Raw genomic sequence first — 115,343 nt, 5'->3', positions numbered from 1 at the left:
TACGCCAACACCTTTCGGACCGTACATTTTATGTGCCGAGAAAGCCATTAAGTCAATACCGTCAGTATTTACATCAACAGGTATTTTACCAACTGCCTGCGTAGCATCAGTCATAAATAAAGCACCGTGTTTGTGTGCAATAGCTGCAATTTCTTTAACCGGTTGTATTACACCAATTTCGTTGTTGCCATACATAATCGAAACCAAAATCGTTTCAGGAGTCATGGCAGCTTCCAATTCAGCTAAATCAATTAAACCATCTTCTTTAACGCCTAGATACGTTACACGGGCACCGTTTTTTTCTAAATGTTTACAAGTATCTAAAACTGCTTTATGTTCAGTAACCGCAGTAATAATGTGGTTACCTTTTTCTTTGTACATTTCAAATACACCTTTAATCGCCAGGTTATCGGCTTCGGTAGCACCTGATGTAAAAATAATTTCTTTTTCAGTACAGCCGATTAATTTGGCTACCTGCTCACGAGCATAATCTACACCCTCTTCAGCCACCCAGCCAAACGCGTGATTACGACTTGCGGCATTTCCAAATTTCTCTGTAAAGTAAGGTAGCATTGCTTCCAACACCCTTGGATCTAGTGGGGTTGTTGCATTATTATCTAAATATATCGGCTGTTTCATCTCTATTCTGTTAATTATAACACAAAGATACGAAAAAACTTATTTAACAATTATAAATATTAGCTATGACCTTATAGAGAAAAGCCGCATTTTTACATTCACATAACCTTATAATCTATGAATAAGATAGAACACATCGGAATCGCGGTAAAAGACCTTAACAGTTCGATAGATCTTTATCAAAAACTATTAAATACCGATTGCTATAAAACAGAGCAGGTTGCATCAGAATTTGTAAATACGGCTTTCTTTAAAACAGGCGAAAATAAGGTTGAGCTCCTTCAGGCTACGGCTCCAGATAGTGCAATTGCTAAATTTATTGAGAAAAAAGGGGAGGGGATCCACCACATTGCTTTTCTGGTTGATGATATCCTGGCCGAAATGGAACGGTTACACAAAGAAGGATTTGTGCTGCTTAGCGATTCGCCAAAAAAAGGGGCGGATAATAAAATGGTGTGTTTTGTGCATCCAAAGGATACCAACGGTGTGCTGATTGAGATTTGCCAGGAAATTAAATGTATTTAACTCGGGCGTCACCCTGAATTTATTTCAGGGTCTTTTGAAAACGATTGGTTCCGTATTCCATAGCCTTTTCAGTCCTGCTGTACACTATAGTCCCTCTTTTCAATCGGGAGCTGCCGTTTCCATCAGGTTTATTTAACTTGGGGTTGTGGGTTCTTATTAAAATCGAACACTATCTTTATAAACAACACTTAACAATCCCTAAATGGAATTAACTGAACTTGTAATTAGTTTATTAAAGGCAAAATATAAAAATGTGAGTTATGATGGATTGTATATAGTGTACGATGCAGCTAATCAACGGTATAGTATTTTTATTCATGATATTGCTTATAATGGTGAGCGGTTGGCCTGGTTTCAAGTAGATGGTAGAGATCAAAAGCGCCTTGTTATCTATGGTGATAAAAATGTTTCAAGCTGGGTGCCGGTAACGAGTAAGGAAGATACCTATGAGCATTTTGATTGCCATCTGATAGAATGGGACGGGGAATATTTAACTTTCATTTATCATGAGAAGCATAAGGTTTATATCGGTAGTATATTAGGTAATCGAGGTAAGGTGTTTAATTATCATGGAGAGATGATTAAAAGGGCTGGAAACATAATCTACTGTCAAGAATACCTTCATCAAGGGATTGTTAGGAGGGTATTGATGCCCTCAGTTAAGGAATTGGCTCCGGTTGTCTTAAAGCAATGCTTAAGTGATGGTATTGTTGTTGAGGTAATAGGCTATCGAAATAATTTATATAATTTAGGAAGAAATTAAATTGAGTAATATAAAACCTTTAGTTCAGATCATCAGCAAAGATTTCGATATCCCCAATCACCTTTCCGAAAGCCAGTTACGGGATGCAATGGTTGATGCTTTTGCCTATTTAATCGATAACGATTTCCCGAAACTGATCCAGATCTTATATAAGGCAGATGTAGATCAATATAAATTAAAAGAATTGTTAGAAATCGTAAAGGGCTCAAGTTCAGCCGAAGTAATTGCCGATGCCTATATTACACGCCAAATGGCTAAAATAGAAACCTGGAAAAAATACAGTCCGAAAAAGGATTAATCGGTAGTTTCTTCCTGCGAAGGATTAAACCTGTTGTACATATCCATATCAAAAAACGAAATGGAATTGATTTTATCTGCTTTTAACACAAGGTCGGTTTTTAATTCATCTGTATTGGCAACCGAGCCATCTTCAATATAACTGGCGTAAACCGTTAAATATTGGGTGGTAAAAACCAGTTCCTTATCATCGGCCTTGCGGTAACCACTAAAAGCAGGGGTAATGCGGATATAACTTGTGGTAAAAGGTTTTGGCAGTTCTTTCACCCAGCCGATGTAAAATTTGCCGCTGTCCATGGTAAACTGTAAAAGGTGCGCATCAAAAAAAGACGAACTTAATAGCAACTCAAATTCATTTCCTGAGGTAGCAATTGCACTTTTAATGGCTTTTAAACGGTTAATAAAAAGATTGGCAATTTCTGTTGCAGCTACGGCTACAAATAACGACATGCTAGTGGTTCCGAAATAAGGGGTGTGTATTGGGAGTAATTTACTTAGCTGTTCAACTGTTTCCGGCCAAATGGCGATTAGTATTGCCCTGAAAATAAAACATGCACCAAGTAAAAGGATGCCGGCAAAAGCAGAATTTAATAATATGCGTTGACTTTCGAGCCGATATTGAACATACCTTAGGTATCTGAACCTGATTAAGATATAATAGCCACCTACAAGAGGAAAGAGCAGTAGGTTAAATGGCATTATAAACTATTTTCTTTTTTTATCTTTTTCTATTTTTTTAAAGATGCTCGATTCCATTAAGGAGCTTACCATTTGGATAACCCTTGGCTGTGCAAAGAAATCGGGACTTTTAATGTAGAGTTTTCCGCTGCTGTTGGCATGGATAATTCCATCAAATTCGCTGTCTTTTCTCATATATCAAAATTACATATATTTTTTAAATATCTGAAAAACAATATTAAATCCAAAAAAGTTTAATTTTGTTGCGGTTATGGTAAACTGCGGTATCATTTTAACTAAACATAAGCTGATCTGTTTTTCTAAATTAAGAACCGAAATGTCTTATAATTTAAAATTTTAATTTTGGCTTGTAAATCAGAAATAAAATTAAGATATTTGCATCCTCTAAAATAGAGGTAGAAAGACTAATAGGAAATGTCATAAGCGTTGTTGCCAGCAAATTGCAAAAATGTTCTTGATGCTTTCACACAAATAACTAAAAATAATATTCAAATGAAAAAAGATTTGCACCCAACAAGCTACAGACCAGTTGTTTTTAAAGATATGTCTAACGAATATGCTTTCTTAACAAAATCTTGCGTAGATACTAAAGAAACAATTAAATGGGAAGATGGTAACGAATATCCTCTTTATAAATTAGAGATTTCTCATACATCACACCCTTTTTATACTGGTAAAATGAAATTGGTTGATACAGCAGGACGTATCGATAAATTCAAAAACCGTTACGCTAAGAAATAATTTTAGCAGTAAAAAGCATTTTTTGAAGTCCCTTTGCCAAAAGCATCGGGACTTTTTTTATTTTTGTGGCTTATGACAATCAATCTATTTGATGATGCTTCCTGGATGTCGCTACGTCCGCTTACCTTTACCAGGCCGGTAGCCGATTTACGCATTGGTATTTTAACCATTGCCGAAAAATGGGCCAAATATTTAAAAGCTGATTTTGGTTTTCACACGCAAGATTACCTTTCTGTAAAATTCGCCCCGAAACCTAATGCCAATTTATGTATAAATGGTTCTATTTGTCCGGATGATGCTTTACTAAATGCTGTAAATAGTTTAAAGAATGGAGAAGTGCTCTATAAAAAAGATGTAATTATTGCTTATATCTCAGCAAATCATGATATAGAGTCCGTTAAGTCATTAAAACCAGTTGAATATGCACGTGAGTTTGTGCAAATTGTGTATCCTGAGCATATTTTTATTAATAACCCAAGCGAAATTAGGAAAGATTATAAATTATTAACTGAAGGCCGAGTTTCAGCTAAATTAAGTGGCACGAATCAATTATTGGGCGAAGATATTTTTCTTGAAGAAGGTGCCAAAGCCGAATGCAGCGTTTTTAATACCACATATGGCCCGATTTATCTGGGTAAAAATGCTGAAGTTTGGGAGGGTAGTTTAATAAGAGGATCTTTTGCGCTTTGCGAAAATTCATCAATTAAAATGGGTGCTAAAATATATTCTGGCACTACAATAGGTCCAAACAGCCGTGCCGGAGGCGAAATTAACAATTCAGTTATCTGGGGCAATTCGGCAAAAGGTCACGAGGGTTATCTTGGTAATTCAGTAATGGGCGAATGGTGCAATATTGGTGCTGATACCAATAATTCGAACCTCAAAAATAATTACGCTGAAGTAAAACTTTACGATTACGAAAGCAAAAAAATGCGCAATACCAATTTGCAATTCTGTGGTTTAATCATGGCTGATCATGCAAAGAGCGGTATTAATACCATGTTTAATACCGGAACTGTAGTTGGAGTTGGAACGAATGTTTTCGGTGCAGGTTTCCCGCCAAACCATGTACCTGATTTTAGTTGGGGAGGGGCTAGTGGTTTTGAAGAATACAGGCTGGATAAGATGTTCGGAACAACGGAAAAGGTATTCTCAAGAAAAGATTTGTTATTTGATGAAACTGAAAAAAACGTTATTGCCAAAATATTTGAATTAACTGAATCGTATAGGCGATTTTAATATAAAACCGATCTGAAAAAGATCAACCAACCATTAAATAATACAAAATGAGAAAAAAGATTGTTGCCGGTAACTGGAAAATGAACTTAGATTATAATGAAGGCGTTTCGTTATTCAGCGAAATTGTAAATATGGTTAAAGATGAGCGCAAAGGCGATCAACTGGCCATTATTTGCTCACCATTTATTCATTTAAACAGCTTGGCAAAATTGGGTGGTAACGATGTTAAAATTGGCGCTCAAAACATCAGCGATAAAGAAAGTGGTGCTTATACTGGCGAAACTTCGGCTAAAATGGTAAAATCTGTTGGTGCAGAATATGTTATTTTAGGTCACTCAGAACGCAGACAGTATTTTGCAGAAAGCGATGCTTTATTGGCTGAAAAAACAAAGGTAGCTTTATCGAACGGTTTAATTCCTATTTTTTGTATTGGCGAAACTTTAGATGAAAGAAACAACGGCAGCTACTACGAAGTATTAAAAAAACAATTGGTAGAAGGTATTTTCAGCTTAACTGAAGAAGATTTTAAAAAGATCGTTATTGCTTATGAGCCGGTTTGGGCTATTGGCACAGGTTTAACCGCTTCGCCAGAGCAGGCACAAGATATACATGCTTTTATCCGCAGTGAAATTGAAGCCAATTATGGTTTTAATGTTGCTGATGATACAACCATTTTGTATGGTGGTAGCTGTAACCCTGGTAATGCAGCAAGCTTATTCTCTCAAAAAGATATTGATGGTGGCTTAATTGGTGGTGCATCATTGAAATCTCGTGATTTTACAGATATTATCAAAGCATTAAACAGCTAAATGCAATACATAAAAGCAATATTTACATTCAAAGGTATCGAAGATTATCAACAGGATTTGCTGATCAGCGATCTTGCCGATTTAGGCTTCGATACCTTCGAAGATAGTGAAAGTGGATTTACAGCCTTCATTATCAAGGATAATTTTAACGAAAAAGAGTTAAAAGAACTTTTAGCAAATTATAGTGAGGAGTTTGCAACAGATTATGTTTTAGAAGATGTTGCCGACGAAAACTGGAATGCTGAATGGGAAAAAAACTTCAGTCCGCTGATTATTGATGACGTTTGTTACGTAAGGGCAACCTTTCATGAGCCTCAACCTTCCTATCCATACGAGATTGTAATAGATCCTAAAATGGCTTTTGGCACCGGTCATCATCAAACCACAACTATGGTGATGCAATATATTTTAGCAGCCGATTTAAAAGATAAAGATATTTTGGATATGGGTTGCGGTACTGGTATTTTAGCGATTTTGGCCTCAAAATTAGGTGCTAAAAGCTTAATGGCAATTGATTATGATGATATTTGCTACGAAAGTACCATAGAAAATGCTGCGCTTAATGATGTAAATAATTTAAAGGCATTATGTGGCAGTAAAGAAGTAATCCCCGACGAAGAATATGATGTTATTTTTGCCAATATCAATAGAAATATTCTTTTAGATCAGATCCACCGTTATGCCGGGGTATTAAAAACTGAAGGTAAAATCTTCTTCAGTGGCTTTTATTTAGATCCTGATTTGGGTATGATTACTGCAGAATGTGCTAAATACGGCATTAAATACGTCGATCATAAACAAAATGGCGACTGGGTTGCGGCTCAGTTTGAGAAAAAGGTAAAAGGGTAGAAGGTGGAAGGTTTAGGGTGATGGGATTAAGGTCTACAACGCAAAACTTGTTTTCACATCTCCAGTCTCCAATCTTGTGTCTTATATCTCAAATCTAGCTTCCCAAATCTAAAACAGAAAAAATATGCGCATACATTTTATAGCAATTGGTGGCAGTGCAATGCACAATCTGGCTATTGCTTTACATAAAAAGGGTTATCAGATTACAGGTTCTGATGATGTTATTTTCGAACCTGCCAAATCCCGTTTGGATAAATATGATTTATTGCCTGCCGAAATGGGCTGGGATGAAAATCGCATTGCGAAAGATCTTGATGCTGTAATTTTGGGTATGCACGCGCGGATCGATAATCCTGAATTACTGAAAGCACAGGAGCTTGGTGTTAAAATATATTCCTATCCGGAATATATTTACGAGCAAAGCAAAAATAAATTACGTGTAGTGATTGGTGGCAGTCATGGTAAAACAACCATTACCAGTATGATTTTGCATGTGCTTAATTACTATAAACATGATTTCGATTATTTAGTTGGCGCACAGCTGGCTGGTTTTGAAACCATGGTTAAGGTTACCGAAGAAGCGCCGGTAATGATTATTGAGGGAGATGAATATTTATCCTCTCCAATTGACAGAAGACCTAAATTTCATCTGTACAAAGCAAATGTTGCTGTAATTAGCGGCATTGCCTGGGATCACATTAATGTTTTTCCTACGTATGCAGATTATACCTTGCAATTTGATAAATTTATTGATACGATTGAGGAAAACGGAACCTTAATTTATTGTAAGGCTGATCATGATTTAAATGAAATAGTAGAACATTCAAAAGCAAATGTTACCAAAATTGGATACGCTATCCCTGAGCATGAAATTAGAAACGGAATAACTTATTTGCTGCCTGAAAAAACAGCATTAAAGGTTTTTGGTGATCATAACCTGATGAACCTAAATGCAGCCAAACTGGTGTGTAAGCAGTTAAATATTAACGAAGATGAGTTTGATGCTGCCATTGCCTCATTTACGGGTGCCGCCAAGCGGTTAGAGGTTATTTCTGCCGATGATTCAACAAATGTTTATAAAGACTTTGCGCATTCTCCATCAAAATTAAAAGCCACAATTGATGCCGTTAAAGCGCAGTTTGCTAACCGCAAATTGGTAGCTTGTATTGAGCTGCATACTTTTAGTAGTTTGAATAAAGATTTTTTAAAAGAATATTCCGGAGCAATGAATAAAGCCGATGAGGCAATTGTATTTATCGATATAAAATCTTTTGAACAAAAACGGATGGAACCATTTTCTGAGGATGATGTTCAACAGGCATTCGCCAATCCAAAACTAAAATTTTTTAATAATGCGGCAAAATTAAAAGCTTATCTGTTAAGTCTCCATTATGAAAACACCAATCTGCTAATGATGAGTTCTGGTAATTATGCAGGTTTCGATCTGCCTGAATTGGCGGCTGCTTTGGAGAAGTGAGATTTGAGAAATGAGATTTGAGAGGTAAGATTTTAAAGATCAAACCCCTCTCAAATTTAATATCAAGTATCTCAAATCCCTTTTTTGTCTCATATCTGGTATCTCAAATCTCATATCTAATTAATGAAAAGCATCGGAGAACATATCAAACAAAGCAGATTGGCCTTAGGTTTAAGTCAGGCTGATGCTGCTAAAAAATTAAATATCTCTACCCCGGCTTTTTGTAAAATAGAAACGGGTCAAACCGATCTCAATATTTCCCGTTTAATCCAGATTTCCAAAACCTTTAAAGTTCCTGTTGTACAATTGATTGATGGTAAAACAGCAGGATCAGAACCATCCGCTGAATTGACTTTGCTAAAGAAAGAACTGCTAGAAAAGGAAGATGAAATCAATAAACTGCGTAAAAAAGTAATCGACCTATACGATAAACTTGGGATATAAAAATTCGGTTTATTTTGTATTTTTCAGATTAATTATCCTAATATCATTTTATAATAGAATAATATTCATTTTTATTATAATTATTATGAATTTTATTCAAATTAATTATAATTTTATAGAATGGTAATCGATAACAATTTTAGTTTAGATCATATCGATCTGGCTATCCTCAGACTGATGCAAGATAATGCGCGCATTTCAAATGTAGATTTAGCTAGGGCTTTAGATTTAGTTCCTTCAGCTGTACTGGAAAGGGTTAAAAAGCTTGAAAAGAAAAATGTAATTACCGGGTACAATGCAAAGGTAAATCCCATTGCTGTAGATTTGAGATTGCTTGCTTTTATTTCCATGAAATCATCGCAGAGTTTTAGTTGTAATGATACCGCTATCGAGCTGGCAAAAATTCCTGATGTGCAGGAAGTGCACGTAATTGCGGGAGATGACTGTTTTCTTGTTAAAGTAAGAACCGCAGATTCAGCTTCGTTAATGGCCTTGCTCCGTGATGAATTTAGTAAGGTTCCAAATATTTTATCTGTAAAAACTACAATCGTGTTAGAAACGGTAAAAGAGCAGCAACAATTGGTTATCCCACAAAAATAATTTATGGCAAATTTAAACAAAACAGCATCTCCGGTAATGGTTTACATTGCTTTTGCTATCGTATACATCGTTTGGGGCTCAACATATTTTTTCATCCAAAAGGCATTGGTCGGTTTTCCTCCGTTCATTTTAGGAGCTTTCCGGTTTTCTGTTGCCGGAATTTTAATGTTGACCTGGTGCAAGATTAAAGGGGAGGAGATCTTTAACCTTAAAGCGATAAAAATTGCTGCTGTCAGCGGAATTTTAATGCTGGGTTTGGGAAATGGCATCGTAATTTGGGTAGAACAGTATATACCTAGTGGCCTTGTGGCCATAATGGTAGCCTCTGCTGCAATCTGGTTTGTGATATTGGATAAATCGCACTGGAAAGAAAACCTGAGCAATAAATTTATTGTGTCCGGATTGGTTATTGGCTTTTTAGGTGTTGTGCTCTTATTTGGCAATCAAATCGTGCAGGCATTGGATAAACAACAAAGTAATTTGCAGATTATAGGCATGGTATTGCTTGTTTTCGGACCAATTGCCTGGGCAGGGGGATCGCTTTATTCCAAATATCACCCCACTACAGAGAGTTCGGTATCCGCAAATACAGGCTGGCAAATGTTGATGGCTAGTTTCGCATTTTTACCAGGAGCAATGTTGAAATCAGAATTTAAATTATTGGATTGGAATCATATATCACTAGATGCATGGCTATCAATTATTTACCTGATTCTTTTTGGATCAATCGCTGCATTTAGTGCTTATGTATGGTTGCTCAAAGTACGTCCTGCAACTCAGGTAAGTACTTATGCATATGTAAATCCAGTGGTTGCAGTTTTATTGAGTTTAACCTTTACCAACGAGGTAATTGGCCTTACGCAGGTAATTGGACTGGTAATTATATTAGGTAGTGTGCTTTTGATTAATCTGCCGAAGTATAAAAGTGCATAGACTCAAACTCATGTATTCCATGGTTGGTGGCTCAACAACCACATCATTTAAAAATGGAGAAACCTATATCAGAAAATTTAAAAAGCTTGGTGAGTCACCAAGCTTGGATTAGTAATATAATCCTCATTTGCAACGTGGATTAACGAGGTCCGCATTAATAATGCGAGGTAAGAAAGTTCGATGGCGATGAAATCGCCTTTCTCCTTCATCCTCGTTACAAACGAGGACGATGAGGAGCGATGAGGACTTAAAAAGGTTGGTGAACGCATTAAGCTTTTTTGATTTATACGTGTTTTATGTGTTTCCGTTGCAAAAAAAAGGTTCGAGAAGACACGAACCTTTGCAGGTGAAGGGCCTGTTAAGTTTAAAATACTTTGCGCATCGTTAAATGCTTTTTGCCAAAAGTTGCGCCTGTAGCTTTGTGTATAGCAATCATTTGTTCATTAAAATCGCCAACCCAGCTCAATTCAAGCTCTTTATATTGATTTTTAGGCAACACATATTCACCTAAACGGATAAAAAGTACCGATTCCAAGCCATGTTTCTGAAATTTAGGTTTAGTGCCCATAACAATTGCGCGCATACGTGTAACACCAACCCAGCGGCGATAAGCAAACTTTAATTTTTCGATTAAACCTAACTTTCCGTTAAAACCCTTAATCATCTGGTTGGCATCAGGAATCAATACCACAAAAGATGCAGGTTCGCCATTAAAGTAAGCAAATTGAATCAAATGTTCATCCATAATAGGCTCCATGCTTTTGAAGCTTTCTTCGAGTGTTTCCTTCTTAATCGGAACAAAGTTTTCAAAATCCTGCCAACCATCATTGTAAATTTCCATTAAATCATTAATGTATTTAGTCGAATTTGCCTTGCTGAAATATTCGAAAGTATAACCTGGTTTATTTCTTACCCAGTTGGCAATTTTGGTAAAACGCTCTGGGAAGGGGATTGTAAGGTTTATATGATTTGTTAACTGTTCATACTGGGTAACAAAACCATATTTTTCAAAAAAAATTTGATAGTATGGGAAGTTATAATTCATTCCGAAAGAAGGAGGAGTGAAGCCCTCTACCAATAAGCCCCAAAAAGTATCGTTTTCGCCAAAATTAATTGGACCGTCCATCGCTTTCATTCCATTTTCGATTAACCAGGCTTTAGCAGTATCGAATAAAAGGAAAGCTGCTTTTTCATCATCAATACATTCAAAAAAGCCCATTCCTCCAGTTGGCTGATCGTAATGGTAAGCTTTTTTCTCATTAATAAAAGCTGCTACGCGGCCAATCAAATTTCCTGCATCATCTTTTAAAACCCAACGTGTACACTTTCCATGCGCGAAAAAAGTATTTTTTTCTGGATTAAAAACATTTTCTACTTCGCTATCTAAAGGACATATCCAGTTTTTATCATTTTTGTAGAGAATTTTTGGGGTATCTAGAAAGTCCTTTTTTAATGATGAATTGTTTACAGCTATAACTTGCATGGGCAGATTTTAAAATAAAAAGCATCCAACCAAGCGGGCGGATGCTTTTTCATATATATGTTTTTTCAAATATTAATAATCGTCGTCGTCATCATCGAAATTATCGAAGTTGTCAAGGTCATCTAATGGCAGATCAAAATCATCATCATCTTCATCATCCTGAGGCTTCTTGTTCGTTGTCTGAATATCGTCATCATCTTCAAGATCATCATATTCATCTACCTGTTTTTTGGTAGTTGGCTTAGTTGGTAGTTTCTTTGGCGCTTTCATAACACAAAAATAAAAATTGCTTTTATAGTTTAAAAATACAAAAAAACTTTTTTTAATAACAATCTGGAAGCAAAGAAATTAATTTATTTATTCAACATTTTCCCCCACCGAATTTTCCTCTTTTACGATGTCTTTTAACTGTGGAAGCTGGCTAAGGTTATTCAATCCGAAGTAATCCATAAATAGCGTACTGGTGGTGTATAGAATGGGCCTGCCAGGTGTTTCAGCCTTCCCTTCAATGCTGATAAGTTCTTTCTCCAATAACCTTTGAACAGAATAATCGGAATTAACTCCCCTGATCTGTTCAATTTCCAATTTGGTAATGGGTTGGCGGTAAGCTATTATGGCCAATGTTTCCATAGCGGCCTGACTTAATTTTTTCTTTGAGCGGTGTAATTGAAGTTGATTAACTGTATCGTGATAATCTTTTTTGGTAAGAAACTGATAACCGTTATTTAAAAATACCAGTTCGATGGCATAATCATCATGGCTATACTTTTTTTTAATGCGCTCAATACTTTGAAATACCTGTGTTTCTATAAATTCTTCCTCGAAAACGGCATTTAAGGCAAGTATAATTTCTTGTGTACCGATGCTTTGGCTGGAAGAAAATATAAGGGCTTCGATGTGCCTGGTGATGTTATGATTGGCCATATGCAAAAATAGAATTTTCGGGCATAAAAAAAGCGGTCTCGCTTTTAAAAACAAGACCGCTTTCAACACACAAATGAAACCTGAATTAAGATATAGTTTTAGGTTAGGTTATTAAATATCTATATCAATTCTATAAGAACGTCTTTGATAAACACTATCGTTTATTTCTAACACAAGTTTAAGGCTAAAGCAGGTTTGATTGTGATTCTATTTAGTGAGTGGTATTAATAATTGAGTAAACGGTAAATTTTCTATTTTAACGGTATAGAAATGGATACAGTTGTACCATTTATCGTATTTTGTGTTACGCTAAGGTGTATAGGTTTTGCTCCAATCTGCCCTAAAAGGTGTAATCTTTCTTTCGTAAGTTGCATACCCTTGCTGATGTGGGTATCCTTTTTTTCCTTTAAAGAGTTATCAATTCCAATTCCATCATCAATAATTTCAATGTTTAAATAAAATTCATCCTGCAATTTAATATTGATCTGTATCTCACCTCCGGTTTCTTTGGGCATTATACCATGCCAGATCGCGTTTTCAACATAAGGTTGCAGAAGCATAGAAGGTATGAACGTTTCCTCCTTATCAATTTCTTCGTCAATATTAAAAATGTACTCTAATTTATCACCAAAGCGGTTTTTTTCTAATTTTAGATAAAGGTTTAAATATTCCAGCTCTTCTTCTAAAGAAATATAGCTTTTTGTACAAATTTCAAGATTTTTTCTGATCAGCCTGGCAAAACCTGTTAATACTTTGTTTGCAGAGGCTGTATTTTGAGTATTGATATAATGTTGAATGGAATTCATTACATTAAATACAAAATGCGGATTCATCATGGCTTGCAGAGCTTGTTGTTCGAGCATCAAAACTTTATTTTTCAATAACAGTTGCTCTTGCTCCTTATCTTTTTGCTTACGGGTAATGTAAACAGCCACTTTGTAGAATATATATGCTACAAGGAGTATTAAAATCGATAAAAACCACAAACTTTGCCAAAAATGTTTTTTAATAGTGAAGGAGATTTTGGCAGGTTGGCCCCAATTCCCATTCTGACTTTTTGCACTAACTTCAAAAACATAATCGCCAGGTTGGAGGGAAGAAAAATCCAGTCGCCTTGTTCTGGTTTCTACCCATGCCGAATTTTCGTTTAAACGGTACCGGTAAGTAATATCACTTGTGGTAAAATCTACCGCACTAAAAGTAAATAATATGGTGTTATTTCCTGTTTCAAATGTGAAATTTCCCTGGTCCACAGGTAGCCGCTCATTGTCTTTAATGATAGAGGTAACATATACCTTCGGCAAATTTTTAATAATATTTTTGTTATTGTATTTAAATAAAATCAAGCCCTTGTTTGTGGCAAAATAGGCTGTGCTGTCATCAATAAATAAACTATTGATATCATCACTTAAAAGGTCTTTTCCATAATCGAAATTGGCCACGCTAGGTTGATTTGGATAATCTGCTATTTTATTTACGCCTTTATTGGTTAACACCCATATTTCGTTGTTTTTAACAAATATTTTGGTGCAAATATTATTGGTTAAGCCATCTTTTTGAGTTATCTGCCTGGTGATTTCATTATTTTTATAAAAGATTAAGCCATATCCATCTGTAGCTAAAATTAACGTTCCATCAGCAAGTTGTTTAATGTCGTTTATCCTTTTAGTAAGTAATGGATGATTTTCATAATGTTTAATCAGTTTTCCTTTTGAAAATTGAGATAAACCGTTAATATTGGAAAACCATAAACTGCCTTCGCGATCATAAAAAACATGATAAGACCGATCTTTAAAAAAATCTTCTTTTTCGCGGTATTTTGCAGCATTAAATTCGAATTTGTTTCTCCTGTCTGATAAGAAAACAACACCTGAAGAAAGTGCGAGCGCTAAATGATCATTATTTTCACTTACACTGAAATGTTTGATTACAAACATCGAATTATTAGATTCCTTTAAATAACTTACCTCATTATTTTTGCTGTAGATATTTTTGAAAACCCCCATTCCATAATCTGAAGCAAAATAAATGGATTGATCTTTTGGATCGAAGGTAATCTGTTTAATTGTTTTGTATTTCTTAAAATCGTCTAAACCAATTTCATCTACCTGGTAATTATTGATTGTTAAAACGTCAATCACCGCATCATCCGTTCCCAGCCAAAGTCGGTTTTTAGCATCTTTTGTGATGCTTTTAATAACGTTACTGCTCAAACCCGATTCTGCATCAATAATTGATAACCTGTTGTTCGCATTAGGAAGCATATAAATGCCCTGATTGGTAGCAAACCACATATTTTGATTACTGTCTTTAATAACTTGGTTAACCGAAATATCCTGTAAATATTGAACAGTTTTTCCACTCTTGTTTAAAGCAAAGGCACCATTTGCATTTGATAACCATACTTCTTTACTGGTGTTATCGTAATAAAAGTACCCCGACATGTTTTTGATCAGGTTCTGAGGGATAGGAATGAGGTCGTTAATGCTTCCATGCCGGTACTGTTTTAAGCCATTGGCATCTAAATAAAATAAAGATCTGTGACTGGAGTTGGCGGCCGTCATATAAGAAAGTGGCTGAACTTTCGACTTCACCATGGAAAAAGTTTTTCCATTAAATTGTTGAACGCTTAAATCGCTGTATGCAATTATATTGCCCTGTTCATCCTCATGTATAAAGGCATTTATAAACTTATCATTCGGATTAGGAGAAATGTATTTTTTGATCGTTTTACCATCCCAGCATACAATTAAATTGGCATTTGTGCCTAACCATATTTTTCCGCTCCTATCCACTAAAAATGAAACAATTACCGTATTGAAGTTTAACTTTTTTAGCAATTCGTCATTATCCTGGTTATAGAACTTGCCTTCTTTTAGGTAGCTCAGCTGGCCATTGAGTGCAAAAAACCATAAGCGTCCCTCTTTATCTTCTCTCATTTGAAGAATCTGGGTATCGGGCAAGCCATCTTCAATTGTAAAATTCTGAAAATTTGTGCCATCAAAACGGCTTAAGCCATTATCTGTAGCAATCCATATAAAACCTTTCTTATCCTGTAAAATGTAATAGCAATTATTGCTGGCTAAACCGTTTTTAGAGGTGTAATGGGGGAGATAAGTAGTTTGAGCTGCTGTGTTTTTTGAACAAAATGAAGCAAGAAGCAATAGCAAAAAAACATAAAAAGTACGTCCGATGGCTAACCCCGGTTTAACTGAAAAAACTTTTATGTGTTGATTAATGATCACTATTTGTTTTTGTAAATAATTTTATTTTCTCGAAAAAATCGCTTGCTCTTCTTCTGGAGATGTTAATGCTTTCTCCATTTTTTAAAAAAACCTGAAGTCCGTTTTTAGAATTGTATTCTTTTAAATGGTTAAGATTAATGATACTGGATTTATGAATTCTAACAAACTGATCGCTAGGTAAAAGTTCTTCAAACTCACGTAAAACTTTAGATACGGTAATTTTATCGTGGTTGTTTAAATGCACGATAGAATAATTGCTGTCAGCTTCTATGTAAATAATGTCATCAATATCAATCATTTTAAAGCCTTGACCATAGGGGAGGGTAAGCTTTTTAATTTCCGATCTCGAATTTAAACTCGATGCCAGGTTGTTAATTCTTTCGTCGTTCTCATTTTGACCTTTAAAAAGCTTTATATGTTGAGAAACCTTATCTACAGCAACTTTAAGTTCATCAATATCGATTGGTTTTAATAAATAATCAAGTGCATTTGCCTTAATGGCTTTTAGTGCATATTGATCGTAGGCAGTGGTAAATATAACAGCCGCATTATGCTTTTGTGCATCAGGTATCAGTTCAAAACCATTACCTCCTGGCATGGCAATATCCAGAAAGATTAAATCGATCCGGTGGTTTGCTAAAATATCCTTTGCCTCCGCTACAGATCTGGCTATACCGGTAATTTCTACCTGTGTACAATTCTGTTGCAGTAAAAAAAATAACGACGATCGGGCAAACTCCTCATCATCAACAATAATGGCTTTTAATGTAGTCATGGCTATAGGTTGGTGAATGTATTAAAATGCGCTTATAAAAAAAAATGCAAATCAAAAAAACCAGCGTGCAAATTGTCACGTATGTATCACCAAACGAATTCAAAACCACTAAACATAGATGACTATGAAAAACAATGAACTAGAAACAAAAAGTGAACTTCGGGAAGAAAGTTTATTTGACAAAACTGTAGGCAGAAGATCTTTTCTTCAGTATGCAGGTGCTGGTGCAGCAGGTATTGCATTAGTAGCGGCCGGTTGTAAAAAAGATCGCGGTTACGAAAACCCAACAATGAATGGCGGCGCAACATTAGATTTTAAAGATGATTTCGGTGTATTAAATTATGCTTATGCTTTAGAGCAATTAGAAGCTGCATTTTATGTTAAAGTTGCTTCAGCACCTCCGGCAAGTTTTACAGCTGCCCAAAAAGCATATTTCCAAGATATCCAGTTTCACGAGATTGCGCACAGAGAGTTTTTTAAAGCAGCTTTAAGCACTGCTGCAATTGGTAGTTTGGAAGTTGATTTTTCTTCAATTGATTTTACTAGTGCAACCAGTGTATTAGGTACTGCTATGGCTTTCGAAGATTTAGGGGTTTCAGCTTACAATGGTGCTGGTCCGAGACTTAAAAGTGCAACTTATTTATTATTAGCAGGTAAAATTGTTTCAGTAGAAGCCCGTCACGCGGCGTATGTACGTGATTTGATTTCGAATGGAACGTTTGCTGATTTAAATAGTCTTACTGCACTAGGTGCTGACAATGCCAAAGGCTTGGATGCTGCTTTAACACCAGATAAAGTGTTAGCCATTGCTGGAAAATATGTTAAAACCAAAATTAATGTAATCAATCTTTAATTTTTAAAATCAGAAAATCATGAATATCGTAAATATATTAGAAGAAATTGAAAAAGTAGATGGTGAAATCTATGAAAGGTTAAATCCTAGAAGAGCTGCAATGAAAAGCTTTTTCAACGTAGGTAAAAAAATCTCCCTGGCAGCTGTGCCACTAGCTTTAGGATCAATGTTCCAAAAAGCTTACGGACAAACAACTTTACCAGCAGCCGTTGTTGATGTATTAAACTTTGCATTATCTTTAGAGTATTTAGAATACCATTTTTATAATCACTGTATTGTAGGTAAAACTCCTGGATCTGCCGTAACAGATGTTACATTTGCTTTTCCAAATGCAGCAAGTCAGGCAGCGATTACAACTATCCGCGATCATGAGAAGGCACACGTTGATTTATTAGTAGGTGCTTTAGGAAGTTCTGCACGTGCTCCAATTGCTTATGCTGATACAGATTTTAGAGCAGGTGGAACGTTCTCAACTGTATACTCTGACTATGGTACTTTTTTAGCTGTAGCACAAGGTTTTGAAGATACTGGTGTTAGAGCATACAAAGGCCAGGCAGGTAATTTATTAGTGAGCCCAAGTGTATTACAAATTGCTTTACAAATTCACTCGTTAGAAGCTCGTCACGCTTCACACATCCGTCAAATGCGTACAGCAGCTTCAGGAGGAACTCCAGTATTTAAACCATGGGTTAGCTTAGGTGCTTCAGGTCAAGCAAATGATTCAGGTGTGCCTCAGGTTGATGCAGTATATGCTGGTGAAGATTTAACAGTTCAAGCTGGTGCAAATATTATAGGCCTTGGCGGTAATGCTGGTATAACCAAAGCAATAGCTGTAGAAAGTTTTGATGAGCCATTAGATAAGGCTAGCGTAGCTACCATTGCAAACTTATTTTTAAGAGACGGTAAGAAATTGTAATCATAACCGCAAAATATTTACATTATTAATTAGGTAATGTTTAGTTTAAGGTAGGGAGGTAGAACTTAGGTTTTACTTCCCTTTATTGTTTAAAGCAATCGTTAAAATCAAGTTGTGTTTCAAAAGCTTGTCATTTAGTTGAAAATAAATTTTGTGACAAATTTTTGTGTGACAATTTTATTTGTCACAACTAATATTGTCACATATCTCGTTGCTATAGATGGGTTATTTCTATTGACAAATTATAATTAAAATGAACGTATCGATAGAATTAAAATCATGCTAAATGAAAAGCCCCCATAAATAATATACTTATGAGGCCTTCTTAAAGATTATTATTTTTAGTAGGTAATCACCTGTTCTTCCAAATGCTCAGGTAAATCCCTATAATTATATTTCTGGCCACGCAATTGTGGTTCAAAACCTGCCGCTTTGATAGATTGTTGTATGCCATTAGCTGTAAAACGGTGTGGTGCACCTGCAGCTGATACTACATTTTCTTCTATCATAATCGATCCGAAATCATTTGCACCTGCATGTAAACATAATTGTGCAGTTGCTTTACCAACGGTTAACCAGCTGGCTTGGATATTTTTGATATTCGGTAACATAATACGGCTCAAGGCAATCATTCGGATATATTCATCAGCAGTTACATTGTTGCTTATTCCACGTAATCTTTTCAGTAAAGTACCATCATCCTGAAAAGGCCAAGGTATAAAGGCAAGAAATCCATTTGCATCAGCAGGCTTTTCGCTTTGTACCTGGCGGATCCACACCAAATGTTCAAAACGTTCTTCAATGGTTTCTACATGGCCAAACATCATGGTAGCTGAAGTCGTAATATCCAATTGGTGACAGGCACGCATTACGTCAAGCCATTCTTGCCCGCCACATTTTCCTTTTGAAATTAAACGCCTAACCCGATCGTTCAAAATTTCTGCTCCAGCTCCCGGCAAAGAATCCATTCCTGCTTCTTTTAAAGCTTTTAATACTTCAGTATGCGTCATCCCTTCCAATTTTGCAACGTGTGCAATTTCCGGTGGACCTAAGGCATGAAGTTTTAAATCAGGATATAATTCTTTGAGTTTTTTAAAAAGATCAGCATAAAAAGATAAACCCAAATCCGGATGGTGGCCGCCCTGCAACAACAATTGATCCCCACCTAAGCGAAAAGTTTCTTCAATTTTTACTTTATAGGTTTCAATATCAGTAATATAACTTTCATCATGACCTGGTCTGCGGAAGAAATTACAGAATTTACAGTTGGCAATACAAACATTTGTGGTGTTTACATTCCGGTCTATCTGCCAGGTTACTTTGCCACTTGGTACCTGGATTTTTCTTAACTCATTGGCTACAAACATCAATGATGCCGTATCGGCGTGATGATATAAATGTACACCTTCTTCGAGGCTCAAAAAATCAAAATGTAATGCCCGTTGCAGTAAATCGGCTGTATTCATAGTACAAAGATAAATAAAAGTCGTTAGTCAGAAGGTGTAAGTCGTCAGGCTTTAGTAAAAGAATTACCACTTTATAAGTAATATATTCTAATGTTTTGATTTTGTGTCCTTCCTCTTACATTTTCCATCTTCCAGTTTCCCTTAAAATAATATCTTTACGGTTCTAAAAATTGATATGGTAGATTTTAATCGTTTTACGCTGGCTAATGGCTTAAAAGTTTTGGTGCATGAAGATGCAACAACTCCAATGGCAGTTTTAAATATTTTATATGATGTGGGTGCTCGCGACGAGGATCCTGAAAAAACGGGTTTTGCACATTTATTTGAGCATTTGATGTTCGGCGGATCGGTAAACATTCCTAATTATGATGAACCGTTGCAACGTGTAGGAGGCGAAAACAATGCTTTTACCAGTAATGATATCACCAACTATTACATCACTTTGCCTGCAGAAAATATCGAAACGGCATTTTGGTTAGAGAGCGATCGTATGCTGAGCTTGGCATTTTCTGAAAAAAGTTTAGATACACAGCGGAATGTGGTAAGTGAGGAATTTAAGCAACGTTATTTAAACCAGCCTTATGGCGATGTTTGGTTAAAATTACGTCCGCTAGCTTATAAAAAGCATTCTTACCGTTGGGCAACAATCGGCAAAGAACTTTCTCACATAGAAAATGCGACGATGGATGATGTAAAATCATTTTTTAAAAAGCATTATACCCCTCAAAATGCAATTTTAGTTGTTGGTGGGAATGTGAAAACCGAGGATGTGAAAAAGCTTGCCGAAAAGTGGTTCGAACCGATTCCTGCCGGAGATAAATACAACCGTGACTTGATACAGGAAGAACCGCAAACGGAGGCCAGACATGAAACGGTAAAAGCCAACGTACCTTTAAACGCCATTTATATGGCTTTTAAAATGCCGGGAAGGTTAAACCAGGATTATTATGCTTTTGATTTATTATCTGATATTTTATCACGTGGACAATCATCACGTTTGTATAACAGTTTGTTAAAAGAACAACAGCTATTTAGTGATATAAATGCATATATATCAAGTAGTTTAGATCCAGGGTTATTCATTGTAGAAGGAAAACTTATAGAAGGCGTATCTGTTGAAACTGCCGAAAAAGCGATCTGGGCAGAGTTAAATAAGTTAAAAACAGAACTTGTAACCGATATCGAATTAACCAAAGTAAAAAATAAAGTAGAATCAGTGCTTGTATTTTCTGAAATGAGTTTGTTAGATAAAGCAATGAACCTGGCTTACTATGAGCTATTGGGCGATGCGGCTTTATTAAATAATGAAACTGCGGAATTTTTAAAAGTGAATGCAGAGGATATCAAAAGAATTTCTAACGAAACCTTCAGTCCTAATTCATCATCTACCTTATATTATTTAACCGAAGAAAATGCTTAACAGACAACAAGCGCCTGATTTTAAGCAGGTATCGACAATAAATTTTATCCAGCCATCGAAAAAGGAATTAGACAATGGTGTACCTGTTTTTACAATATATTCTGGTGAACAGGATTTGGTGCGAATCGAATTTATATTTGAAAACGTAAACTGGAAACTCGAAAAACCATTACAGGCCATTGCTGTAAGTTCGCTTATCAATAATGGAACAAATAAACTATCGGCAAAACAAATAGCCGAGCAGATTGATTTTTATGGCGCATTTTTTCAAACGGAATATGTTCAGGATCAATCTACGGTAACACTATACACCCTAAATAAACACCTCCATTCGGTGCTACCGCTTGTAAAAGATGTTCTATCAGAAAGTCAGTTTCCTCAGCAGGAACTGGATATTTATATTCAAAACCAAAAACAAAAGCTGCAGGTAAACCTGAAGAAAAATGATGTTCTTTCGAGAAAAGAATTTGCCAATGCTTTATTTGGCGATACTGCTTACGGTGTTAACATCAATGCAGACCATTACGATGCTTTAAAGCGAGATGATCTGGTTGATTATTTTAAAGCAGCATATGCGCCAAATAATTGTACCATCGTTATTTCTGGAAAGTTTGATGATGGCAGCTTCAATCTTTTAAACGATACTTTTGGAAAGGACTGGGAAAAGAGTAATGCTGTAAAAAACAGTTTTAGTTTCACTACCACAGAAAAGCAGTTTGTTTACACTGAAAAACCAGATGCCTTACAATCGGCTATCCGTATTGGGCAGTTGGCCATTAACCGTAAACATGAAGATTTTTCTGGTTTGCAAATTTTGAATACGGTTTTAGGCGGTTATTTTGGTTCACGTTTAATGAACAACATCCGTGAAGATAAAGGCTATACTTACGGTATCGGTTCTGGTATTTCTTCGTTACAACAAGCTGGTTATCTTTTTATTGCCACAGAAGTTGGGGCTGATGTTTGTTCGGCTGCGTTAACAGAGATTTATAAAGAAATTGATATTTTAAAAAATGAACCGGTAGGAGAAGAGGAGTTAAATCTTGTTCGTAATTACATGTTAGGTTCGATGTTGGGCAGTTTGGAAAACGTTTTTTCACATGCCGATAAATTTAAAAATATTTACTTCTCAGAGCTTAACTACGATTATTATACCAATTATATCGAAAAAGTAAAAACTGTAACTGCTGAAGAATTGCTTGCCCTTGCAAACAAATATCTCATTACAGATCAATTTACCGAAGTAGTAATCGGGAAGAAATAGATAAGTTACTTAATTTAAATAGTCTTAATTATTTCACTAAATATTAAAACTGAGTCTGTCGAAATGCTGAACATGTTAAGTGTGTTTTCCGACAGGCTCAGAATGATATCTTATAATAATTTACTACTTTTTACCGGTATTGGCAAAGGTATGCAGTTTGAACGCTTGCTTTAACCTTAAATGATGAATTTGCAGCTACTTCAAAGCTGCTACCCGCTTTAATACTTTTCCATTCTGTTTCACCTGGAAGCTGTGCAAATAGTTCACCTTCAATAATATGCATAATTTCTTGTTGGGCGGTGCCAAAAGTATATTCTCCAGGGTTTATAATTCCAATGGTCGATTTACCCTCTGTGGTTTCATATCCTAACGATTTTACGTTGCCGTCAAAGTATTGGTTCTCGGTTATCATATATAATTTAATGTAGTTTGGTTAAAATTGCCCCTTTTTCGTCTGCATGATCATTAATGTGCCAACTTATCAGGATTTTTTGAATAAGTGCAATTATATAAACATTCTAACTATTATCCATAAAAACTGTTGTCAGTTAAGAAACTTCCTGTCTGCGTTTTTCTAAATATTCCATTCTCACCAGTTTTGCTGTCTTATGGTCTTGGTTGTGGCTCCATCCAGGAGGCATAAAAATGTAAAGAAATTTGTTTTTCAATCCCGGAGCGTGCCATACATCCTTGGCTAAAAGAATAATTTCACCAAAATAAGCATCTAAAAAACTATTCTTTTTCATTTCACGGGTAATGCCATATTCAATTTTAATGGTTTTATCCTCTTCCTGGTAGGTTTTAAAAATTCTATCCCAAATCGGTAGCAGATTGCAGAAGTTGGTATCCATATACAAGGCATTTTTTGCATGGTGCACACGGTGGTGGGAGGGAGTGAGGATAATTTTGTTCAAAAAACCAAAACGGCCATCTTTAGAAATATTCTCGCCGATATGAATAAATGAGCCCCAGAAACCATCAATAAACATAATTAAAAAGAGCAGTGCAGGACTCACCCCTAAAAGAATGCAGGTGGTGGTACGGATGAGATCGGCATAGGGAGCTTCAAGAAAAAAGTGGGCAAAATTAACAGATAAATTCATAGTTTCGGGCGCATGATGAGTGGAATGAAGACACCAGAATAACCGCACCTTATGTGCTAAAAAATGATAAATAAAATGCCCGAATTCCCAAATTACGTAACCATAAATAAGCCAGTACCAGGTAATCTCAGTTTTAAATATGGCATATTTCCCAAAAAGCCCGATACATAGTGAAACCATACCGATGGAAATTATGCGACCAATGAAAGAATTGATTACCAGTGAAAAGAACGAAATCCGGTAATCAACCACCTTAAAACGGCGGTAAAATGTCATCCTGATAATTTCGAAAACCAACAAAAAAGGAACTAAAGGGCCAATGAGGGCACCAATTCCATTCCAGGTCATAAACTGACTGTAATCGTTTGTTTTAAGCAGGTTAAATAGGCCTGATAGACCGAAAAAACCTGTGAGCCATTCTTTTACACTTTCAAAAAAATCTAACATATCATATATTTGGTTTGATGAATTTATATAAAACTTAAACTTTAATCAAATATTTATGCTTTTTCTGATAATAATGTTGCAGTATTTTTTTTTCAACAGTAATTTTTAGCAAGCTGACATTTGTCAGCCAAGCTCAATATTTAAGCATTTTTGATTTTATAATTTTATATTCCCTCAATTTTCGTATCTTTGCCTGGCAAATAATAAATCCTAATTTATTTGCTATGCAACTCGATTCCACAAAGTTTATTGCTACAGGTTTAACGTATGACGACGTACTATTAGTACCCGCATATTCTGAAATTCTGCCCCGTGAAGTAAATACATCCACTTTTTTAACAAAAAAAATCAAACTTAATGTTCCATTGATTTCTGCCGCAATGGATACAGTAACAGAAGCCGAACTCGCCATTGCCATTGCGCAAAATGGTGGTATTGGCATGTTGCATAAAAACATGACTATCGAAAGACAAGCTGCAGAAGTTCGTAAGGTTAAACGTTCTGAAAGTGGCATGATTCAAGATCCGGTTACTTTACTCGAAACAGCAGTTGTAGCCGATGCTTTCAAAATTATGAAAGAGCATAAAATTGGTGGCATTCCGGTGGTAAGCAGCGATAATAAATTGGTTGGAATTATTACCAACAGGGATTTGCGTTTTCAAAAAGACATGAAAAGACCAATTTCTGAGGTGATGACCAAAGAAAATCTGATTATTGCACCAGAAGGTACCACTTTGGTACAGGCAGAAGAGATTCTTCAAAACCACAAAATAGAGAAACTGCCTGTAGTAAGTAAAGATGGCTACTTAAGTGGCTTAATTACTTTTAAAGACATATCAAAAGTTAAAAATTATCCGGTAGCCTGTAAAGATGAGCGTGGCCGTTTACGTGTGGGTGCTGCCGTTGGTGTTACTGCCGATACCTTACAACGTGTTGATGCTTTGGTACATGCAGGTGTTGATGTAATTACAATTGATACCGCTCATGGCCACACTAAAGGTGTTGTAGATAAATTAAAAGAGGTTAAAGCTAAATATCCTGATTTACAGGTAATTGTTGGTAATATTGCTACTGGTGCGGCAGCCAGATTTTTAGCTGATGCCGGTGCAGATGCCGTTAAAGTAGGTATTGGTCCGGGTTCTATTTGTACCACCAGAATTATTGCAGGTGTTGGTGTACCGCAATTATATGCTGTTTACGAATGCGCCAAGGCTTTAAAAGGCACAGGTGTACCCGTTATTGCCGATGGTGGTATTAAACATACAGGTGATATTGCGAAGGCAATTGCTTCTGGAGCAAGCACTGTAATGGCAGGTTCGTTATTTGCAGGAGTAGAAGAATCGCCAGGTGAAACCATTATCTATGAAGGACGTAAATTTAAATCTTACCGTGGCATGGGTTCAATTGAGGCCATGGAACAAGGTTCTAAAGATCGTTATTTCCAGGATGTGGAAGATGACATTAAAAAATTAGTGCCAGAAGGAATTGTTGGTCGAGTGCCATTTAAAGGTACATTGGCAGAAGTAATGTACCAATACATCGGTGGTTTACGTGCGAGTATGGGCTATTGCGGAGCAGCCAATATAGAAGCATTACAAGAAGCACAATTTGTACAGATTACTGCGGCAGGTATGCGCGAAAGCCATCCACACGATATCACAATTACGAAAGAAGCACCTAATTATACCAGGTAGTTAAGTTTTTTCCAATAATTAATATTACAGGAAACGAAGCAATCTCATTAGGCAGAATTTTTATAGATTAATACAGCGGGGCATCTTTTACGATTGCCCCGTTTTTTATGTATAACTATTTTATAAATTTAATTATAAAATCATTACGGGCGTTACCCAAGCTGCGCAAGGGGCGGGCTTTTACAGGGCTGCGCTTTGCTGCGGTACGGTCAAGAACCGGTACCAAACCCTTCCAATCCCTAACGCAAAAAAACAGGTCCAAAATGAAGGCCCGTAAATCTTTAAACTTTTAAGAAAACAGAAAAATAACAAGATAAAATTTGGCAGCTAGAAAATTTTAATATATTTGTCGACTAAATCTATAGGTTTTATATAATTATTATGAATATGGATCAAAAATCGCGCTCTTATTGTTGTTGTAGTCATTCACAAACATTAATCGGATATTTTCGAACGGGTCATTATTAAACAACACTTAAACAAACTATATAAACAATCATGAACAAAAGTTTATTTTTTCTCTTTTCATTTTTACTCTTGGCAAGCTTTACATTTGCCCAAAGCCCTTTAACCGGGGTAATTAAAACATCTAATGGTACTACAATTCCGCATGCAACTGTAAAAGTAAGGGGCACTAACCAGGCTGTGGTAGCCGATGATAATGGAGCTTTCAGCATTAACATAAAACAAGAAACCCCATTTTACCTGCAGGTAAGCTCAGTAGGCTTTAAACCTCAGGATTTTCAAATATTAAAACTTCAGGATACGCCGATAGAATTGGTTTTGGTAGAAAACGCACTTTTGGATGAAATCGTGGTAACTTCCAGAAGGCGTTCAGAGGTATTACAGGATGTCCCAATTCCAATTACCGTTATCGGTGGTCAGGCAGCAGAAAATGCAGGTGCATTTAATGTAAACCGATTAAAAGAATTGGTGCCATCAGTACAGTTATATGCTTCAAATGCAAGAAATACTACGTTAAATATCAGGGGATTGGGGTCAACATTTGGTTTAACCAATGATGGTATCGACCCAGGTGTAGGTTTTTATGTTGACGGCGTTTACCATGCCCGTCCGGCAGCAACCTCTACTGATTTTCTTGATATCGAACAAATTGAAGTAATCCGTGGCCCACAAGGTACATTATTCGGAAAAAATACTACGGCTGGTGCATTCAACATCACCACCACAAAACCAACTCAAACGCCTAGCGCAAAAGTAGAAATGAGTGTTGGTAATTATAACTTTTTGCAAGCTAAAACATCAGTTTCAGGCGGCGTAGCAAAAAATCTGGCTGCAAAAATTTCAATTTCCGGTACACAGCGCGATGGTACCATCTGGAACACCAGGGAAGAACGTAAATATAGCGGGCAGAACAACCTAGGCTTTAAAGGACAACTGTATTTTACACCATCAGATAAATTACAGATTTTATTGAGTGGAGATGTAAGCATTCAGCATCCGGCAGGTTATCCATTGGTTATTGCAGGTGTAACCACTACAGAGCGAAGTGCTTATCGCCAGTATGCAAAAATTGTATCCGATTTAGGTTATCAACAACCTAAAATTGATCCTTTTTCAAGAGAAATCAATACCAATACCCCTTGGAAACATAACCAATCGATTGGTGGTATCTCTTTAAACGTAGATTACAAAATAGGCGGTGGAACACTTACTTCGACAACGGCATGGCGTTTTTGGAACTGGGATCCTACAAACGACAGGGATTTCTCAGAGCTGTCGGCTTTAACAAAATCACAAGGGACTTCCCGTCATGATCAATATTCGCAGGAAATCAGGTACGCAGGAAACATTACTGATAAATTGAGTGGTGTTATTGGTGTATTTGCACTGGCACAAAACTTAAAAGGTTTATCTCAAACCGAAGAAGTTGGTAAAGACCAGTGGCGGTTTGTACAAACCAGCAACACCGGTAGTCAGGCCTTATATTCAACTCCAGGCTTATTAGATGGTTTCGGCATTAAAACAAATTCAACTATTAAATCATTAAGTGCAGCCATTTTTGCCCAGGTAGATTGGGAATTTCTTGAACATTTTCATGTTTTACCAGGATTAAGGTATACTTACGACAAAAAAGATGTTGATTATGACCGTGTAACTTACGGTGGCTTACAAACTACAGATGCTGCTTTGCTAGCTTTAAAATCGGCAGTTTATAGCAATCAGCAGTTTACAACCAAGGTAGATAACAATAATCTATCTGGTAACGTAACAGTTTCTTACCGTCCGAATACCAAATTAAACGTATATGGTACTTTTTCTACTGCATATAAACCAGTTGGTGTAAATGTTGGTGGTTTGCCAACCACCTCAACCGGACAGGCAGATTTGTCGCTAGCCGTTGTTAAACCAGAATATGTTCAACATTACGAATTGGGTTTAAAAACAAAACCTGTTAAAGGTGCTATACTAAATGTTACTGCATTTAATACAGATATTAAAGATTATCAAACCAATGTACAATCGCCACAATTAGGGGTAAACAGAGGTTATTTGGCAAATGCAGAAAAAGTTAAAGTAAAAGGTTTGGAAATTGATGGAACTTATCAATTGGAAAGATTTTTAACATTAAATGCAGCAGTAGCCTATCTAGATGGTAAATATGTAAAATTTACCAATGCTCCGCTTCCATTGGAAGAAACGGGACATACGGAACTGGTAAATGGTGTAGCAACGCAAGTGGCATTTAAAGATGCATCAGGAGGCAGGTTACCAGGTATTTCAAAATGGAATATTTCAGGTGGTTCGGAGTTTAGCACGCCTGGCAATTTAGCTACTCGAGCAGGGCGTTACTTTATCGCTGGCGATGCAAGTTACCGTTCTGAGTACTCTTCAAATCCAACACCTTCAAGCGTTTTAAATGTTAAAGGTTATGCCTTATTCAATGCGAGGTTAGGTTTTAAATCTGATAAATTTTCATTGTTTGTATGGAGCAGAAACATTGCCAATAAAAACTATTACGAACAATTACAGGCTGCAGCGGGTAACTCTGGTTTGTATGCTGGTGTACTTGGCGATCCTAGAACTTACGGTGCAACCATTCGCTATGCTTTTTAAGGTAAACTAAATTATATTTTTAAAAAGGAGTAGCCAAATGCTACTCCTTTTTTGTTTTGAGTTTATAATTTAATGATGTTAAACACACCTCTGAGTCTTTGAGTGCCATTGCACTAATGAAGTAACCGCTAATGCATTATCCAAATATCTATTTTAACCGATACCATATTATATACCTTAATAAAGGCTTAATGATACTTAATCACAATCTGTAACAGCTTTGTGCAGAATTAAAATTTACATACAAGCGATAAAGTATTAACTTCGGAAAAATTTTAATCAGATGAACAAGCTTAAATCCGTTTGTGTGTATTGTGGCTCAAACTTTAATGGCGATGTACAATTAAGGAATGCAATAAAACAATTGGCAGCAACGCTGGTAACACAACAAATCAGGCTGGTGTATGGCGGTGGTAGTGTTGGGGTTATGGGTGTTTTAGCTAATGATGTACTCGAATTAGGAGGTTTAGTAACCGGCATTATTCCTCAGTTTTTAATGGATAAAGAAGTTGGCCATAAGGGATTAACCGAAATGATCGTAACTGAAAATATGCACCAGAGAAAACAAAAAATGGCTGATTTAAGCGATGGTTTCGTGATTTTACCTGGCGGTTTTGGTACATTGGAAGAATTTTTTGAGGTATTGACATGGTTGCAGTTAGGTTTACACCATAAACCAATCGGTGTACTTAATGTAAATGGCTTTTACGATCCTCTATTTGCCCAGATGGAAATGATGGTGCAAAGTAAGTTTTTAAAACCTGCCAATCGCGACCTCGTTTTTAATGAATCCAATGCTGAAGATCTGATCAATAAGATGGACAATTTCTCTGCCGTACCCGATGAAGTTTGGTTTAGAGAAAGAAACCTGAGTTAAAAATTAATTATTTATAAGCAATTATCAATCCCCCATGCGCAAAACGCGTGGTGCTAAAATACATATCTAATGCAAATCATTATATCCCACGCAGAATTTGAACAATACCTTGGCAAGGAATTAGGCGTTTCTTCATGGCATACCATTACACAAGAACAGATTAATAAATTTGCTGATGCAACACTAGATCATCAATGGATACATGTTGATGAAGAAAGGGCACAAAATGAAGGACCTTTTAAAGCAACTATTGCGCACGGCTATTTAACATTATCATTAATTCCTTATTTATGGAAAGAGATTGTGGATATTCAAAAATTAAAAATGGAGATCAATTATGGTATCGAAAGTTTAAGGTTTGCACAAGCTGTTACCGTAAACAGCAAGGTAAGGTTAAAAGCTAAGTTGGCATCAATTATCAACTTAAGAGGTGTTACAAAAGTTAATATGGCTATTGAAATGGAAATTGAAGATCAGAAAAAACCTGCCTTTAGTGGCGAAGTGGTTTTCTTGTATCATTTTATAAATTAATTATTTACTATGTAGCGTTTTTAAAGTAATGAACGTTTTGATAAGAAAAAACGCTCATGAAAAATTTTTGCAAAAATGCCAGCTTAATTTTAATGTTATTTGTGTGCTGTGCTTTTGGCGCATGTAAAAAAGAAAAAGAACAAGCAAACAATAATTCTTTTTTGCCCATGCAAATCGGAAATCTATGGTACCACAACAATGAAAATTTTACTGAAATTACAGATACACTTCGCCTAAATAATAAACTTTTTTACAAGTTTTATTCATTGATAGGTGGCGATGCTGAAGCCATTTCCTACTTAAGAATTGATGAGCAAAACCGGTTAATAGAAAGCTATCCCAGTGCACCAGCAAAAAGTTATTTAAAAGCCGATTTTAATGCAAAGGTAGGGGATAAGTTTTTCACGACCGGTGCAAAAGATGTTAATGACAATGAAGTTACTGTTGTTCAAAAAACAGATTCAGAAATGGTTTTTTCATTCGATATCGTTTATCAGGAGAACTTAAAAGGCCATCCATATCAGGTAAAATACGTTAAAGGTGTAGGATTTTCTGGAAATTGGAAGAAACTGATTATAAACGGTGTCGTTACTCAAAAATAGGCTCATATTCGAGCATTAGTACTCACCCGTTGTACTATTCTTATCAAATTTCTTTTTTAATCTTCCTACAAGTGTTGGGTTTTCGAGTTCTTCCAAACTGCTTAGTTCGAGTTCGAGTGCTTTTGTACTGATTTGAATTTCAATGAGCGAAATGACAAGAGAAATCATAAAAAATACCAAGCTGAGGGCAAAAAGTATTTCTGCAAAGGTAGTCCACTTCAAATAAATAAAAAACATACAAAAAAGACAACATGCAAAGCTTATTACTCCAAAAGCCTGCATGTTTTTGATTAATCTTAATCTATAGCGCAGGTTTTCAATCTGCTTATGAAGCACCACATTTTTATCACCACCCTCATACTTCGATTTTAAGCTGCGAACAAGCGTGGCCAAGGCCAAAAAACGGTTGGTATAAGCCAGCATGATTAAGCTAATGGCTGGAAATAATAACGCAGGAATATTGATGGTTAGTTCCATTTTTAGGGTTTAATCAAAAATATCATTTTAAACGGATATTCAACCACAGCGGGAGCAGAGTTTTTACACAGCGTTAAACGGAGAAAATACGTTAGTTATCGCTCAAATTGTAGGTAATCCAATCTTAAATAAAGCGTTGAGATCTCTGCGCCCTCATTAATTTCTCTTGTTTTTGCTGTGGTTAAAAATTGCTTTATACCAGAAACCGTTTTGGTCAATATTGTTTTTCTAAAAATAAATTTAAATTGCCTCCATGAATATCGAATTCAATAAAAATGAGGATGTGAACAAACAGTTGGTTTACGAACTGAAAACCAAACTCAAAAAAATATACTTGGGCGGTGGTGAAAAAAATGCTGCCAAGCAAAAAGAAAAAGGTAAGCTGTTGGCCCGCGAACGTATTGCATACCTGATTGATAAAGACGCTGATTTTTTAGAAATTGGTGCATTTGCCGCTGACGGTATGTACCTGGAACAAGGGGGCTGCCCAGCTGCGGGGGTAGTTTGTGGAATTGGTTATGTAAGTGGAAGGCAATGTATGATTGTTGCCAATGATGCCACGGTAAAAGCTGGTGCATGGTTCCCGATGACGGCGAAAAAGAATCTTCGTGCACAGGAAATTGCGATGGAAAACCGTTTGCCTGTAATTTACCTGGTAGATAGTGCCGGAGTGTATTTACCCATGCAGGATGAAATTTTTCCGGATAAGGAGCATTTTGGAAGAATGTTCCGCAACAATGCCATCATGTCATCAGAAGGAATTGTTCAGATTTCGGCTATTATGGGTGCTTGTGTTGCAGGTGGGGCTTACTTACCCATTATGAGCGATGAAGCCATGATTGTTGATAAAACCGGATCGGTATTTTTAGCAGGATCGTATCTCGTAAAATCCGCTATCGGTGAGGAAGTTGATAATGAAACCTTGGGTGGAGCAACTACACATTGCGAAATTTCGGGTGTTACCGATTATAAACATCCCAATGATCAGGCTTGTTTGGATAGTATCAAAAACATCATGAGTATGTTAGGTGCACCACAAAATGCAGGATTTGATCGGATAAAGCCTGCAAAGCCAAAAGAAAATGAGGAAGAACTTTACGGTATCTTACCTGAAAACCGTGATAAACCTTATGAGATCATGGATATCATTAATCGATTGGTTGATGGATCGGAATTTGAAGAATATAAAAAAGGTTACGGACAAAGCATTGTTTGTGGTTTGGGGCGTATTGATGGTTGGGCTGTAGGTATTGTAGCAAATCAACGCAAAGTGGTAAAATCAAAAAAAGGGGAGATGCAGTTTGGTGGCGTAATTTATTCTGATAGTGCAGATAAATCCAGCCGTTTCATAATGAACTGTAATCAAAAGAAAATTCCATTGGTGTTTTTGCAGGATGTAACCGGTTTTATGGTGGGCAGCCGATCTGAGCAAGGCGGTATTATTAAAGATGGCGCTAAAATGGTTAACGCTGTAGCCAACTCTGTGGTGCCAAAATTCACAATTGTATTGGGAAATTCTTATGGTGCTGGTAATTATGCCATGTGCGGTAAAGCTTACGATCCAAGATTGATATATGCCTGGCCAACTGCAAAAATAGCCGTAATGGGTGGCGCACAGGCCGCCAAAACATTATTGCAAATTCAGGAAGCTTCCTTAAAAGCAAAAGGCGAGGTAATAACGCCAGAAAAAGAAGCAGAGTTGTTAAAAGAAATCACTGATAAGTACGATAGCCAAACCACTCCATATTATGCAGCTTCGCGCCTTTGGGTAGATGGCATTATAGATCCACTGGAAACAAGAAAAGTAATTTCAATGGGCATTGAGGCAGCCAACCAATCGCCAGTTACAAAGAAGTTTAATGTGGGTATTATACAAACTTAGGTAATGTGGGATTTTGCCAGCTATTGTTTACAATATTCCCATATTAGGTTATCAATTATAAATTTAATCTCAGCCTAATGGAAACACCTAAAACCACAAATCACACATTTTATTAGGCCTAAGGTTGCTTTATGCCCTGCCTCTTAACCTCAGCTGTTAATAAGTAAGCTATGTTGACAATGTAAGTTTGTTAACAATTAATTAAAGCATTAAATTTGCGCAACAATTAATGAATTTCAAACACACAATATAATGTCACAAGAAAACGAGCACGTTCAGTGTTTAATTATAGGCTCAGGCCCTGCAGGTTATACTGCTGCAATTTATGCTGCCAGAGCCGATTTAAAACCAATTATGTATACTGGTATGCAAGCTGGTGGACAGCTTACGCAAACTACTGATGTTGAGAATTTTCCGGGTTACCCGCAAGGAATTATGGGGCCAGAAATGATGGAAGATTTCCGTAAACAAGCAGAACGTTTTGGTACCGATATCCGTTTTGGTTATGTAAGCTCAGTTGATTTTTCTTCTACACCACATAAAGTAGTTGTAGATGAAATTAAAACCATAACCGCTGATACTGTAATTATTGCTACCGGTGCAACAGCAAAATGGTTAGGCTTACCAAGCGAGCAACAATATAATGGTTTCGGGGTTTCGGCTTGTGCTGTTTGCGACGGTTTCTTTTTTAAAGGACAGGATGTTGCTATTGTAGGTGCTGGTGATACCGCTGCTGAGGAAGCAACTTATTTAGCTAAACTATGTAAAACTGTTCATTTATTGGTTCGCAGAGACGAATTCAGGGCTTCAAAAGCAATGGTAAGTCGTGTTTTAGCAACCCCGAACATTGTAGTACATTACAATACCGAAACCCAGGAAATTTTAGGTAATGGTAAAAATGTTACTGCTGTTAAAGTTTTGAATAACAAAACAGGTGAACAATCTGATATTGAAGTAGAAGGTTTCTTTGTGGCCATCGGTCATAAACCAAATACCGATATTTTTAAAGGCCAGTTGGATATGGATGAAACCGGATACTTAGCTACTAAACCTGGTTCTACATTAACCAATATCGAAGGCGTTTTTGCCTGCGGCGATGTTCAGGATATGTATTACAGACAAGCGGTAACTGCTGCGGGTTCTGGTTGTATGGCCGCGCTTGATGCTGAAAGGTATTTGGCTGCTAAAGAACACCCTGTAGAAGCATAAACACATTTAAATATTATTTTAGAAAGAGAAATCAGTAACGGTTTCTCTTTTTTTGTGATTGATTTTTTTGGAAAGCAATTTCAGCAGCTCTTTTTATTGTTAGTCCTGCTTTCCATTACAAGTCCTCGCTGCGCTCCGGGCTTTGCATTGCAATCAGGTTTATATACGCAGGTTTTTGCTATTGAGAGTTGAATAACACCGTTCATCAATTGTCTTCTGCATTTTGCAACTCTAACGAGTACCGTTGGCGGCGCCACCTAAACCCGATTAAAGCGGGATGCAGATTTTTCAATCGGCAGAAGCGGGAGCGGGACTGTTCCAACCCAAAACGCTACTGTATCTGATTTTCTAAAAAAGGGCTTGGATTTTTATTATAAATGTATTATCAAAAGCATCAGCCTTAATGTTAAATTTATCTGCATTGGGCAGTCCAGTCAAACGGTTGATTTAAATTGTAACAAAAATGTGAGGTTCAGGATCTGCCCATAATCTCTATATTGGTTGTAATAATCAAATAAATTTAAAACCAAAAACACAACATGAACAAAGCATTATCGATTTTTATTGGAGTATTAATCAGCACAAGTGCGTTTGCGCAGAGCGATCCCAATTTGGGAATCATACCTGCACCAGTAGCCATTACAAGAGCAAATGGAAATTTTACTTTGGATAAAACCACTGTTTTGGTAAACCAGAGCATCGACGGCGCAAAGATGTCTGATTTATTAAACGCTTTTATCGTTACAAAAGCCGGTTTTGCCTTAAGAGAAAATAAAGTAACTCAACCCAATCAAAAAGCACTTATACTTACTTCTGTTGGCGCAGATAAATTGCCTGCCGAAGGTTACACCATTAAAGTTACACCCAACCAAATCGTTTTAACAGGAAAGGGTGCCGGACTTTTTTATGCCGTACAATCGCTGATGCAAATGTTGCCAGATAAAGTTGCAGATAAAATTACATTACCTGCGGTAAACATTAACGATTATCCTCGGTTTGCTTATCGTGGAACCATGTTGGATGTGTGCCGTCATTTTTTTCCAATATCTTTCATCAAAAAATATATTGATCAATTGGCTTATTATAAAATCAACACTTTTCACTGGCATTTAACAGATGATCAGGGTTGGAGGTTAGAGATTAAAAAATATCCAAAGCTAACCGAAATCGGCTCTTCACGCAATGGAAGTATTATTGGTAATTATCCAGGCAACGGCAATTACCTTACACCTGTTAAAGGTTTTTACACACAAGAAGAAGCTAAAGAAGTTGTTCGCTATGCAGCGAGCAAATACATCACCGTAATTCCGGAAATTGAGTTGCCTGGTCATGCTTCAGCTGCCATTGCTTCTTACCCTGAGTTAAGCTGTTTCCCTGAGCGTGATACTTTTATCAGTGATAAAACACCATGGGCAGGCAGTAGAAAAGGAAAGCAGGTGCAACAAACCTGGGGTGTTTTTGATGATATTTTTGTACCATCAGCCAATACCTTTACCTTTTTAGAAAATGTTTTGGATGAAGTGATTGCTATTTTTCCTTCTAAATACATTCATATTGGTGGTGATGAAGCTCCTAAAACCTATTGGAAAGAATCTACATTCTGTCAGAATTTAATGAAAGAAAAAGGTTTGAAAGATGAACATGAGTTACAGAGTTATTTTATTCAAACCATAGAGAAACATGTAAATGGAAAAGGACGCTCAATTATTGGCTGGGATGAGATTTTGGAAGGTGGTTTAGCACCAAATGCAACAGTAATGAGCTGGAGAGGTGAAGATGGTGGAATTGCTGCTGCACAACAAAAACACGACGTAATTATGACTCCAGGTTCGATGGGTTTATATATTGACCATAAACAATCCAATTCTCCTGATGAGCCGGTTACTATTGGTGGATTTGCGCCATACCAAAAGATTTATGCTTACGATCCAATTCCTAAAGTGTTAACTGCCGATGAGCGTAAATACATTAAAGGAGTGCAAGCAAATATGTGGACAGAGTACATTAAAACAACAGCGAAGGCAGAAAATCATGCTTTCCCACGTTTGTTGGCCTTGGCTGAAATTGCATGGTCTCCTGTGGAGCGGAAAGATATTAAGAATTTTTCTGAGCAACGCCTACCTGTGCATTTGGCGCGTTTAGATAAAATGAACATTAATTTTTGGGTGCCTACACCAATAGGTCAAAGTGATAAACCTTTAACCGGTGGCGATTTTACCATTGATTTGAAAGCACCTGTTACCGGTGCAAAAATTTATTATACTATCGATTTGGCGCGTCCATCCGAAAATGCATTCTTATATACTGCTCCTCTAAAAATTAATGTTCCGCAAGGAGAGAAGAGAGTTCTAAAAACCATAGTTATTGCACCAAGTGGTAGAAGAAGTGTTACTGCAGAGACTGTTTTAAATAATGGTGCGCCTGAAGTAAAGGCAGAGGCCAAGAAATAATGTTGCTTAGGTAAGCTAAAATACTTAATTTGGGGCAACCAAACGTCCCAAATAGAATGAAACTACAGAAATATACAAAACAGCATCTTTTGTTAATAGCAGGGATGCTGTTTTGTTTTGCATGCACAGAAGAAACACCAAAACCAGTTATAACCGAAGCTACTAAAATTGAAAAGAACCCTTTCCGTTTTTATAAGGATATAGAAGTAAAACCAGGTTTGAATTTCGAGATTTTAAGCTGGGGGAAAGGCGTTGATTCAATTGGCGGGTATCAAATTTTAATGTCTGATTCCGTACGTAACAATTATAAATCTGCTGCGGTAGATCGTAAAGGAATAATAACGGATGCATGGAATATGGACCTGGATAATGATGGTAACCCGGAAATCTATATCCAGTTACTAAGCAAAAAAAACGTTTCAGATCTGAATGTTTTCGAATACGCCGGTGGAGATTTTAATAAGATAGGTTTTCCTTCTTTAAGTGCTAACCAGAAAAAAGGATATACAGGAAATGATAAATTTTTTATTAGAAATGGCGATCTTTTTCGCTCTTTTCCTGTTAGAGATACTGTAGATAGCACTAAAACAATTACCAAGACTTATCAATATAAATTAAGTGGTAGCAGTTTTTCTACGAGCGAAGTGAAGCCTGAAGAAGGGAAAGGTAAAAGCTAACTTTTAAGGGTTAAAGCCACATGAGTAGCACATATAGGGCATTATCTTGTTTTAGCATCTCTATTGCCTAGGGTAAATTTAAAATAATGAGCAACCAGAAATTTTCAATTATAGAGCGGGTAAGGAGCTTTAAATATGCTTTTAATGGATTAAGGTTGTTTTTCGTTAATGAACACAATGGAAGGATTCATTTAGTTGCAGCAATTTTTGCGGTTGCTTTATCTTTTTATTTAAAAATTTCTGGCTTAGAATGGATTGCAATATTATCTGTAATTGTTGCAGTTTTTATGGCTGAAATAATAAACACAAGCATTGAAAAACTAGCAGATGTTGTTTCACCAGATTATAATCCAAAAATCAAAGTGGTAAAAGATTTGGCTGCGGCGGCTGTTTTGGTTGTAGCATTTTTGGCCGTAGCTGTAGGTTGCATCATATTTGTACCGAAGCTATTTTTGTAATTCTGCTGTTGCTGCTCTTGATTCTTCAATTTTATCCTGAATAATTTCATCCCATCTGGCCTGCATTTTATGGTTGCTGCCGTGTTCAGTTTCCTCGTCGTAATTGCGTTGCATGGTATCAAAATACTCGCTGATCTGGTTTGCCAGTTCTGAAATTTGTGCTTTGTAGTTGTTTACTGAATAGTTTCTGTTCTTTAGCACCCTTTCGGCTTCTAAAAGTAAAACATATTGAATATCAGCATGTCCTTGTTCGTGGTGCAACAAACTTGCCCTAATGTCAGGATCTTTAATCTTGTCCCATTTCACCCACGATCTTGTTTTATCAATTGTGGCTTCATTCTTTAAATTGATGGCAACCCGGTTTCGATATACAGTGCTTGAGTAGCTGTATTTCCAGGTCATTGCCGTTAAAGCAAAAAAGGGCGATTGCATATCTGGTTTACCTTTAAAATGAGTTTCCCAGTCAAGTTGTACTGGTTGGCTCAAGTCTTGTTTAAACGCAAATGTGCATGGCAGGGACAGCAAAAATAGTATGGATAAAATTTGTTTTTTCAACGGTATAATTTTAGTTTCAACTGTAGTGAAGCCATTATGATCTAACAATTTCATTATCTGGCGATAAATCATAATGTTTTCAATGTATCAGTTTTTACAATGAAAAAACCGTGCCTAAAATTATTCCGGGGTAGAAATCTGTTCGCTAATGCGTTCAAATTTTTCAATCAATAAAGCAATGCGTTCTTTTTCTCGGCTTATTACCGCTTTTCTCAGAATTGTTGAGCAAAATACCATCCAAAATGCTGTAAATCCTATTGCCAGTACCTTTTGAATGGTATTAAAACGAGAATGAATTTCTACGAAATAGAACATAATTCCTAATGAAAGGGCAATTGCATAAAACCAGTATAAAGAATTGTAAAGCTTATAGCGGTTTAACTGATAAGTTTTTAGGTTATTCAGATACTGATGGGGATGAGCTGTAAAATCAGTTTTCGAGATTAAACGGTAATCACGGTAAAGAATCAATGTATATACACCAATTGCAATAATTGTGATGCTGATGCCCACGTGGGTTGTCCACGATTCGAAATGAAAAAATATCCATAGTGCAGCAATAGCAATAAAAGATGCCAGCATCCCCAGGATGTTCAAAGCAGATTTTAGCTTTAATCCATTTACTTCTTTCTTCACTTGTTGTAGCATTTCATCTGCAGAAACCTTAACTTCTACTTTGTGATTTTGCCACAGCTCCTGTATTTGATCAAACGCTTGCATACTGACTATATAATTCTGTTAACTTTTGTTTAATTCGGTGAATTTTTACTCTTAAATTGCCTTCACTTATTCCAGAGATATCGGCAATTTCGTGATATGGTAATTCATCTAATACCATTGTTATAATCAAGCGGTCATTTTCTTCGAGTTTGGATATACATTTATAAAGAAGGGCAACCTGTTCGTTTTTCTCCGAAAACTCTTCTATTTTATTTTCAATTATGTTGTCCGTTAATTCGTCTTTTGCCTGTCGTTTTTCTGATCTTAAGTAGGTTAAACAGGTGTTTACGGCAATTCTGTAAATCCATGTAGAAATTAAAGATTTGTTCCTGAATTTATCCAGGTTTTGCCAAACCTTTAAAAAAGTTTCCTGTAAAAGATCATTTGCAGCGTCGGTATCGCCAGTATAACCATAACATAAATGGAAAATCTTTTTGGAGTTTGAATCAAAAATTTCTTTAAATAGCTTGTCTTTTTGTTCCATTTAGGGGTTGATGGTTGCGTTTTAGATGATGTTGAGCATTTTTTGTTACAACATAGGGCCAAAAATAATATATTTTTTAATTCCAGCTGTTATCAAAATTTGTTACAAGCCGTAAATATCGTAGTTTTACCAAATTAAGAGTACCACAAACTTTTTATATTCATGAAGAAAAACAAACTCACGCTTTTTATTTTCTTAGCGCTGATTGCGGGTATTGCACTGGGCTATATTTTAAATGTCAATTCAATCGATGTTTACAACCAGAATATACTTAATGCTGATGCAAAAGTTAAAAGTATAGAGGTAAGTATTGCTAAAACAACCGATACCACCAGTATTGTGTATACCCAACTTAAAGCAGAGCGTAAAGCGAACGCCAAAATCAAAAAAGAAAACGAAGATATCAGAGAGAAAAAGCTAGAATATTTCACTCTGTTAAGCGATATTTTTCTTCGCCTGATTAAAATGATTGTTGCTCCATTGGTATTTACAACCCTTGTTGTGGGTGTGGCTAAAGTTGGCGATATTAAAGCAGTTGGGAGAATAGGCGGTAAAACATTAGGTTGGTTTTTGGCCATGTCATTAATGTCGTTAGTACTGGGGATGATTCTTGTCAATTTATTCGAACCTGGAAGACATATGAAATTATCGTTGCCAGATCAATTGGTGAATACCGGAATCCAGAAAGCTGCAATGAGTGTAAAAGATTTCATTGCACACGTTTTTCCTAAGAGTATAGCCGAATCTATGTCAACCAACGAGATTTTACAGATCGTTGTTTTCTCGTTATTTTTTGGCGTAGCCACAGCTGCAATTGGTGATTTGGGGCAGATCGTAATTAAAGCTTTTGATGCCATTGCGCACGTTATTTTAAAGATGACCGGTTATGTGATGAATTTTGCACCATTAGCTGTTTTTGGAGCCATGACAGCCATTGTAGCCAAGCAAGGACTGAATGTGTTGAATACTTATGCCATTTTTATCGGTGAGTTTTATTTAGGGTTGGGCATACTGTGGATGGTATTGATTTTCTTAGGCTTTTTGGTATTAAAAAAACGCATTTTCCGTTTGGTTAACGATATGAAAGAACCTGCGCTTTTGGCCTTTAGTACTGCAAGTAGCGAGGCAGCTTATCCGAAAACGATGATGCTTTTGGAGCGGTTTGGATGTAAAGATAAAATTGTAAGTTTTGTATTGCCACTTGGATATTCTTTTAACCTCGATGGTTCGATGATGTACATGACGTTTGCTTCCTTATTTATTGCTCAAGCTTATGGAATCCATTTGGGTTTTGAGCAACAAATTTCGATGCTTTTAATTTTAATGCTTACCAGTAAAGGCATTGCAGGGGTACCACGGGCATCGCTGGTGGTAATTGCTGGTACCATTGCCAGCTTTAATATTCCTGAAGCAGGTTTGGCGTTATTAATAGGCATTGATCCATTATTGGATATGGGCCGTTCGGCAACTAATGTTGTTGGAAATAGTATTGCCACTGCAGTGGTGAGTAAATGGGAAGGGGAGTTAAAAGAATCAGCGGTTTAGCATTTTATATAAGCTCAATAAATCATTCCTTATAATAATTTAAACATTCAATCAATAATTTAATATCAAGTGTCAAGTAAAGGAAAAAAAATATTCTTAGCCCTTAGTATCATCCTTCCGATGATTATTTATTGTTATATTTATTACAAGCCAATCATTCAAAATGCACCGTTCAGGAAAAAGGATTTTGTATCGATGGACTACAAATGGGGGATAAAGGATACATTAGAAAATCATTATAATTCTGCTACTGGCGAATATCAGTATGTAAATAATGTAGATTCTGTTGTTCGGAAAAAGGTGTTTTTAAAAAGCGACGATATTTTGTTTATGCATTCAAAAGCAAATGAAATCGGCCTTTGGAATTTTCCTGATACCATTGGAAAAAAGAGTGCTAAAGCTTTGGCTGTTCCGCGCTACGAGATTCTTTTCAAGTATAAAGAAAAATCTAAACACGTTGTGATCTATGGTGATTTTGATGGTAACCCAAAATTGTTGGATGCTGCGGTACAGATGAGGAAAATTATCGAAGAAACGTTAAATCAAGCTGAAAAAAGAAGCGGCAAATAATAAGAAGAACAAAGATTTGTTAAGGTTTCATGTCATCGTTAATCTTAAAACAGACTGAAATTAAAGGTTGGCATAAAAATAAAATATATACAGAAAATATTTTCGATATGTATTTGTGTGTTAATTGAATTTGTTCTATATTTGCACCTCGTTAAATAAAAATTAAAAAACTAATATTTAAACAATGTACGCAATAGTAAATATAGCAGGGCAGCAATTTAAAGTTGCTAAAGACCAGCACCTTTTTGTACACAGATTACAAGGAGATGAAGGCGCTAGTATTGAATTTGATAATGTATTGTTGGTTGACAACGGTGGTGCAATTACTGTAGGGGCTCCTGCAGTTAAAGGTGCTAAAGTTTCAGCTAAGATCGTATCTCATTTAAAAGGTGATAAAGTGATTATTTTCCACAAAAAACGTAGAAAAGGTTACAAAAAGAAAAATGGTCACCGCCAGTTTTTCACTAAGATTCAGATTTCTGACATCACTCTATAATTAATTGTTAACCCAATAATTCGCTTTTTAGCGAGTTACAAAATATAAAATCATGGCACACAAAAAAGGAGCCGGTAGTTCGAAAAACGGACGTGAATCGCATAGTAAGCGTTTAGGTATTAAAATTTTCGGTGGGCAATTGGCTATCGCTGGAAACATTTTAGTACGTCAACGTGGAACAAAACACCACCCTGATAAAGGTGTTGGTATTGGTAGAGACCATACTTTATTCGCTTTAGTTGATGGTACTGTAATTTTCAGAAAGAAACAAGATAACAAATCTTACGTTTCAATCCTTCCAATTACAGAAGCTGAAATCGAAGCTGCTATAGCTAAAGCACCAGTTGCTAAGAAAGCAGCTGCTGAGCAAGAAGTTGTTGCTGTTGAAGCTGCTCCAGCTAAAAAAGCACCTGCTAAAAAAGCAACCAAAAAAGACGAAACTACTGAAGAAGCTGCACCTGCAGAATAATTAGTAATGAACTTATAATAAAAAGTCCTGATGCAAATCAGGACTTTTTTTGTTTCGTGCGCCGGGCATGGCAATCGACTATAGGGTTCAAGTCCCGAACACGCTTAGCAGTAGGAAGTGTTAGCTCGAGACAAGGGTGTCGTGGGTGACTGCGAATCTGAAGGAAGTCCGCGGCAAATATGGGGGCTTACGAACAGAAACTGTATACGAGGCGGATTTAGTCCGGGTGATGTTGCGAAACAAACAGAAGCCCAATACTGCACGGGGACTATTACGCAGATACAGAGGCCACATCCATAGGAAGTAGATTGTCTTACCCCGGGAGATCTGAATGAGTTCTGTCAATTGTAAGCGCGATTACAGGAGAAGAAACATTTGGCAGAGATGTTAAATGCCTCAATCAGAAGTCAGCAGCGGTCGTAGTACTGCATTTTTCGGATGCAGAAAGGACCAAATGTTAGGATGGCAAAGGAAACAGGAAGTTTATGGCAGAGCGTTTACAGCGGAACCACATTAGAGAACTGCTTATATGAGGGTAGGACGGAATCCGAGAGTAAATTATAAGAGGAGCTGAGCCGAGCCGTGCAACCAATGTACACAATGCCTGGGAAGGAGTTTTTTTTTTAGTATTATGCTTGAAGAAATATTAGACATCCGAAATGTACAAAGAGCCTTTAGGCAGGTTACTGCCAATAAGGGTGCTGGTGGTATTGATGGTATGCAGACCGATGAACTTCGCGACTACCTGAATGCTAACTGGCAGGCATTACGGAGTGATATTTTATCAGGCCATTACCGACCGAACGCTGTAAGAAAGGTAGAGATACCCAAAGGCAGTGGTGGTAAGAGGATGCTTGGCATCCCAACGGTCATTGACCGGTTGATCCAGCAGGCCATCTCTCAATGGCTGAGCCCCAAGTACGAGGGCGACTTTTCCTCTGATAGTTATGGTTTCCGGCCAGATCGCAATGCCCATCAGGCAGTGTTAAAGGCTCAGGAATATCTTAACACAGGTTACACCTGGATTGTGGAACTTGACCTGGACAAATTTTTTGACCGGGTAAACCATGATAAACTTATGCATCTGCTGTCAGTAAAGATAAAGGATAAGCGGACATTGAAGCTTATTCGTCTTTATTTGAGTGTGGGGATCATGGAGAATGGATTGGTCAGCCCAAGAAAAGAAGGAACGCCACAAGGCAGTCCATTAAGTCCGTTACTATCAAATGTTATCCTTCACGAACTCGATGTTAAGCTCGAGGAGCGTGGGCACAGGTTCGTGCGATATGCTGATGATTGCAGTATCTATCTAAGAAGCAGGAAATCAGGACACCGGGTAATGAGAAGTATTTCAGTATATCTGGAAGACTGCCTGAAACTGAAGGTTAACAGGGAGAAAAGTAAGGTTAGCAGGCCAAGCCAAAGTAGTCTGCTCGGGTTTTCATTCTATGGTAGCAAAGAGGGATGGAAGATGCGAATTTCATCCAAATCTCTAAGAGCGATCAAGGAGAAAATCCGGGAGCAAACTAAACGTAGCCAACCAGTTCCATTCCAAGAAAGAATATTAACGCTTAAGGAAATCATTCATGGTTGGGTTAATTATTTCTCTATTGCAGAAGCAAAGAGTCATATGACCAGACTGGACGAGTTGATGAGGACCAGACTGCGGATTGTTCTTTGGAAGCAATGGAAGAGTATAACGGGTAGAGCGCGGAATTTAATGAAGATGGGGTTGGTAAAACCAAGGGCCTATCAATTGGCCAATACCCGTAAGGGGTACTGTAGGACTGCAAACAGCCCGATATTACTTACAACCCTTGACAAGAAGTTCTTTTTGAGGCATGGACTTGATGGATTTACCAATTATTACTATTGGAAAACGACACACCAAACGAAGTTATTCTAACAAACCGCCGTATACCGAACGGTACGTACGGTGGTGTGAGGAGACAGCAGGGAAACTAATTCCCTGCTTCTTACTCGATTATAGTTTTTTTTTGTTTGGTCGATTTTCAAATTCTTTTCGATTAGGTTTAACGTTACGTAATTGTCTCATAACGAATTCCGTACTTAGATTGCCAGATACGCGTCATGCTGAATTTATTTCAGCAACTATTTACAAAAACTACTCAAATTAGAGATCCTGAAACAAGTTCAGGAAGATGATTGCTCATAGGATTCAGGAAGACGATTGCGCTTAGGATTCAGGAAGACAATTTTTGAATGCCAAAATCAAAACTTATTTGCAAGTGATTTCCTTGACTAATCTTCCACTCAATTTCTACATAATTGTTAAAGCCTGTTAAATAACAAATTTTAACAATTCATCGCGATACATTCGCATATAAATTAAATTACAATGAATTTTAAAATACTCTATTTAGCTGTTTTTTCTATTATACTGGGTGGTCTTTCGGTTCGAGCACAAGATGTAGAAGAAAATATCCGGATGGTTAAACTTTTCAAAGCCGATGGCGTATCAAATGAATGGAACGAGCCGCTTAATCAATACAATGATGCTACTAAACTTGCTTTTGCCCTTGCAAACGATGATAAAAATCTATACATCATTATCGAATCGCTAGACCCACAAACCACTTTTAGCATATTAAGAGGCGGAATTACGCTTAACATCAATACTGAAGGCAAGAAAAAGGATGGAATGAAGTTGACTTTTCCTTTAATGGATAGGCCTCCAATGCCAACAGAAGGAGAAGGACACCATGCGCCTCTATTGCCTGACGGAGCAACACACGATCCTGTAGCGATGAATAAAAGCATTCGAGTTTCGGGATTTAAAAATATACCCGATGGTGAGTTGCCAGCTACAAACCAAGTTGGATTAGAAACTGGAATGAGCATTCATCCCAATAGAGACCTCATTTACGAGTTGAGCATTCCATTAGCACAATTACAGGTAGGTTTAAATCTTAAAAAAGCTTTGGTTTATAATATAAAAATTAATGAACCAAATAAATCTGGCTTTAAGAGAGAAGGTAAACCTGGAGGTGATGGCAATAGCAGAGGGAGATCAGGTGGTAGAGGCGGAATGGGTAGCGGAGGTATGGGCGGTATGGGCGGCGGTGGAAGAATGGGAGGTGGAGGTCAGCGACCATCGGACGGTGGTGAATCGGCAGCAAAAACTTCTGATTTTTGGATAAAGTATAAGTTAGTAAAGGCTTAACTTACTGATTTTAAAGTTATGTGTAAATAATTCATTATGAGCTATTTGAAGCAAATATCTTTAAATTTTAACGTAAAATTAATCAACAAATTCAGGCTGAAGTGTAAAAGGAAATACAGAGTTGTCAACTTTATGGCGGTTTGGCTATAGAAGTTGACAACTCTCCTTAATTAATACTCCCTGGCCATTAATTGCTCTGTAAGCGTTAATAGATTTGATTTTTTTTCATCACTCACATTAATCTGTGCAAATACGGCCAAAGCTTTGTTAAGGTAATTGTTCATGCTTTCTTTGGCAATATCCTGAATGTCCAAAGTATCGTATACCTGGCGTACAGTATCTATTTTTTCTTGTGAGTTAAATTCTTTATATGCCGTCCAGGTATCTAATGAAGCCCTGGTTTCTCCATCGGCAAGTTCAAAGGCTTTTAATAAAAGAAATGTTTTTTTATTGGCAATAATATCGCCACCAACCTGTTTCCCGAATTTTTCAGGATCAGCGTAAACATCTAAAATATCATCCTGTAATTGAAAAGCAATACCAATATTTTCGCCAAACTGATAAATTAAATCTGCATCTTTTTCTGATGCACCAGCGATGATTGCTCCAAGCTTTAACGCGCCACCTAAGAGAACAGCCGTTTTTAACCTGATCATGTTGATGTATTCTTCAATACTTACGTCATCGCGGCCTTCAAACTCCATATCCAGTTGCTGGCCTTCGCAAACACCTTGCGCAGTTGCATTAAATGTGTTTAATACAGGACCTAAGAATGCAGAATTAACTTTTGCGAGGTTTTTGTTCGCTTCAACCATCATTACATCACCACTTAAAATGGCAATATTTGTGCTCCATTTTTCGTGTACAGTAGCTTTGCCTCTGCGCAGTGGTGCATTGTCCATAATGTCGTCGTGAACCAGTGTGAAGTTATGAAAAACCTCAATGGCCATTGCAGCGTGGATTGATTCATTTGCATCTTCTCCAAACAATTCTGTTGCCATCAAAACCAGGAGTGGCCTAACACGTTTGCCACCAAGGTTGATAATGTAAGTAATCGGATCGTAAAGCTGTTTTGGGTGATCCGGAAACTTTAAATTTTGTATTGCAGTATCTAAAATTTGTTGTAATTGCTCTGTAGTATGCATTTTTAATTATTGCGAAAACACTGTGTTTAAGACACAATTTTATATTTTTTAATCTGGAATTAAGGTGAAATCGATTTGCCGTTTAGAAAGATCTACTTTTTTCACCCTAATCATCACTTCGTCTCCCAATTGGTACTTTTTCTTTTTACGCTGACCAACAATACAGTAATTTTTCTCATCGAGTACATAAAAATCGTCAGATATATCCCTTAAACGGATCATTCCTTCGCATTTGTTCTCTTCGATTTCTACATACATGCCCCATTCAGTAACACCTGAAATAATGCCTTTATATTCGGTACCGATATTGTTTTCTAAGTATTCGGCCTGTTTGTATTTAATTGAAGCGCGTTCTGCATCTGCAGCTCTTTTTTCCATCGCTGATGAATGTACACAGGCTACTTCGTAAAATTCCATATCAGCTGATTTGCCGCCATCCAAATAAGTTTGTAAAAGCCTGTGTGCCATTACATCGGGATAACGACGGATAGGGGAAGTAAAGTGGGTATAATATTCGAATGCCAGGCCATAATGACTGGTTTTTTTAGTTGAATATATGGCTTTTGCCATTGAGCGGATCGCAAGTGATGTTAGAATATTTTGTTCTTTTTTTCCTTCAACATCAGCCATTAAATTATTTAAAGATTTGGCAATTTCTCTGTCTGATTTTGTGTTGATTTTGTAACCGAAACGGGAAGCAAAAGTTGCAAAGGTATTTAAGGTTTCCATGTTTGGCGAATCGTGTACCCGATAAACAAAAGTTAATTTATCTTTTCCTTTAGTTTTCTTGGCAATAAATTCAGCTACTTTCCGATTGGCCAAAAGCATATAATCTTCGATGAGTTTATGCGCATCTTTACGTTCTTTAACATATACACCTATTGGTTTCCCAGATTCGTCTAATTTGAATTTTACTTCGGTACTTTCGAAACTGATGGCACCATTTTTAAATTTACGGTCGCGCAGAATATAAGCCAACTCATTCAGTTTTAAAATCTCCTGAGCGTAGTCTCCAGCCTTGTTTTCGATTACTTTCTGTGCTTCTTCATAACTGAACCTCCTGTCTGAATGGATAACGGTTCTTCCATACCATTCGGATTGAATATTGGCTTGCTCATCCAGTTCGAAAACTGCTGCAAAGCACAATTTGTCTTCGTGAGGACGTAATGAACATACACCATTACTTAAGCGTTCGGGCAACATCGGAATTACACGATCTACCAGGTAAACAGAAGTGGCACGACTGTACGCTTCTTTATCCAATTCAGTTCCCTGAATTACATAGTGTGAAACATCAGCAATATGTACTCCGATTTCATGATTTCCGTTAGGAAGTTTTTGATAAGAGATGGCGTCATCGAAATCTTTCGCATCAGCCGGATCTATCGTAAAGGTTAATACATTTCTAAAATCTTTTCTTTTGGCAATTTCTGATGAAGGAATTTCTTCAGGAATGGCATTTGCTTCACGTTCTACCTGTGGAGGAAATTCGAGTGGAAAACCATATTGTGCTAAAATTGCATTCATTTCGGTATTATTCTCACCCTGGTTGCCCAACACGTGTTTAACAATTCCTATTGGATTTTTAGCACTTTCGGGCCAATCTGATAAGGTTACCAATACGCGTTGACCGTTTTTTGCATCATGGGTATCGGCCAGAGGGACAAAAATATCGTGCATCATTTTTTTATCGTCTGCAATTACAAAAGCAAAACGATCAGATATTTTAATTACACCGGTGAAATCTGATTTGGCTCTTTTTATAATTTCAACAACTTCACCGTCATTTTTACGGCCGCTTTTCTTCGCGAAAACATAAGCCTTTACAGTGTCGCCGTGTAAAGCATTTTTAAGCTTACGTGGGGCAACGAATATATCTTTCTCAAATTCATCTTCGGGTACAATGTATGCGGAACCATCAGCAGTCATATCAACCGTTCCGATTATGAAGTTTTGAAGTTCTTTAAGTTTAAATTTACCTTTTTCAGGCTCTAAGAAAATTCCTGCACCTTTTCCCTCTTTTAAGATTTCCAGAATCGTTTCTCTAGATTCCTGATCGTTCAAATTTAATTTCGCCGAAACCTGCTTGTAATTAAGCAGCTGATTATTGTTTTTTTCAAAAACATCACTAACCAATTGATTCAGAACCAATTTTATATTTGCCGATTTTTTCTTTGCCATATGCTAAACTGAATTTACCGAAGATACAGAAAAGATGCTCAGGATGGAAAATATAGCAGACAATATGTAAAATGAATGATGGTTTTTAGTTCATCTGTTTATCGTCTATTTGTGGATTGGTATTTGAAATTTCCGACGGTTTTATGTTTCATAATTCATTTTCAATAACAGTGAAGCTAGCGATCTCACTAATAACTATTGACCAACAACCATTAAAAAATAAATAAAATTTCATTTTTAACCCTATTTCCGGTCAATCGTATCTTATAAGCTACAAAGCCGTGCTTAACTTAATCTCAGCATAATTAATTTTTTTTCTTTCTGCTGTGTAGGTTAAATGTATGTTTCCTTTTTTGTCCTGAATAATTGCTGGGTAGCTGTATTCACCTTTGTCGTGCTTTTCCAAAGTGTAAATGTCCTGCCAATTTTTTCCATCTGCAGAAATAGTTAATTTCAAAATTGATCTGCCTTCCCACCAATTTTTTCCTGATGTTAAAGGGTTGTAAATCAATAATTGCCTTCCATCCGTTAAAGTAACTGCATCGCTTCCTGAATTTGGATTTGGCAATGTTGTGGCACTTAGTTTAGACCAGTTTTCGCCATTATCTTCCGACCAGCTTTCTACAATTACATTTTGCCTGCTTCTACATAACAACTGTAATTTTCCGTTAGGATAAGATAAAATAGAGGGTTGTATTACTCCGAAAGTATCACAATTGATTTCAATTTTCTTCCAGTTTTTTACATCACTATCAGATTTTTCAATGTGAATTTTCCATGTTTTTTCATCTAAACTCTCGGTGCTTGAGGGATATAGAATTGTTCCGTTTTTAAGCTGAACAGGTTTATTTTTTATCGGACCTAAAAACCCCTGAGGAAGCTTTTTAGCAGCCGACCAGGTTTTGCCTTCATTATTTGATATTTTATATTCTGCCCACCATGCCCTGGGGTTTGCACCAACTTTATAATGTAAAAATAAAGTTCCGTTTCTGGTTTTAAACAATACAGGGTTCCAGCAGGCTATCGGAAGGCTATCGCTTGTTATGCCTGTGGCAATTTTAATGGGTGTACTCCACTTGCCATGTTCTTGTGTTGCTATCCAAATTGCAACATCGTTACTTCCTTCATGTTTTCCGCCAAACCAGGCAGCCATTATTGTGCCTTTTTTCAGCTCGCAAAGTGTAGAGGCATGGCAGGCTTCAAATGGTGCATGCTCAAAAATATTTTCTCTTTTTATAATTGTAACCAACGTATTTTGTTGAGCAATGCAGTTAAAACAAAGTAAAAAGAGTATGATTGACAAAAATATTTTTTGCTTAGGCATAGCTATTAATTTCCAGGAATGGCGGCGATTAATTTTTTGGTATATTCTGCTTTTGGGCTATAGAATATCTGTTCAGGAAAACCTTCTTCTTCAATTTTTCCTTTATTCATAACCAATATCCGATCTGAAATATGTTTTACAACGGCTAAATCATGAGAAATGAAAATATAGGTAAGTCCAAATTCACGCTGAAGATCCTTAATTAGGTTTAAAACCTGTGCCTGAACGGAAACATCCAGGGCGGATACGGATTCATCACAGATGATAAATTTAGGTTTTAAAGCCAAAGCCCTGGCAATTACTACCCGCTGTCGTTGCCCGCCACTAAACTCATGTGGATACCGGTTATAATGTTCAGCTTTTAAACCTACTTTATCCAACAATTCCAACACCTTTTGTTTACGTTCTGCATCGTTGTGGTGTAGTTTATGAACTTGTAAGGGTTCTAATATCGATTGACCAATACTTAATTTAGGATTTAGCGAGGCGTAGGGATCCTGAAAAATGATTTGAATGTTTTTCCTTAATTTTCGCAGATCATTTTTTGAAATGTGCGTAATATCATCTCCATTGAATATGATTTCGCCAGATGTTGGCTGGATCAATCTTAAAATGGTACGCCCCAGCGTAGTTTTACCACAGCCAGATTCACCAACCAAACCTAAAGTCTCGCCAGGAAATACTTCGAAATTTAAATTATCAACAGCTTTAACATAATCAGTTGTTTTGCCAAATATACCTTGGTTTATGGGATACCAGGTACATAAATTCTTAATCTGGAGCAAAGGTTGTTGTGCATACAATTTCTCCCTTCGCGCTTCAATCTCAGTTGTAGTTAATTGATTTTCTGCTTGTAAATGTGCTGAAGCATCTTCAATCTTTCCGGTGAGGAAATCAGCCACGATAGGCAATTTCTTTAATTGTAAGTTAGGGGAGGGCCTGCAGGCGAGTAAACCTTTGGTATATGGATGTTGAGGGTTTTCGAAAATTGATTTTGCTGGTCCTTGTTCTACAATTTCACCTTTGTACATTACGGCAACTTCATCGGCAATTTCATTTACTACCCCCAAATCGTGAGAAATAAAAATCATTGCCATATTCCGTTCCTGTTTCAGTTTTAACAGGAGCTGTAAAATTGTTTTCTGAACAGTAACGTCTAAAGCTGTTGTAGGTTCGTCGGCGATTAATAATTTTGGATCGCAACTTAATGCCATGGCAATCATTACCCTTTGCTTTTGTCCGCCTGATATTTGGTGAGGGTAACTGTCGAAAATTTTTTCTGGTCGTGGTAACTGCACTTCGTTAAAAAGTGCGATGGTATGTTTTTTTGCCTCAGTCTTATCCACTTTTTGATGCAGCATAATGGCTTCAGCCACCTGTTCACCACAAGTAAAAACTGGATTTAGAGAAGTCATAGGTTCCTGGAAAATCATTGAAATCTGATTTCCCCTGATCTGACGGATTTCGTTTGAGCTGAGATTGAGCAAACTAATGTCTTCAAAATCGATATCTCCGGTGATTTTTGCCGATTTTTCATCATGTAAACGCATAATGGAGAAAGAGGTAACTGACTTCCCGGAGCCTGATTCGCCAACAATACCTAAAACAGTTCCTTTTTTTACATTAAAACTAATCTGTTTTACAGCTTTAAACCAAGTTTTCTCATATTGGTTATAAAAATCGATATTTAAATGCGCAACGTTTAACATTAGGCTACAATTGTAATGTTTTCTGCTGGAATAACATCCATACCTTTAAATTTTAACAGTACCTGGGCGGTAGTAATTACATCTTTCTGGCAATAGGTAACAATCCGATCGAGATTTTTTTCTTCATAATAAACCTGCCTTACCTGAGCGCCATTAATGTCATCTTTAGGTGTGGGAATGTTTAAAATTGCTGCCAATAAATTTAAAGAGGTAAAATGTTTGTAATCGCCAAATTTCCAGAGTTCCATCGTATCAATATGATTTACTTCCCAAGGTTTTTTACCCGAAAGTTGTAGCTGAACAGGTATGTCAATTCCATTTACGAGTAACCTGCGGCAAATATAGGGGAAATCGAATTCCTTTCCATTGTGTGCACAAAACATTAAAGTTGGTATCTGTTTACTTAATAAAGATGAAAATTGTTGCAATATTTCCTTTTCATCGTCACCAAATAAGGATTTGATTCTCAAAGTACTTGATTTTTCGTTTTCATTGTAAATCCCCATGCTGATGCAGATGATCTTTCCAAATTCAGCCATTATTCCGGCTTTTTCGTAAAACTCTTCTGCCGTTTGTTCAGAATTTCGCTGATAATGCATTTTTTGATCCCAAAGTTCTTGAAATTGGGGAGGTACATCTTGATAAGATGGGTATTGTGGTACAGTTTCGATATCGATAACCATAACCTGATTGAGATCTAACGCCTTTAGCATAATATAAATAGGTTTCTGTTAACAATTTACAATTTTGATTTCAAAATCTCCTATGCAAACAATTAAACATTACAACTTAAATTTTATAAGTTTGGATTATGGCGAAAAGTAAATTTGAGCAATCTTTAGCAGACGGCGCTCACCAACAGCTTCAAAGTTTGATAGGCACCTGGAATGGGACAACCAAAACCTGGTTCGAAAAGGATGTGCTCGCAGATGAATCTCCAGTTGAAGCAAAAATTACTTCAATTTTGGGTAACCGTTTTATTTCTCTAGATTACCAGGGAAGTTTAAAGGGAAAAGCTTTTGAAGGCAAAATGATTATCGGTTTCGATATTCCTTACCAAAGATTTACAACAAGTTGGATAGATAGTTTCCACATGTGTACGCAAATTATGCTTTCGAGCGGTGAAGCTATAACGAAAGGTTTTTCTGTTTTTGGCGAATACGGCAATCCGGAATATGGTGAGCAGCTTTGGGGCTGGAGAACAACTTTGGAAATTATTGCAGATAATGAGTTTATATTAACCGCCTTTAATGTTTCTCCGGAAGGTGAAGAAGCAAAAGCTACAGAAACGGTTTACAAGAGAAAATAATTTAGAGAAGTCGTCATTCCCAGCCCGATAGCTATCGGGTTAATTGGGAATCTTAATAGCTCGTGTAAGGTGTATTAAGATTCCCGCATACGCGAGAATGACGGACCATAAATAAAACTAAAATAAGCTTGGTGAAGCCTGATTTGCCATAACCGGAATTTTTAAATCTGTTCCAACAGCTTTATTCAATTTCTCTGTAAAATAAGCAGAAAACAAGGGTGAGGAAAGCTCAACATTCTGGTGTACAAAGAAATATAGGTTTTGTAAACCTTGTTCTTTCCAAATTACAATTCTTTCAATCCAGTCGTTTAAACGTTTTTTATCAATTTCATCATCATTCGCACCTACAAAGCGCACAAAAGCTGTTGGGGTAGTTAAACGCATGTGGAGCATATCTCTTCGGCCAGCAGTATCAACAATGATATTTGAAATGCCATTTTCCTGAAATAAATGTGCAAATTCATTGGCAATAGCAGGGTTTGAAAACCATTCGGTATTTCTGACTTCAACCCCTAAAGGAATTACTTTCGGGAACTCATTAATTACAATTTTTAACCTTTCGAAATCTTTGGGTTTAAAATTATCATGCAATTGAAGAAAAGCCATTCCTAATTTATCTTCAAAATTACTGATGGCATCGCAATATTGTTCTACAGGTTCTTTAACGTTGATTAATCTTTTAAAGTGACTGATGGTATTGGTCAGTTTTGGGAAAAACTTAAAATCTGCCGGTGTTTTTTGCGTCCAGGTAATTACTTGCTCGCTCGTTGGCATTCCATAAAATGTAGCATTGAGCTCAATCGAATTAAATTGTGTAGAATAATAAGTTAATTCATCTTTTGTTCCTTTTGGATAAAAACCTTTCAAGTCGGCCTTATTCCATTTTGCACAGCCTACATAAGCTTTAAAGGATTGTTTTGGTTTATTTGCTGCCAAAACTGCTTCCATTTCAGGAGCATCCGCAGGGAGGGTATAATCTATAATCGAAGGGTCGTCTACTTTACCGAATTGCATTTAAAAATTTATTAAGTGATACTTATTACATTTACTTCCTCTTTTTTATTTAAAAGAACTTCTAATGCTGAATTAATCTTTGGTTCTAATTTTTGCCAAAAAAGTTTATTTGAACAATTGCCGAATTTAATAAGAATAAGCTTGGGAGGAGCACCAAACCAATCGATTAATTCTTTAAAATCTGAATCCTTGGATATAATTATAACATTCTTTTTTATTTGAGCCATTCTAAAAATGGTAAAGTCATCTACCGAATGTAAGTTTAGACTAAAAGAAGATTTGGTTTTAAAATTTGTGTATTCTGAAAGCCATTTGGCAATAATAGGGGATATATTGGTGTCGGTCCAAATTTCCCAATTATTCATACATTAAATCCTCATTTACTTTTTGTGCGCTATACAAGAGAACCGCTCTAATATCTTCTTTCTCGAGGATGGGATGTTCCTCTAATATTTGATCTTCACTCATGCCGCTTGCCAATAATTCCAGTACATCAGAAACTGGGAATCTTAACCCACGTACGGTAGGTCTTCCTCCCATCAAACCATCTGTTGCAATGATCCGATCGAATAACTTAATTTGTTCATGTGCCATACTCAAATATAAAAAAAATACCCCAGTAAAAAAACCGGGGTATTTGTATGTTTTGTAATGTTTGACTTTATTTTTTGTGTATCTCAGATTGAACTGCGACTGATTTAGTAACCCAGAATCTTCAATACTTGCTTGCTGTTTTGTTCTTCTCCAAAAACCTCAAAATTGAAACTTTCATCACGGTTTCTGCGGATCAAAACATGTTTCGGGCTTGGCAATAAACAGTGGTGAATACCACCATAACCGCTTAGTACCTCCTGGTAAGCCCCGGTATGGAAAAATCCTAAATACTGAACTTTACGTGTTTTAGGCATAAATACGCTGTTCATATGTGCTTCCTGGTTGTAATAATCCTGTCCATCACAGGTTATTCCACCTAAGTTAACCCGCTCATATTCAGCATCCCAGTTATTGATTGGTAATAAAATGTATTTTTGGTTTAGTGCCCAAACATCAGGTAAATTTGTAATAAAAGAACCATCCAACATTAACCAACGCTCACGGTCATTCTGCTGTTTACGGCCCAATACTTTGTAAAGGATACCAGAAGCCTCAGCAACCGTATATTTACCAAATTCAGTAATAATATCTGGCTCCATTACTTCGTGGATGGCGCAGATTTCTTTAATCCTTTTTACAATTTCGTTTACCATATATTCGTAATCGAAATCGAATACCAGCGAATCTTTAAATGGCATTCCACCACCGATATCCAGGGTATCTAAATCAGGATTGATTTTTTTGAACTTGCAATAAAGTGTTACATATTTTTCTAACTCATTCCAATAGTAGGGAGAATCTGTAATTCCTGAGTTGATGAAAAAGTGTAATAATTTAACCCTGAAATTAGGATTATGAACGATTTTGTTATTGTAAAAATCAATAATATCTTCCATACGCACACCTAAACGCGAAGTATAAAACTGCGAATCAGGCTGCTCCTCAGCAGCAATGCGGATACCTAGGTTACAAGGGGTATCAATATCAACCTCATCATCAAAAAGATTAAACTCTTCTTTATTGTCTAAAACCGGGATAATATTGGTATAACCATCATGCAACATATCAATGATATATTGTTTGTACTGATAGGTTTTAAAGCCGTTACAAATAATGGTGGTATCTTTCGTTAACACACCTTTTTTCTCCAAGGCATCAACCATTGGCATATCAAAAGCCGAAGAAGTTTCTAAGTGGATGTTGTTTTTTAAAGCTTCTTCTACAATATGCTTAAAATGCGAGCTTTTTGTACAGTAGCAATATTTGTAATCGCCACGATAATTGTTCTTTAAAATAGCGGTCTGGAAAAGAATCTTCGCCTGCTGAATCTTCTTACTCACCATTGGTAAGTACGTGAAACGTAGGGGAGTACCGTAAGTTTCGATCATTTCCATCAGGTTTAAATCCTGAAAATATAACTCATCATCTATAACATCGAAACCCTCTTGAGGGAAACCAACACTTAGATCAAGAAATTCTGAGTAACTCTGCATTTACTTTTAAATAATTTTTGCAAAAATGTAATTTTAAATCGAGAATTAATCTTTAATAAAAATATTTTTACTGTAAGGAAACGCTTAGCCTAACTACAAAAAATATTGGTAAATTGTTTTAGTAAGGAAATGTATGGTTTTATTTAAATAACAAGCTGTAGATCAGTATCTTGTGTGGGATAGGGTTAAGCGCTTTTAAAGCAAGGCACTATTTTATGGGTTTGGGTTGGCCGTGCGCTAAACTGTATCCTTATAAGAATGGGATGATCGTTCCAATCCAGGTTTATTTTGCAAAAACTGTGCTTTTATTTTGGTTTAAAAGCGAGCAGTCTTATCAATCATAAAATAATACATTATCCTTTGCGAAGGTATTTGGTTAAAATTACAATGGTTTGTCCTTCAACCTTACCTTCAATTTGTTCAATATTATCATGAACCAAACGGATATTTTTGACTACGGTACCCAACTTAGCGCTCAAAGTTGATCCTTTAACATCAAGGGTTTTAACCAATACCACGGTATCGCCTTCAAATAAGCGCGTTCCGTTACTGTCTTGATGAAATTCTACTGTTCCATCTTGCTCGTGATCGCCGGTTTTTTTAGCCCAATCCAAAGTTTCTTCTTCAAGGTATAAAATATCCAGACTATCTGCTGCCCAACCTTCATTTCTCAATCTGCTCAACATTCTCCAGGCAACAACCTGTACCGGGGCAAATTCCGACCACATGGTTTCTGTTAGTATTTTCCAATGTTCAGGGTTAAGCTGTTCGGTTTTTTCAATCTGGTTTAAGCAGGTTTTACATACTAAAATGCTGTTATCGCTATTGGCATTGCTGGTTGGCGGTACTTCGTACACCGATAAATTGGTTTCAGCCGTGCATAATTCGCATTTATTGCCCGAACGGGATTGTAATTCTTGTGCTAAAGACATATTGATACTGGATTTTTGGCGAAAGTAATAAAACTAATCGGAATAGATGATTGTAAAAGGGGAGAAGTAAATATAGATTGTCATTTCGCCGGCATTAGAGAGAGACTGTTTTCTGATTATTTGGAAAGCAGGTTCCTGTTTTATAGGTTGGGGTTAGTCCTGCTCTTCATTTTACTTCGTTGCACTCGTGTTCATTCCGATCAGGTTTATTAAATTAGGCCGGTGCTATTTGAGGTTGAATAGCGAGTGTGCTAACGCGTTAGATTTTCCGTGTGCTCCGAGCCTCCGTGGCAAAACTAAAAATGGTTCGTGGAGACACGAACCATGGCGAGGGATAAATACAGTTCAAAGATTTCTCCATTTCGCTGCGCTCCAGTCGAAATAACGACTGATCTTTACAACATTTCATTAATAACACATTCCCATGATTGTTGGCTAACCAGCTAATCTTTTGTAGCTACAATTTACTCGGCAAATGTATCTCAGCTAGCATACACCTTGCACTGCCTCCTCCATTTTTTTCGATGGTATAAAGTGGTGCATAAATAATTCTGCTGTATTGGTCAAGAGCAGCTATCTGTTCGGTGTTTAAAGATAAATAAGCTTGCTCAGACATCACCAATAAACTTTCATCATCCACATTGGTAACCTGTAGCATATTACCTGCAAATTTGTTCATTTGCTCAAGGCTGATTTCAATGATTTCTTTTCCACTTCCTTTTAAACTGATGGTTACATTTAATTTTTCTTCCGGATCTTTAATGGAGTCCAGGCAGATAACCGCAAAGCGATCGCCAATACACATCATCACATTGGTGTGGTAAATTGGGAAATTTGATCCATCAACGGCTTGAAAAGCCACCGGTTCATATCCGGTAAGCATACAGAAATTGTTCAACACTTCTTCATCAGTGCGTACACTTAAGCAGGCATAAGCAATTTTATTGGTACGATCCAATACCATACTTCCTGTACCTTCTAAAAAAGCGTGTTGCTGTTCGTAAAAGCTTAAATCGCTGATGTGGTTTACTTCGAATTTTTCTTTTAATCCATCCAGAATTTCTTTCCTTCGCTCTAAGCGGCGGTTTTCAGAAAACATTGGGTAAAGATATACTGAGCCATCATCATGAAAAGAAACCCAATTGTTTGGGAAAATGGAATCAGGTGTTTCGGGTTGTAAAGTATCATCAACAACCGTTACATCAACATTATTTTTTCTTAATAAATCCACAAAGGCATCAAACTCTTGTAAAGCCGCTTTTTGCACATCAGTTTCTGTAGATGCAATTTGAAACTTGTTATTTCCGGCCGTTTGTGTGTTGAATTTAAAATCAACAGGACGGATCATGAGGATATGGTTGGTTGTTTGCATTCCTTTTCTTTATGCGTCATTCTGAATTCATTTCAGGAACTTTTTTTATTAATATGCCAAAATAAATTCGGTATGTCGATGGGTAAATTTATAAATTGTCTCTTAAAATTGGCAGACTCATACAATGAAAACCACCACGGGCACGCGATAGTTCTGCCGAAGGCATTAAAATCAATGTATCGGTTATGGTTTCCGCATTTACTTTGCCACTTTCTAAATCCTCAATCAAATCTTTCACATCCACTACATCAAAGCCAGCAGCTTTAAAGGCTTCAACGGTTTTGTCATTTCTATCGTAACCTAAAACAACACCTTCTTTAATGGCTAAAAGGTTGCAAGAATCTGTCCATTGCTCACGCGAATCGTAAGGGAACTGATTGTTTCCGCTATAGATGATTTGTGTTGGTTCGGTACTTTTTAAATCGTTCTGACTAATATCATCCAATAAAGCTTCTACATGTTCGAAGTGTTTTGGCTCCTGTGGGTTTGCTTTTGTAAATTGAATTGCGGTGGTAGCTTCCAATTTTTCGGGCTCTTTTAGAAAATTAATGGGCTCGTAAGGATTATATTTAGGCGAATGGGCAATAGAATTTAAAATTACCCAAGTATTGCGCTTAACCTGCGTGAAAACGGTGTCTAGGTGCATATAATCACGTTTGCTTGGTATTTTAACCACCGTAACTTTTTCTACCACATCCTGATCGAACAACAATTTTATCGCTTCGTTGGCGCCATGTTCTGAGGTCCTTTCACTACAACCAATCAACACATGGTTAGGACTCACCATCATCACGTCGCCACCTTCTAAAGTGGTGCTGAAAGCAGGTTCATCTCCCGGCCGTAAAAAGTGCATGGTAACATCCGGAATTTCAAGAATGTTATTGCGATAGCCCTCAAACAGAGGATGATTGAAGAAAATATAGCGCATTAAAAGCGTTTCTCTAACGCGGGCTTTTTTTGCAGGTTTATTTAACAGGATGTGGTTATTGATTGTTGTACCCACATCCCTGGTAAAAATTAAATTGGGAATCGGCGCAAAAATCATGGTATCGTTGGCCAAAGTACCTGAGATGAAAATCTCTGCCAATTGCTTTGGATCGGTATTGGTTAATGCTAACTGCACTTTGTAAGTACAGCCTTCAATCGCACAAACAGCAGCAACCAGTTTTTTGCGGATAGATTCATTCTCCAGCATTTCACTCAACAAATTCTGAATCTCGATTACAGATTTGGAATTATGAAAATCAGGATGATTGGGTTTATAAAAATTACGTGCTGAGGCTTCTGAATCTATTTCGGCCAATTTTCCTTTAATCTTATCAGGATCAAGAAAATACATTAACAGCTTAATATAATAATCGTATTCACCTTTACGGATGGTATCTAAATGTACAATATCTTCGAAAAGCCAATCCTGCGCTTTAGAAGGTACCACTTTGCCTAATCCACTATCCGGACTGTGTATCAATAATTTACGCAAGCGACCGATTTCGGTATTTACGCTCACTTTAAAATTTTGGTTCTGCTCGCTCATAAAAAAGTTAGTTATTGCAAATCTATTAGAAAAATTTAGATAAGAGAATCGAGTTGATAGATTTGAGATAGACCCATATGGAGATAGGTTTATTTATTGCACAAAACTAACCTCCTTAAACCTTATTGAAGCGACAGCTCCCGATTCCTTCAATCGGGACTATAGCGGAAAGAAGGACTATCGGAACCGACCGGCACGACTTAGCTTTCCAAACCCTTTAAAAGCTCGAAAACCTTAAACCTTTCACCTTCCACCTTTTTTACATATTTTTGGCGCATGAATTTTATTATTGCCGAAACACAAAAAGCCATTTCTGAACTTTATAAAGAAGAGATAGCCGAAAGTGTAATCAACATACAAGAAACCCGTAAAGAATTTGAAGGACAAGCAACTATTGTTGTTTTTCCGTTTACTAAAATTTCGAAGAAATCGCCAGAGCAAACCGCTACAGAAATTGGCGAATATTTGGTTGCTAACGTAGCCGATATTACTAAATTTAATGTGGTTAAAGGCTTTTTAAACTTAAGCATTGCCGAAAGTTATTTCTTAAAACAGTTTAACGAAGAAATCTTATCAATCAATTTTGGCGTTTTTGCACCGAACGGTAAAAAGGTAATGGTAGAATATTCTTCGCCAAATACCAATAAGCCGCTTCACCTTGGGCATGTACGTAATAACTTGTTGGGTTATTCGGTTTCAGAACTGCTAAAAGCTTACGGTTACGATGTGGTTAAGGTAAATTTGGTGAACGATCGTGGCATCCACATTTGTAAATCGATGTTGGCCTGGCAAAAATGGGGCAAGGGCGAAACACCGGAAAGTACCGGTTTAAAAGGCGATCATTTGGTTGGAAAGTATTATGTTTTATTTGAACAGGCTTTAAAAAAGGAGGTGACAAGGATATATGAAAACATTTTATATAGAAATGATTATGATCACTTTTACAAACACGAGAATTTAATTCAAATTCAAAATAATATTTCGAGAATTAAAGAACTAGAGGAAGCCTTTATATTATATACTAATAACTTTAACTTTTCAAATACGAATTTTTCATATTTTGAAGTTGAAAAGAACATCGAGAGTGCATTGGACGGTAATATATCGTGGAAGGATGTATCCAAATGCTACAATACCACACTGTTTTCTGAGGTTGAAAGAGTTTCAAAGAAGAAAGAATTAGATAGTTTTTTAAAACCTCTTATTGATAAAGAAAAAGTAATTGATGAAGTAATTTCGCAGGTAAAAGAAATTATAAAGAAAACAACTTTGTTAATGAAAGAAGCACAAACCATGCTTCAACAATGGGAGGCCGGAAACAAAGATGTAGTTTCGCTTTGGAAAACCATGAACGAATGGGTATATGCTGGCTTTAATGTTACATATAAAAACCTAGGAGTTGATTTTGATAAATTTTATTACGAAAGTAATACCTACCTGTTGGGGAAAGGAACAGTTGATGAAGGTTTAGCAAAAGGCGTTTTCTTTAAAAAGGAAGATGGTTCGGTATGGATTGATTTAACTGACGATGGTTTAGACCAAAAATTAGTTTTGCGTGCTGATGGCACTTCGGTTTACATTACACAGGATTTAGGAACTGCTGAGATGAAACACGACGATTTCAATATGGATGAGTCGATTTACGTTGTGGGAAATGAGCAGGATTACCACTTTAAAGTATTGTTTCTGATTTTAGAAAAACTGGGCAAAAGCTGGGCGAAAGGTTTATATCACCTTTCGTATGGCATGGTAGATTTGCCAAACGGTAAAATGAAAAGCCGTGAGGGAACTGTTGTAGATGCCGACGAGTTAATTGAAAGCATGGTTACTACCGCCCGCGAAAAAACGGAAGAATTGGGTAAAACCAACGATTTTAGTGAAGAAGATAAAGAAGAACTGTATAAAAATATTGGTTTAGGGGCTTTAAAGTATTTTCTTTTAAAGGTGGAGCCTAAGAAGCGCTTGTTATTTAATCCTGCTGAAAGTATTGATTTTCAAGGCAATACAGGTCCTTTTATTCAGTATACACATGCAAGGATTAAATCTTTACTAAGTAAAACCGATTATAAGTTCGCAGTGGGTAGCGAGCATTTTTCAGGAATATCAGCAGTAGAATTGGAAATGATTCTGCAACTGGCCAAATACCCTGCAGAAATTGCTATTGCTGCTAAAGCTTATAGTCCGGCAAGTTTGGCCAACTATCTATACGAACTGGCGAAACTATTCAATAAATTTTACCATGAGGTGCCACCAATCGTAAAAACCGAAGAAGGTGAAACGAAACAGTTCCGTTTAAACCTGAGCAAAAAAACGGCTGATATTATTCATGCCGGGATGTTAATTTTAGGTATTACTTCGCCAGAGCGGATGTAAGGTGGAAGAGGTAAGATGGAAAATGGAGAAGAGATTATGGATGTGCGCATAGAATCTTACTATATTAAAAATCTAGTTCTGTGATGTACGAATTGATATTACTCTGTCTGGTGGCGTTTGCTGCCGGGTTTATAGATGCTATTGTAGGTGGCGGCGGTTTATTACAAACTCCCGCCATTTTGCTTATTTTACCCCATTATCCTGTAGCAACCCTTTTAGGAACTACAAAAATTCCATCTTTAGCAGGTACTACACTTGCAGCATTTAAATATTCTAAACAGGTCCGTTTTAATTATAAGGTACTTACCGCTTGTGCGCTTACTGCATTTTGTGCTGCGCTTTTGGGTGCTTTTCTGGTGAGCAGGATCGATAATTCTGTCATCAAACCCGTAATTCTGGTTGTGCTGATTTTGGTTGCACTTTATACCTACTTTAATAAACAGTTTGGTATACATCAGGTAAAAGATCATTCCGTTAAAAAACAGGTATTAATGGCGGGTTTGTTTGGGATAGTGATCGGTTTTTACGATGGATTAATTGGACCGGGGACGGGCTCTTTTCTTATTTTAGTATTTATAGCGGTATTGGGATTCGATTTTATCGGGGCCAGTGCTCATGCAAAAATTGTAAATATGGCCACAAATTTAGCAGCAATTATCTATTTTAGTTCTTCCGGACATATTCTGTTTCAATACGCAATTCCTATGGCTATTTTTAACCTTTCAGGTGCTTTTTTTGGGACTAAATTAGCTTTGCTGAAAGGGAATAAGTTTATCAGGGTATTTTTCCTGATTGTAGTTTTCGGAACGATTTTAAGGTTTGCCTATGATATTGTAAAAGTTTGGATATTATAATGGAAGCGCAGAGATAAATGATTAAACATCAGATTTATCACAAATCATCCTGTCAATAAAAATAGCATATCCAAAAAAGCATCGCCAGATTAAACCAGAGATGCTTTTTCATTTTATGAACAATCAACAATTGACTATAAACCATTGACTATTAAGTATTAGCCATTTACTCTCAACTATCAACCATTAACTATCAACTATCAACAATTGACTATAAACCATCAACTATCAACTATAAACCATCAACTATCCTTCTCAATCCCAGTTTTAGTTGCCACAGGTTTCCTTTTTCTAAAGATTGGAAAAGTCATTGGGCTTCTAGCGGGCCGTTCATCACCAAGGAGCACGCCCCATTGTTTAAATGATTCAGTACGGTCGAAGATAATTTTTAATACCGCCACAATTGGAAGCGCGAGGAACATCCCGGAAATGCCAGCTATACTTCCACCGATAAATACACCAAGAATGGCAAAGAGTGCATTGATTTTTACTTTTGAGCCTACAATCCTAGGCATCAATATATTGTTATCCAGAAACTGAACAAAAGCAATTACACCTAAAACAGTAACCACCGGCCACAATTCTTGTGAGGAGGTTAGGGTAAGCAATACACCAATTACATTACCAATTAATGCACCCACATAAGGGATTAGGTTTAAAATGGCAAAAATAACACCTATTAAAAGCGCATGTTTAATGCCAATCAGCATCAATATTCCACCCAATAAAATCGTCATATAGGTGATTTGAATTAGGAGTCCGATTAAATAACTTTTGATAATGGATTCTGTTTCGTAAATCGCTTCCTTAACTTTAGGGTGATCGTCGGTTTTAAACCACATAAAAATGAAGCGCAATAAAATGTCTTTATAAAAAAGCATCAGGTAAATATAGATGGGCAACAAACCTATAAATACAAAAATGCCACTTAAAGTTACAGCTGCACCACCAGCGAGCGAGGTGCCAATATTCATTAAATCGTCGCTTTTGTCTTGAATAAATGCTTTTTGCTGTTTGTCGTTGTAGTGGGTAATTCTACTGATCCAATCGCTTAACGAGTTGATATGCTGGGTAATATTAGCTTTTATCTGAGGGAAATCTTTAACTAAAATACCAATCTGATTGGAAAAAAACCAAACAATTAGTCCAACAAAAAGTGCCACCAACAAAATTGATATGATAATGGAAAACGATTCGGGAATTTTCTTCCTTTTTAAAAAACGGTAAACAGGTAAGAGCATAATGCTAATGAAAAAGGCCATTAACATTGGCATGATAATATCCCGTCCGATTACCATAACCGCTACAATAGCCATTAGGCCCATTAACTCAATAGATCGTTTAACGGTTAGTGGTAAATTGTTAGTCATAAAAAGCTTAGTCTGATTTCAGTTTTAAACACCATTGTTGTAAAAATGTTTTAATTAGTTGGTTTAGCACCAGGGTTTATGGTTTGGCGACAGTTGACAGGCTAAGCCTAATGCTAGGTGTGTATATTTTATAATTTAATTGATTACCACTTACTTTACCCATAGGAGAAGCAATGAGCAGCATTAACCAGTTATACCATTAACTAATGAGTCGACAATAAAAAAAATTACTTCTCTCACACGATAATGCCCTTGATTAGGCTTATTTTTGCAGCGTTAAAAATACCGCATGTACAATCAAGATACCATTATTGCTTTATCAACTCCTTCAGGTTCTGGGGCCATTGGCGTTATCCGTTTATCTGGTCCGGAGGCTATTTCTTTAACCAATACCGTTTTTGCGGGAAAAGATTTAGAAAAGCAAGCTTCACATACTTTACATTTTGGTTTAGTTAAAGATGGCGATCATATTGTTGATGAAGTAGTTGCAGGATTATTTGTTGCGCCAAAATCATATACAAAAGAAAATGTGGTTGAGATTTCATGCCATGGTTCTAATTATATTATTCAGCAGATTATTAACTTGTTGATTAGTAAAGGTGCACGTGCCGCCAAGCCTGGTGAATTTACTTTACGCGCTTTTTTAAATGGTGCTTTCGATTTAAGTCAGGCAGAAGCAGTAGCAGATTTAATTGCTTCAAACTCTAAAGCTTCGCATGATGTAGCCATGCAACAAATGCGCGGCGGTTTTGCAAATGAATTAAAAGGATTACGTGAGCAACTGATCCATTTCGCTTCAATGATTGAGCTTGAATTGGATTTTGCCGAAGAGGATGTAGAATTCGCCAACCGTGAGCAATTAAAAACCCTGGTCAATAAAATCAACTATGTATTACAGCGCTTAATTTCCTCTTTTGAAATGGGCAACGTAATAAAAAATGGCGTTCCGATTGTTATTGCCGGTAAACCGAATGTTGGCAAATCGACATTATTAAATGCTTTGTTGAATGAAGAGCGTGCAATTGTTTCTGATATTGCAGGTACAACACGCGATACCATTGAAGATGAATTAACGATAGGAGGCATAGTTTTTCGCTTTATCGACACGGCCGGAATCCGCGATACTGCTGATATTATTGAGGCATTGGGCGTTGAGCGTACTTTGGAAAAAATGAAGCAGGCTAAGCTAATTATTTATATGGCCGATGCCGCTCAAAGCATCGAAGAAATTGAAGAGCAAGTACGCGGTTTGGAACAATTGGCCATCCCATATTTAATTTTAGTAAATAAAGCAGATTTGATTGCTGATGCCCAGCGTAAAGCCTTCGAAGCGTTAAATGTGGTTTTTATCTCTGCAAAAGAGAAACAAGGTATAGATGAGTTGAAAATTACTTTATTGGAGCAGGTGAATTTGCACCACATCAATACCAGCGAAACTTTGGTAACAAACATCCGCCATGTAGAGGCCCTTAAACAAACCGAACATGCCTTACAAAATGTATTGGCCAATGTGGATAATCCTGTTACGTCGGACTTTTTAGCGATGGATATTAAGCAGGCTTTACATTATCTTGGTGAAATTACCGGTACTGTTACAACAGATGATTTATTAGAAAATATTTTTACCAAGTTTTGTATTGGAAAGTAATCCTATGGATTTGGTCGACTATTGACTAAAAAAGACAAGTAAATCGCTAATTATTAACTAATTAGCGATTTTTTTATTTCCAATATTTCTGTAATTTGCCCCTGTTTTCCATAGTTTTGTTGCGTTTCTGTAGCTTTTTTTGACAAGTGAAACTGGATAGTGCATTGTATGTTCAATGTCCAGTATTAACTGTTCATAAAAGCACATGGAAGCACGATGAAGCACGAAAATGGGAGACTTAACTTATGAGCAGTAATCTGAAAATTTTAAGGAAATGTGAGTACTGTAACCAGACTTTTATTGCTAAAAAGACGGTGACCAGGTTCTGTGGTAAAGTATGTAATTCCAGATACTATAAATCCAAAGCGAGAGCGGATAAGGTACAGTCTTCTGATCTTGAAACTGTATCCCGGAGCTTTAAATACCAGGTTTCACATTTGGATAGGGAGGTGCTGTCGGTGGCTGAAGTTGCCGGGCTGCTTCGCTCGCACAAAGGAACGATTTATGGGATGATCAATAGCGGGGCGCTGAAGGCGGCGAAGATACATCCACGTAAAACCGTGGTTTTACGCGAAGATTTTCTCTCACTTTTTGACCAGCAGATGTGGCTGAAAAATGTAGCTAAAAAGCGGGCTGAAACACAAAAGGGGGATGATGAATCCGCTGTGAGTTATTATACCACCGCCCAGGTCATTGCTCTATTTGGAAAATCCAGGGAAGCGGTCTATACCATGCTGCAGCGGAGTCGGATAGCGAAGGTCAAAGTTGGCAAAGAGATTCTGATCCCAAAAGACGCGGTAGACAGACTTTATAAACAGAAGTCGGTCCCTAGGGCAGATCCGCTGGATCGGGAACGCAGAGCGAATCAGCGGCTGGCTTCGAAGCCGATCAAAATAGCGGACTGCTATTCGATAGAAGAATGTGTTCAGCTCCTGGGAAAGGAACGGGGACTTTTATACGCCATCTTTAAGAGGCGGAATGTGCCCAAATTGCGGGTGGGGCATTACGTATATTTCCTGAAACGGGCGGTAGACAAAATCCCGAAAGATGCGCTGAATCCAATTGTAATACCGAGTAAATTTTAATATTAACCAAATATCTTATGAACAGTAATCCCAAAGACCAGGTCTTTAACGTACTGCAGGCAGCTAAATACCTGAACTGCTCTAAAAATACCATCTACAAATTGATTAAGGAAGGCAAGCTGACCGTGATCAGGCCCTCACCAAAGAAAACAATCATCCTGAAAAGCTTTATCGATAAAATGTTCGAGGAGTGCCGCTACATTCCCGAAAGCAGCCATTAGCACGGAGCTGGAGAATTGTGGTAAATGGGAGAACTGTGGTTAATGAGCGGTGAATGAAAATCACCGCTGAAAAGCAGAATGGTAATAAACGGTAAAATTTGAATAATTACGGGAATAATGATTTGTTATTCAGTCATTTGTCTATGTTTTTATTGCTGTTTTGCTTTGAAAATATATTTGCTTTTAGCATTTTTATGGCTCCACAAAATAACATTCCTTCTGGGAAACTGGCCAACCACCTTCTACCCATTCCGATGAATCAAATTTATCTTGATCAGTGGAAATATAAATGATTAAATAATATTTAAAGGCATTGAAAAAATGCCTGTCTAACCAATTATAAAACTAAATATGTCCAATGTAAAACTTAGGGCGAAAGCGCTCAGGAACAATAGACAGACGCTTTTTTTGGATTATTATCCACCGCTATTAAATCAGATAAATAGGAAGTACTTTAAACTCAAATATCCGATATTTTTGGGTATTTGAGTTTAAAGTATTTAGCATAAAATGAGGTAATGTGTTCTTATATTTAACACATTAAATTACATAAGCAAGCTGTCCACAAGACTAACACAAGTTTTTAGTAAAATTGAAACTGATCAAATCTCAATAGCCCTCAAAGGGCTGAACTATACCAGCTACGAAATATTTTACCAGCAGCGCTTGGTGGTTTACAGGTACCGCCTTTGGGAATGGTGAGTGATAAATTCAATAACAGTATTAGCGGACTTGAAATCGATTTTAAACGCAACTCCATCGCTGCCTCTGATTGGATCATTTTTCGGGATTTCTGGTAAACCTCCGCTTGAATTCTGGGTAGTTCGTATTGTATAGGTAAGTGTATCCGAATGCACAGCTGCACCTGGCCAATAGCTTATGCTGTTTAGTCTCCAATGGAATATGTGACAGTCCGTGTTTGGCCATTTCTTCCTCGATTGCCGATCGGACATACTTTCCTGCTTCCATTTCCCCACCGCTCTTGAGTTTCAATAAGATTTTCGGCTCATCGATTTCAATCGAATGTAGGAATTTGTTGAGTTTCAGTTCTCTTAACGGGGTACGGAAGGTGAACATGACCTGTGAGTCCAATTTGCTGCTGGTCAGGTAATCTGCCTTGACCTGGTCCAAGTTGCTATAATATTTATCTTCCATTTTGGTGTGATCTCTCCAGTACATCGGATTGCTTTTGGTGATATATACCTTTTCGAAGGATGGTGATGTCAACATGTCTAGCTTGATCTTGAACAATACTGGTCCATAGAAGTTGGGCTGTGAATATTTAACGTGCAGATCTGCACCATCAAGAAAAATCGCATCCCAAACATTGTACTTTTTGTCTTCTGGATCGGATTTTTGCGGGCTTTGCAACAGATTGTCGGTTTCGACCTGGTGCCTGGAGAGCAGGCAGCGCTGCTGGATAAAGGTCTTTGCGGTCAGCACGGTATTTGCGTGGTAGAAGTACTCTACATTTTTCTCCTTTAGGATCTGGTAGAGTCCCTTGGATGATAGCGCGTAATTTTCAATCATGGCTGATTTTTGAGAGTTAAGTTTCTCTAAAGTATTTAGAATTTTGGAATATGCAACAACGCATATGTGCACTTCCCAAAATTCAGACCGTTTAAAAGTAGAATTCTAGACTGAGCAGCAGCGAGGTTATTGGAAAAACTATTAATTTTAATTGGCCATTTTGAAGAAAGAAATTGATCAAATCAAGCCGAAAAAAATGGCTACTTTAGTAAAAAACAAGTGACTACTTTTTGGATAATCTCCAATTCGTGATATTCAGAAAAATATGGTTGTAGGTCGATTTTTCTGTTTTCTTATCGGTCAAAAGGTAAATGAAATCGTAAATTTATTTAAAGATGAACGAAACAACAGATTCGGAGATATATGTTGCCGATAGGCCAATAACCGAGATGAAAGAAGACAGATTTAAGCGATATGAATTTTCTAAACGTATTGCCGAGACTATCTTGCAAAGAAAAAGTTCCGACAGCATTGTTTTTGGCCTTTTTGGTGAATGGGGTGAAGGAAAATCTTCTGTGCTCAATTTCATCAGTAAAGAACTATCCAATGACAATGCGGTGGTACAGATAACCCTGAACCCCTGGCGATATAGTGATGAGGATAGCCTGCTGAAGAATTTCTTTGAGAAAATAGCGGATGCACTTCAGGTGAAGCTGTATACCCGGTCGGAAAAAACAGGCGAAATGTTAAAAAAGGTCGCTAAGGTCGCAAGTGTGACGGGTTATGATGGGACTGGAATCGGAACGTTGTTATCGGATACAGATATCGAGGAGTTTAAAGGGCGGGTTGATAAGTTCTTACGGGAAACCAATAAAAAGGTAGTGATTTTTGTCGACGATATAGATCGGTTGGACAAACAGGAAATCTATGCCTTATTCAGGCTTGTGAAGTTGACCGCCGACTTTTCAAACACTGTATACATATTATCCTTTGATGAACAGATGGTGGCGACAGCCATTGCAGAACGATATGGCAATGGCGAGTTGAAATCAGGTCAGAGTTTTCTTGAAAAGATTATCCAGGTTCCTTTGAATCTACCCAAAGCACATCCAGAATCGCTGAAGAAATTTTGTTTCAACTTGATGGAGGCTGCAATTGACTTTGATAAATTGGCGATCCAAGAGGATGAGATGAGACGATTTGTATCGCAGTTTACCGCAAATGTTCTTCTTCGTTTAAACACCCCAAGACTGGCGGTCAGGTATTCGAATGCACTTTCATTTTCGTTACCGCTTTTATATGGTGAGGCAAATATGGTTGACCTTATGCTGATCGAGGCGTTAAAAATATTTTATCCTGGACATTATGAGCTGATCAAACATAATCCGAACTATTTCATAAAAGCATTCGAAGATGGTCGAGATACAGGGGATAAAAAAAACCGGGACGTATTTTTGGGAATTCTCGATGAGCTGGACATTACGCTTAGCCAAGCAGAAAGGTATGCCGTTCGGAGTCTTATAGGAGACTTGTTTCCACATGTTGATAAGCTTTTTAGCAGCTTTCGGATGATGGCGGAAAATCCAGAAAAATGGTACGCAGCAAAACGAATTGTTTCACCCGATTACTTTGATAGATACTTTTCATATTCAGTGATCGACGGTGATATTTCGGACATCCGTTTTATTGCTTTTATCGACGAACTAAAGAACGAACAGGTTGATCATGTGGTTGAACAAATGCGTGATATTTTATCAGTTGCCCGCCCAGGAAATTTCATTCAAAAACTAAACGTAAGATTGTCTGAATATACATGGACCGAAAGCCAAGTGATCATCAGGGCCATATGTGAATGTGCTGAGCTGTTTCCTAGTGGGACCGGCTTTTTTTATGGATATGGAAGCCCTCAAGAGCAAATCTCTATGTTTATCTATCAGCTGATAAACAAATTTCGGTCTGAGCAAGATGTTACAGCAGCCTTTACAATGGATGTTATGAGGACATCGAAGGATTTTGCTTTCACCTATTCAATAAATAACTGGCTTAGAACCGGTGAAACAGTAGACGATAAAATATTCACCCAGCAACAATACGATGATATGGCTCTTATTCTCAGGGACCGTGCGGTGAGAGAAAGCGGAGATCAGTCTATTTTTGAAGTTTTTCCAGACTATATCTATTACCTTCTTCCGGTGTGGCGGGATAAAGATAGAAAAGGATTGACCAAATATATTAAGCAGTATTTAACACGTAATAAAGGCAACGTATTAAACTTTATCCGTTCTTTTATTTCATTAAGAATAAGCCTTAACGGTGATAATATTAAATACAGGGGTGATCTGGAAAGAGAAGCGTTCGACTTTTTGGAGACGGTATATAATCCGATTTTAGTTTATAAAGCAATTATCAAAAACTTTACGCTTAAAGAACTATTGGCTGAAAACCCCAAGTGGGATCAGGGAAGGAAAGTCGTTTTTTCGGATATCAATATGTCTCGACAGTTCCTGCGGTATGTTCCACAGGCGGTTACGCCAACACAAGCTGAAAGTTTAAATTGACGAAATATGGCTGAAAGGAGAATTTTTGGCAAGGAATTCATGACCGAGGAAATTTTACAGAGATATTTAGGGATCATAAAGAAGCCAAAAGAGTATTGAAATCATCAAACATTATTTTGTGGAAGCACCCACGCGCATAACCTGTTTACAGCGCGGATAATTACTGCATCCCCAGAACTTTCCCTTAGCTGAATTTCTGGCTATCATAATGCCGTCGCAGCTCGGGCATTTCTGTTGAGTGGTTTGTCCCTTGACAATACCATGATCGTGGATCAGTTCGGCTAAAAATTTGCTCATGTTGTGTGGATTATATTGCAGATAGACCTGGTGGCGGGCTCTTGTGAGGGCGACATAAAACAGCCGCCTTTCCTCTGCATTTTCAAAACTGTCGCCGTGCTGGAGCAGGTAGCCTAAAATCGGGTCACCGGCCATTTCTGAGGGAAAACCGTATACGCCGCTATCCAGATCGAGTAAAATGGCCAAATCACAGGTCAGTCCTTTACAGGCATGGGCAGTAAAATAGGAAATCTTGAGCGCTGGAAAAGCTTTCTGCAGTTCCCTTAAATCTGCTGGTGAATTATGGTGGTAGCGCCCGATGAGAAATACCGAGGCGGTGGCGTGGTCTTTCTTGATCTTTGCCAGCATATTCTTTAAAACATCAAATTTCTGCAGATCCCTCTGCGCTTTGTTGCCATAACCGGTTATCGGGCTGAGTACAAAAGAAGGGCGCGGGGCCTTAAAAGGCGAAGACAGGTTTTTTTCAGCTGGGACGGATTCACCTGGATAAAGCCGCTGCTTAAGTTGAGTATCTCTTCGTTAAAACGGTAGGTCTGGAGTACGGCATTTTCCGCTGTAACCCCAAAATGCCTGGAGAATTCGGTGATAATACTGATGTCGCTGCCGGTGAAGCGGAAGATGGATTGCCAGTCGTCTCCGACGGCATAGAGTTTGGCGGTGGGATTGGCCGCTTTCAATGCCTTGATCAGGCCATAACGGCCCATGGACATATCCTGAAACTCATCCACTAAAATATAACGGTACTTTTTATTGAATTCACCGCTGGAAATATATCGGCTGGCGTGGTTGACCATATCGTTATAATCGATGCAGCCCGTGCGTTTGAGTTCAGCCTGGTAAGCTTCACTCAAGGGTGCAAACACGCCTAAGAAAACCTCAAAACGCTGGTCTGTGGCCTTTTCCCTTAGCTGCCCGATACTGCTGTTATTGGACTTCATCAGGTTCGGGTCCAGCAAACATTTAATCTTAGCGTCTCGTTAAAATCAAAATGTAACTTACATAACAAAGTCCGGCAGTTAAAAATTGTGGGGCTTTGTTATTTCTTGAGTAGGCCAGGTTTGGGAAGTCTAGCTTTATTGGCTCCGTAAGCCCTGGAGTGGAGTTTGGTGGGTTCAGTGATTTTGGTGCCCCTGGCAAGGTGCTGAGCCAGCAATGCACCCTCTTCTTCATCCAACGTCAGACCCTGGTTGCCTTTTAGGCGTGGCTTCGGGTTCGTTATTTACAAAGAATAACGTCCTGATGATTTGTGGCTGGCTGCAGGTAATCCGAGATATGGTAATTTAGGGCAATATAGTCAATGATTTTAAGAAAAACGGGCCGGTTTCCTCGTTCAATTGTTAATCGTAGGATATATTTAGCTTTTCACAGTACCTATTGGTGGATTTGATCTTTAGGAAGCTCTGATTGAGGATCCGTGGAAACATAGTTTGGGTTGCAGAAACACAAAAGTGCATCGGTTAATAAAACGTTTTAGTCTTGAATGTCACTTGATTTGGCCCGTTTGTCAACAGATTTGGCCCGTTCGTCAAAATGTTTTTTTTGTTGTTTGCTGAAGCGCTAAATTGGCTGCCTGAATGGCCGTTTATGAACTTTTGGCCAGCTGTCATTTTGATTTTTATGAAGAGAACTATTTTTTTTGCGTCTGCATTGATGGTCCACATGGTGGGTGTTTTTACGGATGTTTTTTCGCAGACTCCGAGGGTTAATGTTGACCACATCTCAGGGGCGGCATCTGTGTCGCTGCCGTTATATAGTCTGCAGAGTGGGCGGCTCCCGCTCTCTGTCAGCTTGAATTATCAGAGCAACGGGGTCAAGGTCAAGGATGTAGAAGGAAGTGGCGGGATGGGGTGGAATGTTCAGGCCGGTGGGGGGATCTACAGGGTTTTGCGGGGACTTCCCGATGACTCGAAATTGGACAATTTGGGGAATCAGCGGTTGGGTTGGCTCAACAATAACAACGGCTCGAAGATCAATTCATTTTCCATCCTTAATGATAACAGTCAGGGGACCTGTGTAGATGAAACAAACGATATTGCTTATCTGAACAATAACTTTTCTGACCTTTCGGATACCGAGCCTGACGTTTTTATTGTAAATGTGCCGGGTCTTAACTGCAAATTGGTTTTTGATGCCGATCATAATATCAGGACAATTCCATATATGGACATCAAGGTATCCTATGAACTGGAAACGGATTTACCATTGAATTCTCCAAAGTATGGGCGGATTAACAGATTTATCATTATAACCGCATCTGGAACAAAGTATACTTTTTCAACGGTTGAAACCTCAACCAGACAGACAGTTCCTTCGGGGCCGGCGTCAATTGTTTTTTTTAAAAGGGAATTTGAACAATATAAAAACGGGATTGATTATGTAAGCAGTTGGTATATCAACAGTATCAAAGATGCTGGCGATATCGGATATGATTTTTCTTATTCCGGTGAAGGGCGGTCTTATGGAAAGAACAGGCTTGGGGTTTCACAGGGGACGGCGAATACAGCCGTTTACCCTTTCACTGTAACCTTATCAAGCAATAGCCCGATGCTCAGTAAGATCGGTTTTGGTGAATGGAACGATGTTCCGTTATCCCAAGGGGTAAATTTTTATTACAGCTATGCATCGGCTTCCGGTGTACCTGTTATTGATTCGATCAGTGGGGTGGGCAAAAGTTATTCCTTTGGTTATAATTCCTATAGGCCGAACAATAATGCAGCCCAGGCCCGTACGTTTCTTAATTCGGTCAGCCTTGGCCGCAAGCTTCAGTTGAGTTTTGATTATAATGGCATTTTGACCGGCAATTCTTTGATCAATCTCCCGGACTCGGGTTCGAAGGCGATCGATGTTTGGGGTTATCACAATGGAAGTTCTGCATCCACGCTTCTTCCACAGGTTTACATCAACCCTTCAAATGCAGGTTTTGAACGTTACCGGAATATAGGTGGTGGATCAGCCGGTGTTTATAACTATACGGTTCCCGGAGAGGCCAGGGCTGTCAACTACAGTGCAATGGTTGCGGGAATGCTCTCAACGATTACCAACAGCGAGGATGGGGGCACTAATTCTTTTGAATATGAGCCTAATGATTACTTTGATCAGACTGCGGGACAGGTTATTCAGGGAGGGGGGCTAAGGGTGAAAAAAACTACTTCTACCGGCGATGGGGGAAATGATATTGTAACCAATTACAGTTATCTGGATCCAGCAACAGGATTATCCAGTGGAAAGCCTATCACTGTTCCACTTCTTTCATTTACCACTCCATATTATGGTTCCGGTACCACCGAAAGTATGCTCCAGAATTCTGTTATGAGACTGGAAGAGAATATTTCACAGGAAGAAAGCCGGATATTGTATCGGGCGGTCAAGGTTTCACAGCCGGGAGCGGGAAGTTCTCTGTACGAATATACATTGCCCGCGACAAACTGGGACAATAGCTGGGGTGCTGACTGGACGCCGACAGTGACTTATTATGGCAGGACGACATGCGCAGTCGGTGGGTATATGGCCACTGAAAAAAATGCATATCCTTTCGCACCGAATGCCAATTACGATTTTGAACGGGGATTGATCAAAAAACTTGCAAAATATGATGAGGCTGGAAACAAGGTAGCAGAATCAATATACAATTATCAACGTACCGGAGCCCCTGTGATGATCAGTGCGTTGAAGTTTGAAGAGAACGGAAATGGGATTTCCTATGCGAAATATAGTATATTTTCAAGCGTTGGGAACCTCACTGCTCGGGAGGAAAATACTTTATATTATCCCACTTCCGCAAGTCCTGAAAACCGTACAACTACAGATTACAGCTATAACAGTGCATTCCACAAAGAATTGACAATGAAGGAGCAGACACAAAGTGATGGAAGCATCACCAGAAGCTATTTTAAGTATTTGAGGGACTATTCACCAGTACCATCGGCAGATCCAATGGTACAGTCTATGTACAATATGGTTTCCAATGGTCTAAACTTACAGGTTGAGTCTTATAACCAGGTGGAACGGAACGGGGTAAACCGTACTTTTTCCGGTGCATTGACAAGCTTTAAAAGATGGGACCTTAAGTACCGCAGCGATCTTAACCTGTCGGAGAACCGGCTTGGTTTTCAAAGCCCAATGGGGCTGAATGATTTTCAGCCTTCGACAGTCATTAATGGAATATTTTCCAAAGACAGCCGTTACCGGTTTAAAGAGCAGGTATTAGGATATGACATGGCCGCTAACGTTGCAACTTCGCTCATTGACGGGGTAAAAATAAAAGGTGTAGTCACAGATTACCTGATCTCATTACCCGTTGCAGTTTTTGAAAATGCTTCGGTTTCAGAAATTGCCTACGAGAATTTTGAGGCGCGGTTCGTGGAAACCAATTTTGGTGTTAATGGTCATGCTCCGGAAAATGGCACCGGTGGGGTAGGAAGTTTTGTATCGCCCGCCAGGTCGGGCAACCTGGCCCTAAGTACGCCTGCAGGGACTGTCTTTTCGCGCACGGTCAGCAAACTGGAATCCAGAAAAAACTATGTTTTTTCCATCTGGATGAAAACCACCAGTACTGGATCGATCAGCATCGCACTTAATAGTACATTGAGCGGTGCGACGGCTTACACGCTTCCTTATACAAATACTGCTGGGCGCTGGAAATATTTTGAAATCAAGGTTCCTGTTGCTAACATGGCTTCTTCGTTCACAATTTCCTTTCAGTGCTCTACGGCGGCGATTTTAGATGATATCATTTTTTACCCTGCCGAGGCAATAGTGTCAACCATCGGGTATGATAAAGATTCATTTTTGAAGACTTCGTTGACCAATACCAATGGAAAGGCTGAATATTATCTTTATGACAAATTTCAAAGGCCGACCATCGTTCTGGACAATGATAAAAATATTAGGATCAGGAAGACCTATATATCAAAAACGGATCTGAATACTTATAATGCATCCATCGTCTATGATACGGGCAGTACAAACACAAACGTCCCGATCGCTTTTTCCGATGGTGAAGGTTTCGCTTCCAGCACCGGTGGGAAGGTGTATACCTGGAATTTCGGTGACGGCACGCCGCCGGCAAGCAATACGCAGCTTCAGGGACAGATATCCCATACCTATACCCAGCCGGGTACGTATACGGTCACTTTAACGAAATACCTGGAACCTTATGGAACTACCTCAGCTACCAGGCAAGTGACAGTGACTAACCTTTCGAGTCAGGTGCATGCAAATGCTTATGCGACAATGACCGTGAAATTCTACCAGGGCGCGGTGCTTAAGTACACGCTTACCAATGCAGGTGGAGGGATTTCAGTTGATCCGGGTACATATAACATACAGATTGTTGCCCCGGGCCAGTATACTTCAAGCAATCCGTCCGGTTATAAATCTGTCAAGTACGATGGGTATACGACCCCTACCACGGGACTGTTCTCAGGCTGCCAGCCGTCTCAGCCCGTAAATAATTATACGTATTTATTTAACGGGATCAACCTTACCGGCAAAAAGGATATCACTTTCAGTCTTGGCAGCAGCCCATGTTCATTAATAGAATAATAACCTATAGCGTTAGATACATGAAAATAAAATATTTATCCGTCCTTATAATATCATTATTAATTATAGCAAGCGGCGTGGCCGACGCGCAGAACCGTAGTTTTGTTCAGGAGGATGTGGTCAAGGTCTCCGGCGTTTTTACCGATGTGCAGGTCTCAGGTCTTAGTGTGGGCCAGCGCAATACAACGAGGATTTACTATGATGGTATGGGAAGGCCGATACAATCCGTAGCGCTTTCTGCAAGTCCAGGCCAGAAGGATATTGTCCAGCCTATGGTTTATGATAATCTGGGTCGGCAGGTTACTGCTTATCTGCCATACGCTTCCGCTATTGCAGGGGGCGGTTATAGGAGCAATGCTATTAACGAACAATTGAGCTTTTATCAGACTTCGGGGCAAAAGACTGCGATGGACAGCAATCCATATAGCCAGAAGGTTTTTGAGAACAGTCCTTTGCAACGCATATTGCAGGCTGGAGGGATAGGCAATGGTTTTCAACCTGGACAGCACTTTAAAACCCTCTCGACCCGCTCAAATCTTGCAGGTGAAACGGTATGGAGGCGGGAACCGGATGGTACATATCAGGGGAATTATGCACCGGGCGCGCTTATGGTGACCTCTGGAACGGATGAAGAGGGTGCTCAAACACTCATCTATACTGATCAAAATGGTAAAACAATACTTAAGAGACAATTACTCGCGCAGAACGGGGCGACATGGGCAGATACTTACTACGTGTATAATGATCTTGGTGGACTAGTTTTTGTAATCCCACCAAAGGCAGTAGCGCTGATGGATGGCTATGGCAATTACAGCCTGCTGCAACCAGATGTACAAAAGTTGCTTTTTTCCTATGTTTATGATGATAAGGCTAGGCAAGTGGAACGCACTGTTCCGGGCGGGGGAACAATTTATATGGTTTATGATGCTTTTGATAGACTGGTACTGGCGCAGGATGCTAACCTCAGGTCTCAGCAGAAGTGGAATTATATTAAATATGATAGCAGAAATACTCCAGTGGCACAGGGGATTTATTATAATGCGAGCTACCTTTCCAGGACCGCTATGCAGGATTATGTGAATGGGCTGGATTTCGTTGCAAATTCCTCAGAGCAGCGAAGTAGTGATGCTGCTATCGGTTATTATACAAACGCCTGTTTTCCGAATTTGGATATTGAGCCTTTGGGCTACGCTTATTATGATGATTACGATCTCGATGGAAATGGTGCTGCAGACTATGCTTACCAGAACCAGGGGATGGCGGGAGAAGTACCGCAGGCTGATTACAGCAAGGGAATGCCCACAGTTTTGAGAAAACGAAGTGTCGGTAATGGTCTAGCTAACATCTGGCTGACTACTGTCTTGTTTTATGATGTCAACGGCAACCAGATTCAGGAACAGACAAATAACCAACTGAACGCAGTGGTGAATAGTTCAAGTACAAGCGTTTTCGATTTTAGTGGCAAGGTAATCAGGAAGAGGGGCATACAGGTGGCTTCAGTGACGACGGTGGTGCAAACCGAGTATTCTTATGACCATTGGGACAGGCTTAAGACCGTGGATGAAGGTTATAACTGGGGCACACTGGTTAGGATCGGGGCTTATGAATACAATGAGATGGGGCAACTGATCGATAGGAAACTTCATAGTACAAACGGTGGCGGAAGCTACCTGCAGTCAGTCGATTACCGCTACAACATTCAGGGTAAGCTTACGAGTATCAATACCAGTAATTTGGGGACAGATGATCGGAACGATGATAATAATGATTTGTTCGGGATGGAGCTGTTGTACAATCGAGGTGATGCGGAAATCGGCAGTAACGGCTTATTTAACGGAATGATTTCTGCCTTAAAATGGAAAGTAAATGCGCCGGGCGTAGCGACGGCCAACGAACGGAGCTACCGTTTCACTTATGACAAGCTTTCGAGGCTTAACGCTGCTGTATATGCTGAACGTAACGGTGGCAGTACATGGAACAATAACGGCGCTTTTGATGAAAAGAATATCAGTTATGACCTAAACGGAAATATATTAACTTTACAGCGGAATGCAATATGGAACGGTAATATTGTTGCAGTGGACGATCTGAATTATAGCTATGATGGGAACCGCTTAAGCAATGTTTCTGATGGCTTTGGTGGAGCTTATGGGCTATTCGGCTTTAAAAACCTGACCGGATCGGGAGAGGGCTACGGATATGATGCTTCAGGCAATATGACTGGTGATGCAAAAAAAGGCATCAGTCTCGGTTATAATGTGTTGAACCGTACAGATAGGGTGACTATCAATTCTGCAAACGGCAGGTACATTGACTATACTTACGAGGCTGGGGGTGGACTGATCCGTAAACAGGCTTTTGATAATTATAATCTGGTGAAGACCACCGACTATATCGGTGGCTTTGTATATGAAAACAATGCACTGTCTCATTTTGGTATGGCAGAAGGCAAGGTGCGTAACAACGGTGGTACGCTTAAGCTGGAGTACATGATCAAGGATCAGCAGGGTAATGTGAGGGTGAGTTTGGAAGAAGTGAACGGGGTTGCTGTGGTAAGACAGGAGAACAGTTATTATCCATTTGGGCTGACGATGCCGGGAAGCGTGATGCCGACCGCCGCAAATAGAAAACTGTATAATGGCGGTAGCGAATGGCAGGATGATTTTGCCGATCTTCCTGATCTGCAGCAGACTTTTTACCGGATGTACGATGCAGCGCTGGGCAGGTTCGTGGCGGTGGACCCAATGCCGGAAGCGAGTGAGAGCCTGGGGACTTACCACTATGCCATGGATAACCCGGTGATGTTCAACGACCCGATGGGGGATATTTCTCAGCGGTTATGGGATAAAGTGCTGGATTTTGCCCAAAATGGTGTTGGCATGATGCAGGGGATCGGAGTACGTTATTATGATGATCAAGAGAGTCCTATCGGATACTCAAATGGTGGCAATTATGGATATTGGACCAGCAGTGAAACGCCAGAGAGTGGATATGCCACTTACTTTAATGCATTGACAGGCAAATTTGAGAAAAGTGTAAATGTTGGGGGAATTCAATCAACATGGCATGAATTGAGCTTTAGAGATCCAAATATAGTGAATGGAGACATGATATTAGCTAAAATGTGGATACACAGTCAGCTAGGCATGGAAGCCCCCTTTAATATTGAAGCTTCGACATTGGATTTTAGTATGTATAACCAAAAGCAGCTTGGACTTGAGAATATGAAAGTTAATGAAACAAGGATGGTCAATCTCTTTGCTGGTGGCGTAAATTCGAATTCATTAGCCTTTGGAAAGATAGAAATGACGGCTATTGGGAAGGATCAATTTCGGATTTCCGATAATATGTTTGATTGGAACATTGAAAGGGACCAATATAAAAATGCTATTATTTCTAATCGGAATTTAGGTACTGCTGTTGGCTGGTGGACCACACATTTTCTACCGGTAAGCTTGGTTTTGGGTGGTGATTTTAATGTATCGTTTTCAGGATCAGTCAAAATAAAAAAATAAGAATGTATGAAATATAGGTTAAGAAAGATTTTGTTTTTGTTGTTTGGCGCAGCAGTTGGAACAATACTGGGCTGTACTGAATATCAACCTACAAGTCTAGGGAATGGATATGTTGTCGATTTTAATACTAGAGGAGCGAAGCTATCTATATTAAATTCAAAAAATACTGTTCTAGTGGAATCGCAGGTTCTTGGCTATGGATTCGATTCAAGATATATTGTTGCTTCCCAAAGACCATGGGACAGTATCCCTGAATGTAAGTTTCTTAATGGAGAAAGCCCAGATCAATGTAAACTAGCATTCGAAAAAAGCATTTTTTGTCAATATTGGATCATTGATAAAGAAACCGAAAAAATATTGGGTCCTTACAATTTAGACCAGTATAACGAAAAACATAAACAACTTGGAATTAAAAGCGAAATCAAATTGGAAAGCAGATAAATTTTCCATAGATGGAATTAATATAAAGTATAACGCATGGAGATTTAAAGATGGTACATGGAATATTGGCTCAGTAAACCCCCAAGATAAATGATGAAAAGATTATTAAAACAGGAAGAGATCAATCTGATTCGATGGCTGATTAGAGATGCTCTAGAAGGTATTAAAATCAAAAACGAATTAGCAACAGTTTTTGTTGAGGAAATGGAAGGATGGGTAGCTTAAGAGTAGTTTCCGATAAGGAGCGCTTTTATTCAAGAGATATCGGTAAAGCTGAAATGCTTGATGAGGACGGCATTCCTTTAATAATTAGTGTAAATATTGATACGAATGGAAATTTTTTTGAACTCGATATATGGAAAGTTGATTTTTCTCCTCTGAAGAAAATTCCGGATATACCAGAAAGGTATGTGTAATGGTATGTAATCTTTAATTTGCTTTATGTTTGGATTATTCAAGAGGAAAAAGATTCAATCTTGGGCAGTAGAGCTTTTAGAAAATACGCTCAAAGCTCTACTGGAATTGCAATAGTTTACTGGAGTTTTATTTTTGTCACATCATTTTTATTTAGAAGCATTATTTCAGGTGGAGTTGCTACACCACCCCAATGCTGGGTATCGATTGAAGTAGATAGCCGAAGCCCGTCGCCCTGATCGGGTTTCTTTTGACGGATGATGTTTCGTTGTTAAATTTCGTCACCTGTAAAAGGGCGTTCATGGTAAAAAAGCGATCGTTCGTCAAAAAGTTTATGGGCATTTCGTTTTTTTCTTGACATTGGCCGTTATTTAATGATTTGGTTACTTGTTAGTAGCCATTATCGTCGATAAATCTATAAGCGTTTATGAAAAGGATTATTTTATTTTCCCGTTTTTTTTTGCTAGCCCTGTTATTCTTTAGCAAAATTGTCTATTCACAATTGCCGGTTGCATCGGTCAATAATCTTACCGGCGGGGGAACTGTGAGTATTCCGTTACACCAATTACAGATTGGAAAAATTTCTATGCCTATCAGTGTTTTCTACAATGGTAGCGGAATCAAAGTGAAACAGGCCGAGGGAAATGCAGGGCTTGGCTGGAACCTGCAGGCGGGGGGAGCAATTTACCGCCAATTGAGGGGGCTACCTGATGAAACACAAAAAGATGATCAGGGAAATCAGCGTTTAGGCTGGCTCAACAATACGAATGGGACAAAGATCAATGCTTTTAATATTATAAACGATAACAATCAGGCGACCTGTGCGGACGAGGCTACAGACCTCGGATATATCAATAATAACTTTTCTGATCTTTCAGATACTGAGCCTGATGTATTTATTGTGAGTGCTCCGGGGCTTGATTGTAAACTTGTATTTGATGCAGACCATACGGTAAGAACAATTCCATATATGGATATTAAGGTGAGTTATGAGCTCGATTACACCGTTCCGCAGCATTATTCCAGTTACGGGAGGATTAAAAGTTTTGTAATTACAACCGCATCAGGCACAAAGTATGTTTTTGCTGCCTTAGAAACAGCAAGGAAAGCAACAAATTCTTCAAATCCAAACTCGATCAATTTTTTTAAGCGTGAGTACCAGCAGTTCGAGAATGGAATCAGTTATGTTGCTGCCTGGAAGCTGACAAGTATAAAGGATATTGGAGGCGCTGGTTTAGATTTTTTTTATACAGAGCCTACTTTCACCGGTGGGACGGATAGGGTTGCATTGAGTCAGGGCACAAGCAATACAACATTATATCCCTTTGCCATTACCAATTGGACTTTTGCTATTAATCTTTCCAGGGTTACCTATGGTGGGTGGGATGATGTAGCTTATGAACAGGGCTTAAATTTTTATTACCATAACGCTCCGACCTCGAATGTTCCGTTGATCGATTCTATTACCGGAATGGGGAAAAAATGCGTCTTTCAATACGACTTTTATAAATCTAATAATAATGGCAACGTTTACCGTTCACTTTTGATGAATGTTTCCGCTGGTCAGAATGATCTTTTATCCTTAGGGTACAATGGCTTACTAGAAAATGGAAATATAAACCTTCCGGACTCTGCATCGGTAGCCGTAGATGTTTGGGGGTATTACAATGGGAGTACGGAAACATCCTTGCTCCCTCAGGTTTACATAAACCCAACCAGTTCGGCCTATGAACATTACAGAAATATTCCGGGAGGGAATCCAGGGGTATTTAGTTATGTCATTCCAGGTTCGGTAAGGCCGGTTTCGCAGTCTTCCATGATGGCCGGGACGCTTGCCACGATATATTCACGGTATACGGGAGGCAGTACCCGGTTGGAGTATGAACCCAATGATTATTATGATGCAACGGCTGGAACGGTAGTACAGGGCGGTGGTTTACGAATCAAAAAAATCAGTTCAACAGACGGAACTAATCCTTCTGGCGATATTATCACCAACTACAGTTATGTTGATCCGACAACTGGGCTGTCTAGCGGAAAACCTGTAAATGTGCCTTTGTTATCTTTTACTACCCCGTTTTATGGATCTGGAACAGCAGAATATATGCTACAGAACTCGGTAATCCGTTTGGAAGAAAATATCTCCCAGGAACAAACGGGGGTACTCTACAGTCACGTGCGTGTTTCGAAAGCAGGAATAGGAAGTTCTCTTTATGAGTATCTGCTGCCGGCTACCAATTGGGATGCTAGCTGGGGCAGCGACTGGTTTCCAACGCTAAATAACTTTGGAAGAACATCTTGTGTCAGCGGTGGCTATATGACCAATGAAAAAAATACTTACCCTTTCGCGCCGAACACAAATTATGACTTTGAAAGAGGGCTTCTTAAAAAACTTGCGCAGTATGATGAGAATGGGCACAAAGTAAGGGAATCAGTTTATAACTATGCCAGGACTGGATCGCCTTTGGTAATCAGTGCCCTAAGATTTGAGGAAAATGCAGGTGCAATGGCTTATGCAAAATATACTGTTTTTTCTGGAGTGGGTAATTTAACCGTTCAGGAAGACAATACGGTTTTTGATGCGCCATCACTAAGCCAGGCGAACCATACCACAACGAGTTATACCTATGGCAGTTCAGCGCATAAGGAAGTAACAACAAGAACCCAGGTGCTGAGTGATGGAAGTATCACAAGGGCTTTCTTTAAATATATTAAGGATTATAGTGCTTCTCCATCGACTGATCCATTTGTACAATCGATATATAATCTTTCGCAGCAAGGAATAAACATTCCATTGGAGTCTTATAACCAGCTAGAGCGGAATGGCGTAAACCGGACAATATCGGCATCACTTACGGGATTTAAAACCTGGGGATTTTCTTATCGTCCGAGCCTAGATCTACCGGATAGCCAATTTAATTTTCTTAACGCTGTCGGGGTGGGCGATTTCCAGCCTTCATCTATTTCTGGTGGTGTCTTTTCCAAGGATTCAAGATATATTACTAAACAGCAAATACTCGATTACGACAGGAATGCTAATGCAACAACGACTCTTGCAAATGGAATCAGCCGAAAAGCGATGATCACTGACCAATTGAACTCCCAGCCTGTGGCTGTTTTCGACAATGCGGGGATTAGTGAGATTGCTTTCGAAAACTTTGAATTTCATTACCTGGAAACTAATTTTACTTATAGTGTTAATCCAAGTAATAACAGTTTCGTCTTACAGCCAAGGTCAGGAAATTATGCATTTAATATAACTCCTGATAATGTGCTCTCAAGATCAATTACGAAGTTGGCTGGAAGAAAGTATTACATTTTTTCTCTGTGGATGAATACCGCTGTTTCAGGAAACATCAATATTTCCCTAAACGGTATTTCGACAGCTTTCCTGCCATACCCAAATACTGAAGGACAGTGGAAGTATTATCAGGTCAAAGTACCTGTTGCCAACCTTCCGGCTAACTTTACGCTATCTTTCCAGTGTTCCAGCGCTGCGCTGATTGATGATATTATTTTTTATCCCGCAGATGCAACGGTATCCAGCTTTGGATACGATAAAGATTCTTTTCTGAAGACCTCCGCTACGAATACCAATGGAATTGCGGAGTATTATCAATATGATAAATACCTCAGGCTGAATAATGTGTTGGATCAGGATAAAAACATTGTATTGAAAAAGACCTATATATCAAAAGAAGATCAGGATAATTTTAAAGCTGAAATCGGGGGATACCAAAATCCGCTGGTAAATTATCCCTATACGTTTATAGATGGTAGCCCTGGTACTACTTGGAATTCAGCGGGAATTTCCTATACCTGGAACTTCGGAGATGGTACCGGTACACAATCCACCAGTCAGCTTTTTGGTCAGCTATCACATACCTATGCTGCCGCAGGAAGTTACGTAGTAACGTTTACAAAAACCCTGCAGCCATTTGGGACCGTTAGTGCCACCCAAACAGTTGTCGTGGGCAATTCTACCGATCCGGTAAAGGTTTATGGTGCTGGTACAATGACGTTGACATTTTCTCAGAATTCGGTAATCAAATACGTTTTTAATACTGCTGATCTTGCTACTGGCATGTCAACGGTAGAGCCTGGTGTATACGATTTGAGGCTTGCTGCAAGTGGACAATACTCCTCGTCAAATCCATCTGGATACAAGGCTGTTGGCTACCATGCTTATTCGACCCCAAATACTGGTTTAGTTGAGGATTGTCGAGCATCTATGCCAACTTCAAATCAATATTATTTTAATGGATTAAATCTTACAGGAAAGTACTCCATTAGCTTCTATATGGATACTAATGCAACATGCATACCTAACGAAATTGAATAACAAGGTCAAAAAGAATTCAACCATGAAGATACAATATATATTCACAACGCTATTATTGGCATTAATTTCTTTGGTTGGCTCTGTTTTTGGACAGAACCAGAGCTATATCCAGGAGGATGTGGTAAAGGTGCCGGGAATAAGTACAGACGTTCAGGTCTTTGCGCTCCCGGTAGCAGACCGGACGACGTCGCGTACCTATTTTGACGGTCTGGGCAGGCCTGTTCAGTCTGTCGCCGTGGGGGCGAGCCCTGGCGGAAAAGACATTGTCCAGCCTGTTGTATACGACAACCTTGGGAGGCAGAGCATTAGTTACCTGCCCTATGCCTCGTCAAATGCGGGCGGGGCATTCAGGACGAATGCAAGCTCAGAGCAGTCCAGTTTTTATGCAACCACGGGGCAAAAAACGGCGGTTGATGCAAATCCATACAGTCAGCAGCTTTTTGATAACAGCCCATTGCAGCGGGTATTTCAGGCAGGGTCTTTTGGTAGCGGTTTTCAGCCTGGTCAGCACCAGTCAGGGTTTGTCTACCGGACGAACCTTTCCAGCGAAACCGTCCGGAGATGGAATGCGGATGGATCGGCCAATGGCATCTTTGATGCGGGCACGCTCTCTGTAAACGGGGCAACTGATGGAGAAAACGGTCAGATTATGGTCTATACCGATAATAACGGGAAAACGATGCTAAAAAAGCAGCTTTTGGACCAGGGAGGCGTAACATGGGCGGAGACCTATTATGTTTACGACGATCTTGGTCAACTGGTTTTTGTGGTGCCGCCCAAGGCTGCAGCACTTATGGACAGTTATGGGAACTACAGCCTTCAGCAGGCAGAAATACAGAAACTACTCTTTGTTTATGTTTATGATGACAGGGGCAGGCAGGTTGAACGGACGGTTCCGGGGGGCGGCACCAGTTACCTGGTGTACGATCCTTTTGACAGGGTCGTGCTTGCCCAGGATGCAAACCTGAGGTCACAGCAGAAATGGAACTATATCAAATATGATAGCCGTAACATTCCGGTGATGCAGGGTATTTATCATAACGGCAGCTATACAACAAGGTCGTCGATGCAAGGGCTGGTGAACGGTCTGGACTTTTCGGTCAATAGGGCCGAGGAACGGAACGGGGATGGGGCGAACGGTTATTATACCAATAACTGTTTCCCGAACTTGGAGATAGAGCCTTTGGCCTACAGTTATTATGATGATTACGATCTTGACGGTAATGGTTCGGCCGATTATACCTATCAGAACCAGGGCATGGGCGGAGAAGGCGTACAGGCTGCTTATATTAGCGGAATGCCGACGGTAGTGAGAAAACGCACTGTGGGCAGCGGTCTTTCCAATGTCTGGCTGACCTCTGTGATGTTCTACGACGCAAAAGGAAGATTGATCCAGAGCCAGAGCAACAACCAACTGAATTCAGCAGTGAGCAGTACAAGTACGACCGTTCCGGACTTTACCGGAAAAGCGGTCAGGGCGAGAACGGTGCAGGTAGCCTCGGTAACGACCGTTGTGCAGACCGAATATGGTTATGACCACAGGGACAGGCTCAAAACGGTGGATGAGTCCCATAACTGGGGAACCGCGGTAAGGGTCGGTGCTTATGAATATAACGAGCTTGGACAGCTGGTGGACCGGAAGCTGCACAGTACCAACGGTGGCGGAAGTTACCTGCAGTCTGTTGATTACCGTTACAACATCCAGGGGCAGATGACCAGTATCAATAACAGTAGCCTAAGCGTAGATGAGCGGAACGATGATTACAACGATGTGTTCGGGATGGACCTGTTGTACAGTCAGGGAGATGGGGGCATTGGTAGTAGCGGTTATTTCAATGGGATGCTTTCTGCGGTAAAATGGAAAGTCAATGCACCGGGTGTGGCTACGGGCAATGAGCGGAGCTACAGGTTTGTGTATGACAAACTGATGCGGCTGAACGCGGCTGTTTATGCAGAGCGCAGCGGTGGCGGTGCCTGGGACGGTAATGGAGCGTTTGATGAAAAGAACATCAGTTATGACCTTAACGGAAATATCTTAACTTTACAGCGCAATGCGGTATTGAGCGGGAACATTACGGCGGTGGATGACCTGAACTATAGCTACGATGGAAACCACCTCAGCAATGTAAGCGATGGAACAGGTGGCGCCTATGGTATCTTTGGTTTCAAGAACCTGACCGGTTCTGGAGCGGGTTACGCTTATGATGCCTCGGGCAATATGACCGGTGATGCGAAGAAGGGCATCAGCCTTGACTATAATATACTGAACCGTACGGATAAGATAACGGTAAATACTGCACCGGGGAGATATATCACCTATACCTACGATGCAGGCGGGGGGCTTATCCGTAAGCAGGCCTTTGATAACAATAGCCTGGTGAAGACTACCGATTATATCGGAGGCTTTGTTTACGAGGATAATGTGCTGTCCTATTTTGGTATGGCGGAGGGCAGGGTCCGCAACAGCAGCGGTACGCTGAAGCTGGAGTATATGATCAAGGACCAGCAGGGCAATGTGAGGGTGAGTTTTGAGGAACAGGGCGGTGTAGCGGTGGTAAGGCAGGAGAACAGTTATTATCCGTTTGGACTGACGATGCCCGGAAGTGTGATGCCTACGGCAGCAAACAAAAACCTGTACAACGGTGGCAGCGAATGGCAGGACGACTTTGGAGATCTACCGGATCTGCAGCAGACGTTTTACCGGATGTACGATGCGGCACTGGGCAGGTTTATATCGGCTGATCCGATGGCGGAGGCGAGTGAAAGCATGACTGTTTACCAGTATGCGCTGAACAGCCCGTTGATCTTCAATGATCCGCTGGGGGATAAGGCAGATCATAGCGGATATTGGGACAATATTATCTCCCAGATGCAGGCCGGCTATTCCGGACATTATTCGGCCAGTTCAGGATGGTCTACCTATAGTTCATCTGAGGATGCCTTTTATGGTGGGGCTGAGAACATGCAAGCCACTGGGCAATGGGGTCTTTATAACGGCTGGGCAACCGATTACATTTCGGCAGCTAATGAGTATAATAGCCTTGTTGGAGACGGTGCCCATGTTACTACAAATATAAATGATGGATATATTCAAACAACAGCATGGTATAGAGATGCTGGAGGTAATGGGGCTACGGTTAATGGGAATAGCGCATACGGAATAATTTACAAGGTAGGTATGAGTGCCTCAGATGGCACGCCTGAAAGAAAAGGTGTTGGGCAGCCGGGTTTGGTTGAAAGTATGGTTCCGGTGTGGGGCAATGGAAGGGCTGCCTTAGATCACTATCAGAATGGAGAATACTGGCAGGCTGCAGCCTATAGCGCATTGGCCGTTTCTGATGTTTTTATGGTGAAAGCCGCAATTGTGGCTGTTAGTAAAGGAGCATTGGGCGCAGTAGCTAAGGGAGGAAGCCATTTAGTATATGAAGGATTAGATGCAGCAGGTAAGGTTAAGTATGTTGGCATTACAGGCAGAGACGCAGCCGTCAGGTTCGGAGAGCATCTTAATTCTGGTACAGCAAAATCATTTTTGGATTTTCGTATAATAGACGGAGCAACAGGTTTGACAAGAACTCAAGCTAGAGTTTGGGAACAGACGCTAATCAACCAATATGGGATAGGAAAAAAGGGCGGTCAGCTTTTAAATGAAATAAACTCAATAGCACCTACAAAATGGTGGAAATACGGTATTAAATAATATGGCGAGAGCAAACACAAAAATAGGGGATGTCTTTTCTGTTAAGATAGACGATAATAATAAAAAATACTTTCAATATATCGCCAGCGATCTCACGCAACTCAATAGTGATGTGATAAGGGCTTTTAGGGAAGCATTCCCGCTTAATCATAGCCCTGATTTATCTGAAATTGTAAAAGGAGAAGTTGAGTTTTATGCCCACTGCATTACAAAACTAGGTTTAAAGATGAGTCTTTGGGAACTTGTTGGAAATATAGATGAGATAGGAAACACCACTGATATTGTATTTAGAGACACAAATGATTATGGTTCAAAAGTTGGAGAAGAATCAATCAAGGTATCTTATGAATGGTACGTATGGCATATAAATGACAATGATTTTACACGTGTCGGGAAATTGAAGGACGATAACCGAAAGGCACATATCGGTATTGTAATGAATCCTTTGGGTATTATAGAACTTTTAAAGGGTAATAAATATCCTATTAATTATCCTGAATTTGATTAAACAGAGTTCGCATGGTCTGAGCTTCTGGCTTTTGGGCAATAATATTCTTGTTAGCGTTCCGGTAAAGACCGCATTGTGGCTGCTAGTAAAGGAGCGGTCGGCATCGCAGCGACAAGCAGTATATTGGTTGCTAAAGGCGTCGGATCAACAGCAGCGAATCTGACAGAACACTTGCCTATACAAGAAGTTATATCTCCTAGTCTCAATAAAAATTGCATTGACACGGATGAATCATAGGAGGCGGCTTGGTTGGAAATAAAATGCAATTTATAACTATGAAATAAATTTTTTCGACTCTCTCACTGCCGAGCTAAAGCTAGGTAAAAGTTGGAGTGAAGAAATAATTTTGTATGGTGACAGTGAATCAACTTGTATCAGGCTTTTTAAGGACGACAAAAAAATAGTTGGAGCCGACGTACGCTTAGATTTTAGGTATGATTATTCTGAAATTTTAAATTCTGTAATTGAATTTTGCTATTTGAACGACTTTATTATTTTGGACGGTCTTGAGATATTGGATTTAAATGCAACAGCTATCAGTCATCGTATTGAAAATTCTGAACAACTCATTACCTACAAAAAGCTGTTTGGATAATCGCCGATCTAGTCTTAGCTCGCTAAGACCAAAATGTAAGTTACATAACAAAGCCCAACAGTTTAAAAATGTTGGGCTTTGTTATTTGTGCGCCCGGCATGGCAATCGACTATAGGGTTAGAGTCCCGAACACGCTTAGCAGTAGGAAGTGTTAGCCAGAGACAAGGGTGTCGTGGGTGACTGCGAATCTGAAGGAAGTCCGCGGCAAATATGGGGGCTTACGAACAGAAACTGTATATGAGGCGGATCTAGTCCGGGTGATGTTGCCCAACAAACAGAAGCCCGATACTGCACGGGGACTATTACGTATATACAGAGGCCACATCCATAGGAAGTAGATTGTCTTACCCCGGGAGATCTGAATGAGTTCTGTAAAGTGTAAGCGCGATTACAGGAGAAGCAACACTTAGCGGGGACGCTAAATGACTCAATCAGAAGTCAGCTGAGGTAGTAGTACTGCATTACGAATGCAGGAAGGACCAAATGTTAGGATGGCAAAGGAAACAGGAAGTTTATGGCAGAGCGTTTACAGTGGAACCAAATTAGAGAACTGCTTATATGAGGGTAGGACGGAATCTGAGAGTAAATTATAAGAGGAGCTGAGCCGAGCCGTGCAACCAATGTGCACAATGGCTGGGAAGAAGTTTTTTTTAGTATCATGCTTGAAGAAATATTAGATATCCGAAATGTACAAAAAGCCTTTAGGCGGGTTAGTGCCAATAAGGCCGTATACCGAACGGTACGTACGGTGGTGTGAGGAGACAGCAGGGAAACCAATTCCCTGCTTCTTACTCGATTGTAGGAGTTCGATAATAACTGCACGAATTGCGGTAATAAAGAGTGTTGCATCGGTAAGTGGGAATAGCTTAATGATTAATTAAATAAATAATGTCTGCCCTTGCATAATTTGATGTACTAATTATCAGATTTAATTTGCATTTTAGAGGCGATAATATCTTTCGGGATATTGTTACTCAAAACGCTTTATCTAATGAGAATACAGACTACCAAAAAACTTGATGCTTATACGCTGACTGAGATCCTGATCGTTCTTGCGATCATCGGGATCCTGATCCTGCTGGCACTGCCCAACCTGATGCCGCTGATCACCAAGGCCAAAACGACTGAAGCGAAGCTGCAGCTGGAGCATGTGGCCAAGCTCGAACAGAGTTATTTCTATGAGCACTCGAAGTTTTCGGCCGATCTGGTGGAGATCGGGTTTATTCAGGAGAAACTGACCTCGGATGCGAAGGACGGTAAGGCCAACTATAAGGTTGAAGTGACAGCAGCATCAAACAATACTTTTACGGCAAAGGCAACTGCGGTGGCGGATTTTGACGGTGACGGGACTTTCAATGTCTGGCAGATTGACCAGGACAAGAATTTAAAGGAAATTGTGGCGGACTGATGTTGTTTTTGCAGGGGGGGATTATGTTGGTACTTGTTGGAATCGTGTATCACGATTTTAGGTTCAGGGGCATATACTGGTGGCTTTTTCCGCTGCTTTTATTGCTTTTTTTGCTGGATGTTTGGCTACGATATTCTTTTGCCCGTCTGGCAGCTACGGCTGGAAGTAATATTATTTTTCTTATTGTACAGATGTTCTTGCTGACCGCTTATGTTTCGCTCAGGAAGCGGAAGTTCACTAATATTTTTAAAGGTTACTTTGGGCTTGGGGATCTTCTTTTTCTCTTGTGCATCGCATTCTATTTTTCTTGTTTGAATTATATTGCTTTTTATCTGTTGAGCCTGATGATTGTGATTGTGTTGACCCTGATTTTTAGCGGGCGTGGCCGTGCAGAAAAGGAAAAGATTCCGCTTGCGGGTTATCAGGCACTGTTCTTGATCCTGATCATGCTTGTCAGTTTTCTTATAAAAAGCGTTGACATCCATTCGGACGAGGTATTTTTTAATCTTTTGCCTTATGGAAATTAAACCGGAGATATTGGCACTGGTGTCCAAGGAGACGGCCATGCAGTACAGGGTCTTTCCAAAAGAAAATGGCGCCAAGGGCGGAATTGAACTTTACTGGGACGGGAACGGCGATGAAGGATCTCTTAGAGATGAACTTGAAGTTGTTCTGGGCTGTGGGGTGAGCCTTTCGGCGCTGGAAAATGCAGAACTGAGCAGGTTGCTGTCCAAACATTATCTTGGTGATGTTTCGGTCGGCGCTGAAAAAAAAGAGGTTTCGGTAATCTCTGCCGCGGATGATTTTCTGGGGCTGCTGATCGAGGAGGCGAGAAGGCTCAAGAGCAGTGATATCCATATCGAGACTTTTGAAAAACGCTCCCGGGTACGGGTGCGGATCGACGGGATGATGATCGAGCGTTACCAGATCGAGAAGAAGGATTATCCTTCATTGATCAATAAGATCAAGATCATGGCCAACCTGGATATTGCCGAAAAACGACTGCCGCAGGATGGCAGGATCCAGTACAGTTCGGCAAGGCAGAGTGCCTTTGATATCCGGGTATCGGTACTGCCTACCCTTTACGGGGAAAAGGTGGTGCTCCGTTTGCTCAACAACAGCAGTACGGACATCGACCTGAATACTTTGGGATTATCCGAGGGGGATATGCGGCATTACCTGGAAGGGGTGCAGCGCCCGAACGGGATCATCCTGATCAGTGGTCCGACCGGATCTGGAAAGACCACTACTTTATATGCTACACTCAAACTGTTAAATAAAAGTACACGTAACATCCTCACGATCGAGGACCCTATAGAATATACGCTGGAAGGGGTCAACCAGGTGCAACTCCGTGAAAATATCGGGTTGGGTTTTGCGGCTACGCTGCGTACTTTTTTACGGCAGGATCCGGATGTGATCATGGTCGGGGAGATCCGTGATCCCGAGACGGCCAATATGGCCATCCGCGCGGCTTTGACCGGACACCTGGTTTTGTCAACGATCCATACCAATTCGGCATGGGGTACGGTGGCCCGTCTGATGGACATGGGCATTCCGGGTTTCCTGGTGGCCAATACGCTCAATACGACGGTGGCGCAGCGGCTGGTGAGGCTGTTGTGCCCTATCTGTAAAAAAGGGGAGGTAATGGATGACGGACTTTATCCAAGACAGTTCCGGGCGCCTGCAGTGGTGAAGCGGCATTTCGTTGCGGCGGGCTGTTCAACATGTTATTATACCGGTTACAGTGGCCGGAAGGCGGTCTATGAGGTCGTGCCGATCGATGCAGACCTTTCCCAGCAGATCAGGAACGGCAACATGGCCATTGATGGGGTACTTGCTGAAAAAGGGATCAATACCCTGTCCGGAAATGCCTTTTCGCTCTTTTCGGGTGGGCTGACCAGTCTGGAAGAAATTTACCCTTTATTGTTGGCCATCTAGATAATTTTTACGCTCAGAATAATGAAAAACACAACTATATTTTTTAAAACAGCTTGCCTGATGATGTTGCTGCTGACGCTAAGCTTCCTTAACGGCTATTCGCAGGGTATCGAACAGTCGCAGCGGCTGAAAGCAGTGGAAGAAAGGCTGAAGAACCTTGCGGTAACGGTGCCGGGGCTTAATCAACCCGTCCAGATTTCGATCTCGGGCGCCTCGGCGCAGGAGTTTTTAAGGGCCCTTGCCCAGTCGAACAACCTGAACATCAATATCGATCCGGGATTGACTTTTAAGGTCTATACCAATTTCAGGAACGAAACGGCACTGAACGTGCTACTTTTTATGGTGAAGGAATATGACCTGGACATCAACCTGATCGGTTCTATCATGTCGGTGACCAAAGCTGCGGTAGCGAAAGCCGTTGTAGCGCCGCGGGATATCAGGGTGAATTATAATTCATCGAACGAATATCTGGGCTTTGAGCTCAATAATGATACCTTGGGCCAGGTGGCCAAAAAGATCAGCCAGCTTTCACAGAAGAACGTGGTGGTGCCGGTGAAGCTGATGGACATAAAGGTAAGCGGCTTTATCGCGGCGGCACCTTTTGAGGTGGCGCTGGAAAAGCTGGCTTACGCCAACGCGCTTAAGATGAACCGGACCAATGATGGGGTATTTATCTTTCAGCCTTTGAGCGATGGTGAAGAGCTTTATGTGAACGGGGACAATGCTACAGCGGTAAAAAAATCCAATAAGCCTTCTGGGCAGGGAGGGGGGCAACTGCAAGGAAATTTCAACCTCAGTGCCAAGAAAGATGCACAGGGTAACCGGACGGTAAGTGTAGACGCTTTGAATACCCCGATCCTTGACCTGATCAAGTCGGCTTCTGCCGAGGCGGGTGCCAACTATTTTATTTATTCGGATATCAAGGGTACGGTGACCACCAGGCTCAGCGGGATCGGTTATGATTCTTTTCTCACTGCGCTTTTGCAGGGTACCGAATATACCTATAAAAAAGATGGCGGGGTCTACCTGATCGGCGATCGGAAACTCGAAGGTCTTAGGGCCAACCGGATCGTGCAGCTGCAGCACCGTTCATTGGATACCATCCAGATGATGATCCCGGCGGAATGGAAAAAAGGGGTGGAGATCAAGGAATTCAGGGAACAGAATACGCTCCTGCTTTCTGGATCTTCGCCGCAGGTGAATGAGATCGAGAACTACATCAAACAGATCGACCGGGTGGTGCCGATGGTGCTGATCGAGGTAACCCTGGTGGATGTGCGCAAAGGCAAAACCGTTAAGACCGGTATTTCTGCAGGGGTATCGGACAGCGTGAGGACCGGTGGCACGATCCTGCCGGGGCTTGATTATACCTTTGGTGCCAATTCGATCAACAACTTTCTCTCGAAACTGGGGCGCAACGGTTCGGTGAACCTGGGCAGGGTGACGCCGAATTTTTATGTCAAGCTGAGTGCACTGGAGAACAACAGTAATGTGGACATCCGCTCGGTGCCGAAACTCTCTACGCTCAATGGACATTCAGCGAGCCTGAGCATCGGGAGCTCGCGCTATTACAGCCAGCGGACGCAGAATGTGATCCCTTCGCTCAATGCGCAGACCGTAGTGACCGAACAGTTTACAGAGGTGAATGCCAACCTGGAAATCGATATCAGACCGGTCGTGTCGGGCGATGACCAGGTGACTTTAAATATAAAAGTGAATATCTCCGACTTTATCGGCAATCCACCGCTGAACGCGCCACCGCCTAAATCAACGAGTAAGTTTACTTCGATGATCAGGGCGAGGAATGAAGATATGATCGTGCTGGGCGGCCTGGAAAGGACAGAAAGCAATGAAAGCGGATCCGGTATCCCGATACTTTCCCGTATCCCGGTACTAAAATGGCTCTTTAGCAGCAGGGAGAAATCCAATAACAAAGTGGTGACCCTGGTCTTTATCAAACCTACAATCCTGTACTGATCATGTTTGCGCCTTTTGACCATCTGCTCGGGATCGAGATCGTACTGCTCCAGCAGGGCCAGTACCGCTGTAGCTATGCTGTGGTGTACAGGAAGGGAAATGCCCTGGAAATCCTGGAACATAAAGAGGTTGAAGGACCTTTGGTAAAGGTGTTGGAATCCCTTCCCCGGAAATATCCGGTGGCATTGGCACTGAGCGGAAAGGGGATCATCCATAAGCAGCTTGAGTGTAAGGGGGACGGAAAGTCCGGTCTTTTTAAGGAAGCTTTTCCCTCGGTGGAAAAAAAAGAATTTTATGCCCAGGAGTTCCTTCAGGAAAAGCAGGCCTGGATCAGTATTGTCCGGAAATCCCTGGCTGATGACCTGTTAGGTAAACTGAAGTCGGCAGGGCTCAAGGTTTATGCCCTGAGTCTGGGCGGGCTGCCCGTTTTGGTGATATGGGACCTGCTGGGGGAAACGGATGCGGGACTTTCGATGGATGGACATGTTTTTTCGGTGGCAGCGGACGGAAGCTTTTCGGGGTACGGTTATACGGAGGCGCGGCCAGGAGAGAGTAAGGTGTCGCTGGGCGGGAACAAAGTTGCTTCCCGTTCCGTACTGCCCTATGCGCTGGCATTCCAGCTTTTTCTGCATGATCGGGTTGAAATGGTCAAAGCTGAAAATGAGAGGGTTGATCTTGCTTTTGTCGCCTTTTTGGAAGATTCGGGCCTTAAGAAAATGGCTTCGGTGTTTGTTTTTGTGCTTTTGGGCCTGCTGCTCATCAGTTTTTTCATGCTCAGTCATTATAACGCGGAGAATGCGGTTTTGAATGAAAAGGCGGGCCATCTGACGGCTACAGCAGACCAGGGCGATGTACTGAAAAAAGAGATTGCGCTACAGAAGGCCCGGCTGAAGAAAATGGGATGGAACGGGGGCTATAGTTATGCTTTTCTGCTGAACGAGATCGGAAGCTCCAGGCCCAGGCTGCTGAACCTGAGGCAGGTGCAGTTTGGGGAGGAAAAGAAAACGGGTTCCGCGGAACTGGCGGGAAATACGATAAAGATATCGGGAGAGACGGCTAACCTGAGCGCGGTAAACAATTGGATATTTATGCTAAAGGAAAAAAAATGGGTGCGAAATGTGAGGCTGTTGCGCTATCAGCAGGATATGGGCTCCGATAGTTATTTCTTTAATCTTTTGATCGGATATTGATATGTTGGAGAAATTAAACCCAAAGACAAAAAAAATAGCGCTCGGGCTGTTGATGCTGCTGGTGCTTTATCTCGCTTATGTTCTTTCCTTTAAAAAGGCCATTTCGGCAGCGGTGCTCAATGCCCAGCTGAAAGCGGTCGGTGCGGTGGGGGCAGAACCACCATTGGCGATGGCGCAGCTGGAACGGGAGCACGGTTTTTATTTGGCTGTACTAAAGGGGTATCAGGTACGGTCGGAAGACCGGGAAAGCAGGCTCTGGCAGTCGGTATCGGGTATGGCGATCACGACGGGGACCGCTATCGGTTTTTCTCCCGAAACGGTTACGGCATTACCAGATACTGCGGCTGTGGACAGTACCGTGATTTTTGACAGTTTTACTTTTTCGGGCGGGTATAAGAACCTGGTGAGATTGCTGGATACCCTTTCGAAGGCAAAGGGGATCGGTAGGATTGCTTCGGCGGATCTTGGCAGGGAAAAGGCTTCTTCGCAGGATGAAGGGAAAGAAAAACTGGTGCTGAAACTGAAGATGGCTGCTGTAGGGCGATGAGGATTTCATTGTATGTTGGTCCTGGATAGCACGAGAAACAGTTATGGTGACAAATTTGTTTTTGACATTTATTTTATTGCTAGCTGCTGTTTCCGGGAATTTTGAGGTTTTTTGACGTAGTATTAAATTTACTCATTATGGTATTTTTGCGCGTTTAAATACTCTATATATCTGCATTTTTAGCTGTATTTATTGGCTTACGATATTGTATTCTAAGGTTTCATTTTTTTTTGGGATTATTTTTTGGAATAAAAATATTTATTGGGATATTGTCTGCATAAATTTCTACTGATCATGCACTTATCTATTTCAACCGCTCTCCGTTCTGGTGGCCTTCTGTTGCGCCGGGAACAACTCTTTTCTAATTGTTATAAGGTCCGGAATCTGGGGGGCTGAAATCAGCTGCCAACGATATACTCTTCTTTTTTGCCCTTAGAAAAAAATTAAAATTACGCTCATGATAAGCTGTTACGTGATCGGTGAACTTTCCACCGTAGAGTCGCTCTGTACCTATATCCTTGATTACCCGCTTACGGTCCTGAAGGGCTACTCGGTGCAGCGGCCCGAAAGTTTTGATGCGGTCTATTCGCTCCGGCCCGATATTGTTTTTATTGATTCGGCATTTAACGGTGAACAGGACGGCTGGCTGGAACGCATCAGGCAGTTCTCTTCCGTCGTACTGGTATCTTCGGGGACCGAACAGGCTTTTGCGGCCTTTGAGCATTTAGCCTTCGATTACCTGATCAAGCCGATAGCTTTTAACCGGTTTGTGAAAAGCATCAACAAGTTCGACCATCTTTCCCATTTGGCCAGTTCGGTCTATGTTCAGAGCAAGCCACAGGCTATTGATTCGTTTTTTATTAAAGCGGATTCCAAGGGCTTTAAGGAGGTGCTGATCAGGTGTGATCGGCTGATCTACATAGAGGCACTGCAGAATTATGTGATTCTGCATATGGATGGGGGGCAGCGTTTTTCCTGCCACAATTCAATGAAGGAGATGGAGGACAGCCTGTGTGGGGCCTCCTTTAGCAGGATACATAAATCTTTCATTATCAATGATGAAAAAATCACCTCGATCGAAGGGAATATCCTGATCATGAACGGGAATGAAACGGAAAGGCTTCCGATAGGCAATACTTACCGGAAGGCTTTTTTTGAAAAAAAGGCACATAAGATGATCAGGAAACAGAAGACAGCGGTGCAGGTACTTTCCTATTCCAAACTGGCAATGTGGTTATTGGGGCTTGGGATGTTGGTTGTGGAAATGCAGGCATCGGTTGAGATTTTTATACAGGGCTAAGGAAAATGAAGAATAAAGGATTTTTGATATTGCTGCTGCCGCTACTGGCGGCCTGCAGTGAATTTATTGAACCGTCGATCGGATCACGGGAGATCGATCTGCTTGCCCCTGCCAATCGGCTGGAGACCAACAGCTATCAGCAGACTTTCTGGTGGAACCCGATGGCCGATGCGCTTTTTTACCGGCTGCAGGTGGTTTCGCCACGTTTTGACAGTGTGAGCAAGGTTTTGCTGGATACGCTGATCAACAAGGATAAATTTGTCTATACCCTTGATCCGGGGAGTTATGAATGGCGGGTGAGGGGAGAGAACGGCAGTAGTGCAAGCGCTTATGGGCAGAGGTCGCTGGTGATCTATCCTTCTTCTCTGAGTGATCAGGTGCTGCAGCTGAGCCTGCCTTCAAACGGCCTTTCGGTATCAAAGCCGCAGGTGCGGTATGAGTGGCTCAAACTTTTTGGGGCCACAACTTACCGCTTACAGGTGGACCGGAACAATTTTCTGGACGAAAATAATATGGACCTGAACATCACGACCGAAAGCCTGGTTTTTCTGCAGACTTTGAACGCGGAGGGCAACTACCAGTTTAGGGTGAGGGCAGAAAATGCCACACAGAATTCCAAATGGAGTACGATAAGAACGCTTACCTATGATGCCACCGGGCCTGAACGTCCTGTGCTGAGTACGCCCCTGAACAGGCAGCTGGTTTCAAGGCCGGTCAGACTGGTCTGGAACAAGGTTTCTGATGCGGAGAAATATGAACTATTGGTATACAAAAGCGATGGGGATACGCCGTACAATTCCAGTTATCCAAAAATCCTGACCGCAGCCGAGTTCAGTTTTGATGCGGGGGATCCGGGCGAGGTGGTGGCCTGGAGGGTAAGGGCATTTGATCGGGCGGGCAATGTGGGGGCATACAGCGAACTCCGGACTTTTACCATTCAATAAAGGTTGATGAAAGACAAGAAAATGACCTATCTTTTGATCTGCTGCGTAGCGGTGGTATGGGGCGTGATCTTTTACCGCGTGTTTTCCGGTATGGCATCCGAAGCACCTGGGCTGCCGGTAGCCAAAACCCTTAAGGGGGCTTATTTCAACCTGGTCGACCATGCGGGCGATACGGTACGGCTTGACCTTTCCTATAGCGATCCCTTTTCGGAAACTTATACGGAAACATTGCCGGAAAAGCTTCCTGAAAGGAGCGCATTAATTTCCCAGCCTCGGGTAGTCCCTTTAAAGCCTAAAACGGACTGGTCGGGGATTGTTTACAGTGGACAGCTTTACAACAGCGCGCAGCGCAGGCATGTGGCAATTATCAATGTCAAAGGCCGTGAGGTGATGCTCAGTGAAGGCGAGCGTGCAGAAGGCCTGAAATTTATCAAACGTATAGGTGACTCCATCAAAGTGGAGTACCAGGGCGCAAGCAGGTATTTATCGGTTATCAGATGAGATTTTTATATATAACTTTATTGCTGCTACTGACGTGCACTTTCATGTCCAGTGCGCAGCGCATGCGGAATTATTTTGATGCAGGCAGCTATACCCATACCATCAGCTTCGAAGGTTATAAGGCGGTTTTCCGTTTACAGTCCCCGGAGAAAATCCCCCAGGTGATAGACATGGATGTGAAATATGCCTGGTTCAGCGGGAACCGGATCAACTGGACGCAGGGCGGCTACAGTGGGAAACTGCTGCACGGGCTCTATACCGAGTTTTATCCGGACAAGACTTTAAAAACGCAAGGGTACTTTGATATGGGACTCAAAATAGGAGAATGGAAAAGCTGGAAGGAAAAAGGACTACCTGATTCGGTGGTGAACTATTCCAATGGAAAGCTCAGCGGCCGTTTCGAACGTTATGATGCATCAGGCGGACTATTGGTAAAAGGGAAATACCATAAAGGACTGATCAGCGGGAAACTGGAAAGGCGCGTCTCGGCTGACAGTGTGCTGGTGACCAGGTATAAAAACGGAAAGATCAGTCCGGAAAAACCTTCAAAGATAAGGACTTGGGTGAAAAAAATATTCAGGAAAGATAAAAAACGGACAGATGGAACAAAAGGCCTGCAGAGACCAAAAAACTAAAGATTCCTGTGAAAGCTGTTTCAGGGGTTGGACATTGTATGGCTATTGGTGGAACCTGGATGTTGTTGCCAAGCGCAATAAATTCCCAGGCCCATGTTAAAGGCCGGCGCACTGTATTTTGCGGTGATCTCCGCTTTTCTCATCGCGGTCATCTGTGCTTCGTTGATCATGATCGCGGCTTATTATCGGGAAAGTTACCTCAGGGAGCTGAGACGGGCCAGGCTGGAGAGGAACATGGATTCCTCGGTTACCTATGTGTTAAAGCATCAGGGGACTTTGGGGATGGACAGCATAAAGATGGATCTTTTGGGAGAGGGCACGGACAGCGTGAGCATCAACTGCGGCTTTTGGGGGATATTTGAATGCCCGGTCATCAGGGCTTTTGTTTCCACGGATACTATAAAGAAAAGTTTTTTGATCGGTATGGATACGCGGATGGATACCCTTGCACTCTCCCTGAGCGATGAGGACCGGCCGTTGTCGGTCAGTGGTGATACCCGGGTTACTGGAGATGCGGAAGTTCCGAAATCGGGGATGCGGAAATCTTATGTGGAGAACAGGCCCTATTCGGGGGACAAGCTCGTTTACGGGAAAATACTGGAAAGCGGTCGTATACTTTCTCCCTTGTCGGGCGACATGATAAAGATGCTGGAAAAGGAACTGAGTAGGGATCTTTCGGCAATGGAAGTGTTACCCGGGCAAAATATGGATGTCTCGTTTTTTGGACCTGGGAAGGTATTTTCGGTTCCCCTGGCCGGACAGGTTACCAGGGCGCTCTCGGGAAAGCTTGTGCTGTATTCGGATACTTCGGTGTTTATCTCCAGGACCGCGAAGCTCAACAATATTATCGTTTATGCGCAAAGCATTACCGTCGAGGAAGGGTTTGAAGGCAATTGCCAGCTATTTGCCATGGATTCGATTATTGTTGGGGACAAAGTGGTGCTGCATTATCCCTCGGTACTGGGATTGGTGGGGAAAGAGAAAACGGTCGACCAGGCCAGGATTTTGGTGGGGAAGGATGTAAGTATCGCTGGGATGGTGTTTAGCTATGAGCCGAAAAGATCGGCGCTACAGACTATGATCAGTCTTTCAGAGCGCACGAAGGTAAAGGGAGAGGTCTATTCAGCGGGACTGATCAAGCTGGGGAAAGGCGTGAGCGTGGAAGGCAAAACTTCCTGTAACCGCTTTATCATGCAGACCCCCACGACCTTGTATGAGAATTTTTTGGTGGATGTAACGCTTAACCGCAGGGCAAGGGACAGGCATTATCTTTCGTCGCCCTTATTTGAGGCAAAGGGGCAACAGAAAGGGATATTGAAATGGTTAAACTAAAGGATAAGAAAATAGCAGCTTCGACGTTGGTCGAAGTGCTTATTGCCATGGTGGTCATCATGGTGGTCTTCTCGGTGGCTATCGGTGTGTTCAGCAATGTGCTGAGCGGGGGGATTTCCCTGAAAAAAATACAGGCGCAGGCACAGATGGAGGTGCTCGTCAAACAGTTCAGGGAAGAGGGTTTAAAGAACGGCCGGGTACTGAAGATCGACAGCGTGGATTATGAACTGATCAGCAGTGAGCGTGATATCCAGGGCATGTTGCGGCTGGAGATCAGGGCAAGCGAGCGGGGAAGGTTCTTGGGCAGTGTAAAATGTTTATTAAGCAGCGATGATGGAAAAGGGGAAGATTGAGGCCTATACGCTGATGGAAATCGCAGTGGCGATGCTACTGGCAGGGCTTTGTATCAGCATCTGTTATATGGCTTATGGGCTGATCGGGAATTATTTTAGCGCCTTTGAAAAAAAGAACAATAGTGCGCAGCTTGTGCTTGATCTGCAACGGGCGATGGCCAGGGATATCGATCAGGGCCGGGTTCTGGTAATGACTGCTGATGGTCTTGAAATGCATCAGGACAGTCTGCTGGTCCGTTACCGTTTCGGTGGCTTGGTAATCAGCCGTGAGGTGGAAGGCTTGAGAACAGACAGTTTTGTGCTTGCGCCGACAGCAGTAGGTTTTCGTTTTGAAGGCCGGGAGGCTGTTGAAGGAGATACGGTTGACCGGGTAGGCTTTGTGCTCGGCCTGGAAAAAGGAGAAAAAGTGCCCATGGTGTTTAAAAAGTTTTACAGTGCCCAGGATTTATTCAGGTAATCAGCTATGGCATCAATAGATATATCGGCATACGGGAAAAAGAACAGACCAAAGGCGAAGCCTGAGGGTAATGGGCTATTGGAGATGCTGGGCAGGGATATTTCCTTTGGTAACGGCCAGCTCAGTGACCGCAAAAAAGAGGGTTTTTACAATGAGCTGGCTACGCTGATTCGCTCAGGCATCGATCTCCGTTCAGCTTTGGAGCTTACGGCGGGATCGTACACCCATAAAAAGGATGTGGCACTTTTTGCTTCGGTGCTACAGCAGGTGATCAGCGGAAAATCACTTTCTGAAACGATGCAGGGAGAAAAGAAATTCAGTGCCTATGAGTTTTACAGTATCAGGATCGGGGAGGAAACCGGAAGGCTGGCTGAGGTGCTGGGTGAACTGGCGAAATACTTTAGGGCCAAGATAAGCCAGCGCAGGAAGATCATTGGGGCAATCACCTATCCGCTGCTGGTCCTGGTGACCTCGTTTGCCGCGGTATTTTTTATGATCAAGTTTGTGGTGCCGATGTTTGCAGATGTTTTCAAACGCTTTGGTGGCAAACTGCCTTATCTGACCTCATTGATTGTTAGTTTCTCGGACTGGTTCGACCGTTATGTCTACCTGATGCTGGGCATCATTGTACTGATTGTAGTTTTGGTCCTGGTGAACCGGAAAACACCTTGGTTCAAGAAGTACAGTGCGCTGACGTTACTACGGATCCCGGTGGTGGGTGAGATTACCAAGAAGATTTATCTCGCCCAGTTTGCGAATACGATGAGGTTGCTGACCGAGACCAATACCCCTTTACTGCAGGCATTGGAACTGGTGCGGCAGATGATCACTTTTTATCCGGTAGAGCAGTCGCTCAGGCTGGCCCAGGCAGATATCTTATTAGGAAGTAGCCTGTCAACAGCATTGTCCAAATATGATTTTTATCCGGCGAAGTTTATCCAGATGATCCGGATAGCGGAAGAGGTGAACAAACTGGAGCACTTCTTTGAGCAGTTGTCCCAGCAGTATACCGAAGAGGTAGAATATAAGACCAATGCGATCAGCGGACTGCTGGAGCCTTTGATCATTATCTTTCTAGGTCTGGTAGTGGGGGTGATCCTGATTGCAATGTATCTGCCGATGTTCCAGATGAGCAGTGCTTTTTAATTCACTTTATCAATCCGGAGCGCTGAATACAGAACCGGACCATACAGTCTTTTGCATTCATCAATCGAAAACACGTGTTCGTCCAAGGAAACTGCACGTTCGTCAAAAAGTTTTGGCAGATCGATTTTTAAGCTGGTTCTTTGTTACGCTATGACGCTGGAAATCGATTCCGGCTGCTAAGATCGAACGCCCAAATAACCAGATATGAAAAAGCTCTCTCTTCTTGCTCTGTTAAGTTTTTATTTTCTTGTTGCCAAGGCCCAGTTCGACCAGATGGGGTCGGACCTGCAGCCCTCGGCGAATGCCAGTGCCACTTTAAAGACAATAAATTCACCGGTGAACTTATATCGTGGCGCTCCGGTCATCACTGCTGATCTGTACAATTTACAGGCAAAGGGGTATGCAATTCCAATTAATTTTAGCTATAGTTCTTCCGGGATCAAAGTTCAGGATGTGGCAAGCAGCGTTGGACTAGGCTGGTCCCTGAGTGCAAATTCCATGATCTCAAGGGTGGTCCGTGGACTGCCCGATGAAGAACCAAACGGTTATTTGAATAATAATATGGGCAACCAGTTGGAGTCTCCCATGACTTCAACAACCCTTTTTGCAATTTATGATAATACCATAGATTCCGAACCAGATATGTTTTACTATAGCATAAACGGTATCACTGGCAAATTTGTGTTGGATAGGAACGGGAATGCTGTTCTTTTGCCAGATAACGGGATCAGAATCCTCAATAGTCCATTTAAGCAAGAAATGGGAATAACAGGATGGGTACTTGCCGATCTCTACGGTAACCGGTTTGAGCTGGGAACCGAAACTTCGTCAAGGGAGACAACTACTTCAACACTGCAGGGAGAGAATGGTAGCAAAATCCTGACCTTTACATCCACCTGGTATCTCAAGACATTAAAAACGATCAATAATGTCTCTACGATAAACTTTAACTATGAGACAGGGCTGCCGACTGCTGTAACTTCATACCGGAAGATGTCTAGATACCGCATAAAAACCACACATACCTTTACCAAAGCAAAATATTTTCTTGGGATTCCGATTATTCCAGACCATCACGAAAGTGAAACTGAGACCACCGACCAGGCAGAGTGGCAGAGTAACCAGATTGAAAGCCAAGAAAGCCCGAAATACCTGAGTTCAATCATAACCGGTAACGAATCTGCTTACTTTTACTATGAAACAAACCGTAGTGATTTGAACAACGGAAGAATTCTGACCAGATTGGAGATAAAGGATTACACCAATTCATTAAAAAATGTTTTCACCTTTCAGCATGATTATTTCGTTTCTCCTTCTGCTCAACCCACCAATGAACATTATAGGTTGAGACTGAATTCGGTAAATGCAGTTTCGGCTTCCGGAAACAATGAATCAATGCCACTTTACCGGTTTGAATACAGTGCCGTCCAACTTCCGGAAAGGAGTTCGTCAGAGGTTGACCACTGGGGATATTACAATACCAATCCTTACGGACACTTCCCCGGTGAAATAGACCAGATGGATAAATATAAGAGACCTGACTCGGTAAGGGCACTGGCTGGTAGTCTAAGGAAAATTTTGTTCCAAACTGGTGGGTACCGTGAATTTTTCATGGAATCCAACCGTTATTTCAATGATTCAAAAGCAGTGGAAGAATTAGGAGGTGGGATACGTGTAGCGAAAATTCTGAATGTTCCGGGTTATGGTAAAGCACCTGTTCTTTCAAAGTACAGTTATCGGAATGATACGGGCCGTTGTACCGGTAAACTGAGTGTGCCAACCCCTTTATATTTTTCAAGTTTTGAACACACCGACAACCAACTGCCATTTAATCCTGTGAATTTTTCCAGCCAGAACATACCAAACTTTGCCATCCCCACGACCCAATACGGATGTCTCGTGCTTCCGGTTTCCATGAGCCAGAATATGATCAGTACAGTAGTGAATATGGGCATTGACCGGATCCTCAACGGTTCTCTTTCCTACACTTCTGTTATGTATTCCCCATTTATGGTCCGCAGTTCAACCTCTTTCAATAGCCTGTTCGATAGCGATGGTGCTGTTCTTGGGTATAGTGAGGTAAGTATAGAAAATGTAGGTGACGGAAAGATTGTCACCCGCTTTACTGACTCGAATGAATTTCCTGATCTGACCAATCAAATGAGGGTGAACTATAATTTTGTTTTTCTGAACCGGATAAGCCCAAACAGTAGTCCTTTCACCCCTGCTACCTCTTATGCGTTCGCAAGGGGGCTTCCAAAAGAGGTGTCCACTTTTGATAAAAATGGCTTTTTGCTCAAAAGAGTAACAAATACCTACGAAATGAGTGTGAATGAAGTCCGCGTCAGGGGGATGAAGTCCACTCCGGCAAAGCTCCTAACGACAAACGGTGTGGTGCAGGGTTACTCTACCTCGTATTTCAATATTGGATACTATGATTATATATCAAGGAACATGCTGCTCAAAGAGACTTTGGAGACCAACTTTATCAAAAACGAGAGTGCTATGCATGGCAAAATCACCTATTCGTATAAACCGGAATGCCCGTTGCTTATGGCATCAATGTCATCTATCAACAGCGATGGGTCAACTACGGGCGTGGAGTACAGATATGTTTTGGACCGGGCTATGGTTTCCTATCAGAACCAGTCAGAGATAGACGCGGTTAACCAGCTCTACAGCGAGGGAAGGATAGCGATGTCTCTTGGGAAAGTGACCAAAAGGAATGGGATTGTCCTGTCTGATGAGAAAATCGGCTATAAAGTATTCAATATCAATCAAAAAAGCCTGATACTTCCTGAAAACATTTATTCGAAAGGAAAACTGGTAACGAGTAATAGTGCATACGATGAATATGGCAACAATACCCAGTCCAACTCATCTGTGACCGGAAAGACTGCAAAAATCTGGGGCTATCAGAACAACTACATTATCGCCAGGGCAGAAAATACGGATCAGGGGGAAATATTCTTTGAGGATTTTGAAAATTCTACCGATCCCAACGTTACCTCAGGAAATGCATATAGTGGAAATAAATTTCTGAACGGCGGTTTTACGGTAAATTTTACTCCCTCAACTGCCCGGAACTACAAGATATCATATTGGTATCTCCAATCAGGGGTGTGGCAATATAGCGGGTTCCAACCATATAACGCACCGTATTCAATAAGTGCAGGCCAGGCCGTTGACCAAATCATAGTTATTCCGATAGATGCGACGATAAGTTCAAGTTGCTATGATCCAAAATTGGGGATAATTTCAAACACTGATCAAAGGGGATATACCCTGTCCTATGGCTATGACCAGTTCAACAGACTGGAGACTGTCCGGGATTATAGAAAAAATATCGTTAAGCATATCGTCAATCATACTTATCCACAAGAATCATCTCCGGTATTCATCAACAAGGAAAAATCAGCTGTTTTCAGAGCATCTTACTGTTCGGGGCCTTTTCCGATAACCTATCTGGTGGCAGAAGGGAAACACTTTTCATACATCAGTCAGTCCGATGCAGACCAACAGGCGACAAACGAGATCAGTGCAAAGGGGCAGGCTTATGCAAATGAAAATGGTAAATGTGGAGTGTTCGGGAGGATCGAGATAAAAAATAGACAATTCATCACCGTTGGCGATGAAAACCAAGAGGTTGCAGATATATATATATCTTTTTACCAGGACGAAAGCTGCACCGTACCTGCTGTCCCTCCTGCAAATATAGATTTTAAGTTGGGGATAAAGTCGACCTGGAGCAACGGAGTAGATAAGATCGCACACGGTGTCGATGACAGAGCGGAAAGTTCAGCGACATCATCAGCAAATATCGGCCAGTATGTACTTTCCAGAACACGGACATACTTCAGTGATTATTATTCGGCCAATTTTGAGGAAAATACAAGCTATGAGTATACCTTGCTGCCTGATGAGACGGGTAACTTTTATCTTAATTTACATACCTACAGATTTTAATTCTCTTCCTAAAAATCAACGTTTCGCCATGAAAAGAATACTCACAGCAGTCTTTATAATCCTTAGGTGTACAACTGTTTTACATGCACAGCACAACGTGCCCGGTAACTGTATTCCTGTAGCGACGCTGCCGACCCAATCGGCTAATTATCAATTGGTATGGTCTCCCCAGTCAGAAGGTTTTACCAGCAGCTCACAACTTGCTGTATCAAACCTGTGCGACATGAGGCAGAGCGTCCAATATTACGATGGGTTAAACCGCCCGATCCAGTCTATACTTGTACAGGGAAGCCCAGAGCATAAGGACATCGTAATTGCAAACGACTATGACTATCTGGGCAGGGAAGCAATGAAAATGCTTCCATATGCTGCTTCTCAGGCCAATGGGGCATATATCAACAATGTTATCAATATGCAGCGGGCTTTTTACCTCGCTCCCCCAACGGGCATTACCGCTAATACTTTTCCTTATTTTGAACATCAGTTTGAAGCATCTCCAATTGGAGAAAAGACAAAGGAATATTCTCCTTCTGAACCATGGTCTTCGCTGAATGGGATCTCAAAGAGATTCCTGCGTCATCACAACAATTCAATTATGGATGGTGATCCAGAATCAAGAAAATTAGCCCTTTACTCTGCTCAGACAGGGACAAATGGAATCTCTACCCTCAATCGAACAAACGGTTCGGAAATTTATGCAGACTATTTGCTAGATGTAAAGGTTTATAAGGATGAGGACTGTCCGGATGATACACAGGATGGTAGCATCGAGGAGTATCAGGACAAGACGGGTAGGGTTGTTGCACGGAGAACATTCAACAGAGATCGGACGACTTGGGCTTTGGACGTCCTAACCACCTATTTTGTGTATGACCAGTTCAATAATCTCAGTTTTATCCTGCCGCCGGGCGCTGAATCTGATCATGTAGGTGGAATCAGTCAGGATATCCTTGATAAATACTGCTACCAGTACAGATATGATTCGGAGAACAGGGTTGTTGAAAAGAAGGTGCCCGGTAAGGGCTGGGAATTCTTTGTTTATAATTCTGCGGGACAGCTGATAATGGTCCAGGATGCAAATCAGAGAAATAAATCACCCCAAGAATGGTCCTTTGCAAAATACGATGCACTGGGGAGGCCGATCCTTTCCGGAATATATACCTATCCGGGCAGCAGTGCTCAACCTAGTAATCTGTTGCCGGACAATTCACATAGGCTTGTTCTTCAGGGCACGCTCTCGGGACAGCCGACACTCTGGGAAACAAGGGATAATGGTGGGCCAAATGGATATACAAATTTAAGTCTTCCAAATGCAGATATAACAGCAATATTAACCATCAACTACTACGATGACTATAATATGCCTGGGCTACCGGCAATATACAATAAGGCAAGTGAACATAGTAAAATGGTCAATGGACAGCTCACGGCTTCGAAAAAGGCTATACTTGGAAATCCATCAGCTATGTTATGGACTGTTTTGTACTATGATGACAGGGGAAGAACGGTAAGGGCATTTGAACAGCATTATCTTGGTGGCAACGCAGTCGAGGGGAATTTTGAAGAAACAAATAGCACCTACAAGTTTAACGGTGAGTTGACCAATATCAATACCGTTCATAATGCAGGCGGTACGGTATCTTTGAGCCTGTCAAAAAGATACCAGTATGATCATAATGGCCGTCAGATAAATAGTTGGCAGAGCATAAATGGATCTGCGGAAATACTCATCTCCCAAAACAAGTACAACGAGATAGATCAATTGGTTTCCAGAAAAATCCATTCTGAAGATGGCGGAGCCAGCTTTCTGAATTCTACAGAACTTACCTATAATGGGCGGGGATGGCCGCTCAATCAGACCTCACCTCTATTTACATTTGAGCTCTCCTATGAAAATGCCAACGAGGCCACTCCACAGTACAATGGCAATATATCATCGATAAGGTGGGGTTCGACCAATCCGGATTTCCAGTTCTACAATTACGAATACGATGATCTAAACAGGCTGACCAAAGGGGAATCACCCCAGATGTCGGAAAATGGCATAACCTATGACAAAAATGGAAATATTACATCGATGTCCAGGGACGGAGATCCAATTACCTATCAATATGATGGCAATAGGCTCACTTCTGTAAGCGGAGCCGGACTTTATCCGGCAAACTATGTTTACGATGACAATGGAAATACAAAAGTTGACGGGTCAAAAAACAATGTACATGTTGACTATAATATACTCAATAGGCCCAGTGCCATAACAGGAAGTCAGAACATATCGTACACCTATGATGCTGAAGGAATGATGCTGAGCAAACTCAGCAGTGCAACGGGCTTCACTGAGTATGCTGGCGGATTACAGTACGGGGATGTCAGTGGAAACCATAATATCGATTTTGTGCTAGTAGAAGGAGGACGCGCGGTCCGCCAGTCCGATGGTTCCTACAAATTGCAATATGACCTTACCGATCATCTTGGCAATGTAAGGGTAACTTTTGACAAAAGTCCGATTAATGGTTCTGCTAGGGTGATACAAAAGGATGATTATTATGCTTTTGGTAAACGGGCCAGCATTCAGGGAGGAAGCAACCGTTATTTGTACAATGGGAAGGAGCTACAGGACGAATTAGGGGAACTGGATTATGGAGCACGTTTTTACAATCCCGAGATTGCAAGGTGGAATACCCCCGATCCGCATGCGGAGAGTTATGCCTCCAGCTCACCATTAGCTTATGTTGTCAACAATCCAATTTCTCTTACGGATCCCGATGGAATGGACATAGATCCATGGATCAAACCTATTTTCGGCTCTGCCAAAGATATGGTATGGATTCCCGACTACTATGATATTCCAATAGGTTGGATGGAAGTCCAGTTTAACGCGGGATTTCTGAGCGATGTGGAGGTCTCGGGAACAAAGCCCTTGTGGGCAAAGCTGCAACAGGGGAGGAAACTGCCAACAGCGGCATCAGATCCGGGGACCATAACCGAATACAGGCCTAAATTCAGTTTCGGCAAAGCATGGCGTCACTATAACGATGAGATGTTTGTTATAAATCCACAGGGCGCTATGGCAGGTAGGCTCCTCGAGGATTTTTCTAACGAGATCTATATTTTTAGTTCAATGCTTGCCAACACTCCGGAAAACGTCCGGAACATGTATGGCGAGGATCTACTCGCAACCTACGGCGCGCAAGGCTCCCTTGACAGAAGATTTGGCAGCGCCCTTACTGTTTTATCATTACCTTTGTCGAATCTTGGAGCTGCTGCTAAGGGCGCTGCGCCTGAACTTGCTGAGGTAAGTAGTAAAATATCACAGAAACAGGTGAGGCACTTGCTGAAAACGGCAGATGCGGGAAAAGGTTATCTCAATAATATGAAGGATGCACAGGCTGTTTTAAATGAAATACATGCGGGGACAGCAGAGTTTCTTGGCGTAACGAAAAATGGGCACCAAATGTTTAGGGTCAATTCTGTAACAGGAACAAATGTGAATTTGGGAGTAGGGATTACAGGCCAGCCAACAAATGTTTTTATGTTGAAGGGCACCAAAGCACCGAGCATTGTGCCCACAACACCTAATGGATTTTGGAAATGGTAATAGAAAACGAATATTTAAGGATCAAATGTGCATTGATACATATCTTTCTCAAGGATATGCCAAATGAGATACTTGACATCAGCTACCGGGTCAGTTCTAGAAAGATAGAAATCCAGATCGTTCTCATTGAGGGTGCCTCACTCAGTACTAAATATCGTCCGGCTTTGGAGCAGAGTCTTACTGATTTTGAGATAAGCGTATCGACAGTTAGCATAACTAAAGGAAGCTTTAACATGGATAAGGGATGTTGGCTTCCCAGTGCTTATGATTGGTTGGACTTTTTACTTTTTTCTAAAGCATATACAACATGAGCGATAATTACATTTCCCTCCAAACCTGCAATTTGGCAGATGCGCTACACCGCAACGTGAACGATAATTTCATTAGTGCATCCTTTAAAATAAGAGGGATAAAGGTTTACGTTAAAATCATCCTTACTTCTCGCAGCGAAGAAGAGGATGAATATATTGACGATATCATGGCAGAGTTTACGGCACTTCAGTCATCAGACGTTGTCGAGAAAGTCATTGTAGAACTAGGAAGGAAAGTTCAGCCTTTTGAATTTTTGGTCTTTTCGAAACTTAATGATCAATAGTGTCAATGGAAAGGATTCTAAAAACTCCAATATAATTGTAAGTGGAATGTGATAGATCCAATGGCAGAAAATCATTACGATGCCAATCCATATCATTATGTGCTAAATAATCCAATACATGGAAGCATGTCTGTACCATCAGTTTTGACGCACATGGTCAGAAAACTCACCTAGTCTTAGCGTCTCGCTTAGACCGTTTTAACTGATATAGAAAGCCCGGCAGTGTTAAAAATTGCCGGGCTTTGTTATTTCTTGAGTAGCCCAAGTTTGAGAAGACTAGCCTAATAATTTCATATTGTTCTGGGGTATACCATAAAAGATAATTAAAGTGGATCAGGAGGAATTGAAACAGGAAATCAGGAAAGAAATCTGTTATTGGTCATCTATATCGTATCAACTTCTGTTCCGATTGAGGGTTGGTTTTATTTAACGTTACGGAATAACAAGCAGATCTTTTTTAAATGAAAAATGCCTGTTGTGTTTTAGCGGTTTTGTGTCTGGTGACACATTCTGGTTTTTTTTCGGCGGATTCTGCTAAGTGTTTCACGGCTGATGCCGAGGTAGGAGGCGATGTTCTGTTGGGTGGTCTGTTGCTCGATTTCGGGATGGTTTCTGAGTAACAGATCATAGCGTTGTTCGGGGCTGCGGGTGCGCAGTAAGATAGCTCTTTCTTCGCTCAGGATAAAATACCGCTGGGTGATGAGCCTGCCCAATAGATTACCCTCGCTGAAGTCGGCGTAATACGCATTGAGTTCGAGCCAGGTAAGGGACTGCAGTTTGCATTCCTGCAGCACTTCTATGTACTCATTTGAAGGCTGCTGGGTGAAGAAGCTATTCACGGAGATCATCAGATCGCCTTTGCCGGTAAACCAAGTGGTGCATTCGTTTCCGTTCTCGTCAATGAAATAGGCGCGCAGGAATCCACTGCGAATAAAGTAGAGGCGGCGTGCAGTTTCACCGGGTGATAAAAGGAGTTTTTTACGCTCGAAAGTTTCTATAAGGCTTTCATCTTTTACGCGCTTTTGCATGGGGGTCGGAAGGGGGATGATGAAGCTTAATGTTTCCAGTAGGTCGGCTTCGCGGTTGTTAAATTGTGGCATGTTGATCGATTGTGTCACAAATCAACCATAGTTATTTTTAAACGGGGTAATATTGTCCTGTCGGAACGGATACTTTTTTATAACGGGTTATGGAGCGGTTTATTATGGGTATTGCTGTTCGGGTGATGTTAATGCTTTCTGTTTATTGTTTGACTCGAAAAAATGTTGATAGTAAAGAAGGTGAAGTAGATATGGGATGCTAGACTAGATGTGAATGGACTTTACCAGTAGGCAAAGACTTCACGGAAATTGGCGCAATGAAAAGCATGTAGGAAAGGATCTGATCGCTGTCGGGCGTTTTAGCTTATATTCTTCAACAGACCATTGCCTAAGATGAATTTATTTTTTCTGCCTGTGAAAGTTGTTGCCGGTTAACAGGCGAGGTGGGAAGTTATCTAAATATCAACCTATGTACAACAAGTTTAGTGAAAATCTGCTGGGTGAACTTCATACCCGGCTGGAATCTTTATCCCTCGGGGAGTTGTCTCCTGTGCCGCTGCTTAAGGCGCAGGTTTCTGCAGTTGCGGATGCGCTGAAGGACTTGACTGATTTTGTATCTGCTCATCCGCTTTTGGATACACAGGAAGAGATCGGTTATTATAAATTCACCTATCCCAGATTCAAGTCTTTAATCGTGTATTATACGGAATATCATTATTTTTTGGCGGGCGTTCCCGAATCCGGGCTGAAGGCGAAAAAGAAATATTACCTCTCCAGGTTGAGCGCTATTGCTGCTTTTTTTGAGCAGAACACTTTGCACTACAATTATTTCAAGCTGGATGGTGGTATGCTGGATGAGCTTTTTTACACTCGGCGCGATTGCAGGAATGTACTCCAGCCGGTTGTATTGGGTTATGAGCCGTTTCTGGGCACTGTGATGTCTGAGCTGGTGAGCTCGTTTTTGGCGAAGGAGCGTTTGCGTAATGAAATCCTGGCGCTGATGCA

96 protein-coding genes (2 of these 96 only partly in view) are annotated in these 115,343 nt (G+C 40.0%); 64 read left to right on the top strand and 32 right to left on the bottom strand.

All coding sequences use genetic code 11. The features are described 5' to 3' along the window. Positions 1-639, bottom strand: partial view of an IscS subfamily cysteine desulfurase gene (locus ACZZZW_RS17850; protein WP_463495416.1) — the 5' portion only. It extends 573 nt beyond the left edge of the window; the window shows 639 of its 1,212 coding nt (coding positions 1-639); the start codon lies at positions 637-639; the stop codon falls past the left edge of the window. A 117-nt stretch (positions 640-756) separates the two neighbouring features. Here ACZZZW_RS17850 and mce point away from each other — a divergent pair, with 117 nt between their 5' ends. The 3 genes from mce to ACZZZW_RS17835 all read left to right on the top strand — a co-directional run bounded on the left by mce (position 757) and on the right by ACZZZW_RS17835 (position 2,225). Beyond that, on the top strand, positions 757-1,164 hold the full coding sequence (gene mce, locus ACZZZW_RS17845; protein WP_463495414.1) for a methylmalonyl-CoA epimerase: 408 nt from the start codon (positions 757-759) through the stop codon (positions 1,162-1,164). Between the two features lie 202 nt (positions 1,165-1,366). Beyond that, positions 1,367-1,927: a hypothetical protein gene (locus ACZZZW_RS17840; protein WP_463495412.1), complete on the top strand. Its 561-nt coding sequence runs from the start codon at positions 1,367-1,369 to the stop codon at positions 1,925-1,927. 1 nt (position 1,928) lies between these two features. Further along, complete coding sequence (locus ACZZZW_RS17835; protein ID WP_463495411.1) at positions 1,929-2,225, top strand: hypothetical protein; 297 nt, start codon at positions 1,929-1,931, stop codon at positions 2,223-2,225. On the opposite strand, the gene ACZZZW_RS17830 is transcribed toward ACZZZW_RS17835, so the two are convergent. Together ACZZZW_RS17830 and ACZZZW_RS17825 are read right to left on the bottom strand one after the other, a co-directional pair. Next, complete coding sequence (locus ACZZZW_RS17830) at positions 2,222-2,923, bottom strand: hypothetical protein (RefSeq protein ID WP_463495409.1); 702 nt, start codon at positions 2,921-2,923, stop codon at positions 2,222-2,224. The genes ACZZZW_RS17835 and ACZZZW_RS17830 overlap by 4 nt on opposite strands. Before the next feature lie 6 nt (positions 2,924-2,929). Next, positions 2,930-3,097 carry a hypothetical protein gene (locus ACZZZW_RS17825; protein WP_157255353.1) on the bottom strand — a complete coding sequence of 56 codons (168 nt, stop codon included), beginning with the start codon at positions 3,095-3,097 and terminating at the stop codon, positions 2,930-2,932. Between the two features lie 318 nt (positions 3,098-3,415). Between ACZZZW_RS17825 and ACZZZW_RS17820 the strand changes: the two genes are divergently transcribed. From ACZZZW_RS17820 to ACZZZW_RS17785, 8 genes are all read left to right on the top strand, one after another. After that, positions 3,416-3,664: a type B 50S ribosomal protein L31 gene (locus ACZZZW_RS17820; protein ID WP_025142617.1), complete on the top strand. Its 249-nt coding sequence runs from the start codon at positions 3,416-3,418 to the stop codon at positions 3,662-3,664. A gap of 72 nt (positions 3,665-3,736) precedes the next feature. After that, the gene (locus tag ACZZZW_RS17815) at positions 3,737-4,903 is read left to right on the top strand and encodes a putative sugar nucleotidyl transferase (protein ID WP_463495407.1); all 1,167 of its coding nucleotides are present in this window, start codon (positions 3,737-3,739) and stop codon (positions 4,901-4,903) included. 47 nt (positions 4,904-4,950) lie between these two features. Next, positions 4,951-5,712: a triose-phosphate isomerase gene (gene tpiA, locus ACZZZW_RS17810; RefSeq protein ID WP_055905276.1), complete on the top strand. Its 762-nt coding sequence runs from the start codon at positions 4,951-4,953 to the stop codon at positions 5,710-5,712. Then, positions 5,713-6,561, top strand: a complete 849-nt coding sequence (gene prmA, locus ACZZZW_RS17805) for a 50S ribosomal protein L11 methyltransferase (protein ID WP_463495405.1) — start codon at positions 5,713-5,715, stop codon at positions 6,559-6,561. A 124-nt stretch (positions 6,562-6,685) separates the two neighbouring features. Continuing rightward, on the top strand, positions 6,686-8,038 hold the full coding sequence (locus ACZZZW_RS17800; RefSeq protein WP_463495403.1) for a UDP-N-acetylmuramate--L-alanine ligase: 1,353 nt from the start codon (positions 6,686-6,688) through the stop codon (positions 8,036-8,038). A 123-nt stretch (positions 8,039-8,161) separates the two neighbouring features. Next, positions 8,162-8,482, top strand: coding sequence for a helix-turn-helix domain-containing protein (locus tag ACZZZW_RS17795; protein WP_463495401.1), 321 nt, complete (start codon positions 8,162-8,164; stop codon positions 8,480-8,482). Positions 8,483-8,602: 120 nt separating this feature from the next. Then, positions 8,603-9,082, top strand: coding sequence for an Lrp/AsnC family transcriptional regulator (locus tag ACZZZW_RS17790; RefSeq protein WP_055905263.1), 480 nt, complete (start codon positions 8,603-8,605; stop codon positions 9,080-9,082). A gap of 3 nt (positions 9,083-9,085) precedes the next feature. Further along, positions 9,086-10,015 (top strand): EamA family transporter, encoded by a 930-nt coding sequence (locus tag ACZZZW_RS17785; RefSeq protein WP_463495399.1) that lies wholly within the window; start codon positions 9,086-9,088, stop codon positions 10,013-10,015. 364 nt (positions 10,016-10,379) lie between these two features. On the opposite strand, the gene ACZZZW_RS17780 is transcribed toward ACZZZW_RS17785, so the two are convergent. From ACZZZW_RS17780 to ACZZZW_RS17760, 5 genes are all read right to left on the bottom strand, one after another. After that, entirely contained in the window at positions 10,380-11,498 is a 1,119-nt protein-coding gene (locus ACZZZW_RS17780) for a GNAT family N-acetyltransferase (RefSeq protein ID WP_463495397.1), read from the bottom strand. A 72-nt stretch (positions 11,499-11,570) separates the two neighbouring features. Further along, the gene (locus ACZZZW_RS17775; RefSeq protein ID WP_463495395.1) at positions 11,571-11,768 is read right to left on the bottom strand and encodes a hypothetical protein; all 198 of its coding nucleotides are present in this window, start codon (positions 11,766-11,768) and stop codon (positions 11,571-11,573) included. 87 nt (positions 11,769-11,855) lie between these two features. Continuing rightward, a complete protein-coding gene (gene scpB, locus ACZZZW_RS17770) occupies positions 11,856-12,422 on the bottom strand; it encodes an SMC-Scp complex subunit ScpB (protein ID WP_463495393.1) in 567 nt (188 codons plus the stop codon). A gap of 251 nt (positions 12,423-12,673) precedes the next feature. Further along, a complete protein-coding gene (locus tag ACZZZW_RS17765; RefSeq protein WP_463495391.1) occupies positions 12,674-15,667 on the bottom strand; it encodes a ligand-binding sensor domain-containing protein in 2,994 nt (997 codons plus the stop codon). Next, positions 15,657-16,442, bottom strand: a complete 786-nt coding sequence (locus tag ACZZZW_RS17760) for a LytR/AlgR family response regulator transcription factor (protein WP_463495389.1) — start codon at positions 16,440-16,442, stop codon at positions 15,657-15,659. Before ACZZZW_RS17760 ends, ACZZZW_RS17765 begins: the two co-directional genes overlap by 11 nt. A 124-nt stretch (positions 16,443-16,566) precedes the next feature. Here ACZZZW_RS17760 and ACZZZW_RS17755 point away from each other — a divergent pair, with 124 nt between their 5' ends. Together ACZZZW_RS17755 and ACZZZW_RS17750 are read left to right on the top strand one after the other, a co-directional pair. Next, the gene (locus tag ACZZZW_RS17755; protein ID WP_055905241.1) at positions 16,567-17,295 is read left to right on the top strand and encodes a ferritin-like domain-containing protein; all 729 of its coding nucleotides are present in this window, start codon (positions 16,567-16,569) and stop codon (positions 17,293-17,295) included. 19 nt (positions 17,296-17,314) lie between these two features. Continuing rightward, entirely contained in the window at positions 17,315-18,211 is an 897-nt protein-coding gene (locus ACZZZW_RS17750; protein ID WP_463495387.1) for a ferritin-like domain-containing protein, read from the top strand. 341 nt (positions 18,212-18,552) lie between these two features. On the opposite strand, the gene ACZZZW_RS17745 is transcribed toward ACZZZW_RS17750, so the two are convergent. Then, a complete protein-coding gene (locus tag ACZZZW_RS17745; protein WP_055905235.1) occupies positions 18,553-19,677 on the bottom strand; it encodes a CofH family radical SAM protein in 1,125 nt (374 codons plus the stop codon). Between the two features lie 175 nt (positions 19,678-19,852). On the opposite strand from ACZZZW_RS17745, the gene ACZZZW_RS17740 reads away from it, so the two are divergent. Both ACZZZW_RS17740 and ACZZZW_RS17735 read left to right on the top strand, forming a co-directional pair. Next, positions 19,853-21,097: a M16 family metallopeptidase gene (locus ACZZZW_RS17740; protein WP_463495385.1), complete on the top strand. Its 1,245-nt coding sequence runs from the start codon at positions 19,853-19,855 to the stop codon at positions 21,095-21,097. Next, positions 21,090-22,361, top strand: a complete 1,272-nt coding sequence (locus tag ACZZZW_RS17735; RefSeq protein ID WP_463495383.1) for a M16 family metallopeptidase — start codon at positions 21,090-21,092, stop codon at positions 22,359-22,361. Before ACZZZW_RS17740 ends, ACZZZW_RS17735 begins: the two co-directional genes overlap by 8 nt. Before the next feature lie 130 nt (positions 22,362-22,491). Here ACZZZW_RS17735 and ppnP read toward each other — a convergent pair whose 3' ends face one another. Further along, entirely contained in the window at positions 22,492-22,773 is a 282-nt protein-coding gene (ppnP, locus tag ACZZZW_RS17730; RefSeq protein ID WP_463495381.1) for a pyrimidine/purine nucleoside phosphorylase, read from the bottom strand. 136 nt (positions 22,774-22,909) lie between these two features. Continuing rightward, positions 22,910-23,911, bottom strand: a complete 1,002-nt coding sequence (locus ACZZZW_RS17725) for a sterol desaturase family protein (protein WP_055905223.1) — start codon at positions 23,909-23,911, stop codon at positions 22,910-22,912. A gap of 224 nt (positions 23,912-24,135) precedes the next feature. Here ACZZZW_RS17725 and guaB point away from each other — a divergent pair, with 224 nt between their 5' ends. From guaB to ACZZZW_RS17700, 5 genes are all read left to right on the top strand, one after another. Further along, entirely contained in the window at positions 24,136-25,605 is a 1,470-nt protein-coding gene (gene guaB / locus ACZZZW_RS17720) for an IMP dehydrogenase (protein ID WP_463495378.1), read from the top strand. Positions 25,606-26,103: 498 nt separating this feature from the next. Continuing rightward, positions 26,104-28,683, top strand: coding sequence for a TonB-dependent receptor (locus ACZZZW_RS17715; RefSeq protein ID WP_463495376.1), 2,580 nt, complete (start codon positions 26,104-26,106; stop codon positions 28,681-28,683). Positions 28,684-28,966: 283 nt separating this feature from the next. After that, positions 28,967-29,560, top strand: a complete 594-nt coding sequence (locus tag ACZZZW_RS17710; RefSeq protein ID WP_463495374.1) for an LOG family protein — start codon at positions 28,967-28,969, stop codon at positions 29,558-29,560. Between the two features lie 69 nt (positions 29,561-29,629). After that, the gene (locus ACZZZW_RS17705; RefSeq protein WP_463495372.1) at positions 29,630-30,091 is read left to right on the top strand and encodes a MaoC family dehydratase; all 462 of its coding nucleotides are present in this window, start codon (positions 29,630-29,632) and stop codon (positions 30,089-30,091) included. A 56-nt stretch (positions 30,092-30,147) separates the two neighbouring features. Next, positions 30,148-30,693: a hypothetical protein gene (locus ACZZZW_RS17700; RefSeq protein ID WP_463495370.1), complete on the top strand. Its 546-nt coding sequence runs from the start codon at positions 30,148-30,150 to the stop codon at positions 30,691-30,693. A 15-nt stretch (positions 30,694-30,708) separates the two neighbouring features. On the opposite strand, the gene ACZZZW_RS17695 is transcribed toward ACZZZW_RS17700, so the two are convergent. Continuing rightward, positions 30,709-31,170 carry a DUF2721 domain-containing protein gene (locus ACZZZW_RS17695; protein ID WP_463495368.1) on the bottom strand — a complete coding sequence of 154 codons (462 nt, stop codon included), beginning with the start codon at positions 31,168-31,170 and terminating at the stop codon, positions 30,709-30,711. Between the two features lie 253 nt (positions 31,171-31,423). Here ACZZZW_RS17695 and ACZZZW_RS17690 point away from each other — a divergent pair, with 253 nt between their 5' ends. The 5 genes from ACZZZW_RS17690 to ACZZZW_RS17670 all read left to right on the top strand — a co-directional run bounded on the left by ACZZZW_RS17690 (position 31,424) and on the right by ACZZZW_RS17670 (position 37,846). Continuing rightward, positions 31,424-33,052: an acyl-CoA carboxylase subunit beta gene (locus ACZZZW_RS17690; protein WP_463495366.1), complete on the top strand. Its 1,629-nt coding sequence runs from the start codon at positions 31,424-31,426 to the stop codon at positions 33,050-33,052. A gap of 252 nt (positions 33,053-33,304) precedes the next feature. Continuing rightward, positions 33,305-34,261 (top strand): thioredoxin-disulfide reductase, encoded by a 957-nt coding sequence (gene trxB, locus ACZZZW_RS17685; RefSeq protein WP_463495364.1) that lies wholly within the window; start codon positions 33,305-33,307, stop codon positions 34,259-34,261. Between the two features lie 539 nt (positions 34,262-34,800). Beyond that, positions 34,801-36,711: a beta-N-acetylhexosaminidase gene (locus tag ACZZZW_RS17680; protein ID WP_463495362.1), complete on the top strand. Its 1,911-nt coding sequence runs from the start codon at positions 34,801-34,803 to the stop codon at positions 36,709-36,711. 56 nt (positions 36,712-36,767) lie between these two features. Then, a complete protein-coding gene (locus ACZZZW_RS17675; protein ID WP_463495360.1) occupies positions 36,768-37,388 on the top strand; it encodes a hypothetical protein in 621 nt (206 codons plus the stop codon). 86 nt (positions 37,389-37,474) lie between these two features. Beyond that, positions 37,475-37,846 carry a diacylglycerol kinase family protein gene (locus ACZZZW_RS17670; protein WP_463495358.1) on the top strand — a complete coding sequence of 124 codons (372 nt, stop codon included), beginning with the start codon at positions 37,475-37,477 and terminating at the stop codon, positions 37,844-37,846. Here ACZZZW_RS17670 and ACZZZW_RS17665 read toward each other — a convergent pair. The 3 genes from ACZZZW_RS17665 to ACZZZW_RS17655 form a co-directional block, all read right to left on the bottom strand. After that, positions 37,835-38,332, bottom strand: coding sequence for a DUF922 domain-containing protein (locus ACZZZW_RS17665; protein ID WP_463495356.1), 498 nt, complete (start codon positions 38,330-38,332; stop codon positions 37,835-37,837). The genes ACZZZW_RS17670 and ACZZZW_RS17665 overlap by 12 nt on opposite strands. A 189-nt stretch (positions 38,333-38,521) precedes the next feature. Continuing rightward, entirely contained in the window at positions 38,522-39,121 is a 600-nt protein-coding gene (locus tag ACZZZW_RS17660) for a hypothetical protein (protein WP_463495354.1), read from the bottom strand. After that, the gene (locus tag ACZZZW_RS17655) at positions 39,108-39,605 is read right to left on the bottom strand and encodes an RNA polymerase sigma factor (protein ID WP_029275756.1); all 498 of its coding nucleotides are present in this window, start codon (positions 39,603-39,605) and stop codon (positions 39,108-39,110) included. The genes ACZZZW_RS17660 and ACZZZW_RS17655 overlap by 14 nt, the downstream gene beginning before the upstream one ends. A 162-nt stretch (positions 39,606-39,767) precedes the next feature. On the opposite strand from ACZZZW_RS17655, the gene ACZZZW_RS17650 reads away from it, so the two are divergent. The 6 genes from ACZZZW_RS17650 (at position 39,768) to ACZZZW_RS17625 (ending at position 45,869) form a co-directional block, all read left to right on the top strand. Then, positions 39,768-41,150 (top strand): dicarboxylate/amino acid:cation symporter, encoded by a 1,383-nt coding sequence (locus tag ACZZZW_RS17650; protein ID WP_055905177.1) that lies wholly within the window; start codon positions 39,768-39,770, stop codon positions 41,148-41,150. A gap of 120 nt (positions 41,151-41,270) precedes the next feature. After that, complete coding sequence (locus tag ACZZZW_RS17645) at positions 41,271-41,720, top strand: hypothetical protein (protein ID WP_463495351.1); 450 nt, start codon at positions 41,271-41,273, stop codon at positions 41,718-41,720. Positions 41,721-41,904: 184 nt separating this feature from the next. Then, positions 41,905-42,216: a 50S ribosomal protein L21 gene (rplU, locus tag ACZZZW_RS17640; RefSeq protein ID WP_025146774.1), complete on the top strand. Its 312-nt coding sequence runs from the start codon at positions 41,905-41,907 to the stop codon at positions 42,214-42,216. Between the two features lie 52 nt (positions 42,217-42,268). Further along, positions 42,269-42,685, top strand: a complete 417-nt coding sequence (gene rpmA, locus ACZZZW_RS17635) for a 50S ribosomal protein L27 (RefSeq protein WP_082458656.1) — start codon at positions 42,269-42,271, stop codon at positions 42,683-42,685. 631 nt (positions 42,686-43,316) lie between these two features. Then, entirely contained in the window at positions 43,317-44,591 is a 1,275-nt protein-coding gene (gene ltrA / locus ACZZZW_RS17630; protein ID WP_463494048.1) for a group II intron reverse transcriptase/maturase, read from the top strand. Between the two features lie 453 nt (positions 44,592-45,044). Next, positions 45,045-45,869: a hypothetical protein gene (locus ACZZZW_RS17625; protein WP_463495348.1), complete on the top strand. Its 825-nt coding sequence runs from the start codon at positions 45,045-45,047 to the stop codon at positions 45,867-45,869. 170 nt (positions 45,870-46,039) lie between these two features. On the opposite strand, the gene ACZZZW_RS17620 is transcribed toward ACZZZW_RS17625, so the two are convergent. The 5 genes from ACZZZW_RS17620 to ACZZZW_RS17600 form a co-directional block, all read right to left on the bottom strand. Further along, positions 46,040-47,014 carry a polyprenyl synthetase family protein gene (locus ACZZZW_RS17620; protein ID WP_055910224.1) on the bottom strand — a complete coding sequence of 325 codons (975 nt, stop codon included), beginning with the start codon at positions 47,012-47,014 and terminating at the stop codon, positions 46,040-46,042. 48 nt (positions 47,015-47,062) lie between these two features. Further along, positions 47,063-49,195, bottom strand: a complete 2,133-nt coding sequence (gene rnr / locus ACZZZW_RS17615; protein WP_463495345.1) for a ribonuclease R — start codon at positions 49,193-49,195, stop codon at positions 47,063-47,065. Positions 49,196-49,466: 271 nt separating this feature from the next. After that, positions 49,467-50,444: a sialidase family protein gene (locus ACZZZW_RS17610; RefSeq protein ID WP_463495342.1), complete on the bottom strand. Its 978-nt coding sequence runs from the start codon at positions 50,442-50,444 to the stop codon at positions 49,467-49,469. Between the two features lie 80 nt (positions 50,445-50,524). Continuing rightward, on the bottom strand, positions 50,525-52,228 hold the full coding sequence (locus ACZZZW_RS17605; protein WP_463495340.1) for an ABC transporter ATP-binding protein: 1,704 nt from the start codon (positions 52,226-52,228) through the stop codon (positions 50,525-50,527). Then, entirely contained in the window at positions 52,228-52,941 is a 714-nt protein-coding gene (locus ACZZZW_RS17600) for a 3'-5' exonuclease (RefSeq protein WP_463495338.1), read from the bottom strand. Before ACZZZW_RS17600 ends, ACZZZW_RS17605 begins: the two co-directional genes overlap by 1 nt. Before the next feature lie 98 nt (positions 52,942-53,039). On the opposite strand from ACZZZW_RS17600, the gene ACZZZW_RS17595 reads away from it, so the two are divergent. Then, a complete protein-coding gene (locus ACZZZW_RS17595) occupies positions 53,040-53,537 on the top strand; it encodes a DUF1579 domain-containing protein (protein WP_463495336.1) in 498 nt (165 codons plus the stop codon). Between the two features lie 117 nt (positions 53,538-53,654). On the opposite strand, the gene ACZZZW_RS17590 is transcribed toward ACZZZW_RS17595, so the two are convergent. The 7 genes from ACZZZW_RS17590 to ACZZZW_RS17560 all read right to left on the bottom strand — a co-directional run bounded on the left by ACZZZW_RS17590 (position 53,655) and on the right by ACZZZW_RS17560 (position 60,476). Then, a complete protein-coding gene (locus ACZZZW_RS17590; RefSeq protein WP_463495334.1) occupies positions 53,655-54,551 on the bottom strand; it encodes a DUF72 domain-containing protein in 897 nt (298 codons plus the stop codon). Positions 54,552-54,562: 11 nt separating this feature from the next. Further along, on the bottom strand, positions 54,563-54,916 hold the full coding sequence (locus ACZZZW_RS17585; RefSeq protein WP_055910253.1) for a DUF5615 family PIN-like protein: 354 nt from the start codon (positions 54,914-54,916) through the stop codon (positions 54,563-54,565). Continuing rightward, complete coding sequence (locus ACZZZW_RS17580) at positions 54,909-55,145, bottom strand: DUF433 domain-containing protein (RefSeq protein WP_082458783.1); 237 nt, start codon at positions 55,143-55,145, stop codon at positions 54,909-54,911. The genes ACZZZW_RS17585 and ACZZZW_RS17580 overlap by 8 nt, the downstream gene beginning before the upstream one ends. A gap of 104 nt (positions 55,146-55,249) precedes the next feature. Beyond that, positions 55,250-56,638 carry an arginine decarboxylase gene (locus ACZZZW_RS17575; RefSeq protein WP_025146786.1) on the bottom strand — a complete coding sequence of 463 codons (1,389 nt, stop codon included), beginning with the start codon at positions 56,636-56,638 and terminating at the stop codon, positions 55,250-55,252. 353 nt (positions 56,639-56,991) lie between these two features. After that, a complete protein-coding gene (locus ACZZZW_RS17570; protein WP_463495331.1) occupies positions 56,992-57,570 on the bottom strand; it encodes a PhnA domain-containing protein in 579 nt (192 codons plus the stop codon). A gap of 457 nt (positions 57,571-58,027) precedes the next feature. After that, positions 58,028-58,942: a citrulline utilization hydrolase CtlX gene (gene ctlX / locus ACZZZW_RS17565; RefSeq protein WP_463495329.1), complete on the bottom strand. Its 915-nt coding sequence runs from the start codon at positions 58,940-58,942 to the stop codon at positions 58,028-58,030. An 88-nt stretch (positions 58,943-59,030) separates the two neighbouring features. Continuing rightward, a complete protein-coding gene (locus tag ACZZZW_RS17560) occupies positions 59,031-60,476 on the bottom strand; it encodes an arginine deiminase family protein (protein ID WP_463495327.1) in 1,446 nt (481 codons plus the stop codon). 276 nt (positions 60,477-60,752) lie between these two features. Here ACZZZW_RS17560 and argS point away from each other — a divergent pair, with 276 nt between their 5' ends. Together argS and ACZZZW_RS17550 are read left to right on the top strand one after the other, a co-directional pair. After that, a complete protein-coding gene (argS, locus tag ACZZZW_RS17555) occupies positions 60,753-62,849 on the top strand; it encodes an arginine--tRNA ligase (protein WP_463495325.1) in 2,097 nt (698 codons plus the stop codon). 83 nt (positions 62,850-62,932) lie between these two features. Next, positions 62,933-63,703: a sulfite exporter TauE/SafE family protein gene (locus tag ACZZZW_RS17550; protein ID WP_463495323.1), complete on the top strand. Its 771-nt coding sequence runs from the start codon at positions 62,933-62,935 to the stop codon at positions 63,701-63,703. A 242-nt stretch (positions 63,704-63,945) separates the two neighbouring features. On the opposite strand, the gene ACZZZW_RS17545 is transcribed toward ACZZZW_RS17550, so the two are convergent. Continuing rightward, complete coding sequence (locus ACZZZW_RS17545) at positions 63,946-65,073, bottom strand: AI-2E family transporter (protein WP_463495321.1); 1,128 nt, start codon at positions 65,071-65,073, stop codon at positions 63,946-63,948. Positions 65,074-65,362: 289 nt separating this feature from the next. Here ACZZZW_RS17545 and mnmE point away from each other — a divergent pair, with 289 nt between their 5' ends. The 3 genes from mnmE (at position 65,363) to ACZZZW_RS17530 (ending at position 68,027) form a co-directional block, all read left to right on the top strand. Then, positions 65,363-66,721, top strand: coding sequence for a tRNA uridine-5-carboxymethylaminomethyl(34) synthesis GTPase MnmE (mnmE, locus tag ACZZZW_RS17540; RefSeq protein WP_463495319.1), 1,359 nt, complete (start codon positions 65,363-65,365; stop codon positions 66,719-66,721). A gap of 245 nt (positions 66,722-66,966) precedes the next feature. Next, positions 66,967-67,806, top strand: coding sequence for a helix-turn-helix domain-containing protein (locus tag ACZZZW_RS17535; protein WP_463495318.1), 840 nt, complete (start codon positions 66,967-66,969; stop codon positions 67,804-67,806). Positions 67,807-67,823: 17 nt separating this feature from the next. Further along, positions 67,824-68,027, top strand: a complete 204-nt coding sequence (locus ACZZZW_RS17530) for a helix-turn-helix domain-containing protein (RefSeq protein ID WP_463495316.1) — start codon at positions 67,824-67,826, stop codon at positions 68,025-68,027. A 777-nt stretch (positions 68,028-68,804) separates the two neighbouring features. On the opposite strand, the gene ACZZZW_RS17525 is transcribed toward ACZZZW_RS17530, so the two are convergent. Beyond that, entirely contained in the window at positions 68,805-69,557 is a 753-nt protein-coding gene (locus tag ACZZZW_RS17525; RefSeq protein ID WP_463495315.1) for a hypothetical protein, read from the bottom strand. Between the two features lie 335 nt (positions 69,558-69,892). Between ACZZZW_RS17525 and ACZZZW_RS17520 the strand changes: the two genes are divergently transcribed. Then, positions 69,893-72,055, top strand: coding sequence for a KAP family P-loop NTPase fold protein (locus tag ACZZZW_RS17520; RefSeq protein WP_463495313.1), 2,163 nt, complete (start codon positions 69,893-69,895; stop codon positions 72,053-72,055). A gap of 111 nt (positions 72,056-72,166) precedes the next feature. Here the strand turns inward: ACZZZW_RS17520 and ACZZZW_RS17515 are convergent, their stop codons facing one another. Both ACZZZW_RS17515 and ACZZZW_RS17510 read right to left on the bottom strand, forming a co-directional pair. Next, the gene (locus tag ACZZZW_RS17515; RefSeq protein ID WP_463495311.1) at positions 72,167-72,700 is read right to left on the bottom strand and encodes a topoisomerase DNA-binding C4 zinc finger domain-containing protein; all 534 of its coding nucleotides are present in this window, start codon (positions 72,698-72,700) and stop codon (positions 72,167-72,169) included. A 56-nt stretch (positions 72,701-72,756) separates the two neighbouring features. Then, positions 72,757-73,308 carry a UvrD-helicase domain-containing protein gene (locus ACZZZW_RS17510; RefSeq protein WP_463495309.1) on the bottom strand — a complete coding sequence of 184 codons (552 nt, stop codon included), beginning with the start codon at positions 73,306-73,308 and terminating at the stop codon, positions 72,757-72,759. A gap of 832 nt (positions 73,309-74,140) precedes the next feature. Here ACZZZW_RS17510 and ACZZZW_RS17505 point away from each other — a divergent pair. The 25 genes from ACZZZW_RS17505 to ACZZZW_RS17385 all read left to right on the top strand — a co-directional run bounded on the left by ACZZZW_RS17505 (position 74,141) and on the right by ACZZZW_RS17385 (position 113,298). Continuing rightward, positions 74,141-77,896, top strand: a complete 3,756-nt coding sequence (locus ACZZZW_RS17505; RefSeq protein WP_463495307.1) for a PKD domain-containing protein — start codon at positions 74,141-74,143, stop codon at positions 77,894-77,896. Next, on the top strand, positions 77,878-81,411 hold the full coding sequence (locus ACZZZW_RS17500; protein ID WP_463495305.1) for a DUF6443 domain-containing protein: 3,534 nt from the start codon (positions 77,878-77,880) through the stop codon (positions 81,409-81,411). Before ACZZZW_RS17505 ends, ACZZZW_RS17500 begins: the two co-directional genes overlap by 19 nt. A 6-nt stretch (positions 81,412-81,417) precedes the next feature. Further along, entirely contained in the window at positions 81,418-81,852 is a 435-nt protein-coding gene (locus tag ACZZZW_RS17495) for a DUF3997 domain-containing protein (protein ID WP_463495303.1), read from the top strand. A 90-nt stretch (positions 81,853-81,942) separates the two neighbouring features. Continuing rightward, positions 81,943-82,077 carry a hypothetical protein gene (locus tag ACZZZW_RS17490; RefSeq protein WP_463495302.1) on the top strand — a complete coding sequence of 45 codons (135 nt, stop codon included), beginning with the start codon at positions 81,943-81,945 and terminating at the stop codon, positions 82,075-82,077. Continuing rightward, positions 82,065-82,268, top strand: a complete 204-nt coding sequence (locus ACZZZW_RS17485) for a DUF6984 family protein (RefSeq protein ID WP_463495300.1) — start codon at positions 82,065-82,067, stop codon at positions 82,266-82,268. The genes ACZZZW_RS17490 and ACZZZW_RS17485 overlap by 13 nt, the downstream gene beginning before the upstream one ends. Before the next feature lie 425 nt (positions 82,269-82,693). Continuing rightward, positions 82,694-86,608 (top strand): PKD domain-containing protein, encoded by a 3,915-nt coding sequence (locus tag ACZZZW_RS17480; protein ID WP_463495298.1) that lies wholly within the window; start codon positions 82,694-82,696, stop codon positions 86,606-86,608. 22 nt (positions 86,609-86,630) lie between these two features. Then, positions 86,631-90,305, top strand: coding sequence for a DUF6443 domain-containing protein (locus tag ACZZZW_RS17475; protein WP_463495296.1), 3,675 nt, complete (start codon positions 86,631-86,633; stop codon positions 90,303-90,305). Between the two features lies 1 nt (position 90,306). Continuing rightward, positions 90,307-90,813 (top strand): hypothetical protein, encoded by a 507-nt coding sequence (locus tag ACZZZW_RS17470; protein ID WP_463495294.1) that lies wholly within the window; start codon positions 90,307-90,309, stop codon positions 90,811-90,813. A 1,586-nt stretch (positions 90,814-92,399) separates the two neighbouring features. Next, positions 92,400-92,816 carry a type IV pilin protein gene (locus tag ACZZZW_RS17465; RefSeq protein ID WP_463495292.1) on the top strand — a complete coding sequence of 139 codons (417 nt, stop codon included), beginning with the start codon at positions 92,400-92,402 and terminating at the stop codon, positions 92,814-92,816. A gap of 23 nt (positions 92,817-92,839) precedes the next feature. After that, positions 92,840-93,343, top strand: coding sequence for a hypothetical protein (locus ACZZZW_RS17460; protein ID WP_463495290.1), 504 nt, complete (start codon positions 92,840-92,842; stop codon positions 93,341-93,343). Continuing rightward, complete coding sequence (locus tag ACZZZW_RS17455; protein ID WP_463495288.1) at positions 93,333-94,757, top strand: GspE/PulE family protein; 1,425 nt, start codon at positions 93,333-93,335, stop codon at positions 94,755-94,757. Before ACZZZW_RS17460 ends, ACZZZW_RS17455 begins: the two co-directional genes overlap by 11 nt. A 21-nt stretch (positions 94,758-94,778) precedes the next feature. Continuing rightward, positions 94,779-96,734 carry a type II secretion system protein GspD gene (locus ACZZZW_RS17450; RefSeq protein ID WP_463495286.1) on the top strand — a complete coding sequence of 652 codons (1,956 nt, stop codon included), beginning with the start codon at positions 94,779-94,781 and terminating at the stop codon, positions 96,732-96,734. A gap of 2 nt (positions 96,735-96,736) precedes the next feature. After that, positions 96,737-97,924, top strand: a complete 1,188-nt coding sequence (locus ACZZZW_RS17445) for a hypothetical protein (protein WP_463495284.1) — start codon at positions 96,737-96,739, stop codon at positions 97,922-97,924. A gap of 1 nt (position 97,925) precedes the next feature. Further along, positions 97,926-98,471, top strand: coding sequence for a hypothetical protein (locus ACZZZW_RS17440; protein WP_463495282.1), 546 nt, complete (start codon positions 97,926-97,928; stop codon positions 98,469-98,471). A gap of 457 nt (positions 98,472-98,928) precedes the next feature. After that, the gene (locus ACZZZW_RS17435) at positions 98,929-99,771 is read left to right on the top strand and encodes a LytR/AlgR family response regulator transcription factor (RefSeq protein WP_463495280.1); all 843 of its coding nucleotides are present in this window, start codon (positions 98,929-98,931) and stop codon (positions 99,769-99,771) included. A gap of 5 nt (positions 99,772-99,776) precedes the next feature. Then, positions 99,777-100,715 (top strand): hypothetical protein, encoded by a 939-nt coding sequence (locus tag ACZZZW_RS17430; RefSeq protein ID WP_463495278.1) that lies wholly within the window; start codon positions 99,777-99,779, stop codon positions 100,713-100,715. Positions 100,716-100,721: 6 nt separating this feature from the next. Further along, entirely contained in the window at positions 100,722-101,216 is a 495-nt protein-coding gene (locus tag ACZZZW_RS17425; protein WP_463495276.1) for a hypothetical protein, read from the top strand. Then, entirely contained in the window at positions 101,213-101,851 is a 639-nt protein-coding gene (locus ACZZZW_RS17420) for a toxin-antitoxin system YwqK family antitoxin (RefSeq protein ID WP_463495274.1), read from the top strand. The genes ACZZZW_RS17425 and ACZZZW_RS17420 overlap by 4 nt, the downstream gene beginning before the upstream one ends. Positions 101,852-101,944: 93 nt before the next feature. After that, positions 101,945-103,183: a hypothetical protein gene (locus ACZZZW_RS17415; RefSeq protein WP_463495272.1), complete on the top strand. Its 1,239-nt coding sequence runs from the start codon at positions 101,945-101,947 to the stop codon at positions 103,181-103,183. After that, positions 103,171-103,536: a type II secretion system protein gene (locus ACZZZW_RS17410; RefSeq protein WP_463495270.1), complete on the top strand. Its 366-nt coding sequence runs from the start codon at positions 103,171-103,173 to the stop codon at positions 103,534-103,536. The genes ACZZZW_RS17415 and ACZZZW_RS17410 overlap by 13 nt, the downstream gene beginning before the upstream one ends. Further along, a complete protein-coding gene (locus ACZZZW_RS17405) occupies positions 103,514-103,993 on the top strand; it encodes a hypothetical protein (RefSeq protein ID WP_463495268.1) in 480 nt (159 codons plus the stop codon). Before ACZZZW_RS17410 ends, ACZZZW_RS17405 begins: the two co-directional genes overlap by 23 nt. Before the next feature lie 6 nt (positions 103,994-103,999). Beyond that, positions 104,000-105,139 (top strand): type II secretion system F family protein, encoded by a 1,140-nt coding sequence (locus ACZZZW_RS17400; RefSeq protein WP_463495266.1) that lies wholly within the window; start codon positions 104,000-104,002, stop codon positions 105,137-105,139. Between the two features lie 204 nt (positions 105,140-105,343). Further along, positions 105,344-109,105, top strand: a complete 3,762-nt coding sequence (locus tag ACZZZW_RS17395; protein ID WP_463495265.1) for a DUF5977 domain-containing protein — start codon at positions 105,344-105,346, stop codon at positions 109,103-109,105. Between the two features lie 28 nt (positions 109,106-109,133). Then, entirely contained in the window at positions 109,134-112,703 is a 3,570-nt protein-coding gene (locus tag ACZZZW_RS17390) for a DUF6443 domain-containing protein (protein ID WP_463495263.1), read from the top strand. A gap of 307 nt (positions 112,704-113,010) precedes the next feature. After that, positions 113,011-113,298 carry a hypothetical protein gene (locus ACZZZW_RS17385; RefSeq protein ID WP_463495262.1) on the top strand — a complete coding sequence of 96 codons (288 nt, stop codon included), beginning with the start codon at positions 113,011-113,013 and terminating at the stop codon, positions 113,296-113,298. 482 nt (positions 113,299-113,780) lie between these two features. On the opposite strand, the gene ACZZZW_RS17380 is transcribed toward ACZZZW_RS17385, so the two are convergent. Beyond that, positions 113,781-114,398, bottom strand: coding sequence for a Crp/Fnr family transcriptional regulator (locus ACZZZW_RS17380; protein ID WP_463495260.1), 618 nt, complete (start codon positions 114,396-114,398; stop codon positions 113,781-113,783). Positions 114,399-114,807: 409 nt separating this feature from the next. Between ACZZZW_RS17380 and ACZZZW_RS17375 the strand changes: the two genes are divergently transcribed. After that, positions 114,808-115,343 carry the 5' portion of an RteC domain-containing protein gene (locus ACZZZW_RS17375; protein ID WP_463495258.1) on the top strand. The gene runs 355 nt beyond the window's last position, so 536 of the gene's 891 nt are visible here — the first part of the coding sequence; it begins with the start codon at positions 114,808-114,810; its stop codon lies beyond the right edge, outside the window.

Source organism: Pedobacter sp. AC379 (assembly GCF_979258145.1).
This window is presented reverse-complemented; position numbering and strand designations above follow the sequence as displayed.

What these genes read in the sequence shown, in the direction of transcription:
- mce (WP_463495414.1), top strand. Translation starts at nt 757, where the DNA reads ATGAATAAGATAGAACACATCGGAATCGCGGTAAAAGACCTTAACAGT.
- ACZZZW_RS17840 (WP_463495412.1), top strand. Translation starts at nt 1,367, where the DNA reads ATGGAATTAACTGAACTTGTAATTAGTTTATTAAAGGCAAAATATAAA.
- ACZZZW_RS17830 (WP_463495409.1), bottom strand. Translation starts at nt 2,923, where the DNA reads ATGCCATTTAACCTACTGCTCTTTCCTCTTGTAGGTGGCTATTATATC.
- ACZZZW_RS17825 (WP_157255353.1), bottom strand. Translation starts at nt 3,097, where the DNA reads ATGAGAAAAGACAGCGAATTTGATGGAATTATCCATGCCAACAGCAGC.
- ACZZZW_RS17820 (WP_025142617.1), top strand. Translation starts at nt 3,416, where the DNA reads ATGAAAAAAGATTTGCACCCAACAAGCTACAGACCAGTTGTTTTTAAA.
- ACZZZW_RS17815 (WP_463495407.1), top strand. Translation starts at nt 3,737, where the DNA reads ATGACAATCAATCTATTTGATGATGCTTCCTGGATGTCGCTACGTCCG.
- tpiA (WP_055905276.1), top strand. Translation starts at nt 4,951, where the DNA reads ATGAGAAAAAAGATTGTTGCCGGTAACTGGAAAATGAACTTAGATTAT.
- prmA (WP_463495405.1), top strand. Translation starts at nt 5,713, where the DNA reads ATGCAATACATAAAAGCAATATTTACATTCAAAGGTATCGAAGATTAT.
- ACZZZW_RS17800 (WP_463495403.1), top strand. Translation starts at nt 6,686, where the DNA reads ATGCGCATACATTTTATAGCAATTGGTGGCAGTGCAATGCACAATCTG.
- ACZZZW_RS17795 (WP_463495401.1), top strand. Translation starts at nt 8,162, where the DNA reads ATGAAAAGCATCGGAGAACATATCAAACAAAGCAGATTGGCCTTAGGT.
- ACZZZW_RS17790 (WP_055905263.1), top strand. Translation starts at nt 8,603, where the DNA reads ATGGTAATCGATAACAATTTTAGTTTAGATCATATCGATCTGGCTATC.
- ACZZZW_RS17785 (WP_463495399.1), top strand. Translation starts at nt 9,086, where the DNA reads ATGGCAAATTTAAACAAAACAGCATCTCCGGTAATGGTTTACATTGCT.
- ACZZZW_RS17780 (WP_463495397.1), bottom strand. Translation starts at nt 11,498, where the DNA reads ATGCAAGTTATAGCTGTAAACAATTCATCATTAAAAAAGGACTTTCTA.
- ACZZZW_RS17775 (WP_463495395.1), bottom strand. Translation starts at nt 11,768, where the DNA reads ATGAAAGCGCCAAAGAAACTACCAACTAAGCCAACTACCAAAAAACAG.
- scpB (WP_463495393.1), bottom strand. Translation starts at nt 12,422, where the DNA reads ATGGCCAATCATAACATCACCAGGCACATCGAAGCCCTTATATTTTCT.
- ACZZZW_RS17760 (WP_463495389.1), bottom strand. Translation starts at nt 16,442, where the DNA reads ATGACTACATTAAAAGCCATTATTGTTGATGATGAGGAGTTTGCCCGA.
- ACZZZW_RS17755 (WP_055905241.1), top strand. Translation starts at nt 16,567, where the DNA reads ATGAAAAACAATGAACTAGAAACAAAAAGTGAACTTCGGGAAGAAAGT.
- ACZZZW_RS17750 (WP_463495387.1), top strand. Translation starts at nt 17,315, where the DNA reads ATGAATATCGTAAATATATTAGAAGAAATTGAAAAAGTAGATGGTGAA.
- ACZZZW_RS17745 (WP_055905235.1), bottom strand. Translation starts at nt 19,677, where the DNA reads ATGAATACAGCCGATTTACTGCAACGGGCATTACATTTTGATTTTTTG.
- ACZZZW_RS17740 (WP_463495385.1), top strand. Translation starts at nt 19,853, where the DNA reads ATGGTAGATTTTAATCGTTTTACGCTGGCTAATGGCTTAAAAGTTTTG.
- ACZZZW_RS17735 (WP_463495383.1), top strand. Translation starts at nt 21,090, where the DNA reads ATGCTTAACAGACAACAAGCGCCTGATTTTAAGCAGGTATCGACAATA.
- ppnP (WP_463495381.1), bottom strand. Translation starts at nt 22,773, where the DNA reads ATGATAACCGAGAACCAATACTTTGACGGCAACGTAAAATCGTTAGGA.
- ACZZZW_RS17725 (WP_055905223.1), bottom strand. Translation starts at nt 23,911, where the DNA reads ATGTTAGATTTTTTTGAAAGTGTAAAAGAATGGCTCACAGGTTTTTTC.
- guaB (WP_463495378.1), top strand. Translation starts at nt 24,136, where the DNA reads ATGCAACTCGATTCCACAAAGTTTATTGCTACAGGTTTAACGTATGAC.
- ACZZZW_RS17715 (WP_463495376.1), top strand. Translation starts at nt 26,104, where the DNA reads ATGAACAAAAGTTTATTTTTTCTCTTTTCATTTTTACTCTTGGCAAGC.
- ACZZZW_RS17710 (WP_463495374.1), top strand. Translation starts at nt 28,967, where the DNA reads ATGAACAAGCTTAAATCCGTTTGTGTGTATTGTGGCTCAAACTTTAAT.
- ACZZZW_RS17705 (WP_463495372.1), top strand. Translation starts at nt 29,630, where the DNA reads ATGCAAATCATTATATCCCACGCAGAATTTGAACAATACCTTGGCAAG.
- ACZZZW_RS17700 (WP_463495370.1), top strand. Translation starts at nt 30,148, where the DNA reads ATGAAAAATTTTTGCAAAAATGCCAGCTTAATTTTAATGTTATTTGTG.
- ACZZZW_RS17695 (WP_463495368.1), bottom strand. Translation starts at nt 31,170, where the DNA reads ATGGAACTAACCATCAATATTCCTGCGTTATTATTTCCAGCCATTAGC.
- ACZZZW_RS17690 (WP_463495366.1), top strand. Translation starts at nt 31,424, where the DNA reads ATGAATATCGAATTCAATAAAAATGAGGATGTGAACAAACAGTTGGTT.
- trxB (WP_463495364.1), top strand. Translation starts at nt 33,305, where the DNA reads ATGTCACAAGAAAACGAGCACGTTCAGTGTTTAATTATAGGCTCAGGC.
- ACZZZW_RS17680 (WP_463495362.1), top strand. Translation starts at nt 34,801, where the DNA reads ATGAACAAAGCATTATCGATTTTTATTGGAGTATTAATCAGCACAAGT.
- ACZZZW_RS17675 (WP_463495360.1), top strand. Translation starts at nt 36,768, where the DNA reads ATGAAACTACAGAAATATACAAAACAGCATCTTTTGTTAATAGCAGGG.
- ACZZZW_RS17670 (WP_463495358.1), top strand. Translation starts at nt 37,475, where the DNA reads ATGAGCAACCAGAAATTTTCAATTATAGAGCGGGTAAGGAGCTTTAAA.
- ACZZZW_RS17660 (WP_463495354.1), bottom strand. Translation starts at nt 39,121, where the DNA reads ATGCAAGCGTTTGATCAAATACAGGAGCTGTGGCAAAATCACAAAGTA.
- ACZZZW_RS17655 (WP_029275756.1), bottom strand. Translation starts at nt 39,605, where the DNA reads ATGGAACAAAAAGACAAGCTATTTAAAGAAATTTTTGATTCAAACTCC.
- ACZZZW_RS17650 (WP_055905177.1), top strand. Translation starts at nt 39,768, where the DNA reads ATGAAGAAAAACAAACTCACGCTTTTTATTTTCTTAGCGCTGATTGCG.
- ACZZZW_RS17645 (WP_463495351.1), top strand. Translation starts at nt 41,271, where the DNA reads ATGATTATTTATTGTTATATTTATTACAAGCCAATCATTCAAAATGCA.
- rplU (WP_025146774.1), top strand. Translation starts at nt 41,905, where the DNA reads ATGTACGCAATAGTAAATATAGCAGGGCAGCAATTTAAAGTTGCTAAA.
- rpmA (WP_082458656.1), top strand. Translation starts at nt 42,269, where the DNA reads ATGGCACACAAAAAAGGAGCCGGTAGTTCGAAAAACGGACGTGAATCG.
- ltrA (WP_463494048.1), top strand. Translation starts at nt 43,317, where the DNA reads ATGCTTGAAGAAATATTAGACATCCGAAATGTACAAAGAGCCTTTAGG.
- ACZZZW_RS17625 (WP_463495348.1), top strand. Translation starts at nt 45,045, where the DNA reads ATGAATTTTAAAATACTCTATTTAGCTGTTTTTTCTATTATACTGGGT.
- ACZZZW_RS17620 (WP_055910224.1), bottom strand. Translation starts at nt 47,014, where the DNA reads ATGCATACTACAGAGCAATTACAACAAATTTTAGATACTGCAATACAA.
- rnr (WP_463495345.1), bottom strand. Translation starts at nt 49,195, where the DNA reads ATGGCAAAGAAAAAATCGGCAAATATAAAATTGGTTCTGAATCAATTG.
- ACZZZW_RS17605 (WP_463495340.1), bottom strand. Translation starts at nt 52,228, where the DNA reads ATGTTAAACGTTGCGCATTTAAATATCGATTTTTATAACCAATATGAG.
- ACZZZW_RS17600 (WP_463495338.1), bottom strand. Translation starts at nt 52,941, where the DNA reads ATGCTAAAGGCGTTAGATCTCAATCAGGTTATGGTTATCGATATCGAA.
- ACZZZW_RS17595 (WP_463495336.1), top strand. Translation starts at nt 53,040, where the DNA reads ATGGCGAAAAGTAAATTTGAGCAATCTTTAGCAGACGGCGCTCACCAA.
- ACZZZW_RS17590 (WP_463495334.1), bottom strand. Translation starts at nt 54,551, where the DNA reads ATGCAATTCGGTAAAGTAGACGACCCTTCGATTATAGATTATACCCTC.
- ACZZZW_RS17585 (WP_055910253.1), bottom strand. Translation starts at nt 54,916, where the DNA reads ATGAATAATTGGGAAATTTGGACCGACACCAATATATCCCCTATTATT.
- ACZZZW_RS17580 (WP_082458783.1), bottom strand. Translation starts at nt 55,145, where the DNA reads ATGGCACATGAACAAATTAAGTTATTCGATCGGATCATTGCAACAGAT.
- ACZZZW_RS17575 (WP_025146786.1), bottom strand. Translation starts at nt 56,638, where the DNA reads ATGCAGAGTTACTCAGAATTTCTTGATCTAAGTGTTGGTTTCCCTCAA.
- ACZZZW_RS17570 (WP_463495331.1), bottom strand. Translation starts at nt 57,570, where the DNA reads ATGTCTTTAGCACAAGAATTACAATCCCGTTCGGGCAATAAATGCGAA.
- ctlX (WP_463495329.1), bottom strand. Translation starts at nt 58,942, where the DNA reads ATGCAAACAACCAACCATATCCTCATGATCCGTCCTGTTGATTTTAAA.
- ACZZZW_RS17560 (WP_463495327.1), bottom strand. Translation starts at nt 60,476, where the DNA reads ATGAGCGAGCAGAACCAAAATTTTAAAGTGAGCGTAAATACCGAAATC.
- argS (WP_463495325.1), top strand. Translation starts at nt 60,753, where the DNA reads ATGAATTTTATTATTGCCGAAACACAAAAAGCCATTTCTGAACTTTAT.
- ACZZZW_RS17550 (WP_463495323.1), top strand. Translation starts at nt 62,933, where the DNA reads ATGTACGAATTGATATTACTCTGTCTGGTGGCGTTTGCTGCCGGGTTT.
- ACZZZW_RS17545 (WP_463495321.1), bottom strand. Translation starts at nt 65,073, where the DNA reads ATGACTAACAATTTACCACTAACCGTTAAACGATCTATTGAGTTAATG.
- mnmE (WP_463495319.1), top strand. Translation starts at nt 65,363, where the DNA reads ATGTACAATCAAGATACCATTATTGCTTTATCAACTCCTTCAGGTTCT.
- ACZZZW_RS17535 (WP_463495318.1), top strand. Translation starts at nt 66,967, where the DNA reads ATGAGCAGTAATCTGAAAATTTTAAGGAAATGTGAGTACTGTAACCAG.
- ACZZZW_RS17530 (WP_463495316.1), top strand. Translation starts at nt 67,824, where the DNA reads ATGAACAGTAATCCCAAAGACCAGGTCTTTAACGTACTGCAGGCAGCT.
- ACZZZW_RS17525 (WP_463495315.1), bottom strand. Translation starts at nt 69,557, where the DNA reads ATGATTGAAAATTACGCGCTATCATCCAAGGGACTCTACCAGATCCTA.
- ACZZZW_RS17520 (WP_463495313.1), top strand. Translation starts at nt 69,893, where the DNA reads ATGAACGAAACAACAGATTCGGAGATATATGTTGCCGATAGGCCAATA.
- ACZZZW_RS17515 (WP_463495311.1), bottom strand. Translation starts at nt 72,700, where the DNA reads ATGCTGGCAAAGATCAAGAAAGACCACGCCACCGCCTCGGTATTTCTC.
- ACZZZW_RS17500 (WP_463495305.1), top strand. Translation starts at nt 77,878, where the DNA reads ATGTTCATTAATAGAATAATAACCTATAGCGTTAGATACATGAAAATA.
- ACZZZW_RS17495 (WP_463495303.1), top strand. Translation starts at nt 81,418, where the DNA reads ATGAAATATAGGTTAAGAAAGATTTTGTTTTTGTTGTTTGGCGCAGCA.
- ACZZZW_RS17490 (WP_463495302.1), top strand. Translation starts at nt 81,943, where the DNA reads ATGATGAAAAGATTATTAAAACAGGAAGAGATCAATCTGATTCGATGG.
- ACZZZW_RS17485 (WP_463495300.1), top strand. Translation starts at nt 82,065, where the DNA reads ATGGGTAGCTTAAGAGTAGTTTCCGATAAGGAGCGCTTTTATTCAAGA.
- ACZZZW_RS17480 (WP_463495298.1), top strand. Translation starts at nt 82,694, where the DNA reads ATGAAAAGGATTATTTTATTTTCCCGTTTTTTTTTGCTAGCCCTGTTA.
- ACZZZW_RS17475 (WP_463495296.1), top strand. Translation starts at nt 86,631, where the DNA reads ATGAAGATACAATATATATTCACAACGCTATTATTGGCATTAATTTCT.
- ACZZZW_RS17470 (WP_463495294.1), top strand. Translation starts at nt 90,307, where the DNA reads ATGGCGAGAGCAAACACAAAAATAGGGGATGTCTTTTCTGTTAAGATA.
- ACZZZW_RS17465 (WP_463495292.1), top strand. Translation starts at nt 92,400, where the DNA reads ATGAGAATACAGACTACCAAAAAACTTGATGCTTATACGCTGACTGAG.
- ACZZZW_RS17460 (WP_463495290.1), top strand. Translation starts at nt 92,840, where the DNA reads ATGTTGGTACTTGTTGGAATCGTGTATCACGATTTTAGGTTCAGGGGC.
- ACZZZW_RS17455 (WP_463495288.1), top strand. Translation starts at nt 93,333, where the DNA reads ATGGAAATTAAACCGGAGATATTGGCACTGGTGTCCAAGGAGACGGCC.
- ACZZZW_RS17450 (WP_463495286.1), top strand. Translation starts at nt 94,779, where the DNA reads ATGAAAAACACAACTATATTTTTTAAAACAGCTTGCCTGATGATGTTG.
- ACZZZW_RS17445 (WP_463495284.1), top strand. Translation starts at nt 96,737, where the DNA reads ATGTTTGCGCCTTTTGACCATCTGCTCGGGATCGAGATCGTACTGCTC.
- ACZZZW_RS17440 (WP_463495282.1), top strand. Translation starts at nt 97,926, where the DNA reads ATGTTGGAGAAATTAAACCCAAAGACAAAAAAAATAGCGCTCGGGCTG.
- ACZZZW_RS17435 (WP_463495280.1), top strand. Translation starts at nt 98,929, where the DNA reads ATGATAAGCTGTTACGTGATCGGTGAACTTTCCACCGTAGAGTCGCTC.
- ACZZZW_RS17430 (WP_463495278.1), top strand. Translation starts at nt 99,777, where the DNA reads ATGAAGAATAAAGGATTTTTGATATTGCTGCTGCCGCTACTGGCGGCC.
- ACZZZW_RS17425 (WP_463495276.1), top strand. Translation starts at nt 100,722, where the DNA reads ATGAAAGACAAGAAAATGACCTATCTTTTGATCTGCTGCGTAGCGGTG.
- ACZZZW_RS17420 (WP_463495274.1), top strand. Translation starts at nt 101,213, where the DNA reads ATGAGATTTTTATATATAACTTTATTGCTGCTACTGACGTGCACTTTC.
- ACZZZW_RS17415 (WP_463495272.1), top strand. Translation starts at nt 101,945, where the DNA reads ATGTTAAAGGCCGGCGCACTGTATTTTGCGGTGATCTCCGCTTTTCTC.
- ACZZZW_RS17410 (WP_463495270.1), top strand. Translation starts at nt 103,171, where the DNA reads ATGGTTAAACTAAAGGATAAGAAAATAGCAGCTTCGACGTTGGTCGAA.
- ACZZZW_RS17405 (WP_463495268.1), top strand. Translation starts at nt 103,514, where the DNA reads ATGATGGAAAAGGGGAAGATTGAGGCCTATACGCTGATGGAAATCGCA.
- ACZZZW_RS17400 (WP_463495266.1), top strand. Translation starts at nt 104,000, where the DNA reads ATGGCATCAATAGATATATCGGCATACGGGAAAAAGAACAGACCAAAG.
- ACZZZW_RS17395 (WP_463495265.1), top strand. Translation starts at nt 105,344, where the DNA reads ATGAAAAAGCTCTCTCTTCTTGCTCTGTTAAGTTTTTATTTTCTTGTT.
- ACZZZW_RS17390 (WP_463495263.1), top strand. Translation starts at nt 109,134, where the DNA reads ATGAAAAGAATACTCACAGCAGTCTTTATAATCCTTAGGTGTACAACT.
- ACZZZW_RS17385 (WP_463495262.1), top strand. Translation starts at nt 113,011, where the DNA reads ATGAGCGATAATTACATTTCCCTCCAAACCTGCAATTTGGCAGATGCG.
- ACZZZW_RS17380 (WP_463495260.1), bottom strand. Translation starts at nt 114,398, where the DNA reads ATGCCACAATTTAACAACCGCGAAGCCGACCTACTGGAAACATTAAGC.